The organism is Kluyvera genomosp. 3, assembly GCF_011765685.1.
GTDB lineage: Bacteria > Pseudomonadota > Gammaproteobacteria > Enterobacterales > Enterobacteriaceae > Kluyvera > Kluyvera georgiana_A.
Map to the genome: position 1 here is coordinate 3,194,858 of NZ_CP050321.1, position 115,343 is coordinate 3,310,200.

Genomic DNA, 115,343 nt, shown 5'->3' on the forward strand with positions numbered 1-115,343 from the left:
GTGTCACAGGAGTGGATTACCTACAGCTCGCACTTGGCCAACCTCGCCGACGACACCGGGCTATTCACCATGGAATGGGGGCTGATTACCCCGCAGTGGCTGAACGTGGCATGGAAAAACTACGTAGTTTCCCGCGGCAAAGGCGAAAAGGTCATTACCGGCGTCGAGCCGCTGATCGCCGAGGCCAGCGTCACCACCGATCGGCAAAAAGCGTTGACGTTGTGGCATCAGGTTAACCAGCAGTTCCAGCAGCAGGCGGCGTTTGTCCCGCTGCTTGAGCTGAACCGCGTGTTTACCTCGTCGCCCGCCGTCCAGGGCTTTAACGTCCCGGCGCAGAATTTCTACGACCTGACCCGCGTGTGGTTGAAACCATGATTCGCATCGTACTGCTTCGCCTGGCGCAGGCCGTGCCGCTGCTGTTTCTGATCTCGCTGCTGGTGTTCCTGATTGCCAAGCTGGTGCCCGGCGACCCGATCGCCAACGCGCTGGCCGGGCAGCTCTCCAGCGAGGCCATCGAACAAATCCGTCACGTCTATGGGCTGGATAAGCCTGCGGCGGTGCAGTACCTGCTGTGGCTGAAGAACCTGTTCAGCGGCGACTGGGGCACCTCGCTGACCCTGCGCGCACCGGTGATCGAAGTGCTGAGCAGCGCTTTCGCCAATACCGCGATTCTGACCGGCGCGGCGGTGCTGTTATGCCTGATACCCGGCGTCGCGGTAGGCGTAACGTGCGGCCTGTGGCAGGGCACCCGCCGTGACCGCCTGGTGATGCTGCTGGTCCAGCTCGGCCATAACATTCCCATCTTCTGGCTGGCGGTGTTTTTCATCTGGCTGTTTGCCGTGAAGCTGCGCTGGTTCCCGGTCTCGGGGATGTACGACATGCGCGGCGACCGCGGGCTGGGCGACCTGTTGCACCATCTGTTTTTACCGGCGCTCTCCACGGCGCTGATCTCGATGCTGATTCTCGCCCGTCAGGTGCGTCACAGCGTCATCGACATCATGAATGCTGACTACATCCGTACCTACCGGGCACTGGGCTATCCCACAGCGCTGTTGCTGTGGCGACACCTGGGGCGAAACCTGCTGGCGCCGATTGTCAGCATCACCGGGCTGCAAATTGGCTACCTGCTCAGCGGCGTCATCTTTATTGAGAAGATTTTCGCCTGGCCCGGCATTGGCACTCAGCTGTACAACGCCGCTGCGGGCCAGGACTACCCCACTATCCAGACCGGGGTGATGCTGATCGCCGTCTGCTTCCTCGCCGTCAACCTGCTGAGCGACATCCTGCAGGACTGGCTGGATCCCCGCCACGAAGGAGCCCGTTAACCATGACCCCTACCCTCTTCCTGCGTCGGCTTTCACGACACGGGCTGGCGCTGCTCGGCCTGTTAATTCTGCTCTGCGCGCTGCTGGTGTCGCTGTTCGCGCCGTGGCTATCGCCCTATGACCCGCTCGCGGCCTTCGACGGCCTGCGTCTGGCGCCGCCGGGTACGCCGGGCCATCTACTGGGGCTGGATAATCAGGGGCGCGATGTCTTAAGCCGTATCATCTGGGGCGGGCGCAGCCTGCTCGCCGCCTCGGTGCTGCCGATTATCTTCGCCGCGATGGTGAGCCTGGCGCTCGGCATGCTGGCGGGCTTTCGCGCGTCGGCCTTTTCCGAACTGATTATGCGCAGCATGGACATGCTGTTCGCCTTCCCGATGGTACTGCTCGCCATCGGCCTGTCGGCGGTGCTGGGCAGCGGTTATCCCACGCTCATCATTACCCTGATTTGCAGCGTTATTCCCTACCTCACCCGCGTGGTCTATCGCGATACCCGCGCCGAAGTGGCGAAAGAGTACGTCGAAGCGCTACGCGCTCAGGGGGCGTCGACTGCCGACATTCTGTTCCGTGAAATTATGCCCAACGTCGCCACGCCGCTGCTGGTGTACACCACCTCGCTGCTCGGCGGCATGGTGGTGTTCCTCGCCGGCCTGAGTTTTCTTGGCCTTGGCGTACAGCCACCGCAGGCCGATTGGGGGCGCATGGTCGGCGAAGGCGCACAAATGATGATCCTCGGCGCGCCGCACGTGGCTACCGCGCCTGCCGTGGCGATCGTACTGCTTTCGCTGGCGTTTAATTGGCTGGGGGACGGCTTGCGCGATCTCCTTGACCCTTACCAATAAGGAGCGGCAACCATGAGCCTGCTGCAAATTGCCCACCTTAACGTGCTTTTCCACCGCCAGAACGTCCAGGCGGTAAACGACGTCTCCCTGACCATTGCCCCCGGCGAAGTGCTGGCGCTGGCGGGAGAATCCGGTTCCGGTAAAAGCGTCACCGCCGCCGCCATTCTCGGCCTGCTGCCCGCCGACCAGGTGACACTGGGCGGCAGCATCACCTTCGACGGCCAGCCGCTGCTGCACCAGTCGACGGCACAGCTTAACCGCCTGCGCGGCCACGATATTGCGATGGTGTTTCAGAACTCGCTCTCCACCCTCGATCCCTCGTGGCGAGTGGGCAAACAGCTTCAGCACAATCTGCGTCGTCTGCACCCGGCGCTGGGGCGACGCGCCCTGCGCGAAGAGGCGATCGCCTGGCTGGTGCGCATGAAAATCCGCCAGCCTGAGCAGGTGATGGCGCTCTATCCGCACCAGCTCTCCGGCGGGATGCGCCAGCGTATTCTGATTGCGCTCGCCGCCATGTGCCGCCCGCGCCTGCTGATTGCCGATGAGCCCACCACCGCCCTCGACGCGACCGTACAGCGCGAGGTCCTCCAGTTGCTCAAAGAGCTGTGCCAGCAGCAGCAAATGGCGCTGTTGATCATCACCCACGATTTCGGCGTGGTGGCAGCCTTAAGCGATCGCGTTGCGGTGATGCAGTATGGGCGCATCGTTGAGCAGGCCGCCACAGCAGAACTTATTGCCGCACCGCAGCATCCCTATACCCAATCGCTGCTGGCAGCGGTGCCGTGGCCGAATATCTCACCGGTCGCCGCGCGACTCGTTGACGGTGCACCGCTGCTGCAAACCCGCGCGCTGGGTAAAGATTTCTGGCGACGCGAGCCGCACGGGTGGTGGCCGAAAAAGGTGCCGGTGACGGCGGTAAACAACGTCAATCTGCGCGTTCAGCGCGGTGAGATTGTCGGCATTATCGGCGAGTCCGGCTCCGGAAAATCAACCCTCGCGCGGCTGCTGGCGCAGCTGATCCCCGCCGATCGCGGCGAGATGCAGTTTGCTGGCGAGCCGGTGCGAACGGCAGATCCGCAAAGTGTCGCCGCCCTGCGCCGTCAGCTGCAATGCGTGTTCCAGGACAGCCTGGCGTCGTTCAACCCGCGCCTGACGCTGGAAGAACAGCTGGTGCGCCCGCAGTTTCGTCTCGGCACCGCCACACAGCGCTCGCAGGCGGTGGCCCGCGCCCAGTCGCTGTTTAGCGAAGTGGGGCTGGACGTCGGGCTGCTGCAACGCTACCCGCACCAGCTCTCCGGCGGCCAACGCCAGCGCGCCAATATCGCCCGCGCGCTGGTGGTGAATCCGCGTTTTCTGCTGCTCGACGAACCCACCTCGGCGCTGGATCTCACGGTGCAGGCGCAGGTGATGACCCTGCTCACCCGTATGCATCAACAGCACGCCCTGACCTGCCTGTTTATCAGCCACAACCTGGCGCTGGTGGCCCAGTTTTGCCAGCGCATTGTGGTGATGGCCCACGGCGAAGTCGTCGACGATTTCCCCCGCCACGCGCTGTATGCCACCGAGCGCCATCCGCTCACCCGGCAGCTGCTGGCCGCCAATTATCTGCTGCCACCGGGCGAGACAGAGACGGCCTTAAAACGATTTGCCTGACCAGTTTAATAAGGACACACCATGACAACCGCGAAAAAACAACTGTTATTCAATGGCTTTATGATGAACGTCGTCGGCCACGTCTCCGCCGGGCTGTGGCGACACCCCGACGACCGCGCCAGCGAGTACACCACGCTCGACTACTGGCTGCACATTGCGCGCCTGCTGGATGACGCCGGATTCGATGCGATGTTTATTGCCGACGCGCTGGGGCAGATTGACGTCTACCAGGGCAAACCGGACGCCGCGCTGCGAACCGCCGCGCAGTCGCCGGTCAACGACCCGCTGCTGCTGGTCTCGGCGATGGCCGCCGCCACCCGTCAGCTCGGTTTTGGCATTACCGTCTCCACCACCTACGAACATCCCTACCTGCTGGCGCGCAAGTTCACCACGCTCGATCACCTGACCAAAGGCCGGGTGGCGTGGAACATTGTGACCTCGGTGCTGGAGTCCGCCGCGCGGAACCTCGGGCTGGAAAAACAGATGGACCACGATGAACGCTACGAGCGGGCGCAGGAGTTTCTGGAGGTCACCTACAAACTGTGGGAAGGCTCATGGGAAGACGATGCGGTACGACGCGACCGCGAGGCAGGCGTGTATACCGACCCGGCCAAAGTTCACCCGATTCGCCATCAGGGACGCTGGTTTACCGTGCCGGATGCCCATCTGGCCGAGCCCAGCCCGCAGCGCACGCCGGTGCTGTTCCAGGCTGGCACTTCGGATCGCGGACGGCTGTTCGCCGCGCAGAACGCCGAAGTGGTGTTCCTTGGCGGCACCACGCCGCAGTCCATTGCACAGAATATCGACAAAATTCGTACCCAGGCGCACGAGCAGGGCCGTGCCGCCGACGCCATTCGTTTTATCACCGCCATCAGCGTGGTGGTGGATGAAGACGACGCCAAAGCCCACGCCAAATTCCAGGACTACCTCAGCTACGCCAGCCAGGAGGCGGCGCTGGCGCTGTTCTCCGCGTGGACCGGGGTGGACTGGTCCGGCTGGTCGCTGGACGCGCCGCTCAAATATATCGAAACCAACGCCAGCCGTTCCGCGCTGGCCGGGCTGACGCGCATCGACGCCGAGCGTCAGTGGACGGTGGGGGATATCAGCAACTATATCGGCATCGGCGGCATTCACCCAACGCTGGTGGGCAGCCCGCAGAGCGTCGCCGACCAGCTGGAAGCCTTCGCCGACGCTTCCGGCGTGGACGGATTTAACCTCGCCTACGCCATCAGCCCCGGCAGCTTTGAAGATTTTGTCCGCTGGGTGGTGCCGGAGCTGCAGGCGCGAGGCCGCATGCGCCGTGCCGATGGTTCATCCCTGACCCTGCGCGAACGCCTGCAGGGCAACGGGCAACGGCGGCTGCGTGACGATCACCCCGGCACGCGTTTCCGCCAGCTGAGCGAGAGCTATATCCAGGAGGCGCCATGAGCATTCATCTGCACTGGTATCTGCCGACCAACGGCGACAGCCGGGGGATCGTCGGCGCGGGCGACGACTCCCAGCATATCAGCGGCATCGGCGGGCAGTTCCGCCCCGCAACGCTCGATTATCTGGTGGATATCGCCCGCAGCGCCGAACGTCTGGGCTTTGAGGGCGTGCTGACGCCGACGGGCAGCTGGTGCGAAGACGCGTGGCTCAGCACCATGGCCATCAGCCAGCACACCGAACGGCTGAAATTTATCGTCGCCTTCCGCCCGGGCTTTATTTCACCGACGTTGGCGGCCCATCAGGCCGCCAGCTTCCAGCGGCTGACCGAAGGGCGATTGATGATCAATATCGTCACCGGCGGCGATCCGGTTGAGCAACGTCGCTACGGCGACCGACTGGATCACGATCAACGCTACGCCCGCAGCGGCGAGTTTATTGCTGCGTTTAAAGGCGTCAGCCATGCCAGAAATAGCGGCCAGCCGTTCGATTTTCACGGCGAGCACTATCAGCTGGAGCAAGCCACCCTGCTGCCGTCACCGTGGCCCGTGCCGCCGGTGTTCTTTGGCGGTTCCAGCCCGGCGGCCCAGCAGGTCGCCGCCGCCCAGGCCGACACCTGGATTAGCTGGGGCGAGCCGCCGGAGCAGGTCGCGCCGCAGCTGGAAACCGTGCGCGCGCTGGCCGCAGCCCAGGGGCGCACGCCGAGCTTTGGCATTCGCTTTCACGTTATCAGCCGCGATACCGAGGAGGAGGCCTGGCGCGAAGCCGCACGCCTGCTCAACGGCATTACCCCGGAGCGTATTCACAGCGCCCAGTCGCTGTTGGGGCGCACCGAATCGGTTGGGCAAAAACGCATGAGCGCGCTGCTGGAGGATATTCAGGCCGAGCAGGTCAATCCAGAAAACGTCCGTCTGCTGGAGGTCGCCCCTAATATCTGGAGCGGCTATGCGCTGGTGCGCGGCGGCGTGGGAACCGCCATCGTCGGCAGCCACCAGCAGGTGGCGGAGAAAATCCAGGCCTTCCACGCGCTGGGCATCGAGCACTTTATTTTATCCGGCCAGCCGCATCTTGAAGAGGCTTACTGGTTCGCCGAGGGCGCAGGCGCCCTGCTCCGCCGCAGCGGACTGCTGCATTCATCACATCAACCATAAAAAAACATCGCACCTAAGAGAGGAACTATGAGCCACGCTCAGGACATTTATGCCGGACTTAACCACCAGGAATTCGCCCACTGGAAAGCGGTGGCGCAGCAAGTCGCTGACCGCCTGTACGCCACCTTGCTGGAGCGCGATCGTGCCAACCAGCATCCGTTTGAAGAGATCGACTGGTTACGCCAGAGCGGCCTGCTCAAATTAGCGGTGCCGAAGTCATTGGGCGGCGGCGGCGCGAATCTGGTTCAGGCGCTGGAGATTGGCCGCATTATCTCCGCGGCCGACGGCTCCCTCGGCCAGTTGATTACCTATCACTACTCCAACGGCGTCTGGAGCTACATTCTCGGCAACCGCGAGCAGTGGGAATTTATCGCCCGCGGCGTGGCGGAAAAAGGCTGGTTCCAGTCGAGCATCAGCAACCCGCGTGACCCGCGCCTGCAACTGGAATGGGATGGCAGCGACCTGTACGTCACCGGACGCCGTACCTTCGCCACCGGTGCCGCCGTTTCGCAGGTGATGACCATCGCCGTATGGGTGGGCGATGAACTGGTGCAGTATCAGGTCACCGCCGACCAGCCGGGCATTACCTTTAACGATGACTGGGACAACCTCGGCCAGCGCCTTACCGCCAGCGGCACGCTGGAGTTCAACCGCCTGCGCCTGCAGGAGAAAGATCGCCTCACCGGACTGGAGGAGAAGCCACACAGCGCGCTGCTGCGCAACGCCCTGCGTAACCAGTTCAGCCAGCTGATCTTCGTTCACTTCTACCTCGGCATTGCCGAAGGCGCGCTGAAACAAGCCGCCGCCTACTTCCGCGACACCGTCCGCCCGTGGCCGGAGTCCGGCGTGGAGAGCGCGCAGCAGGATCCCTATCACCGGCTGAAGGCGGGGGAACTCGCTTCCGACCTCGCCGCCGGGATCGCGCTGGCGGAAAAAACCGCCCACGCCTTCCAGGACGCTTTCCACGCGGGCGACGATCTCAGCGAAACCCAGTGGGGCGAGCTGGCGCTGTTAACCGACCAGGCCAAGGTGATTGCCAACAACGTGGCGCTGAAAATCAGCAATGAAATCTACGAACTGACCGGCGGGCGTTCCACCAGCAATCAATACGGACTGGACGTGTTCTGGCGCAACGTGCGTACCCATACGCTGCACGACCCGGTGGCCTACCGGACGCGCGAAGTGGGCGACTACGTGCTGAGCGGCAAGCTGCCGACGCCGCGCGTCTACGCGCCGCCGAAACGCTAAGGACGTCACGATGCCGGAGATTCGGACTCTTCATGACCCCGCCGAGCTGCTTGCCGCCGCGACGCTGTTTCGCCAGGCGATGTTCGGCCTGCCGGGAGGCGTTACGCCGGTCGATGGCTGGGCTGAGCGCTACGTGGTGCCGGGGCGCGTTTACGCCGCGTCGCTCGAGGGGCAACTGGCGGGCACCTGCAATAGCTTTCCCGGCGAACTGACGCTGCCGGGCGGCCAGCGCGTGCCACATGCCGCCGTCACTCACGTTGGCGTACTGCCGCACTTCAGCCGTCGCGGCGTGCTGCGGGCGCTCTTCAGCCAACAGTTGGCGGATCTCTATCGGCAGGGCGTCGCCGTCGCCACGCTGCGCGCTTCACAGGGCACGATTTATGGGCGTTTCGGCTTCGGTATCGCCACCGCGATTCAGGATCTGCGTATCGATAAACGTGAACTGCCGTCGCTGCCTGCGGCGGAGGGCGACATTCGTCTGCTGCCCGCCGCGAATGCCTGGGAGGCGCAACAAGCCATCGTCGCTCGCTTTCCACACCCTCACGCCGGCACGTTAACCCGCTGGCCGCAGTGGTGGGCGCTCCAGCAGCATCGTCTGGCGCACAGCAGCCTGAACCATTATGTCGCGCTGGCCTGCAAGGACGGTGAGGCGCAGGGTTTTGTCCGTTATCACGCGAAGCCCGACGACAACTGGCTCTACAGCACCGAGCGCACGCTGGTGGTTGACGATCTGCACGCCGCCGATCCACAGCTTGCCGCGCAGCTGCTCGGCTACCTGCTTCAGCTGGATATCGCGCGCTATATCGAACTGCCGCACCGTCCGGTGGATGACCCGCTCCCGCTACTGCTGGCCAACCCGCGCGCGATCCAGCAAACGGGGCGCATCGACGAGAGCTGGCTGCGGATCATCAACGTCGAGCAGACGCTTAACGCCCGACGCTACGCGAGCGGCGAAGCGGTAACCCTGGCGATTGACGATCCGCTGCTGGCGGAAAACCACGGCGTCTGGCGGCTCTCGTCGGACGGCATTCAGCGCAGCGCGAGCCGACCGGATATCACGCTGGGAATCGACGCGCTCGCCATGCTGCTGCTTGGCGAATACACCGCGCAGCAGCTCGCCGCCGCTCGTCGCCTTCAACCGCACCATTCACAGGCCGCCGCGCGTTTAACGCGCCTGCTGGCCTGTCATGAACATCCCTGGTCGGGGATCTTCTTCTAACTTTTTCGGGAGATTTTTTGATGCACAGCATTCGTTGGCCCCTGGCGGGCCAGGCACTTTTCGTCGCGCTGGTCACCGGCGCGATGGTTCCGGCATTCGCCGAAGAGGCCGCCCCACAGCCGGGCGGCACCTTAAAAATCGCCTCATTGCAGCCGGACCTCGACGCCTTCGATCCGCTGACCGGCTATTCGGTAGATTCGTGGGAGATTCTGCGCGCGGTCACCCGCCAGCTGGTCACCTACCCCGGCTCGCCACAGAGCCTGAAGGACGACACCACGCTGGTGGGCGATCTGGCAAAATCATGGGACGTCAGCGACGATGGTAAAACCTATACCTTCCACCTGCGCGACGGCATTCGCTACGCGGGGCCAACCACGCGGCCCATTGTGGCGAAGGACTTCGTCTACGCCATTAAGCGTTTCTGCGACCCCAACAAACAGGTGGCGGCGGTCAACTACTTCAACCTCGCGTTCTCCGGATTTGCCGACTATTGCCAGGCGTTCAGCAAGGTGGCAACAGGCGATCTGGCCGCCAGCAAGGCCTTTATCGACAGCCATGAGATTGCAGGCGTCAGCGCGCCGGACGATAAAACCCTGGTCCTGCGGTCTGACAGCAAGAACTATGATTTCCTCAATATTCTGTCGATGAACTTCGTCACTCCGCTGCCGGAAGAAGTGGCCTCGCGCTACTTCCCGGACTCGCAGGAGTTCCGTAAAAACTTCCCGTCCAGCGGGCCGTACGAAGTCGCCAGCTATGTGAGCGGCCAGAAGCTGCTGCTGACGAAGGTCAAAGACTACAACCACGCGGAAGACCCGACGCGTAAAGCGTGGGTTGACGCCATCGAAGTGAGCTTCACCGGCAATAACGAAGACAGCGTGATGCAGCGTATTCAGGCCGGCGATGCCGACCTGTCGCTGTACCTCGACGTCCCGCCGCAGGCCGCGGTACGCCAGTATCTGGTGCAGAAAAGCCCGTATCTGCATGCCGCCAACAGCGGCGCGGCAAACTTTATCGCCATCAACGCCCAGCCGCAGGCCAAAAGCGCGGGTGCCACCGCGCTGCGCGACCTGCGCGTCCGCCAGGCGTTAGCCTACGCGGTGAACAAGGCGCACCTGGTACAGGCGCAGGGCGGGAAAATTGCCGCCCTGCCGCTGGGGCAGATTATCACCAGCACCCTGCTCGGCCATGAACCGTTCGACCCCTACGCCACCCCTGATAGCAAAGGCGACCCGGAAAAAGCCAAAGCGCTGTTAAAAGAGGCCGGGCTGACTGATGGGCTGGCGTTGGATCTGGTCTATCGCGCCAATAACCAGTTCAGCACGCTGGCGGTGATCCTCAAAGAAGATCTGGCGCGCGCGGGCATTCGCCTGAACCTGATCCCGGTGCCGCCGCCGCAGTTTATGGCCTATCTGCAAAGCCCGGAAAACCGTTGGGATCTGGCGCTCGGCCAGACCTCGCCGGATTGGCAGGGCCCGGCGACGCGCATGCTGCTCGGCGGCTGGCTGAACTCAGACGCCTCACCGTGCGGGCGCGGCAACGTGTATGCCATCTGCTATAGCAACCCCAAACTGAACCAGCTGGCGAAACAGGCCTACAGCTCGGATAACCCCGGCCCTATCTGGCAAGAAGCCGACCGTCTGGTCTCCGCCGACCTGCCGTGGATCCCGCTGTTTGAGAAACGGCGCATCGCGGTGACCTCCGAGCGCGTGACCCACTGGACGTGGTCCTCTCTCGCCACGCAGGCCGATATCACCAATATTGCCTTGAAGCCTTAAGGGGGCGTGATGCCATTACTCAATGTACGCGGCTTAACGATTAGCCTTGACCCGCACAGCACGCTGGTCAACGGCGTCAGTTTTCACGTCGAACCGGGTGAAACGCTGGCGGTAGTGGGTGAATCCGGGTCCGGGAAAAGCCTCAGCTTACTGGCGGTGCTGGGCCTGCTGCCGACGCCGATGCGCGTGCAGGGAGAGATTGTCTTTAACGACCAGCCGCTGCACGCCTTTACCCCGGAACAGAAGCGTCAGCTGCGCGGCGCGCAAATTGGCTATGTGTCGCAGGATCCGCTCAGCAACCTGCACCCGCTGAAAAGCGTGGGGCGACAGATCGAAGAGGCGATTCTCGCTCACCGCCGCGTGGGGCGTAAAGCCCTGCGCGAGCAGGTGCTGGCGCTGCTGACGGAGGTGGGCATTGCCGATGCCGCCCGCCGCTATCACGAGCGTCCGGCAAAGTTCTCCGGCGGCCAGCGCCAGCGGGTGATGATCGCCATCGCCATTGCGCTCAATCCCGCGCTGATTATCGCCGATGAGCCCACTACCGCGCTGGACGCCACCGTTCAGGCGTCGATTCTGCGCCTGTTAAAACGGCTTCAGCAGCAGCACGGCTGCGCGCTGGTGTTTATCAGCCATAACCTGCGGGTGGTTGCCGATATTGCCGACCGGATCGTGGTCATGCAGCACGGTCGCGTGGTTGAACAGGGGGCCACGCGCGCGCTGTTCGATATGCCGCAGCACGACTACACCCGCTCGCTGCTGCAGGCGGGATGGCATCCGCGCGCGCCCTCGCCGTTTAGCCACGGCGAGGCGACGCCGCTACTCGAGGTGCGTCAGGTTTCGCGCCGCTTCGTTAAACCCTCGCTGTTCTTGTCGGGGAAAGCCGCCGCGCCGGTGCTGAATGACGTGAACTTCCGTCTGCACGAGGGAGAGATCCTGGGGCTGGTCGGCGAGTCCGGATCGGGGAAAAGCACGCTGGGGCGCATTGTCGTCGGGCTGGACGCTCCGGACAGCGGTACGCTGACGCTGTCAGGCCAGCCGTGGCGGGAGCCGGGAAACCATCATCCGGATCGCCATGCGGTGCAGATGGTATTTCAGGATCCCTACAGCAGCCTGAATCCACGGCGACGCATCGACGACACGCTGGCGCAGCCGCTACAGCTCACCGCCCTGCGCGAACGCGGCCAAACGCTGTCGCCGACGGCGCTACGGGCGGCGATTGACGATCTGCTGGCGCAGGTGGAACTCCCCGCGGCCACCGCCTTCCGTTATCCATCGCAGCTCTCCGGCGGCCAACGTCAACGGGTGGTGATTGCCCGCGCGCTGGCGATGAAACCGAAACTGATCGTCGCCGACGAGGCGGTGTCGGCGCTGGACATCACTACCCAGCACCGCATCATCCAGCTGTTCACCCGTCTGCGCAGCCGCTATGGGCTGTCGCTGCTGTTTATTTCCCACGATCTCGACGCGGTGGCGGCGCTGTGCGACCGCGTACTGGTGCACCAGGCGGGGCAAATCATCGAGCAAGGCAGTACCGAACAGATCTTCCAGCGGCCGCAGCAGGCGTGGACCCGGCAGCTGCTGGCGGCCATTCCCGGCGCCGCCTACCGTTTTAGTGAGGAGGTCGGCTATGAGCCAGCCGTTGCTCTCTGAGCCATTCGCCCTCGTACCGTCGTCGTTCTGGCAGCGGTTATGGCGAGAACCGAGCGCCCGCCGCGGGCTGGTGATTGTCGCGCTGATGGTTTTAGCCGCGCTGGCCGCGCCGCTGGTTGCGGCATGGCTCGGTCACGGTGAAACCGAGCAGTTTCGCGACAGCGCCCTGTCGGATATGGGGATTCCGCTGGGGCCAACGGCGGCGTTCCCGCTGGGCGCGGACGATAATGGCCGCGATGTGCTGGTGCGCACGCTGTACGGCACCCGCATTTCGCTGCTGATCGCCGTGCCCGCCACCACGCTGGCAATGGTGATTGGTCTGTTCGTCGGGCTGATTGGCGGCTATCGCGGCGGACGCATCGACGCGCTGTGCCAGCAGTTGATCAACCTGGTACTCTCCTTCCCCTTCGTGGTAACGGCGCTGAGTCTGCTGGCGCTCAACCAGGGCGGCGAGAGCGGGCCGCGCGTCGATCCGCTGTGGGTAGTGATTTTCGTCATCACCTTCTTCTCCTGGGGCTATTTCGCGCGCCTGAGCCGGGGGCTGGTGCTGGATATTCGCCAGCAGGAGTTCGTCGCCGCCGCCACGCTGATGGGAGAAAGCCAGTGGCGCATTCTGTGGCGCGATATCATTCCCGGCGTGCTGCCGACGATGGGCATTTACTGGGCCATCCAGCTACCGACCAATATTATCGCCGAGGCCACCCTTTCGTTTCTCGGCGTCGGTATTCCGGCCCCCGCCGCCAGCCTGGGCAATATGATTGCCGACGTGCAGCGCTCGGCGATGTATCAGGTGCAGCCGTGGTTTTTAGCCGCTCCCGCGCTGGCGCTGTTTATTACCGTCCTGGGCTTTAACTGCCTGAGCAGCGGCCTGCGTAACGTCCTGGACCCTCATCTGGAGCGCCGATAGTCATGACTTTTTCTACGTTAGTGAACACGCTGTTGCGTAGCGCCCTGACGCTGCTGCTGATGCTCATTGTCGCCTTTGCGCTGACCCGCATCGCCTATCAGGATCCGGCGGTAATGCTGGCGCCGCGCAACGCCACGCCGGAGGCCATCGCCGCTATCGCCCGGGCGCTACACCTTAACGATCCCTGGTACCAGCAGTTGCGCTATTTCCTGCTGCGCGGACCGGAGATTCAGGGAGCGCCGGTAGGCATGCTGCACTGGCCACCCGCGCTGGGTTACTCGTTCCGTTTCCAGACGCCGGTCACCCAGCTCATTTTGCAAAAAGTGCCGGTGACGCTGTCGCTGGCGCTGGGCGCGCTGGTCATCTGGACGGCGATATCGCTGCTCACCGGCGTGCTGGCGGCGCGCTATCGCGATCGTTTTGTTGACCGTCTGCTGGCATTCTTTGCCTATATCGCGCTGTCGCTGCCCACCTTCCTGAGCGGCATGCTGATTATCTTTTTCCTGTTTTATCAGCTATCGCTGCACAACCTTAACTGGTTTCCGGCGGGTGGCTATGTCGCCCTGCGCGAAGACCCGTGGCAGTGGGCGCGTCATCTGGCGCTGCCGTGGTTGACGCTGGCGCTGGCAGAGATGGGGATTTTCCAGCGCGTGCTGCGCAGCAGTATGCTGGACGTGCTGCACCGGGACTATATCCGCACCGCGCGGGCTAAGGGCGTCAGCGAGTGGCGAGTTTACTTCGACCATGCGCTGAAGCCGGCGCTCAGCCCGGTGCTGATGCTCACCGGGCTGGAGCTGGCGGCGATTATGGGCGGGGCGATTGTCACGGAGAAAATGTTTGGTCTCGACGGCGTTGGGCGGCTGGCGATTGACGCGGCGCTGGACGGCGATTTCCCGGTGGTGATCGGCACCACCATTTTCGCCGCCTGTGTGTTCATCGTCTGTAATCTGTTAACCGATGTGCTTCACCGACTGTTTTTGCGCAGCCATTAACGAGGCATCATCATGCAGTTTTCTGCGCCAGCCACACGGTATGACCACCGCATTGCGGATCTTCCGCGCACATCTCAAGCACCGTAAAACCGTGCTCTGCCAGCAGCGCCCGATAGGCCTCGGGCGCAAGGCTGGCGTGGAACAGCGGTTCGCCTTCAAACTCGCCCATCGCAATGCCGTCGCCGGGGCCGCTGGTGAACATCAGCGCGCTGCCGGGATGGCTGTGGCGGGCAAAGACCGCAAACATGGCGCGCTGATCCGCCTGGGTAAGATGGAAAAAACTGTCCCAGGCAATCAGGCCGTCGAAGGTTTCGCCCAGCGCCAGACCGCGCATATCCTGCTGTAGCCAACGCTGCGCAGGAAACTGCGCGCGGGCATAAGCCAGCATCGCCTCACTACCGTCGACGCCGGTCAGGGCATATCCCCCGGCAATAAAATAGGCCGCGATCGGATCGCCGGTACCACAGCCCATATCCAGAATGCGCCCCGGTTTGCCAACGGTGGCGAGGAATTTATCCAGCCAGCTTTTTTCAAACAGCGCGCGCGAACGCAGGCGCACGAAGGCATCGGCGTGACGCTGATAAAGGTTGAGAATTTGCTGCGCGGCAGGATGCTCCATCATGAACCTCATGGCGATGATTGACGAACGTCGAGGTTAGCGAAATCGCATCCAAAAGTCCCGGTCTGCTTTTCGTTCGTGCCTTCTCTTTCCCCGCTCCACGCCAAACAATGTCAGGGCATCTGTACACAATAAAAACGTGGAGAAAACCATGACTGAATTACACGTATCCCCGGACTGGCTGGGCCTGCGCGGCCAGGTGTTTGCCGTCACCGGCGCGGCAAGCGGCATTGGCGAAGCCATCGCCACGGCGCTGGCGCAACAAGGGGCCAACGTCGCCCTGCTCGACGCGCAGCCGCAGCGCGCCGACGCGGTACGCCTGAAGCTTGAACATCTGCCGGGAAAACGGGTGGCGCTGGCCTGCGATGTTAGCCGAGAAGAACAGGTCAAAGAGGCGGCGCAAAGCGTGCGCGCGCTGCTCGGGCCATGCCATGGGCTGGTCAACGCGGCGGGTATTTTACGCCCGGCGGGGCTGGCGGACATCAGCCTTGAGCAGTGGCAAACGCAGCTTAACGTCAACCTGACCGGCTATCTGCTGTGCGCGCGCGAGTTCGCCCACGATATGCGCGCGGCAAAACGCGGCAGCATTGTGCATATTGGTTCAATTTCCGGACGCATTCCCCAGCCGTGGAGCGGCGCCTATAGTCCCGGCAAAGCCGCCGTTGGCCTGCTGTCGCAGCAGATTGCCGTCGAATGGGGGCAGGATGGCATTCGCAGCAATCTGGTGGCGCCGGGGATGATTGAAACCGCGCTGACCGCCGACTACTACGCCCAGCCGGGCGTGCGCGAAAGCCGCGAAGCGTTTACCGCCAGCCAGCGCATTGGCAAGCCGGAAGATATCGCCAACGCGGTGCTGTTCCTGCTGAGTGAAAAATCGAGCTATATCAACGGTGCGGAGATTGGCGTCGACGGCGGCCTGCCGACCATGCTGATGGGCAAACTGCCGCGTCCCGGTTTCACCCGCTAATGACGGGCCTGCCCGGCTACAGCGCGTGGGCAGGCTCAGCGCAGGTTTGCGTCGGTTTATCGCGAAAATCACGCGGTGAAAAGCCGGTGCTGCGACGGAAAAAACGCGAGAAATAGGTGGCGTCGCTGAAACCGAGATAATCGGAAATCTGGCTGACGGTCATGCTGGTGTACAGCAGGCTTCGCTTGGCTTCCAGCAGCAGACGCTGATGCAGTACGCTCAGGGCGCTACAGCCGTGAAACTCGCGACACAGGGTATTGAGATGCACCCCGGACATGCCAATCTGGCTGGCGTAATGCGCCAGCGGGAAGTGTTCGCGATAGTGATTTTCCACCAGCTGATTAAACCGGCGTATCGCGGCGCGCTTGCGCTCCACTTTGTCGCTCACCGCGACCGGCGCGGCGGCCTGGCGATTCAGCCAGACCATCAGCGCGCTGAGCAGCGAATGCAGCATCATATCGCGCGCTTCGTTCTCCGCCTGATACTCCTGTTGTAACGTTTGAAACAGGGTATGAATTTGCTCGCCCGCCTCGCCCACCGGCACGCGGAAAGCCCGGTTCAACACCTGCAACGAGCGGCCAAACTGCTGTTCAAACTGCGCCACCAGCGGCGCGGCCAGCGACAGTGAAAACCCCTGAGTTCCCGGCGAAAAGCGAAAACCGTGAACGCAGAGCGCGGGGATAATCTGCACACAGGCGCCCTCGAACGGCTGGCGAAGGCCTTCGATTTCAATCTCGCCCTGCCCTTGTTGAACGTAGAGGATCTGCACCAGATCGGTGTGCTGATGGGCGCGAATGCTCCAGTCGTAGAGGCTGCTGCGGCTTTGGATCGATTCACAATGCAGGAGATCCGGCGTCGGCCAGTGCCAGCTTTCGCCGTACAGTTTGAAGACCGGGATGCTGTTTGCCAGGTTCATGATGCCTCCTTGAGTGTGGTGAGCGGTTTTCCCCTCACCCTAACCCTCTCCCCGAAGGGGCGAGGGGACCGATCGGCGCGGTTTGTCACCCTGCCACCCAACATCCAGGAAAACAGAGCGGCGCGGGTTTTCTCCCTCTCCCTTCCAGGGAGAGGGCCGGGGTGAGGGTTATCGCCGCACAAAACTACCCCGCCAACGACGGCATCGCCGTGGCGCGAATCAGCCGCGTCTCCTGCGCCACAATATACGGCTCCGACGCTTTAAGGTAGGCGGCAAAATCCGGATGCGCGTCGCGTAAACGGCTACGGCGTTCGTACTCCGCCAGGCTTTCATAGCCCCACAGATGCACGAACTGGTTCTGCGGCCCGACAAAGCTGGTGTAAAACCCCAGCGGATTGCCCAGTGTCTCGCGCAGGACCGGCATCGCCAGGCGGTCAAACACCTCGATAAATTCATTCATTTTACGCAGGCGAATGGTGTAAATACGGTGATCGATAATCGGCAACGTCATCATTTGGCCTCCTGAGCACGGTGCGTTGGCCAGCCCAGCGGCCCAAAGCGGTCGTACGGTTTCGGCCACGGCGCGTTCTCGCCCAGCGCAATCGCCGCATGAATCGGCCAGTTGGGGTCATCAAGCATCCCGCGGCCAATCGCCACCAGATCGGCCCGCCCCTCGCGCACGATAGCCTCGGCCTGCGGCGCTTCGTAAATCAGCCCCACGGTAATGACTACCGCCTCGGGCAGCGCCTTTTTCACCGCTTCGGCAAACGGCACCATATAGCCCGGTTGGTCGGCGTTGGGCGTCTGATGATAGATGTTATAGCCGCCGGAAACGTGGAGATAGTCGTAGCCCAGCGCGTGCAGCTCGCGGGCAAACTGCACCGCTTCATCCAGCGACAGCCCACCGTCAGCGAATTCACCGCCGTTAAAGCGCACGCCCAGAGGGCGGCTTTTCGGCCATACTTCGCGCAGCGCGCGGGCCACCTGCAACGGGAAACGCATGCGATTTTCCGGGCTACCGCCGTATTCATCCTCACGCTGATTGCTGAGCGGCGACAAAAACTGGTTCAGCAGATAGCCGTTGGCCGCGTGCAGTTCGATAAAATCGACCCCGGCGTTTAATGCGCGCTGCGCGGCGTCGACGAAGCCCTGGGTAATACGCGCCATTCCCGCTTCATCCAGCACCTGTGGTACGCGCCAGCCGGGTTTGTAAGGCATAGCCGAAGGAGCGACCGTCGGCCAGCCGCCTTCCTCATCGCCGAGCGATGCGCCCTGATTGCGCCACGGCGCATTGGTGCCCGCTTTACGGCCGGCGTGGTTAAGCTGAACGCCGATGGGCGTGTTGCTGTAGGTACGAATATCGGCCAGCAGTTTTTGCAGCGCCAGCGCCTGTTCGCGGTTCCACAGCCCCAGGCAGTGCGGCGTAATCCGCCCGTCCGCGGTCACGCCGTGGGCCTCGCAAATCACCATCCCCGCGCCAGAAATCGCCAGGCCGCCAATGTGCTGCGCGTGCCAGGGCGTGGCGATACCGTCCGCCTGCGCCGAGTATTGCGACATCGGCGGGACGACGATGCGGTTCGCCAGCGTCAGCGGGCCAACCTGTAGAGGGCTAAAAAGTGTCGACATAGTGTTCTCCTGATTTATGAAGCTTCGCGGTCGAGCTGCATCGCGGTTTCACCGCGCGCCGCCATGCTGCGGGCGGCGATATAGCCAAAGGTGGCCGCCGGGCCGAGGGTAATCCCCGCGCCGGGGTAGCTGCCGCCCATCATGCTGGCCATTTCGTTACCGGCGGCGTACAGGCCCGGAATCGGCAGCCCCTGGTTATCCAGCACCCGCGCTTCGCCGTCGGTTTTCAGACCGTGGAAGGTGCCAAGGTCGCCCATGTACAGCTTCACGGCGTAAAACGGCCCCTGCTCAATGGGGGCGACGCAAGGGTTAGGCTGATGGGTGGCGTCGCCGAGATAGCGGTTATACGCCGACTCGCCGCGGCCAAACTGCGGGTCTTTGCCAAGACGGGCATCGGCGTTGTAGCGACTCACCGTCTCTTCAAACGCCGCCGTCGGGACGCCCATTTTTTGCGCCAGCTCAGCCAGCGTTTTTCCTTCGACCAGATAGCCGTTTTTCAGGTAGAGCGAGACGGGAATCGGCGCGGGCTTGGCAAACCCCATGCCGTATTTGCGCAGCGCGCGGCGGTCGCAAATTTGCCAGGCGAAGGTTTCAGTGTCGTCACGGCAGGTTTCAATCATCGCGATACCGACGTCATGGTAAGAGTCCGCTTCGTTGCAAAAGCGCACGCCGTGGCGGTTAATCATGATAAAGCCCGGCTTGTAGCGGTCGACAAGATGCGGGAAGACGTACGACTGACGGCCAATCTGCACTTTTGATGCCGGGATCCACGCCGCGCCGTTGGCGTAGCTGTCGTCAAAGCGCGCGCCAATGCGCTCGGCCATGGCGATGCCGTCGCCGGTATCCACGCCGGGCGGCGTTGGCGACAGCTGAATACCGCCGCGTCGAACGTGCGGGTAGAGCTTTTTCAGCCGCGATTCATCGCGGGCAAAACCGCCGGACGCCAGCACCACGCCGCGTCGGGCAAACAGTCTGACCCGCTCGCCGTTGAGTTCAACCTCCACGCCGCGCACGACGCCGCGTTCAACGATCAGATCTTTCGCCGCGACGCTGGTATGGATCGGAATGCCGAGATCCCGCGCCGAGCAGGCAAGCCGTGCCACCACCGCGTTGCCGCCGTTGGCGGTGATGCCGCGCCCGTAGCGCGCCACCTCCAGCAGATGCCGACTCAGGCGCTTCACCACGTAGGCGAATGATGTCAGCGAACGGGTGGCGTTGAAAAAGTGCTTCAGATCGTTGTTTGATGAGCTGAACATCATGCCCATAAAGGTGATGGTACGCAGCGGTTTACGCAGGCGCGGCATCGCGTCGCCCAGTTCGCGGATATCAAACGCTTCAGGCACTACCGAACGGCCGCGCATCACCCCGCCGGGGGCGTCCGGATGGTAGTCAGGGTACTGGTACAAATTGCAGCGAAAGCGGGTTTTTTCTTCGAAAAAGCGCAGCATTTCCGGCCCGTTTTTCAGGAAGGCATCCACCACTTCCGGGCGGAAATTTTCCCCGGCTTCGCTTTGCAGATAGGTGCGCGCGGCGGCCTGGCTGTCGTCGATGCCCTGCTGGCGCGCCAGATGGTTATCGGGGATCCACAGCACGCCGCCGGAAAACGCGGTGGTGCCGCCAAAGACCCGATCTTTTTCGATAACCTGGACATCTAACCCATTCAGGCCCGCGGTCACCGCGGCGGATAGCCCGCCGACGCCGCTGCCAATCACCAGCACGTCGCATTCGCGAGCGGGAAGTTCTACAGCCATAGGGTACCTCGCAGATGAATAATTTTTATTGTTTTGCTTATGTTATAAAAACGTTACATATGCATTTTTCACAGCCCGCAGGGGAAACAGAAGGCCACTTTCACACCAAAACCTGCACTTTTCGACAATTGCGAAGAACTGTGTGCCAGCGCAAATTTTTGCCTGCGCCGCTATAGAGAAGCGCCCGCGTTGCCACCCGTTCCACATCACAAGATGAAGATTCCGCACTTGCGCGATCGCGCATTTTATCGCCGAATTTAATCTCATCCCCTTATCGGAGCATTGCCACATGCGGCACATAAAAACAGGACAAAACCGGCATCATGCCCGCTAACGCCGCGCGTAAAACGCTGCCCAACTACGCGCTGTATGGCGCGCAGGCCGCCGTCGATAGCGTCCATCACGAGCGCATTCCCGCACGCGCCAGCCGCTTTGGTTTTGAGATCGAGCCGCACTTTCACGAGGCGCTGATTCAGGTGCTTTACCTGACTGACGGCGGCGGCGAAACCTCGATAGACGGCCAGCTCTGGCAGCTGGAAGCGCCGTGTCTGGTGGTGATTCCCGCCCGCTCGGTGCACGGCTTTCGTTTTCACGAAGCGGTGGACGGCCACGTCATCACCACCGCGCAGTCGGCGATCGAGTCGATCGCCATGACCGCCGCGCCCGAACTGCTGGCGTTTGTCCGCACGCCAGCGGTACTGACGGTCGACCCACAGAGTCGCCGCGGCGCGCCGCTGGAGGCGCTGTTCGATGCCATCGGTCGCGAAGCGGAGCATCCGGAACGCTGGCAGTACACCGCCGGGCTGGCGCTCACTATCGCCCTGTTTGTGCAGATTGCGCGCCAGTGCGAGCAGGCGCGGCTGGCGGGCAACCCTGCCCGCGCCGCTCTGGTGGCGCGGATTGAGCGTTTCCGGCTGCTACTTGATGAACGCTGCCGTACCCGCCAGCCGGTGGCCAGCTATGCCGATGCGATGGGCATTTCCGCCGGTCAACTCACCCGCATTTGCCGCGAGGCGTTTGGCATTTCGACCATCGAAGCCATTGACCGGCGCGCCGTACACGAAGCCCGTCGGCTGCTGGTTTACTCGACGCTCAGCGTCAAGCAGATCGCCCGCGAGCTGGGGTTTCGCGACGAGGCCTACTTTGGCCGTTTTTTCCGCAAGCAAACCGGGCTGCGGCCCACGGAATACCGGCATCAGGAGCAGGGCCGCCTGTCGCACTCCGCTTAATCCGCCCGCGCGGTCATCTGCACATACAGGTGTTCAGGGCCGGAGTTGGTGAGGTTATTGCCGCGTACGTACTGGATAGGCCGCGCCGGGTCGAGGCGAATATCACCCACTTTGCGGGCGATAAGCCGGGTGGCGATCAGCGTTTCGAGCTTGGCCAGCGGCTGCCCAAGGCACTTGTGGATGCCGTTGCCAAAGCCGAGATGCCCGCTGGTATCGCGATCGATATCAAACGTTTCGCCGTTGACGAATTTGCGGCTATCGCGGTTCGCCGCCGACAGCAGCAGACGTACCACCGCCCCTTTCGGGATCTCAACGCCCGCCACCGTCGTGGCCTCCGTGGTGATGCGGCTCACCCGCTGGACGGTGCCGCGATAGCGCGCCACTTCTTCCACGAAGCGATCGGCATCGTCCAGGTTGTCGTGAATACGCGCCACCAGCTGCGGCTGCTCGGCAAACATACGGAAGGCGTTGGCCACCAGAATGGTGGTGGTGTCATGCCCGGCGATAAAGACAAAGGCACACAGCTCTTTGGCCTCTTTCTCCGACAGCAGCCCCTCTTTCCACATTCGGGCAATGTGGCCGCCAATCGACTGGCTGTTGCTGAGATACAGCCGTTCCATCGCCTCTTTCAGGTAGGCGAAGAAGGCCATCGCGCTCTGTTCATCGGTGCCGGTACCGGGGGCGTTACGCGCCAGACGGCCAAAGTAGCTGAAGGTTTCATCCGACCAGAACTTCATCTTCTCTTCGTCTTCATTCGGCACGTCGATCATCGTCGAAATGGTGGCGATACTGAGTGGAATGGCAAAATCTTCCACCACATCGCCACCGCCGTTCGCCAGCATCTGGTCAATCAGCTCTTCGGCGCGGCGTTCAATTTCGGGAATAAACGGCTCCAGGGCGAGCGGCATAAACGACGGCTGCGCCACTTTGCGCAGACGAGTATGCCCCGGCGCGTCGAACAGGGTCAGGAAGGTTAGCGGCGGCGGGCTGACCACTTCGGACGAAAACAATTTCGGGTTACGAATGGCCTGATACACGTCGTCATAACGTGACAGGAACCAGACGTCGGTGGTCGCCGACTGGCAGCGCAGCACCGGCGCGTGTTCGCGCATCCAGCGGTAGTGCTCGTAGGGGTCGCCCTGCGAGCCGTCGTCCACCACCTTAAACGGCGCCAGCCCTTCCGGCCACGCCAGCTCGTGTGAGTAAGGCGGCAGCGATGGCTGCAGGTCGTGGAACGGACAGCGCGGCGCTTCGGGTTCCGGAACGGGCGGCACGACGGCAACAGGCGCCGTCTTCAGTGCCAGCGCCCGGCTCATGGTGGTGCGGGAATGGTGCGCGTGCTGCGCCAGCACGTCGCGAGCGGCGTTGAGGTCGCCATATTCAAAGGCCGAGACTAAATCCCGGTGCTGCTGCACAATATCGCCGACGATTTCGACGCTGGCGGTCAGCGCGCGGTCAATGTAGTCACGCACCGTCAGCTGGGCGTAGAGCGCAATCAACTGCGCGTTGCGGGTCGCCTCAATCAGGAACTGATGGAAAGCCTGGTTGGCCGCCACATAGCCCGCCACGTCGAGGAAACGCCGCCCGGAAACAAACGCCGCGGTAGCGTCAGCCAGATGCCGGAAAGTGGTCAGCTGTTCGCCGGAGAGACGCCCCATGGTTAGCTGCACCGCGCCAAGCTCCAGCGCAAGACGCAGGTCGAACGCGTCATCCACGTCCGCCGCCGCCAGGTGCAGCTCGCCGCTCTGCACGGCCTGCGTCGCCCCGGCAAATTTTTCATAGTAGAAGTTACGCGGCATCACCCCGGCGTTGTCCAGATAGCTGCGCACCGCGTCCACCATCGGCGGCGGGCCGCAGAGATAGACATCCACCTCACCGGCGTTAAGCAGGCGGGCATCAATGTGCTCAGTGACATAACCTTTATGCGGGTGGCGGCTTTCAGGATCGGCAACGGTGCAGCGGTAGCTGAAGTTCGGTAAACGCGCGGCATAAGCGTCGAGAGTCTCCAGTGCCACCAAATCTTCGTCACGGGTCACGCCAAAAATCAGATGTACCGGCTGGGTGGTCTCGCCGTCGTCCGCCAGCTTAGCCAGCATCGACAGGAACGGAGCCAGCCCGGTCCCTCCCGCCAGAAACAGCGCCGGGCGCTCGAGAGGGCGCAGGTAGAAGCTGCCCATCGGCCCGCGAAAAGTCATCGCCTCGCCGACGCGGGCATGCTCGCTCAACCAGGTCGACATCAGCCCCTGCGGCACGTTGCGGACCACGAACGACACCTCGTTTTCTGAGGGGCCGGAACTGAAGGAGTAGGAGCGCGTCAGGTCGCTGCCGGGTACCTGCACATTGACATACTGCCCCGGCAGGAAGCTCAGCGCCTGACGGTCATCGAGGGCAATCGAGAAAGTCAGGGTCGACGGCGACAGCGCGCGACTGGCGGTGAGGCGCCCGTGGAAGGTTCCCACGCCAGCGGCGTCCGACGCGGCGGCAATCTCAATCACGCAGTCGCTGGACGGACGCATCTGGCAGGTCAGCACCCTCCCCGCCTGCGCTTCTTGCGCTGAAAGCGCTTCATCAACGTAGTCGCCGTGCTGATAGTCACCGGCAGCGCAGGTGGCCTTGCAGGTACCACAGACGCCGTCACGACAGTCCAGCGGGATGCTGACGCGGGCGCGCAGCGCCGCATCGGCGACGGACTCACCGGCGCGACAGTCAATCATCTGCGTCGCGCCATCCTCAAAACGAAGGGTAATCTGATGGGTCATCTCTTCTCATCCTCCAGGCAGTTGCGGTCGGAAAATCCGATGCCTCATCAAATGCTGGATGCCGTTTTGAATCAACGGACAGAGATGACATTAAACAGGACAAAACCGGCATCCTGGCCGGTTAGCGCGCGCGGTCACATTTGTGAGCGGCCGGGATGTCATAAGAAATCGCGTTAAGACGGCGTGGTATGGTATTTTGACGTTCACCCAAAGGCTGGTTGACTCATAAATTGGGCGCGAATGCATGAAATTATCACTCAACATCATTGACTGGCAGGCCGCTGCCCCAGGGCTCGCCAGCGATGAGCAGTGGCGAGACTGGTCGCTGCACGCACAGGCTATCGACCCATCGGCGCCGCTGGCCAAACCCACGGCGCTACCGATGATGACCGCGCGCCGCCTCAGTTCGGGCAGCAAGCTGGCCGTTGAGTGCGGTCTGACGCTTTTGCGTCGCCAGCCGGTCGATGCCGTGTTGTTCACCAGCCGCCACGGCGAACTGGAACGCAACTTCCGTCTCCTGCAGGCGCTGGCGACGGAACAACCGCTTTCGCCGACCGATTTCGCCCTTTCGGTGCACAACTCGTCGGTCGGCAATCTGACCATCGCCGCCCAACAGCCGCTGGTCTCTTCCTCGCTTTCGGCGGGAAGAGATACGTTTCAGCAAGGGTTATGTGAAGCCATCGCCCTGATTCACGCGGGATACCGCCGCGTTTTGCTGGTCGATTTTGATGGTGAGTTGCCCGCGTTTTATCATCCGCATTTGCCGCCGACGATGCCGACCTGGCCCTATGCCGTCGGGCTGGTGCTGGAAGCCGGGGACACATGGCGCTGCCAGACGCAGCCGGGTACCACGCAGGATGAGCCCGCGCTGCCGCAAAGCCTGCAGTTCCTCAGGCACTACCTTCAGGACGCCCGAGCCTTTACCGTCGACGGCGAGCGTATGCAGTGGTGCTGGAGCCGGGCATGAGCGGGAAAAGTGGTCGTCTGAACCGCCTCTGGCGCGCCGCGATGACCGGCGTCTGTTTCGCCCTGTTTGGCGCGGGCGGTCTGCTGCTCTCGTTGATTTGGTTTAATTTATTACTGCTGGTCGTGCGCGACAAAACGCGCCGCAAACGGCTGGCGCGGCGCAGTATCTCGGCCAGCTTTCGCCTGTTCTTAGCGGTGGTGAAAGCCGTTGGCGTGCTGGACTACCGCATTGAAAACGCCGACGCATTGCGTGAGGATCGCGGCTGTCTGGTGGTGGCGAACCATCCTAGTCTGATTGACTACGTCATGCTGGCCTCTATCATGCCGGAAACCGATTGTCTGGTAAAAAGCGCGCTGCTGCGAAATCCCTTCGTTAGCGGCGTGATTCGCGCAGCGGATTACCTGATTAACGATCGGGCCGATATCCTGCTGCCGGCCAGCTGCCAACGCGTGCAGCAGGGCGACACAATTTTGATTTTTCCCGAAGGAACGCGTACCGTGCCGGGCGAAAAAATGACGCTCCAGCGCGGCGCGGCGAATATTGCCGTCCGCTGCGGCTGCGACATTCGCATCGTGGTGATTCGCTGTACCGAATCTATGCTAAGTAAACAGCGTAAATGGTACGATGCGCCCCCCACCCGACCCCGGTTTACCGTTACGGTGGGTGAACGGGTCAGCGTCGAGGCGTTTTATCCAACAGAAGAACAAGAACTGGCGCTGGCTGCAAGACGATTAAATCGGCACCTTTTGCTGAAATTACAAACAAATACTGAGACTGGCATAGGAATTAATGATGCAAGCGCTTCATCTCGAAATTAAGCATCTCATCATCAACACATTAAATCTGGATGAGCTTACCGTTGAGGATATCGATAGCGAGGCGGCGCTGTTTGGCGACGGACTCGGTCTGGACTCGATTGACGCCCTTGAGCTGGGTCTGGCGGTAAAAAATCAGTACGGCGTGGTGCTCTCCGCGGAAAGCGACGAGATGCGCCAGCACTTTTTCTCGGTCGCCACCCTGGCGTCTTTCATTCAATCACAGCGCGCATAAGGAGCCAGGCTATGAACGAACAACACGCAATTTACGCCGAAGTCTCCGCGCTGCTGGAGACGCTGTTTGAGATAGATCCGCAGGATATTAAGCCGGAAGCCCGTCTGTACGAAGACCTTGAGCTGGACAGCATTGACGCTATCGATATGGTCGTGCAACTGCAAAAGAAGGTCGGTAAAAAAATTAAGCCGGAAGAGTTCAAAGCCGTTCGTACCGTGCAGGATGTGGTCGATGCGGTCGCTGGCCTGCTGAAAGAAGCGTAACCGCCGTGTCGAGCGCGCGCTCGCTGCCGTTTGTTGCCCTGATAACGGGCGCACTCCTGCTCGCCTGGCCTCTGCTGATTGGCTACGCGCTGGCGCATCATCGCCTGCAATGGCTGTTGCCGCTCATGGCGCTGCTGTTTCTCCTGCGTTTTTGCCAGACCGGTCGGCAGGCCGGGCCGCTGCGCGTGGTTACGCAGATCGTCGCCGCGGCTGGCGTTACGCTGTGCGTGGCCAGCTACCTGCTGAAAACCCATCAGCTATTGCTGCTTTACCCGGTGGTGGTCAACGCCGTGATGCTGGCGGTATTTGGCGGTTCGCTGTGGTCGACCATGCCGATTATTGAACGACTGGCGCGACTGCAAGAGCCCAATCTGCCCCCGCAGGCAGTGCGCTATACCCGGCGGGTGACGCAAATCTGGAGCGGTTTCTTTATCGTTAACGGCAGCGTGGCCCTCTTTACCGTGGTGTACGGCGACATGACGCTATGGACGCTGTGGAACGGCATGATCGCCTATCTGTTGATGGGCGGGCTCATGGCGGGAGAATGGCTGATTCGCCGTCGCCTGAGAAAGCGGGGGTCTCAGTGAAGCCGCCGCTGACGCTTGCCGAATGGCTTACCGCACCCCGCCCTTCGACGACGCCCATCGTCTGGCAGCACGATCGCCTGTGGACGCTGGCGCATTTACGCAGCGACGTTGCGCGCTTGATGGCGCGTTTGCAGCACCAGCAGGGTGACCGCTGGGCGCTGTGCTGTGAAGACGGTTATCGGTTTATCGTCGCCCTGCTGGCGACCCTGCACGCGGGCAAAATCCCGGTGCTCCCCGGCCATAGCCGCCCCGCGCTGCTCGATGAACAGCGCGCGCTGTTCGACGGCGTACTGAGCGATGCCCCGCTGGAGTGGCCGGGAACGCAGCTGGTAGTGGACACCACGCCAACGCTCAACGACGTCGTTCACTTTCCGCCCTTGCGCGACGATGCCATGATCGAGTTGTTCACCTCCGGCTCCACCGGGCAGCCCAAGCGTATCGTCAAGCCGATTGTCTGCCTCGACCGTGAGGCAGGATTGCTGTCCGCGCAGTTTGCCGAACGTCTTTCCGGCTGCCGTATCGTCGCGTCCGTCACACCGCAGCATCTTTATGGCCTGACGTTTCGCATTTTCCTGCCGATGGCGCTCGGTCTGCCGTTGCATGCCACGATGCTCGCGTTCCCCGAGCAGCTGGCTGCGCTGAGCCACGCGCATCGCTACGCGTTTATCAGCAGCCCGGCCTTTCTCAAACGCCTCGATCCGCAGCTGGTGCCGCCGCCGTTGGCGCTGGCCCTCTCCGCTGGCGGCGTGCTGGACTGGCAGGATGCGCAGCGCAGCGCCGCCTGGCTGAAGGTCTGGCCGGATGAAATTTACGGCAGCACCGAAACCGGCGTGATCGCCTGGCGCTACCGTGAACGGGAAAATCCCCGCTGGCAGCCTTTCCCGGGTATCCATTTCGCCCGGCAAGGCGCGGCGTTTCGCGTGTATTCGCCGCTGATCGCCGACGTTAACGGGTTTATGCTCGAGGATGTTTTACAGCTTTCCGCGAGCGGTCATTTCCATCTGCTTGGCCGCCATGGCCGGGTGGTTAAAATTGAAGAGAAACGCGTTTCGCTCAGCGAAATAGAGCAACGCCTGCTGGCACTGGATGGCATTCGCGAGGCCGTGGCGCTGGCCGTCACTCGCCACGGTCGCCAGTGCGTGGGCGTGCTGCTGGTGCTGGAGGATGACGCCCGTCAGCGCTGGCAAAACGGCGGGGGGAAAGCCCTGGAGCGGGCGTGGCGACGCGCGCTGCGTCCCTGGCTGGAGCCGGTCGCCGTGCCGCGCTACTGGCGCGTTATCGATGAAATTCCGGTTAACAGTATGAATAAGCGTGTCTATGCGCAATTGCAGGAGTTATTGCATGAAACCCCGTGAAATTGAGCGCCATCAGGCACCGCCGCAGCAGCTTGAGATTGTGCTTACTCTCGATCCCGATCTTTGCTGGTTCCAGGGGCACTTTGCCATTCAGCCCCTGCTGCCCGGCGTGGCCCAGCTGGACTGGGTGATGCATTACGCCGCCACAGAGCTGGCCCCCGGCTGGCGTTTTCACAGCCTGCAGAACGTGAAATTTCAGGCTCCGCTCCTGCCATCGATGGTGGTCACGTTGACCCTGAACTGGCAGGAAGCGCGCGGGCTGCTGACGTTCAGCTACCTGCGCCACGATGGCGACGCGCGCCACACGGCCAGCAGCGGGAAGATTCGGTTATGTCGTTGACCTTTTCCCCCTGCGTGGTCATTCCCTGCTACAACCACGGCCCGATGATGGCGAACGTGCTCGCACGCCTGCAGCCGTTTGGCCTGCCCTGCATCGTGGTCGACGACGGCAGCGATGCCGCCACCCGCGAAGCGCTGCAACAGCTGGCCGCGCAAACCGAGAACCTGACGCTGATTCGCCAGGCGGAAAACGCCGGTAAAGGCGCGGCGGTGATCCGTGGGCTACAGGCGGCGGCAGAAGCGGGCTATAGCCATGCCGTCCAGCTGGATGCCGACGGCCAGCATGCGATTGAAGATATTCCCAAACTGCTGACGCTGGCGAAAGCACACCCAACGGCGCTGATTTCCGGGCAGCCGATTTACGACGACTCGATTCCCCGTTCGCGCCTGTATGGCCGCTGGGTGACCCACGTCTGGGTATGGATTGAAACGCTGTCGCTGCAGCTGAAAGACAGCATGTGCGGTTTTCGTGTCTACCCGCTTGCCCCCACGCTCCAGCTCGCTCAACGGGTGAGGCTTGGTCAGCGGATGGATTTTGATACCGAAGTGATGGTGCGACTCTACTGGCAGGGCAACACCAGCTATTTTGTCCCGACCCGCGTGACCTATCCGTCGGACGGGCTTTCCCATTTCGATGCCTTCAAAGACAACCTGCGCATTTCATGGATGCACACACGGCTGTTCCTTGGCATGCTGCCGCGCCTCCCAACGCTGCTATTTCGCCGCGCCTCGCCGCACTGGGCGCGCCAGCAGGAGGTCAAAGGCTTATGGGGGATGCGCCTGATGCTGCAAGTGTGGCGCTTACTGGGACGAAAAGCCTTCACGCTGCTGCTCTACCCGGTGGTGGGCGTCTACTGGCTGACGGCCCGCCGCGCTCGCCACGCTTCACAGCGCTGGATAACGCGCGTGCGTGAACAGCTCACCGAGCGCGGCATGCCGGTGCCGAAAAACCTCACCAGCTATCAGCACTTCCTGCGTTTTGGCAACGCGATGCTCGATAAAATCGCCAGCTGGCGCGGCGAGCTGCAACCCGGCCGCGACGTGGTCTTCGCGCCCGGCGCACAAGCGACCTTAAACGGCGGCGGGGGCCGCGGCAAGCTGCTGCTGGTCTCGCATCTGGGCGATGTTGAAGTGTGTCGCGCGCTGGCGCAGCGGGAGGGCAGCACGGTTATCAACGCGCTGGTGTTCAGCGATAACGCCCTGCGCTTTAAACAGATTATGCAGGAGATGGCCCCGCAGGCCGGGATTAACCTGCTGCCGGTGACCGACATTGGCCCGGATACCGCCATGCTGCTGCAGGAAAAACTGGACCGTGGCGAGTGGATTGCTATCGTCGGTGACCGTATTGCGGTCAGTCCGCAGCGCGGTGGCCAATGGCGCGTGTGCTGGAGCCGTTTTATGGGCCAGCTCGCGCCGTTCCCGCAGGGGCCGTTTATTCTCGCCGCCCTGCTGCGCTGCCCGGTCGAACTGCTGTTCGCGCTGCGCCAGCAGGGGCTGTTGCACATTCACTGTGAACCGTTTGCCGACCCGCTGCCGCTACCGCGCGCCAACCGCCAGCAGGCGCTACAGCACGCCATCGACCGCTATGCCGAACGCCTCGAGCACTATGCGCTGCAGTCACCGCTCGACTGGTTTAACTTTTTTGATTTCTGGCAGTTGCCGGATCCGCAACACAAGGAGTAAAGGGTGCTAAACGATCCCCGTTTTACGGCTGAAGTTGAGCTGACCATTCCTTTTCACGACGTCGACATGATGGGCGTCGTCTGGCACGGCAACTACTTCCGCTATTTCGAAATCGCCCGCGAAGCGCTGCTGAACCAGTTCAACTACGGCTATCGGCAGATGAAAGCCTCCGGCTACCTGTGGCCGGTGGTCGATACCCGCGTGAAGTACCGTCACCCGCTGACTTTCGAGCAGCGCATTCGCGTCCGCGCGCGCATCAACGAGTTTGAGAACCGCCTGCGCATCAACTACGACATTTTCGATGCCGAAAGCGGCCAGCGCGCCACCAGCGGCTACACCATCCAGGTGGCGGTGGACGACGCCAGCGGCGAGATGTGCTTCGTCAGCCCGGATATTCTGTTTGAACGTATGGGGGTCACGCCATGAGATGGCTGCCGCTGCTGGCGCTATTGATAAGCCCGTTTGTCAGCGCACTGACGCTCGACGCGCTGCAACAACGCTTTACCGAACAGCCAGTGATTCGCGCACACTTCGACCAGACCCGGACCATCAAGGATCTGCCGCAGCCGCTGCGTTCTCAGGGGACGATGCTGATTGCCCGCGATCGGGGGCTGCTGTGGGATCAAACCAGCCCGTTCCCGATGCAGCTCCTGCTCGATGACAAACGTATGGTGCAGGCCGTTAACGGCCAGCCGCCGCAGACCATCACCGCGGAAAACAACCCGCAGATGTTCCAGTTTAACCACCTGCTGCGCGCGCTGTTCCAGGCCGATCGCGCCGTGCTTGAGCAAAACTTCCGCGTCGATTTTAAAGACCAGGGCGCAGGCCGCTGGACGCTGAGCCTGACGCCAACCACGACGCCGCTGGATAAAATCTTCGCCACCATTGATTTGGCCGGTAAAGACTATCTGGAGCGCATTGTGCTCAACGATAAACAGGGCGATCGCACCGATATTGTCCTCTCTCAACACCAGCTGACGCCCGCCCAACTGACCGATGACGAACGCCAACGCTTTGCCGCCCAGTAAACGCCCGGCGCTGCTGTGGGCTTTCTGCTGTCTGCTGATGCTGGCGGCGCTGCTGACGCTGCTGCCGAAAGCGCGGCTGAACAGCAGCGTGCTGGCCATGCTGCCGAAACAGGCAATGGGCGCGATTCCGCCGAGCCTTAACGACGGGTTTATGCAGCGCCTCGACCGTCAGCTGGTCTGGCTGGTCAGCCCCGGCAAACAGGCCGACCCGCAGGTCGCCCGCGACTGGCTGGCGCTATTGGAAAAATCGCAGGCGCTGGCGGAAGTCAAAGGCCCGATGGATGCCGACAGCCAGCAAGCCTGGGGCGACTTTTTCTGGCAGCACCGTAACGGCCTGGTTGACCCGGAGACCCGCGCGCGGCTGCAAAACGGCGGCGCAGCGCAGGCGCAGTGGATCCTCTCCCAGCTCTATTCGGCCTTCTCCGGCGTGAGCGGCAAAGAGCTGCAAAACGACCCGCTGATGCTGATGCGCGGCGCGCAGCTGGCGATGGCGAAAAATGGCCAGCGGCTAAGGCTGATGGACGGCTGGCTGGTGACGCAGGATGGCGACGGACGCTACTGGTATCTGCTGCACGGCGAGCTGTCCGGCTCGTCGTTCGACATGCAGCAAACGCACCGGCTGGTAACCACGCTGAGCACACTGGAAAGCGAGCTGAAGGCCCGCCATCCGCAGGCACAGCTGCTGTCGCGCGGGACGGTGTTTTACAGCGACTACGCCAGCCAGCAGGCGAAGCAGGATATCTCAACGCTCGGCACAGCAACGATACTCGGCGTAGTGCTGTTGATCCTTCTCACTTTCCGTTCGCTGCGCCCGCTGCTGCTGTGTCTGACCTCCATCGCCATCGGCGCGCTGGCGGGCACCGTCGTCACGCTGTTGGCGTTCGGCGAGCTGCACCTGATGACGCTGGTGATGAGCATGAGCATTATCGGTATTTCCGCCGACTACACGCTCTACTATCTGACCGAGCGCATGGTGCATGGCGCCGAAGCCTCGCCGTGGCAAAGCCTCGCCAAAGTGCGTAACGCGCTGCTGTTGGCGCTGCTGACCACCGTGGCGGCGTATCTAATCATGATGCTCGCCCCCTTCCCCGCTATTCGGCAGATGTCGGTATTTGCCGCCGTCGGCCTCTCCGCCTCCTGTCTGACGGTGATTTTCTGGCATCCGTGGCTGTGTCGTGGTCTGCCGGTGCGCCCGGTTCCGGCGCGAGGGCTGATGCTGCGCTGGTTGGCCGCATGGCGACGCAATCGAAAACTGTCCGTCGGCCTGCCGGTGGCGCTGGCGATTTTCTCGCTGGCGGGCCTCGCCGCGTTGCGCGTCGATGACGATATCTCGCAGCTTCAGGCGCTGCCGCAGCACATTCTGGCGCAGGAAAAAGCGATTACCGCGCTAACCGGGCAGCGCGTCGATCAAAAATGGTTTGTGGTTTATGGCAGTTCTGCACAGCAAACGCTGGAGCGGCTGGAAGGGTTTATTCCCGCGCTGGAGCAGGCGAAACAACGCGGCTGGATCAGCGGCTATCGCACTCTTCCACTGAATTCCCTCGCCCGGCAGCAGCAGGACCTCAAGGCGTTGCAAACCGCCGCGCCCGCCATCGCTCAGGCGCTAGGCCGTGCCGGGATCTCCATGGTGAATCCGGACCTTAAGCCCATGCCGGTGACGGTCGATAGCTGGCTGAGCAGCCCGGCCAGTGAAGGCTGGCGTCTGCTGTGGCTGACGCTGCCCAACGGTGAAAGCGGCGTGCTGGTACCCGCTGAAGGGGTCAAAGAAAGCGCGGCGCTGGATGCGCTGAGTAAAAAACAGCCTGGCGTGGCGTGGGTGGATCGTAAACACACTTTCGATGCGCTGTTCGCGCTCTATCGCCATATTCTGACCGGCCTGCTGGGCGTGGCGCTGGCGGTGATTGCCTGCGGCGCAATCGCCCGCCTCGGCTGGCGGAAAGGGGTCATCAGTCTTGTCCCCTCATTGCTGTCATTAGGCTGTGGGCTGGCGGTGCTGGCGTTCAGTGGACATCCGCTGAACCTGTTCTCGCTGCTGGCGCTGGTGCTGGTGTTGGGGATCGGTATTAACTACACCCTATTTTTCAGCAACCCGCGCGGCACGCCGCTGACGTCGCTGCTGGCAATTACGCTGGCGATGCTGACGACACTGCTGACGCTTGGCATGCTGGTCTTTAGCGCCACGCAGGCCATCAGCAGTTTCGGTATCGTACTGGTGAGCGGCATTTTCACCGCCTTTCTGCTATCGCCGCTGGCGATGCCGACGAAAAGAGAGAAGAAATAACGATGATGACAGCGACCTTTTTTGCCGGATGGCGGCGTCGCCTTATCCGGCCTACAGCGTACCGCGACGCGTGTCGCCATCCGGCAATCCGCGCCCTTTTTCTGATCGGCACTCTGCTGCTGACCGCTTGCAGCCACACGCCACCGGCGCCATCCGCTCGCCCGCAGGCGTGGCTGGAGCCGGGAACCCGCGTGACCCTACCGGTGCCGGGCATCTCTCCGGCACTCAGTTCTCAGCAGCTGCTGACCGGCAACTTCAACGGTCAGACCCAGTCGCTGCTGGTCATGCTGAACGCCGATGATAAAAAACTCACCCTCGCGGGCCTGTCGTCGGTCGGTATTCGTCTGTTTCTCGCCACCTACGACGAACACGGGCTGCACACCGAACAGTCGATCGTTGCGCCACAGCTGCCGCCCGCCAGCCAGGTACTGGCCGACGTGATGCTCAGCCACTGGCCCATCAGCGCCTGGCAGCCGCAGTTGCCCGCCGGCTGGACGTTGACCGACAGCGGCGATAAGCGCGAGCTGCGCAACGCCCGTGGTAAGCTGGTGACCGAAATCACCTACCTCAACCGCCACGGCAAACGTGAGCCAATCAGCATTGCGCAGCACGTTTTTAAATACCACATCACCATTCAATATCTGGGTGACTGAGATGATCTATATTTCGGCAGTCGGCATGATCAATGCGCTGGGCAACACGCTCGATGAGATCGCCACGAACCTGACGCGCGGCGTGGCCCCCGGCATGCGCCCAAGAACCGGCTGGCTTCAGGGACATCCCGAGGCAGTGCTGGGCGGCGTCGACGGCGAGCTGCCCGTCATTGCTGATACCTTTCGCGACCACCGCTCGCGCAACAACCAGCTGCTGCTGGCCGCGCTGGCGCAGATTCAGCCGCAGGTGGATGCCGCCATCACGCGGTATGGCCATGAGCGGGTTGCCGTGGTGCTCGGAACCAGCACCTCCGGCCTGGATGAGGGCGACGCGCACGTCAACCTGACCCTGAACGGCGAAGCCAGCACCGCGTGGCGCTATCCGCAGCAGGAGCTGGGCGACCCGTCGCGCTTTCTCAGCCACTGGTTAGCGCTCGACGGCCCGGCGTTTACCCTTTCAACCGCCTGTTCCTCCAGCGCCCGCGCGATCATCAGCGGTCGTCGCCTGATTGAGGCCGGACTGGCGGACGTGGCGATCGTCGGCGGCGCGGACACCCTGAGCCGGATGCCGATTAATGGTTTCCACAGCCTGGAGTCGCTCTCCACCACGCGGTGCCAGCCGTTTGCTCAGGATCGTTGCGGCATCACCATCGGTGAAGGCGCGGCGTTGATGCTGCTGACGCGTGAGCCGCAGCCTATCGCGCTGCTGGGCGTCGGCGAGTCGAGCGATGCTTACCATATTTCCGCGCCGCATCCGCAGGGAGAGGGCGCGATTCGCGCCATTCAGCAAGCGCTCAACGACGCGGAGATGGCCGCTGCCGATATCGGCTACATTAATCTGCACGGCACCGCAACGCCGCTGAACGATCGGATCGAATCTCGCGTGGTGAACGCGCTTTTTGGCGAAGCGGTGCCCTGTAGTTCCACCAAGCACCTGACCGGCCACACGTTGGGCGCGGCAGGCATCACCGAGGCGGCGCTCAGCATGTTAATATTACAACGAAATCTACCGCTTCCTGCCCAGGACTTTAGCCTGTCGCCGCGCGACCCGGCACTGGCACCCTGCGGGATTATTACGCAGCCGCAGACGCTGAAGCGCCCGGTTATCCTGTCAAATTCGTTCGCGTTTGGCGGCAACAACGCCAGCATCCTGCTCGGGAGGGTTTCATGAGCCGCTATTTATCACCCGGCAGCTATCTGCCGCACGACGCCCCCATGCTGCTGCTGGAAGAGGTGGTGAGCTTGACCGAGGAAACCGCCATTTGCCGCGTCGCCGTGACTTCCGACGGCGTGCTGGGGCCGTATCTCGATCCGCAAGGAAACCTCCCCGGCTGGTTCGCGCTGGAGCTGATGGCGCAGACCGTCGGCGTGTGGTCCGGCTGGCATCGTCAGCAGAAAGGGCTGGAGGCGATGGCGCTGGGGATGGTGCTCGGCGCCCGTGAGCTGGTTTGCGCCGCGGGCGCGTTGCCGGGCGGAAAAACGCTTTCTGTCGCCATCAGCCGCCTGATGCAGGACGAACGTTTCGGCAGCTTTGAATGCACAATTCATGTCGGCGCGGAGCCGCTGGCATCGGGTCGTGTGAATACATTCCAGCCGACGGCGGAAGAACTTCATTCTCTCTTTCAACAAGGAGCGTGCGCATGAGTCGTTCAGTTTTAGTGACCGGTGCCAGCAAGGGGATCGGGCGCGCCATCGCCCAAAAGCTGGCGACGGAAGGTTTTGTGGTCGGCGTTCATTATCATCAGGACGAGGCTGGTGCGCAGGAGACGCTGGAAGCGATTCATACCCTTGGCGGCGCGGCTCGTCTGCTGCAATTTGACGTCGCAAACCGCGCGCAGTGCCGCACGGTGCTGGAGCAGGATATTGCGGCGCATGGCGCATGGTACGGCGTGGTGAGCAATGCTGGCATAACGCGCGACGCCGCCTTCCCGGCGCTCGGCGATGACGACTGGGATGCGGTGATCCACACCAATCTCGACAGTTTCTACAACGTCATTCAGCCCTGTATTATGCCGATGATTAGCGCGCGCCAGGGAGGACGCATTATCACGCTCTCTTCCGTCTCTGGCGTGATGGGTAACCGGGGCCAGGTGAACTACAGCGCCGCCAAAGCGGGCATTATTGGCGCCACCAAAGCGCTGGCGATAGAGCTGGCAAAACGCAAAATCACCGTCAACTGCATTGCGCCGGGGCTTATCGATACCGGCATGCTGCAGATGGAAGAGACGGCACTGAAAGAGGCCATGGCCGCTATCCCGATGAAACGCATGGGCCAGGCGGACGAAGTGGCCGGGCTGGCCGCTTATCTGATGTCAGATATTGCCGGTTACGTGACTCGCCAGGTTATTTCCATTAATGGAGGGATGCTATGACGCGCCGCGTGGTGATTACCGGGATGGGCGGCGTCACCGCCTTTGGCGATAACTGGCAGGACGTTTCCACCCGGCTGCTGGCCTACGAAAACGCCGTACGGTATATGCCGGAATGGCAGGAATTCGACGGGCTGCAAACGCTGCTGGGCGCGCCGATAGAAGACTTCAGGCTGCCGGACCATTACACCCGTAAACGCATCCGCGCGATGGGCCGCGTGTCACTGCTGTCGACGCGGGCCACCGAGCTGGCGTTGGAGCAGGCGGGTTTGCTCGACGATAAGGTGCTGACTAATGGTGAAACCGGGATTGCCTATGGTTCTTCAACCGGCAGCACCGGCCCGATGAGCGAATTCGCCACCATGCTCACCGAGAAGCACACCAATAACATTACCGCCACCACCTACGTGCAGATGATGCCGCACACCACCGCCGTGAATACCGGCCTGTTCTTTGGCCTGCGCGGGCGGGTTATCCCCACCTCCAGCGCCTGTACCTCGGGCAGCCAGGCGATTGGCTACGCGTGGGAAGCCATCCGCCACGGTTACCAGACCGTGATGGTCGCGGGCGGCGCAGAGGAACTGTGCCCCTCAGAAGCGGCGGTCTTTGATACGTTGTTCGCCACCAGCCAGCGCAATGACCAACCGAAAACAACGCCCTCCCCGTTCGACGAGAAACGCGACGGTCTAGTGGTGGGTGAAGGCGCCGGAACGCTCATTCTTGAAGAACTGGAGCACGCAAAAGCGCGCGGCGCGACCATCTTCGGCGAGATCGTCGGCTTTGCCACCAACTGCGATGCCGCCCATATCACCCAGCCACAGCGCGAAACCATGCAAATCTGTATGGCGCAGTCGCTGAAAGTGGCAGGCTTAAGTCCGCAGGATATCGGCTATATTTCGGCCCACGGCACCGCAACGGACCGCGGCGATCTTGCCGAAAGCCAGGCAACCGCCGCGCTGTTCGGCGACCGCGTCCCCTTTTCCTCGTTGAAAGGTTATTTTGGTCACACCCTCGGCGCCTGTGGCGCGCTGGAGGCCTGGATGAGTCTGCAGATGATGCGCGAAGGCTGGTTTGCGCCCACGCTCAACCTGCGGCATCCGGATGAAAACTGCGGTGCGCTGGACTACATCATGGCGAAGGCCCGCCGGGTGGATTGTGAGTTCCTGCAGAGTAATAACTTTGCCTTCGGCGGCATCAACACCTCGATGATTATTCAACGCTGGCCCTGAAATGTACCGGCTTTATCTGGGGAACATTCCGGCCTTAAGCGCCATTCCGCTCGCCGCAGAAATTATGGCGGCGGCACCGCCGGGCGCAAGACGCTCCGCCTGGCTGGCGGGTCGGGCGTTACTTTGCCACGTCTGCTCGCCGCTGCCGGAGATTATCTATGGCGAACAGGGGAAACCGGCGTTTGGGGGGGAGCAGGCGCTGTGGTTCAACCTGAGCCACAGCGGCGACAACATCGCCCTGCTACTCAGCGATGAAGGGGAAGTGGGCTGCGATATTGAGGTTATCCGCCCGCGCCCGCGCTGGCCATCGCTGGTGAGTGCGTTTTACAGCGACGGCGAACAGGCGGAAATTGCCGCCGAACGCCCGGAACACCAGCTTGCCGCCTTCTGGCGCATCTGGACGCAAAAAGAGGCTATCGTGAAACAACGCGGCGGCGGCGTGTGGCAGATGGCCGACATCGACAGCACGCAGCCTGCGACGCATTTTATTGCTCATTGCCAGCAAAATGCGCTCAGTCTGGCCGTCTGTACGCCAACACCGCTCAACATTCAGGACATAATTGTCGACATCAGCCCACAACGTTGATTTTGGTCAACTACACGCCTACGCATAAGCTGCATTTTATGCGCACTTTATATTTACAGGGTGAATAGTTCATTGGTATTACGACTCGAACAAATGTTTGTCCGGCCCGCCAGCCTGTGGGGTTGGCTGATGTGCAACGCGCTTAACGGCATTGCTATCGTGCTCTGTTTTAGCGCCGTCAGCGCCTGTGTTGGCATCCGGGAATCGGTATGGCATATCGTCGTCACGCTGGCGATTATTGTCTCCACCTTTTACAGCGCCAACTATTTCTCCGCGCTGGAATCTCGCAACGACAAGCGGCGCTATTTTTTGTTAGCCTGGGTCATCGTGACCGTGTTACTGAATTTTATCCACGTCTGGGGCTAAACGGGCGCCGGAGGGGTCACCCCCGCCCCAGCGCGCACGTTGCTATGACTTAGGGGCGTGGGCCGAACATGTCAATCAGCTGCTTTTCATCCGGCATGCCGACCACCTGCTGCAGCTCATTTTTATCATTCATATAATAAATGGCCGGTGTCGCGCTCGCCCCCAGATCGTCCATCAGCTTCTGGTGCTGCTGGAGCAAATTGAAGGTTTCACGCGGCGTGGTGCCCGTAAACGGCGGCAGTTTTTTGCCGCCAGAGAGCTCATACTCCCGCCAGGCCGCCACCGGGTCATCGGCGTTCAGAATGGCCGTGGCGTTACGCCCGCTTTGTGGGTTGAGGAACGCCACCAACAGCGTATTAAGCTGCACTTTACCCGCCGCCACCCAGGGCTGGGCCGCCGACCAGAACGTTTTGCAATACGGACAGAACGGATCGGCGAAGACCACCACCTTGCGTTCCGCCGTATCGGCCCCCTCTTTCAGCGCGTGGGCGCTGTTGAGCTTTTGCCACATCTCCCGGCCCATCGGGATATAAATTTCGCTTTTGAAATAGTCTTCACTCAGGTTTTTACCTTTATCGTCATAAAGATAACCGGACACCACGTGCTTGCCATCCGGCGTCAGAAACAGCGTCACGCCCATATCCTGATACTGACCGACCCAGCTTTTCATGCCGCCGGGAGCGTCTATCTCTTTGACTATCGTGATGTTCTGCTGCTCGCTAAAGCGTTTTACAATGTCGGGCAGCGGCGCGCTGGCAAAGGCCAGCGTCGGGATTAAGGATAACGCCATCAGCGCGATCGGTTTCATACTCGTCTCTCCTTAACGCGGGGGAGTCCCCCCGCGAGTCAATTTACTGTTTTTTCAGCGCTTCGCTGACCATTGCGTCAAATTGTTCATACGGGATCCAGCCCGACAGCAGTTCGCCGCCAATCAGCGTGGCGGGCGTGCCCTGAATCCCAAGCTGCTGCGCGACCGCCAGGCTTTTCTTCAGCGTTTCCAGGCTTTGTTCATCGGGCTTATCCACCACCACTGCGGCTTTCTTTTTCGCTTCAGCAATACTGGCATCATCGTGATAGCCCTTTCTCGCCATCAGGATATCGTTGAAGCGAAGGAACTGCTCAGGATGCGTACGCCACACGGTCAGCGCATCGCGTGCCGAGGTGACCGAACTTTCTGCGCGGTAAGGCAGAAACTTAAACACCACCGCCACGTCGGGGTATTTCGCCACGATCTTTGCCAGATACGGGTCAAATTTCTTGCAGTAAGGGCAGTTGTAATCGGTAAACACGACCAGCGTCAACCGGGGATGCGCCGTCCCGAAGCGCGGAGAGTTCGGGTCATTGAAGAGAAAGTCCTGGTGTTGCTTAAGGGCCGTCTGCAACTGCTCGCGATCGGCCTGTGCACTCTGCTGGTCGAGCTTTTCCGCCGCCGCGGCGAGGATTTCCGGATGGTTAAGCAAGGTCTCCTGCACCAGTTCCTGGACGCGCGCTTCCTGCGCGGGCGTCAGCGGCGGCGCGGCGAAGGCGCGCAACGAAGCAAGGAGCAGTAAGCCAAAAATCAGCGTGTTTTTCATGGGTTATTCACCTTTAACAGGGTTCAGGGCGCTCAGCAGGATCTTTTTGTCCAGCAGCGGCGGGAGGATCTCGCCGGTGGTTTGCCCCGGCCTGTAGACTTCATTGAAGGGGATGGCGAAGCGGTTACGTTTTTGCAGGAAAGCAGCGATGGCATCTGAGGGTTGGCTCCAGTCACCGCGTAGGGCTACCACATCAGGCGCATTCAGCGCGGCGATAATCTCCGGCTGATTCAATACCCGTATTTCATTCACTTTGCAGGTCACGCACCAGTCTGCCGAGATATCGACAAAGACCCGCTTCCCGTCCGCGACGGCCTGTGCAATTGCCGCTTCACTCAAGGGTTGCCAGCGGATCGCCGTTTCAGCCCTGGGCGCAGGCGAAGCCAGGAGGATCCCATGCAGTTGGTAACCGCTTAAGGCCGCCAGCAAAACCAGAACCACAAAGAAACTCGCTCCCCGACGTTTGGTTACGAAGATAAAAGCGAACAGCGCCAGCAGCGTGAGCGTCAGCACCATAACCCCGCTGATTCTGTCGCCGATATGCTGGGCAAGCAGCGTCGCCAGCCAAAGACTGGAGGCCAGCATCATCAATGCGAGCAGCGTTTTCACCCCGTTCATCCAGCGTCCTGGGCGCGGCAGCAGCAAGGCGATTTTCGGCACCATTGCCACCAGCAGCCACGGGAGGGCCATGCCGATACCGAGCGCGATAAAAATAAGCCACAGCGTCGTCAGCGGTGCGCCCAGCGCAAAGGCGACAGCGGTACCGAGAAACGGTGCCGAACAAGGCGTCGCCAGCAGCGTGGCAAAGACCCCTTCAAAGAAGCTGCCCAGCGTACCGTTGCCCCCTGCCGTCGCCATTCTGCCCGTCATCGTCGATGGCAGCAGCACGTTGAAAACGCCGAACAGATTGAGCGCAAACACAAAGGTGACGGCCACCATCAGGCCGATAAACCACGGGTTCTGGAACTGAATGCCCCAGCCGAGTGCCGCCCCCGTCAGCTTCAGCGCGGAGACCATCGCCGCCAGCAGCGCAAAGGAGAACAGGATCCCCGCGCTGGTCGCCAGAAAGCGCAGCCGGATCTTGCGCCTGTCCGTACCGGCATGCAGCACCGCGCTGAGCTTCATCCCCAGCACCGGCAGCACGCAGGGCATCAGATTGAGGAGCAGACCACCGAGCAGCGCAAACAGCAGCATCTGGCTCAGGCCGGTCGCCGTGTCATCGTGCAATGCAGCGCTATCAGGGCCGACCGTGAGGGTTGTTTGCTGCGCCCGGTCATGATTGGTGAGCACAAAGGAGAGCGTTTTCCCCGCCAGCGTCGCGGGGACTTCACCCCATTCGTCGGTGACCGGTACGGTCACGGTCAACGCCTTGCCGCGCGTTTGCACCTGAGGCTCTCCGGGCAGAATGCCCCCGTCCAGCGGATCGAAATAGATTTCCGGCGAGCGCCATTCGTCTGGCGTTGTTCCGCTAATCACCAGTTGCTTCCCTGCCAGATGTGCGCTGAGATCGGCGGAAACGCCGCTGCTGGCCGGAACCGTCCGCATCGCCTGTTCGAAGTCGTCCTGGAAGGTTTCGTCGGTGGGATGATTAAGATTAAGTTGCAGCGGGTAGTCTGTTAACAAGCAGACGTTGCTACAGGTGGACAGCGTGAGCGTTCCAGCCAGCGTATCCCCGAGGTTCCCGGTGATGATCATCGGAATCGCCACCCGCCGGTGGTAGCCTTGCGTGGTGAGCCCGGAAATGTCAAAGCGCGACGGTACCGGCCAGTACCACTGCGCCTTCTCGCCGTTCTGCCAGACTATCTCGGGCGCAACGCCCCCTTCCCCCGGCGAGCGCCAGTAGGTTTTCCAGCCGGACTGAAGTTCAACGGTCAGCAGACCGTACACTCGGCCCTCACCTCTTTCGGCCTGGAAACGAATGCGGGCGTGATCGTTTTGCGGGGAAGTTAACCACCCGCTATCCGCTGCGTGGGCAATGCCCGCGCAGTTGAGCAACAGGAGGAGGAATCCCCTGAAGATATTCAACATGTGTTTTCTCCGTAAATGAAAAATTTAATCGCTAAGACGGCGATGTTTTATTCACGGAAAACGCAGTTTTTGAGGTGTATTCGTAAGGTTGGCGGTCGCCGTGGCACGTCGCGAAAGACAAACGCGCGCACTTCGACAAACAGCGGCATCAGGGCCAGGAAGAGGATAACGGCGGGGAGCGCGCCGTCAAAGAACATCGGCTGGGCGCACAGTAGCGAGCTGGCGCTCAGCTGACACGGCGACGGGCCAAGTTCCGCTTCCGGCGTCGCCGGGCTGGAGAAGACCTGAACCGGGTTGCTGGCCTGCGCAAGAAAATGGTGCAGATAGACAGCCCGTTGGACCAGGCAGATAGCCATCGCCAGACAGGTCATCATCAACAGCCATTTTGCTACCAGCGGACGATTATGCATTATTCACCCAATCAATCAGGACCGACGAATCATAAACAATACTCAATGATCCGCAAGGGGGTGAGTGTAAGGTTTTGTCTGCTCCACCGCTGCGCTGAGCAAGAAATCCTGCTCTATAGTTAATCTATCTTCTCTGGTTGAGGCTGCTCGCGCCATGATTGCAGCATATCCCGGCATCACCCTACTCCTGCTCGCGTCGCTGGCATTCAGCCCGGATGCCGTAGCGGCGGAGGGCCAGCGGATCAAGCAGCGCGCCGACGCGGTGCTGACCTTAATGAGCTTTATGATCGTGCCGGATATCACCGCCAGCGATCTCAATATTGGCTCCGGTTCCGATGATAAAACCGAGCTCTCCATTACCCAGTTCGGCGGCGGCGCCACCATGGGGGAGTCCTTTCCGTTGTATCTGGAAGGCGCATTGGGCTACAGCCGTTATGATCCGCAGTTTGTGATCAGCGACGGCGACCAGAGCCGACGTATTCCTACCAAATGGAACAGCCTGACCACCACCGGCGGTATCGGCTGGGATTTCAACCTGCACCGCGACCGCTGGGGCGGCAATCTGGTGCTGCGTCCCATCGCCAACGTCATGCTCGGCACCATGGCCAGCGATCTGCGCGTGGGTGCCTGGGCGCTGGAGCGGCATAAAAACGCCGATTACGATTTCCTCGACGGCGGCCGACTCAATGCCTACGGGCTGGGCGGTTCGTTGATGCTCGACTATGAGCTTCTCTCCCCTGCGCAGGATATCGATGTGGAGTTGCGCTACACGGGAATGAATCTGCAAACCTTCGGCAGCACCTCTCGTGCCGTGGAAGGAAGCGCCACGGCGCAAAATCTGGGGCTGTATCTGCGCCGCCGTGCGCCATTGTTCGACTGGACGCTGCTGAAAAGCCCGGTGCGCTATGTGCTGGAGGGCGCGCACACCGAATACCTCGGCGAGCAGCGCGGCAAGCTCGGCTTCGATAGCCTGAGCTCGGTGGGACTGGGCATTGAAATGGACAGCAGCAAGTACCCGGTCTTTATTACCCGAACGCGGCTGGTGGCGCGCTATATGTTCGGCAACGGCACCAGCGGCTATGGCGTAGGGCTGGCAATGAGCTTTTAATGACCATCGCCACCCGCCACGTTTCAGGGATTCAGCAATGCCTTATATTGGGCTTCATACTGCGGCGCATTCCATGAACCATCGAAAATGGTGTAGGTGATATAGCCTTTATTCAGCCAACCAGAATCACTGTCGTCGAGTACCGGTTTTAGCGACTGCGGATTCATCGTCTGTTTCGCCGTACCGTCGGGCAGAATATCGTAGCCAATTTGGGCGACCGGGAAACGCTGATTATCGACATAGCGCACGCCTTTAATATCCGCCGACGCCAGCGCCGGATAGTTAATACTTAACCCGGTACCCGCAGGTAATAACGGCTGCCCTTTCACACGCTGACTATTCAGTTTATCCACAACGCCAACGACATAATCGACGGAGTCGGGCCAGTATTTATGCGTACTTGGCCATTTATTTTTCATCTCTTCGTCGGTAAACCGATAGCCAATACTGGCGGCAATGGCCGGGACGCCGTAGCGAACTGCGCGAGCGGCGGCGCTGACGGTTCCGGAATTCACCTGTGCCATCCCGGTATTCGGGCCGTCGTTGACGCCGGAAATCACTAAATCAGGCGCGGCCTCTTTCAGCAGGCCATGGAGTCCAAAATCGACCGAGTCCGCTGGCGTGCCCGGGAAGCAATAGCGCTGCTCGGCGACCTTTTTCACATCAAAGATTTTTCCCGTTTTGAAGGTAATGGCCGAGCCAATACCGCTTTGATTCGTGGCCGGAGCGACCATCCAGACATCATAGCCTTTTGCCTTAAGTTTATCCTGAAGCGATGTACTGCCCGGCGATTCACAGCCATCATCGTTGACGACCAATATTTTCAGCGGTGCCGCTCCGGCCTGAGCAGAAAAAGCGCATATAGCGAACAACGGGGCAATAACTTTCAGTAGATTCATCGTAACTCCTCGGATAAGGGGAACAGGTGCTTATGACAAGCAAAAAAAAACCTAAGACACCCGCCGCCCATGCAGAGCAACAAGTGTCTTAGGTTTTGCCTTATTTCAGTAACAATCCTGAGATGGCTGAGAAAGTACCGTCTAAGCCGCTCAAGATCCAGAGGGGCTATTCCTTTTCTGTGACCAGCATCATAATATCATGCCAGATTAAGCTGACATCCTCCCTGTTTTAATTTCACGCATAAGCCATTCTTTGGTTAAGCAGAGAAAAAATCACCTGACTAAATCATCCAAAAAAAAGACTTGAAGGCGATCACAAATATAAGCCCGAGATAAAATAATTACTGCCATTTAAAATTGATGGTGCTATTGTCCGGCAAAACTGGATTGTTACTGTTTGCAACAGGCAAAACCTGCGTCATTTCTCAAGCATGCTATTTTGATGATTGAGAAGGGGCGCGGGTTTTTTGTTTTTAATTAAAAATATAAAAAGGATACCCAATGAAAAAATGGCTGATTGCTTTAATGGCGCTTGCCAGCGCGGCGACCTGTTCTGCGGCAGATATTGCCCCCTCTGCCCACGATGATACCGTCACCCTCTATTTTGCCCGTCATGGTAAAACGCTGTTTAATACCTTCGATCGCGTTCAGGGCTGGGCCGATACGCCGCTGACCGAAGATGGCGTCCGGGTCGCCCGTTATCTTGGCGAAGGGTTAAAAGGGATCGCATTTGACCGCTATTACTCCAGCGACGCGGGACGCCAGCGCGAAACCATGGCGGTCATTCTCAAGCAAATGGGGGTCGCAAACTACCAGCTCAATGAGCTTCCCGGCCTGCGTGAAGCCTTCTTTGGCGGTTTTGAGGGCGGCTTCAATAAAGATATGGCGGAAGCCGGCGCACACGCGCTCGGATTAGCCGATAGCGCCGCGTTGTTCCAGGCGATGAAGGCGGGAACCCTGCCCGTGAAGGATTCACAGGACGCGCTGGCGAAAGCCGACCCGAAAGGGCTGGCAGAAAACTATGCGCAGGTAAAAGCCCGCACCCAGGCCGCGCTGGCGACTATCGTCAAGCAGGCGCAGGCGAACGGCGATAAAACCGTGCTGGCTATCTCGTCGGGCACATCGATGCAAATTATGATCTCCGATCTCACCGATTCGCCAGACAAAAATAAGCCGCTGGCTAACGCCGCCGTGGTCAAAATTATCTATAAAAACGGTCACTACAGCGTGCCGGAAATTGGCTCATTGCACTACGTCGAAACCGGTAAACAGCGTCTGAATAATCAAAAATAATATCTACATTGATAATACCGCGGGGATTCTTGCCCCCGCGAATCTATTCTGGGATCACACATGAAAATAACACCATTAGCAACAGCATTGCTTATGCTGATGCAAGGCTGCGCCATGTCAGCATGGGCCGCCGACAATCAAAATGAATACGCGTATCTGGATAACGCTTTTTTTCGTGATTCGTCGATGACCCTGTCATTAAAGAATTACTGGAAATATCTGAAGGAGGAGAATGCAAACCCCACACACGTGCACAATGCCTGGGGCCAGGGCGTGGCGGTGGATTACCAATCGGGCTATTTTGCCGATTTCATTGGCGTTGACGCCGTTTATTATGGCGCAGTGAAATTAGGCGCCAGTGATTATTTTAACTCCCGAGGCGTACTGTATAATAACGGCGAGGGTAATAAAAAAAGCAACGCCGAGGGATATTCAAAATTCGGCCAACGTAATATTAAGCTGAAATATAACGTTGCGGATACCCAGTTGAACGCCCGCTGGGGCTGGCAGGTACTGAAAAATTACGGCGTTATCTCCACCTCCAATCGCCTCTCGCCTACCACCTATTCGGGAATTAGCGGCGGCATCAGCAATGAGCATTTGACGCTACGCGGCGCCTATATCGAGAATTCAATGGACCGTAACTCGCCGGATAAAAAACAGTTGCAGACCAATACCGGAGAGAAAATTAACCATCTGGCGAGCGGCGAACTGTTGTGGAACAGCCAGTTGTTCAGCGCGCAATATGGCTACGGTGAGAGCGAAAATTATCTGCGCCGGCATCTGTTGTTTACCCAACTGCGGCCCGTCGAGCGTTTGAATATCGGCACGCAAATCTATGCAACCGAAGCGCTGGATAACTATCTGGCGATGCCCGCCAGCAAACGCGACTTCGATCATAACGCCTGGCATTTCGCCATCGACGCCAGCTGGCAGGCCGACCGCTGGAGTACGAAATGGGGTGTGGGCTATACCAGTGCCAAAAAAGAGAATGAAGTCGGCTTCTATCCCCGCCATATGAGTAAAAACTCACGCGGCACATTTATCTCAATGGCCTATGCCGGCGATGACTATATGCGCGATGGCGAACTGGTGCTGGCAAATATTTCCGACTATAAACTGACGCCGGATTTAGCTGTCGGGCTGGCGGGAAATATCGCGCAGTTTAACTACAAGAATAACCACGTACGTACCGGCGAAATTAGCGCCTTTACCCGCTGGACGCCTTCCGCGCCGCCGCTGAAGAATTTAACGGTTTGGCTGATGTTTGGCCCCGGCTGGTCGTATAAAACCAGCGGTAAAACGCCGGTGCTCACTAACGGCCACTATACGCGCACGCAGACGCTGTCCTCTGAAGCCATTATTGAATACCGTTTTCGGATGTTCTGAGAAAAGCAGGCCTGATAGGTTCACTATCAGGCCTGCAGGAGAGATTACGGCGCGGTGCGGTGAATTTCCGCCACGCGCTTGCGAACGCCAAACCAACCGGCGACCAGCAGAATAGCAATCAGCGGCAGCGCAGCGATGGTGTAGGTACCGTTCGGGTAGTCAAACGCCATCAGCACCAGCACGCTCAGCAGGAACAGCAGCGTCAGCCAGGAGGTAAACGGCGCCCCCGGCAGCTTAAAGCTGACGTCAGCGGCTTTGCCCTCTTTAATGGCTTTACGCAGACGCAGCTGGCAGACCATGATAAAGCCCCATGAAGCAATAATCCCCAGCGACGCGAAGTTCAGGACGATTTCAAACACCTGAGACGGCACCAGATAGTTGAGGAATACGCCCACCACGTAAACCACCAGCGTGGCCATAATCCCGGCATACGGCACCTGCTGACGGCTCATTTTGCTCATAAACTTCGGCGCGGATCCGCCCATCGCCATCGAGCGCAGAATACGCCCGGTGCAGTACAGGCCCGAGTTCAGGCTGGAGAGCGCGGCGGTCAGGACCACGATGTTCATAATGCTGCCGATGTACGGCACGCCCAGCTTCGAGAAGAAGGTGACGAACGGGCTTTGCCCCGCCTGGTAGGCGGTCCACGGCAACAGCAGGACCAGCAGCACCACGGAGCCGACGTAGAACAGACCAATACGCCAGATCACGCTGTTGATGGCGCGCGGCACCATGGTCTGCGGATCTTTACACTCGCCGGCCGCGGTACCGACCAGTTCAATCGAGGCAAAGGCGAAAACCACGCCCTGTACCAACACCAACGCGGGCAGCAGGCCATGCGGGAAGAAACCGCCGTTGTCGGTAATCAGATGGAAACCGGTCGCATTGCCGTCCAGCGGCTTGCCGCTGCCCAGATAGACGGTACCCACCACGAGGAAGACAACAATGGCCAGCACTTTGATGAGCGCAAACCAGAACTCCATTTCGGCGAACCACTTAACGCCAATCATGTTCATGGTGCCCACCACCGCCAGCGCGCCAAGCGCGAAGACCCACTGCGGAACGTCGCCAAATGCGCCCCAGTAGTGCATATAGAGCGCCACGGCGGTGATATCAACGATGCCGGTCATCGCCCAGTTGACGAAATACATCCAGCCCGCCACGTAGGCGGCTTTTTCGCCGAGAAATTCACGGGCATAGGAGACGAAGCTGCCGCTGGAAGGACGATGCAGCACCAGTTCACCAAGGGCGCGAAGAATAAAGAATGAAAAAATACCGCATACCAGATACACCAGCGCCAACGCCGGGCCAGCCATTTGCAGGCGCGCGCCAGCCCCGAGAAACAGGCCGGTACCAATGGCCCCGCCGATCGCAATCATCTGCACCTGACGGTTTCCCATGGCTTTGTGGTACCCCTCTTCGTGGGCATTCAGCCAGCGTCTTTTCGCCGCGTGTTGCTCCGCGGCTTGAGTGTTTTGTGTTTCCATTTTCCCTGTTACCTGTCTGATTTAAGGAGATTTCAGGTCGTCGCGAACGGAACGCGAGCCACGACGATCAATGCGATTTTTCCCGTCATTCTGTGTAGAGATAAAATCGCCGCGAAGCATCCTACCTGCAATTAATAAGCGGTGCAAAACATACGCGGTCGTCAGAGCGCTCCGGAACGAACAAAGCGTCGTCATCAGCGGTCATGACAGCGGTTTTAACTGTGCGATAGAGAAAAACAGGAAAATATCGGGAAGGTAAACACTTCGTGCTTAACAATGAAGGGAAATATTGATTCCGCCTGCTTTCGCCTGTCGGTAAGGCGAAACGGCCTCGTCATCGAGACCGTTGCATAAAAGAGATGAATCACATCATTGAGTTAATTTCGTGACAGGTAATTTTTACGGAAAGAAATATTCCGCATCAGGATTTGCGACGTTCAGGAAGAATATTTACCGATGCCATCAGACAGATAATATAACCAAACAGCTCGCTCCCCTCTTCCACCATATTTTTGACAATACGGACGTAGCCATCCTGCAAAATAGACTGCCAGAGTATCGACATACCGAACAAACGGGAAAAGACGAGAATCGCCAGTAGACCGGCAATCATTAATCCATATGACGGCGTCGTGGTATATTCAGCCAGCTGTGCCAGCACCCGTTGCGGCTGACGAAATGCGTAGTAGAGGGTCGCCAGGCTTACCGCCAGCGCGAACCACAGCCAGCTCCCATGCCGGATGAGGTCAAACACCGCGTCAAGCTCACGGATCAGCATGGCAAGGAAAAAACCGGCGATCAGAATATTGCACTGGCGCATTGCGCTGTGTTTCCACCCGCGTACAAGGTGCACCATGATAATGATAAAGAGAATACTTTCCTGAACAATTTCAGTGAATGAGTCTTCGGTCAGACCATTTTTGATTATATTCACATCAACATGCAGGCACAGTACGACAACGACTACCGCCAGGGCTAAAAATACAACACGAAAAAGTAAGCTAACTAAAATCATAAAAGTCACTGCATCTTACCAAAACTTTATTTTACAGTGAGGTTTATCTGACAACTTGTCCATCTGTGCCACATAGCCGTGATATTTAACAATTATTGCGCTATTGCCGGCAAACGTTTATTTCCCGACCTTGTTAAATAATAGTCGATGCGCGGCCCGGCATTATATTGCGCTATTTTCGTACTCGTAGCGGCAGATGGTGTTAATCCCACGTTCGGGGCTTTTGACCCCCGTGTGCAGGTACAGCGCTTTTGCTTCGTGTACCCAGAAGCTGCCGCCGGCTCGCGCCTGCGCGTTAAACAGCGTTGCCTGCGGATACATCGTACGCAAATTGCCTTTACTGAAACCAAACCATTTACGGGACACGTCCCTCAGTTCGCGAGTGGTAAGCAGCCGCCCGCCCTGGCGCGCGCAGCGCTCACGAGCCTGCACAAAGTTATCATCCACCGCGCCGTCGCCCATAAGCCAGGTGGAGACCGTAAAGTCGTAGCGCTGGGAATTGCCGCTCTTACGGTTATGCAGCGTCAACGTCCCCGCCCTTTCATGCGCCAGCGGCTGTCGTACCATCCGCAGCGTAACCCGCCCTTCATGATGGGCATCGATTTTCAGCCAACTGTGATTAAAGCTGAAGACCACGTCATTAAGATTCAACGCCTCGTGGTTGCTGCTCATGGTCACGATCGCACCGGTAAATCCGGCGCTCAGTATGCTGGCCGTGCGAAAACCTGGCGTGCTGGGGGCATGAAAGCTGATACGCTGAAAATAATCCGTCTGCGCTTCAGGCGCGGCATAAACGACGAGCGGCGATAACAACGAGATAAGGGCCGAAGCCCGAAACAGGGTTTTCATCTGCATTCTTACCTTTGTCACGGATGGCAGTGGCAACGTTGCAGAAAGAATAATGTGAGCAATTGATAAATAAAGAAAATTTACACATTCTGACGGTAATGCGCGGTGTTTATCGCCGGATTACTTCTGAATGCGCTCAAGTTGCACTTTATCCGCCGCCTGCGCCTTATCGGCCAGCCCCTGGAACTGAGACGGATCGTAGTAGGAGGCGGGGGCCGGAAGTTGCTGCATATCATCACCGGGGTAGATTTGCAGCGCCCCCAGACGCGACAGCTGATACCCCTCAACCACTTTCGGCATCGTTAGCTGGTACGGCGCGGTTTTCTCAGCTGGCACAGGCATGGGTAATCGGTTGTTCTCCAGGTTGTAGTTGCGCTTCAGCACCAGGAATTTATCCGGTACCCGCCGTTTACTGTTCCACCAGTAACCATCGAGTTCACGGAATTTCTGCTCCGTTTCGCTTTGCGTCGCCACATCTAACGCCAACAGGACGCGATGCAGCTCATCGGTCATGGCGGCGTTGAACGCCTCCACGGAATGGCCCTTGCCCTGTAATATCACCGTGATCGCCATTCGCGCGCCCAGGAGATTCGAGTAGAGATCCTCCGGCGAGAATGCCGAAATTTCTTCCGGAAACCCGGGGACAGACTCAAAACCGTACCACTGGGCGATCTCATGCCACTGTGCCAGCTCGAAGGCCAGATGAGCGGATAGCCACGCCGCCAGGGTATACCGCGAGATCATTGAGGCCGGAGGGGTGAACGCGTTCAACTGCAACCGGCGAACTCCCAGTTCGTTGCTATAAAAATAGCGCCAGCGCTGGCCTAGCTTGGGGTAGAGCTGGCTGAAGATGAAGAAAGTGTTATCCGCCGTATCGCGCACGTGGGCAATATCAATAAACCCACCGCGATGAGTATAGATAAGCCCATTCTGCTCATCGCTCAGCCCGACCAGATTTTTCACCGCCCCCAGCGCGCTGTCGTTGTAACGGTGCTCGCCCAGCGTGTCTAACGTCAGCACGTTGCCAATCTGATAAAACGGCACCGGTACACCAACGGCTCTGACGTGCAGGTCATGACCAAAAGCGCAGCACGGGCGCAGTGACTCCGGCGGCGAAAGGCTTGCGGCAACCGGGGCGATTTTCCTCGCCTGCTGGACAGGAAAAAGCATGTCATTCGCCTGCGCGCCCGTGACCGCAAGCGTAAGAAGAAGTAGCCATTTCATCATCAGAATGCCTCCGCCACCTGGAAATAAAATCCGGCGCTCTCTTTGCCAAAACCGAGATCCAGCCGAATGTTCATGGCGGGTTTCACCTCAAAACGATAGCCCACGCCCGCGGTCGGCAGCAGCGGATGATGGCTTAAATCACCAATATCGCTGCCCAGCGCGCCAGCGCCCAGCCACACCACGTACCCGTGACGCCAGTTCAGCTTTCGTCGGTATTCTACCTGCCCGCTCACGACATCATTGTCGCGATAACGCCCCTGATAATAGCCGCGCAGTCGGCGGTCATCGCCGGCCATCGACAGCATGTCCCAGGGAACATCACCGCGAGTAAAGCGCCCCCAAACGTCAAATGCCAGCACCGCTTTTTCATTCAACAGGTGATAGACGTTATATTGCAGCTCGGTGGCGGTAAAGTGGCTGTCTGAGCCAACGGAAGGATCGAACCAGGTATACTCGGCTTTAAAAAACTGCCCGTGCTCCGGGCGCGTCACCACATCCCGCGAGTCGTAGTTAACGCTGACGGTAGCCCCCGAAGAGAGCGGCGAGGTTGATGCATCGTAATGAGAAAATCGGTCGCCTTCGTGCGGCGAGTCAACGCTGGCCTGCATCGAAGAAAAATCCCACCCGGCGCCAATATAGAAATTGTCGATCACTTCGCGCATCAGTACCGGACGCAAACGTACCGAATTATTGGTGTAAACCTGAGCGCTCCCCTGCGCCGCGTCGTAGCCAATGCCCCAGAACCCCGTCGGAACTTTGGTTATCGCCCCATCGACAAACAGCCGCCAGCGATCATCGGTAAAAAAGGTATAATTGTTGACACCCATACCCAGTGCGCCGCTGGCGCTGATAAAACCGGTGAAGGAAAGCGAGGAGTTCTGCGTGCGGCTATCGTGGGGATCCACGCGGTAAAGCCCCGCGACGGCCATTCCCACGCCCAGTTTCAGTTCAGGCGTATAAAAGGGGCCGGGTAGCACGCTCCAGTTAATGCCTTTGGCAGGATCGTATTGGTTATCCGCGCCAAGCGATGAAAGCAATTCATCCACTGATTTTTGGTCGAGCCATACCGCGCCTGCTGGCAGGGCCATCAGCATCAGCGTGCTGGTCAGCAACAAGCGGCAGCTGTTCATCAGAAGCGATATTCACCGGCAATGAAAAAACTATTGCGCTCGTTAAAGCCAATCTCGGTCAGGAGATTGAAGTGCGGCGTCATTTCATACTGCGTGCCGACCAGCATATTCCATGGCGAAGTGAGGCGCTGCTTGACGCGAAATCGTCCCTCCCCGTTCTGGTTCACCGCGTTAATCAGCGGCTGAAGCGTGGCGGGCATCTTCAGGTCTTCCAGGCTGCCTTTAAACTCCTGCTGGACATCCTGATACATGCTGCCCAACCAGAGACTCAGATGTGATGGCCCCACCGGACCTTCGAAACTAAAGCGATAACCTACGCGCGGAGAAACCGTCAGGGCAGAGATCTTACCGTCCAGAATATCGAAATCGGTGCGCGTATAGTTGGTATCCACCAGCGCGAACCAGTTCTGGTAGCCACCGGCCAGGGTAATTCCGGTTCCCCAGGTGGTGCCTTTGAAATCGAGGGTGAAATCAATATTTTGCAACTGACCGCTCTCGTAAAGCTGATGCACAGACCCGGCGATAAGGCGATCCAGTCCGCGGTAACGCGAGGGATCCGCATTGACGGAAACGTTCGAGACCGACGAGCCGCGTGAGTGCCCCACCAGCCCATAAACGTTGAGGAATGGGAATACCCACATATCCAGACGCAGCGTTTCCGTTTTACTTTGCTCACGCGTGTGCCCGGCATCAATATCGAACATGTCGACGGGAATGGGGTGATCGCCTAACGCCAGTCCCGAAAAACTGATGCTCTGGACATCAATATTCTGCCGCATATTCATATAGTTGAGGTTGACGCCAAACGGCAACGGAATCGCATAGCCTCGCGCCCGCGCCTCGTCGCCCCAGATAGGAAAAGTTCGCTCCTCGCTTTCGGCTGCGGCGGCCAGGCCGGAGAACAAGATTAGCGGCACTACGGTGTTTATCCATCTCATCGGTCTTCTTCCCATTTGTTCAAAGGCCCCTCATTTACAGACCCGAGCCCACGTTGAAATAGACGGCCTGCTCGCTATCGCTAAAGGCCACATCAATACCGGTGTGCAAACCATATTCACGCGCAATCAGATAGCGGAACCCGGTGCCCCACGCCACCTCGGCGCTGCGGTACAGGTCAGCGCTGCTACTGGCGGCGCTGCCCGCGCCGATAAAACCCTGCACTATCCAGCGCGGCGTAACCCGCCAGGCAAGCTGCGTCTGTACAGTGCTGACGTCATTGCCCTGATAGCGATAGCGGGAAATGCCGCGCAGCGCGATGTAGGGTCGCGCCATCGGCGGCAGGTGGTTATCCTGAGGTGAGAGTGTTTGATAGTTTCCCGCCAGAGAGAGCATCCATTCCGGGTTAAGCGGAATAAAAAACTTGCCATCCAGAGTCAATAAGTCGTAACGATAATCGCCGCCGAGCGCGCTACCGTAAAATTGATACTCGCCGTTCAGCGAGACGCCCTCTGACGGCCAGAAGAAGTTGTCGGTGGTATCATATTCCGCGACCACGCCAAGGCTCGATGAGATACTGCTGTCACCCAACACGCGCTGCCAGGCACGATCAATCAGGGGATTATTTTTGGCGGAAATGTCCATTCTGGCCCAAAATTGCGATGCGCCGAGAAACATCGGCGTATCGCCGAGTCGAAACAGCAGTTTCTGCATACCACCGTAGCCTTGAGTGGCGGTGTTGATCGCGCGATGCGAGTCAAAACCCGCAACGTCGCCAGTATAAATATCAAGATTGATATCAGCGTACCCACCGGCAACAAGGTAGCGAATATGGTCATCCTGCCAGGTGCGTCGGTGCCCACCGCCGACAAACCAGCTGCCGTTTTGCGTTCCGCCGCCGCCAAAGGCGCTTATCGCCGGTGGCGTATAGCGGCCATTATTCACCTTGCCTTTCCCGTGTAAAAACAGGCCGAATAGTCCGCCGCCGTAACCGACGGCCGGTTCAGTAATCACCACGGGGACCGGAAGAAAACCATAGGGGTTATCCTGCAAATAGCGGCTCATATCGAGCATGCCATCTTCGGGATCGAAAAGAGTGCTGGCTTCAGCCGGGCAAAGCGCCAAAGACAATAGCAATATTATCCATCGCCGCAATTGCGCCATAGCCATCACCCAGAAGAAATAATTATTGTTATTTTTCAGCGCAGAAGACTGCCTGAGCCCTCTGCTCTTCTGAGCTTAGACCAGACTTTGTTTAATTCAAGCAGGCCAACAGAAGAGATGAACCCAGGGGGAATATAGCGTTCATCTTATATGTAGAAGGTTCATCGCCCGAACTGTTGACACGCTATTTTATGTTTATTATTGGATTCATAATAAAATCAAAAGGTAGCGATTACGCAGTAAGATGTTTATATTTCTATAATTCAATAAGTCCCCTTATCCAGGTAGAGAACGGAACATGACGAAAACCCTTTCAGGGGATAAGCAAAACCTCGACATCGTTAACTCGTGGGGCTATATCTGGTTTCTTACGCTGAACGTCGTGTTCTGTCTGTGGCTGCTCGCCAGCAATTTGCTCAACAATATTCATTTTATCGCCAGCGATACGCTCAACTCTCTGTGTATGGCGACGATTTTTTTCTCCGTCATCGGGCTAGTACTCAGGCAGGTCATTCACCGCGAGCAACTGGCGACGATACTGCCGCTCCATGTGTTGATTTTAGGCCTGTTGTGGGCCGGTATGTTTTACCTGATGGTGAAGCAGAACAACACGCCGGCGCTGTCGCTCTCACTGCTGATCATCATACTGCTCCCGGCGACCATATCATTTTACATTTCTGGTAAGATACTGTTGTTATTCAGTATTCCTATCGCCACTTCCATGTTGTTGAGCGAGCTTGCGACATTTGAGAAATTCAATATGCTGCAAATTGCAGGCTCCATTATTATTTTTATCGTCGTGATCACCGCACGCTACATTCTGCTGGAATGGTATCTGCGTACCCAAAGAAGCGAGTACGCAAAAAATCTGTTAATCAAGAAGCTCACCCGCCTGGCACATCGTGACGCATTAACAGGGTTGTTTAATAAAGGCAGCCTGGCTGTTCATTTCGCCGACCACGCGAAACGGCTCTCTTTATCCGATGAGAAGCTGTTCATGATCATTATGGATATTGATTTTTTCAAACAGTACAACGATCTGTACGGCCATATTGCGGGTGATGCCTGCTTAATCAAGACGGCGAAATGCATTAGCCAGTCCTTACGTCAATCTTCAGATACCGCATTTCGTTTTGGCGGCGAGGAGTTTGTTATCCTGGCCCGTTGCCATCATGCAGACGATGCCGTCAATATTGCAGAACGTATCCGCAACGCTATTTCCGCAGCAAAAATCCCGCATAAGGGATCACAAATTTCGGCGTATCTGACCGCCAGCTTTGGTGTCGCGCAATGGTCTGCGCAAGATTCTCTGGAGACATTAACGGAACATGCCGATAAGGAACTCTACAAAGCCAAAAAGGCCGGGAGAAACCGCGTGTCGTTCGCTCGTTAAATCAGTTGATACACCAGACGCACCAGGCAAGATAATCATGGGAAATGCTTCCCACATTTCTTCTTATTTCAGAAGAAATTCATGCCTATTCCAAAAAGTATAAAATTGCGACGTTATTTTTTTATAAACAATAAAAGACTCGAAGCCATTACGCATCAATGATAATAAATAGCGCATTGTAGCAATAAAGGTAATACGATGCGAAAACTCCACAAACTCATACTCTCCGGCGCGCTTATCCCACGAAAGAAGTCAGGCCATAGCCTGTTGCGAACGATTGATTTACTCCAGGTGCCCATCGTTCAAAATCAACCGCAAGAACTTCCGGCAAACAAAATCAGCTTTGGCTATTTACATTATGACAACAGATGTACTCTCGACGACCTTTCTTTCTATTTGAAACAAACGTTTTTACAGGATGTTAATATTCAAGATATGTTTGACAGCAGTAGCCAGACATATCGGGTTTATACTTCCCTGAGCAAACTGGATAAAATTAAACTGATTAATAACTACTACCTGGAAGAGCGCAATATTTCAGGTTTAAGACAGTTGAGAGACTCGTTAAATACCATCATCTATGAATAAAAAAAGCCTCCTCATAGCGATATGAGGAGGCTTTTTGGCTGTTGTTATTAGTGCTTATCGGTTATCTCAATCACAACATGACGGTCCGGCGCCAGGCAGCTAATCAACTGCGCTCCCGACTGGCTGTCACACTGAGAACCGGTCACCGAGTCACTGGCGCCACGACCCTCCGCGCGAATGTTGGCCGCGGGCATACCTAACGCCACCAGTTCATCCGCCACCGCCTGCGCGCGCTGCGCTGACAGCTGCTGGTTATAGTCCGCTGCACCAAGGCGATCGCTATAGCCAATTACCACGGTAGCCTTCGCAGAGGCTGGCTGTAGGCCCGGATTTTGATACAGCTGCGCGATGGCCGCTTTCCCCTCGGGGGTTAACGCGGCGGAGTCATAGCCAAACATCACGTCAGATTTCAGATTAAAACGCTGCGGCGCTGGCTGTGGCGCCGGGGCGGCAATCGGCGCCACGGCTGGCGTATCGTCGTGCTGGCCGAAACGATAAGAGATGCCTGCGGTAACGGAACTGATGTCGCTGCTGACGCCAATCTGATTTTCGTTACCCACGTTGCTAACCCACTGATACTCCAGGCGGCCTGCCCAGTTTTTATTAAAGGCATACTCGGTGCCCACGGCGACCAACGGACGAACGCCGGTTTCAAAGCGGTTATGACCCTGAATATCCGACTCCGCACGATAGCCCATTGCCCCAGCGCGGCCATACAGATCCCAGCTGTCGGTTAAACCGTAGCTGGCTTTCAGCGACAGCTGCAAACCCTGGCTCTTCATCTGTGAACCTGAGGCACCGTTTTTACCGTTGATCTGCATATTACCTAAATAATCGTAGCCGCCTTCAACCGCCAGCCATGGATTAATCTGGTAGCCGGTGAATACACCGCCGCCAACGTTATCGCTGTCATAACCGACATTAGCGCGTGGCGTGGTGCTGGTGTCAAAATAATGCGACCAACCCAGTTTCCCGCCGGTATACCAGGTGCCAGCATCTGCCGCCGCAAAAGCGGTGGTGGCGGTCAGCGCATTCGCAATAATTAAAGTGATCAGCGTCTTCTTCATAATTTTCCTATTATTAGCGTCCCATCAATCGACGGGTTGGATGCAAAGTGGCGCTACAATAGGTTTTTTACTCGACGCTGATAATCGTTTTTTTGTTTATTTTTGGATAGCCATCGGCCATCGCTGTAATAGCTTACCGCTCTCGGAGTGCCTCTTTCACCTTGTTAAACGGCTTCACCAGATAATCCATAACCGTCTTCTCGCCAGTTTTAATATCAACGTTAGCAATCATCCCTGGGACAATATTGAAGCGTTTCCCGGCTTTATTTTGCAGATAATCATTCTCAGTACGGATAAACACGCGATAATAATAGACTTCAGGCTTAGCCTCATCCTGAATGGTATCGGGCGAAATACTGTCTACCACCCCTTTCAGACTGCCGTAAATGGCATAATCATAGGCCGTTATCTTCACCAGCGCCGACTGGTCCGGATGGATAAAGGCAATATCGCGGGGCGACAGGCGCGTTTCAATCAGCAGATGGTCATCGCGCGGCACAATTTCCATCAATTCGCCGTTGGGTGGGATCACGCCACCCAAAGTATTGACCTTGATTTTTTTGACAATACCTTTCACCGGCGATCGCACCGTCATACGCGTGACGCTGTCGGTACGGCCACGAATAATCTCGGCCAGCGAAGCCGCCTCGGCGGTGGCTTTAGCCAGTTCTTCGCGAGCCTGAACCAGGTACTGCGAACGCAGGTCGAGAATTTTGAGCTGAAGATCGGAACGCTGGCGCTCAAGACGGAGCACTTCCACGTTGCTGGCCGCACCGGTTTTCGCCAGGCGACGGGTTATCGCCAGTTCACGGTCCACCGCCGACAGTGAATCAGCCACCCTTGCCTTTGAGTCGGAGAATTGGCTCCGGCGCAGGTTGTACAACCGGGTTTCGGAGGCCACTAGTTGCGGCGCATCGTTGAGCGCAGGCGGGAAAGTCAGCGGTAACTCGTTCACTTCGGCAGACAGACGCGCGCTGGCCGCGAGCGCTGCCTGATAGCGCGCCACGCTCTCACCGACGTTAGACTGTGAACGCGTTGGATCAAGACGAGCAACCACTTCCCCCGCTTCAACTCGCTGCCCTTCGCGAACATTCAGCGCCACCAGAATGCCGCCGTCCAGCGATTGCAGCACCTGCTCGCGCGAGCTGGGGATCACTTTGCCGGTCCCGGTTGAAACCTCATCCAACGTGCTAAATGACGCCCATCCCCAGGCCACCAGTAATAGCGCGCCGCATAAGGTCACGATTCGCCCGGAACGCGCCAGGCTCTCGTTATCCAGATCGTTTTCACCATGATCGCCGTTCCAGTTCAGCGGCTGGGCATTCGCCGGTGTCGGTATCGGAGCCTGTTCTGCAAGCGCAATGTCGGTCTCAGGCTGGTCGTCTTTCATCGTTCACCTCCGCTGCCTCGGCGTTTCTGCGCGCCATCGCCTTCTCTTTCGGCATATCCATCACCAGCGCGCCGTCCTTGAGTACCAGCACGCGGTCGACCACGGAGAGCACCGCGCTGCGATGAGTGGCAATAATCAAGGTCCGGCCCGCCAGCCAGTGGCTGAGACGGTCAAGAAAGTCACGCTCGGTGTGTTCATCCAGCGAGGCGGTCGGTTCGTCCAGCAGTACGATATTGGGATCGCGTAACATCAGGCGCGCCAGCAGGATCGATTGCCGCTGGCCGCCGGACAGACCGAGCCCGCCCTCCATGACCACATGATCCAGCCCGTGGGGCAATTTGCTGACTAACACATCCGCGCCGCACATCTCCAGCGCGGCATAGATTTCATCATCGCGTGCCTGCGGCGCGCCCAGCGTCAGGTTGTCGCGCAGCGAACCGTGAAATAGCCTGGCATTTTGCGTCATCAGCCCGGTATTACGCCGTAGATCGGCCACATCGATATGCGGTAGGCTCAGGGAGTCGAGCCGCAGCTCGCCCTGTTCCAACGGCACGCCGCCGATGAGCGCCTGTAGAAAGGTCGATTTCCCGGCACCGTTGCGTCCCAGCACGGCGATGCGTTCCCCGGCGCTAATATCTAATTTTGCGACCCGCAGCGGGACGATGGGCGAGTCCTGGCGATAGCGAAACGCAGTATCGGCAAAGTGGTAATTGCCGTGCAGCACTTCACGATGCAGCCGCTGCGAATCCCCCCCGTTTTCCACCGGCAACTGCATAATGCTGTCGATGCCGCCCTTTGCCGCTTTGGCCTGCTGCCAACGGGCCAGCACCCCGCACAATGCCGCCATTGGGGCAATCATGCGTGACGACAGCTGTGAGGCAGCAACAATCGCCCCGGTGGTAATGTCGCCATCGATGACCAGCGGCGCGCCCACGACGATTACCACCGCGTACACCAGCCCCTGGATTGTGTTACCCCAGGCCAGGAGCCCTTGCGTGAGCCGTCGGCTTTTCATCCCGGTTTGGGCGGTAATGCGGATATAGCTGTTCCACTGTTGCAGGAAGCGATTTTCAGCCTGCATCAGCTTGATATCCTCCAGCCCCTGCACGCTTTCAACCAGCACGGCATTACGCAGGGTCGACTCTTTCACGTTCTCCTGCGCCAGGTCGGCCAGTTTCTTCTGTAGCAGAATACCTGGCGCGATCATGATCAGCGCCGCCACCGGCGGGATCCATGCCAGCTGCGGCGCGATGATCGCCATGACCAGTAAAAACAGAAAAAAGAACGGCAGATCGGCGATCACCGAAACCGTGGTCGAGGTGACCATTTCACGAATCAATTCCAGCTCTCGCAGTTGGGAGATAAAGCTGCCGGTGGATCGCGGTACCACGTGCGTGCGCAGCCGCAGCGCATGGCCAAACACCCGGTCTGAGATGCGCATGTCGGCCTGTTTACCGAGAATGTCGCTCACGTGGCTGCGCATCAGCCGCATCGCCAGACCAAAAAACGCGGCAATCAGCACGCCAATAAACAGCACGTATAGCGTTGGGTAAGACTGGGCGGGAATAACCCGGTCGTAGACCTGCATCGAAAAAAGGATCCCGGCCATCGAAAGGACGTTGATAACCAGCGAAGCCAGCATCACGTGCCAGTAGGGTTTCATTTTGGTCATTGCCAGCTGGCGTAACCAGCCGGGGTTAAAATTAGCCAGATACTCCTCAGTCCGGCTATCGCGTGCCATCGCCGCCGGACGAAACGCCACCACGACCTGTATCATCTCAAGCAGTTCGGGCAGCGGCTGGCTGGCTATCAGGCTGGCGTCACGGGGAAAGCTAATGCCGACGCTGGCGTTACCGTCAAAGCTGTGAATGATGCCTATTTGCCCCGTTTTAAGCTGTACCACCAGCGGTAAACGCCAGCCGGAAACATCGTCCTTTTTTTCGTGCAGCCGCCGTGCCGTCAACCCAACGTGGCGCGCCATATTATTGAGCGCCACGCTCAACGGTTTAGCCAACTGCCAACGAGCCATCGCCTGCAGCCCACCGGGTGAAAACGGCAAGCGATAGTGCGTCGCCACCTGACTGATAACGGTAATCCAGTCGTTGAGCGCGTGGGCTTCCAGCGTTTCCTGTTCGGCAATCCGGGCTTTTCCCGTCATGGTTGAATCTCCACGCCCTGAATGGACTGATTATTGAGCGTAAACTGCTGGCGGGTTCGCCCGGTGTTGTACAGACAATCAAGCTGGAGGGTACGCAGCTGGCTTTCGGTTTCCTGCTGTGTAAAGCGCGCCTGATAAACTTCCTGCTCAGCGTTCAGCACATCCAGAAACGGGCGCGATCCGAGGTCGAGGTACTGCTGCTGATACAGTTCACGGGTCTTTTGCGTCAGAATCTGTTGGCGAGCCTGGATTTGCAGCGCCTGCTGGAGGCTGACCGACGCGTTCTGCGCGGCGCTAAGCTGCTGTCGAACCTGCAACTGGGCGCTACGTACCGCCGTGGTCGCGGCATCAAGACTGTACTGCGCGGCATCGCGATTGGCGGTCAGCCCGCCGCCCTGATAAATCGGCATTTTCACCCGCACATAGGCCGAATATTGGGTACGATCCAGCTGTTCGCTGTTGGCGTAGCGATCGTTAAGATAGCGGGTCACGTCTGACTCCAGCGAGATGGTCGGCTTCATCTGCGCTTCCGCCCCCGCCAGTTGGGCCGCCGCCTGGTTTACCCGCGCGCGCGCTTCCAGCACCGACGGTACGAGCTGGTCGTCCACTGTCGCCACGCCGCAGGATTTACCCAGCGTTTGCGGAAATTCGTTACTCACCACATCAATCTTATTCCAGCCCAGATAGGTCGACAGCGTGGCGCGCCAGCGTTCGAGATTGGCCTGATACTGCGCAAGCGTCGCCCGTGCGCCTTCAATACGCGCATCGGTTTGCACCACGTCAGAAAGCGAGCTGGCCCCTTCGCTGTTGCGTTCGTTGGCGAGCTTGCCTAGCTGTTGTAACGAGCGCAGCTGTTCTTCGGCGATCGCCACCAGCTCCTGATAGCCCTGCACCTGAACCAACGCCGCGGCGGTATCGTGGGCGACTTTATCAATGCTCAGCAGTACGACAGCCTGCTGAGCGGCCACCGCCGCGTTGGCTTCCCGCACCGCGCTGTCGGTCAGACCAAAGTCGTAGAGCATCTGGGACAGCGACAGCACGACCGAGGGAACGTTGCCGTGGTTGGAATAGCTGTTGGTCACGCCATTATTCAGGCCACCGCTGATTTGCGGGTAGTATTTGGCGCGGGCGACATCAATCTTTTGCGCGGTGCTGAACAGTTTGCCGGCCTCAGTACCAATATCGGGATACCACTGTACGGCGCGCTGTACCGCCTGGTTGATGGTTAAATTGGCGGGCGGCTTTGCGCTGGCGGCAAGGCCCGGGTCGCGCCCCCTGAGATTGGGCAATTCATCGTCAGCGGCAATGTTTTGCGGATTGATCTGCCTGGCGATGTCACTATCTGAACGCCCCCACGCCGCCCCGGCATCGGGCAGCAGCAGCGGCTGGATGCACACCGTTAACCAAAAAAATATCTTACCTTTACCGCTGCGTTTCCCCATACAACATCCCCAATATAATCAATATGTTGACCTAAGTGGCCGTTTATATTTTTTGATGACTATTGATGAATATCCGCCCCGCAGCGATGTCCCTTCCATAGGGAAATAAGCGGGTCGGAGGGTACAGCTCCTGAGGTGATGCCGTCCTGATGCGAAGACCGTTAACCCGCCTGGCGACGGGCTAACGGCTCGCGAGGTACTCTTTCGTGCCTGTCGCCTTGCAGAAGGCTATCCGTGGCTTGCCGATGAATCCTGATGTAACAGCTCTTCGAGCGTCGGCTGCACGCCCTCCAGAGTGATAAGTTGTGTCGATTGATACTGTGTCCCGGCACCGTCACGGTCAATGGACACCACCGTGTCTCCCGATGCCGTGTGCTCTATAGATAAATATTGGCCGAGATCTTCAGATTTACCACTCCAGTCCGTCAGTAGCTTGCTGATATCTATATGATCGCCGTCACTAACTGAGAAATCTGTCCAGTGATTGTTATGACCGTTACCGCCGGTGGCATCGTGGCTATCGAGCAGATTAAAGATCACCGTATCCCCCCCGCCGCCAAGCGTATAGGTATCGTCATATGCGCTACTTGTGGCGGCATCGTTCTTGTCGCTGCCTTCGACATGCGGATGCAGATCAATCGTCAGGCTGCCGTGACTGAGTGTGCCGTCCGGGGCCTTGAGGGTGTAGTCGAACTGCTCGCGTTGGCTCAGGTCGGCCACGCTAACCCCTTCACGCAGGGTATAGCTGTAGCTGCCGTCCGCGTGCAGCGTCAGCGTACCGTACACTCCTTCCAGGGTTTGCGACTGCGTACTGCCTGCGACTTCGCTAATCTGCTGGCCGCTCTCGTTGCTGAGGGTAATGCTGGCCCACAGCGCGCCGGACGCAATCTCGGCGATCTGCCCTTCGGCGGTAACGCCCGCGGCGGCGGCTTCCGGCGTTACGGCGACGCTGGTCAGAATCGTGCTGAATTCGCTGTTCAGGGTGTTGCCTGCCGTATCCAGCAGCACCACGCTGTAATGTCCGTCATGCAGCGTGGTGTTATTAAGGTTGATGTTCGCCGTCAAGGTCGAAGCATCCGCGTTCAACGTGCCGGTGGTCAGCAAATTGCCCTGCGCGTCGAGAATCTGATACACCGCCTGGCCGTTGGGTGTCGGTAAGGTTGAGAACGCCAGGGACAGCGTGGCGTGCGTCAAGGCATCCGCGTTATCGACCTGCAATGTAGCGCCCTGAGCCGTGTCGGCCTCCGTCGTGGCCAATAGCGTTGCCGCTCGCGCGCTGGTTTGTAGCGCCGTCGACTCTTGCACCACGCTTTCGTCCGCCACCAGCGCCATCGTAGTCATCAGCGACTGCGCGGCCACCGTCGTCCCCACGGCGGGCAGGGAAATGGTCAACGTTGAGGTGCTGACCGACGCGCCATTGCGGATGACATACGTGAAGCTCTCCTGGCCCAGCCCGCTGGCCGGTTGACCGGTACGCAGGGTATAGGTGTACCCGCCCTGCGCGTTGATGACTAAATTACCGTAGTTACCCACAATGGTGGTGTTGCCTGTGGCGGCTATCGCCTGGCCGTTCACATAGCTCACCACGGTACCCGCAGGGGCGACGTCCGCGCCGCCGCTGCCGCCATTTGCCCCGCTGATGACATTACCGGAAACGGATTCGACGGCGGCCTGATAGGTATGGGTAACGTCATTGCTGGTGGCTAATGTCGCGATGCTGCCTACCGCCACGCCCGTATCGGCTTTCAGCAGGAACACATAGTGCCCCGCAGCCAGCGTAATCGACTCAGATGTCGCGCCCCCCAGTAATGTAACCTTGATCCAGTCATCATAGACTTTGCTCTGTTCATACCTGCCGGTCGTTGGATTAAGCTTGTAAATATAGAGGTCAAAAGTCGACAACAGGGCCACTCCAATGACGCTGCCGTTTAGCGTAAAGGTGCGGGTGGCGTTCGTGGGAACGTCAATTTGCAGCTGCCCGCTTAAGCTCACCCCCACATCCAGCACCGCCCCGAGCCCGACGTTCGCCACAATCACCGAAGAGTTGCTCACTTCTTTGGTGGTGACATCTGCTGGCGTTGGATCGACCTCCATCGTCACCCGATCAGGGTTTGCATGAAGGTTAGGCAAATTCAGGTCGATAGTCAGCGTCGCGTTGCTGGTTGAGCCATTTGGCGCTTTCAACTGGTAGGTAAAGACATCCGGTCCGGTTACGCTGGACGGCGAAACACCCGCTTTCAACGTATAGGTATAGCCGCCCTGGGCGTTGATGGTCAGCGTGCCGTAGGTACCCACAATGGAAGTCGACCCACTCGCCGCAACGGCGGATAACCCGCTGGACGACGCGGCGCTGGCTCCACTCACCACCGTACCGTTCGGGGCGCTATCAACCCCGCCGCCGCCCACGCCGGTGATCACGTTACCGGTCGTGGTCGCCCCTGCCGTATCAACAAAGACGCCAGTCGTGACGTCCGATGTCACTTTCAGTTGGCTGCTGGTCAATAACGACAAACCATCATCGGCCTGTAGCAGCAACGCATAGTCGCCAGCTGGCAGATTCAGCTTCGCGGTGCCAGAAGTACCGCTCAACAGCAGTACCTGAAGGAAGTTATCGACTCTCTGGTACATGCTATAGGTACCGTCGCCGTTGGACTTGTAGATGTACAAATCGAACGTCGACAGCAGCGTAACGCCCACCGCGCTGCCCTGAAGTGTTAATGCGCGCGAGGCACCTTCATCAACGTGGAACGTCGGCAGTTGGCTGCTTTGAATGACGTTCAACGACAGCAGATCGCCCGCCCCAAGCTTCAACACGTTCAGGCTTTGCGAGGCGGAACTCGGCGTCGCGGTCACTTGTTGGATAGAGGTGGTCAGGGTCAGACCTGCCTCATCGTTCACTGCGTTGAGGATTTGCGTGCCAATGGTGGGATCGATGTTGAGGACAAACGGCGGTGTTTTCACGCCGATATTGCCTGCAGCATCGACGGCGTTGAAGGTAAAGTTATGCGAGCCGGTGGTCAGCGCGGTCGTTGGCGTCCATGTCCACTGACCATTGGGCCCTGCGGTTACCGTGGTGACCAGAGTGGCGCCATCATAGATATTCACCTTACTGTTGGCTTCCGCGATACCGCTAAAACTGGGCTTCGTATCGTTGGTAATGCTGCCCGAAGTGAGGTTACCGATATCGGGCGCAATGTCATCATATACCGTCAGGCCGGTAATCACGCCAGGCGCAACGGTATCAACCTTCAGATTAAACGTCGGCGACGTACCACCAATATTACCCGCCGCGTCGGTTGCCGTGGCCGTAAAGGCATGATCGCCATCGGCCAGCACCGCTGATGGCTGGAATGACCATACCCCGTTGCCATCCGCAGTCGTTGAACCCAGCACCTTGCCGCCGTCATACACGGTAATGGTGGTGTTTTTCTCCGCCGTACCGCTGATGATTGGCCGACTGTCGTTGGTGTTCAGCGTTCCGGATACGGGATCAACCGTATGCGTCACCGTCAACGTGCCAATCGCCGCGGGCGCTTTGGTGTCGATAGTGAGCTTGAAGTCCGGCGAACGTCCGCTCACGTTACCCGCCGCATCGCTGACAGTCGTTGAGAACGTATAGGTGTCATCGGCAAGTGCTGATGGGGTGAAATTCCACAGGCCATTACCGTCGGCCTGTACGATGCCCAGCGCGTTTGCGCCGTTGTAGATAGTGACAAACGCGTTAGCTTCCGCGGTACCATTCAGGGTTGGCGTGTTGTCGTTGGTGAAACCTTCTTTGGACAGCAATCCCGTCACCGGGGAAACGTCGTCAGTAATGGTGATGTTGGTTGCTATTGAGGGTGCCGTTGCGTCGATATTGAGGATAAATACCGGTGACGATACGCTGACGTTACCCGCGGCGTCGCTTACCGTGGTGCTGAAGCGGTGTTCCCCATCACTCAGTGCCGCCGGGGTATAGGACCAGGCACCGGTGTTATCGGCTGGCACGGTCGCCAGCAGCTTACTGCCGTCATACACGTTAACCCAGGTCCCTGGCTCCACAGTACCACGCAGCGTCGGCATATTATCGTCAGACAGCGCGCCGCTCACCAGATCGCCCCGCACGCTGCCGACGTCATCATTGACCAGCGGTAGCGCACCCGGCTGCGGTGTGCCGGTATCGACATTCAGGATAAAGGGGGCGGTTGCCGGGCTGGTGTTACCCGCTGCGTCAGCTACCTTAAGCGTCAGACTGTGCGAGCCGTCATCCAGCGCCTTCCCGGGCGTCAAAGACCAGATACCCAATCCGTTGACCGTGGTACGGCCAATCTCAATACCGCCATCAAACACAATGACGGTGGTATTTGGCGTGGCGCCAATCCCCGAAATCGTGGGCAGCTTATCATTGGTCGATGCCCCGCTGCTCAATGTCCCCACACCCGGAGCAACATCGTCGGTGACGGTATAATTGGCGATAGCCGCTGGGACGGCGGTGATAACATTCATGGCAAAGATTGGCGACGATAGACTGACATTACCAGCCGCATCGGTCGCCGTGACAGTGAAACTGTGCGGCCCCGGCAACAATGGGTTCACTATCTGGTAGCTCCATGCGCCTCCAGGACCGGAGGCTATGACGCTATCCACCAGTATGCCGTTATCGTATATCTTAACCGTACTGCCCAACTCCGCTGTGCCGCTCAACGCAGGCTTAGTATCGTCGGTCACACCGCCGTTAGTCACATTCCCCACGATCGTACCGTAGTCGTCATAGACCGTAATGCTGCCAGGCGCAGCAGGCGCAACGGTGTCGATAGTCAGGTTAAAGACCGGCGACTTGACGCTCTCATTCCCCGCCGCATCGGTGGCGGTCACCGACAGCGCGTACGCGGCATTGCTCCATCCGGTGAGTGAGGCATAGCTCCATGAACCATCGGCCAGCGCGCGGGTGGTCGCTATTACTGTGTTGCCGTTGTAAATCGTCACCAGCGCATTGGCTTCTACGCTGCCGACGGCACCGGTCAGTACCGGGCGGGGGTCGTTAATGGTATTGCCATTGGTCACATCGCCGATCACGGGCGCAATGTTGTCGGTCACGGTAAAGGCCAACGGCGCTTTCGGCGCCAGAGTATCAATCGTCAGGACGAACGGCGGCGAAGCCGGACTAACGTTGCCCGCCGCATCGGTGGCAGTTGCGGTGAAGGTATAGGTGGCATCAGGTAACGAAGAGGGTGAGACGCGCCATGTGCCGTCACTGCCTGCAGTCGCAGTACCGATAAACGTCGAACCGCTGTAGACATTAATAGTCGTGCCGGCTTCGGCGCGACCGCTGATAACTGGCGTGCTGTCTTTAGTGGTCGAGCCGGTCAACAGCGCCGTCGTCCCCACGTCGTTCGAGACGCTTAACGTCAGAATAGGCAGCGGTGCAATGGTATCCACGTTGAAGAGGATTGGCGTGGTCGCCGTACTCACGTTCCCCGCCGCATCAGTGGCGGTCACCGTCAGACTATGGCTGCCGTTCAGCAGCGTCGGCGTGGTGAAGCTCCAGGAGCCATCAGCGTTCGCCACAACCGAGCCGAGAAACACGCTGCCATCATAGACGGAAACCCGGGCTCCCGCTTCCGCACTGCCCACCCCGCCGGTCAGCGTCGGCGTGGCGTCGTTAGTATAACCATTCGGGGCGATGGTTCCCTGCACCGGATCCTTATCATCGGAGAGCGTGATGTTCTTCACCACTGCCGGCGGCGCGGTGTCCACCGTCAGGCTGAAGTCCACTCCACTGCTGGGGTTACCCGCCTGATCGACAACCTTAATCGTGAAATTGTGCGATCCTTCCGCCAGATCTTTCGTTGGCGTAATCGACCATAGACCGGAAAGGTCCAGTGTCGCCCGACCTATTTCGGTCGTGCCTTCCAGCAGGATGACCGTACTGCCAATTTCCTGAGACGCCAGGACAACGCTTCCGCTAAAGGTCGGTTTCGTATCATTGGTTGAACCACCGTCATCAATGCTGCCGGTTCCCGGCAGGACATCGTCAGTCACCACCAGCGAAGTCACATCACCCGGCGCAACGGTGTCCACGGTAAACTGGAACAGCGAGTTAGGCGGTGTGGTGTTGATGCCGTTTGTCACCGTAGTGATGATCAGGTGCGAGTCATCGCTTAATCCAGTCGGTGTGAACGACCATGTGCCGTCGCCATTCACCGTGGTCGAACCAATAAAGTTAAGGATGTTATTGTCGTAGAAGTTAATGACAGTCCCGGCCTGCGCTTTCCCGCTAAAAGTGGGCGTCGGGTCGTTGGTATAACCGCCGTTGGCGATTGTCCCCTGCACCGGGTCGTGATCATCGGTCACAACCAGTTCAGAGATACCGCCGCTTAACGTCGCTGTATTGATTTTTAAATCAACGGCCACCGAAATGCCGCCCTCGTTACCCGCAGCATCCACAACTTTGGCGGTAAATTTATGGTCGCCATCGGCAAGCGGCGCAACTGGCGTAAAGCTCCAGGCTCCCAGTCCATTAACAGACGCACTACCAATAAGTACGCCATTGTCGTAAATATTGACCGTCGCATTTGGCTCGCCGCTCACAGCCAGGCTGGTGAACGTTGGGCGATTATTATCCGCCAGAGCCCCGAGAGGAATACCAAGACCATCAGTTACCAGTAGCGCAATGACAGCGGTTGGCGCAATCGTATCCACTTCAAACACCAGATCCGCAGAATGGCTGCTGGTGTTACCGGCAGCATCGGTTGCCGTGATGTTGAAGGTGTATGTGTTATCGGCAAGCGTGGGCGTATAGCTCCACCGCCCTTCAGCATCAGCGTTAACCGTCGCCACTGCCGTCGGCGTCGCCCCTCCAGTGCCCTGATAGATAGTTACCTTAGAGAAGGCTTCCACCACCCCGCTCAGGGTCGGTGTCGCATCGTTAGTCAAACTGCCAATGGTCCCCTGATACCACGCCACGTTATCGGTTGCAGTAATGGGGACTGGCTTATCAGGCGCCGTAGCATCAATATGCAGGACAACGGCTGGCGACGGCTCGCTCACGTTACCGGCTTTATCGGTCACCGTCGTCGTCAGACTGACGATGCCATCATTGAGTTTGCCCGTCGTGAAGGACCAGTTGCCATTGGGGTCAGTAACGGTAACTTCGCCCAGATAGGTCGTGTCGTTGTAGAAGGTGACTGTACTCCCCACTTCCGCCTTGCCGCTTAGCGTTGGCATATTGTCATTAGTGAGATCGCCAGATTTTAAATCGCCGACGATGCCGCCGGTCACGCTGTCGCTAATCGTCAGGTTTGTCACCGGATCCGGGGCAACGGAATCAACCGTAAAGACAAATTCCGGTGAGTCTGCGCTTTGGTTGCCCGCCGCATCGGTAGCCGTGGTGATGATAGAGTGAGGGCCCTGCCCAATCGAGGACGAGGGCGTAAAACTCCAGCTCCCGTCGATCGTCGACGCCGTCGTCGTGCCTATCTGTTGTTTGTTATCATAAATGATCACCGTGCTGCCTTTTTCCGCCGTCCCGCTAAAGGTGGGCGTCGTGTCTTTGGTATAACCTTCTGCCAAAATCGTTCCGGATCCAACCACGAGATCCTCGGTCACGGTGACCGTTCCCATTACCGGTGGCGCTTTCGTATCGATATTCAGCACGAGTTCCGGTGAAAAGCCGCTCACGTTGCCTGCGGCATCGGTCGCCGTAACCTTGAAAATATACTGTGCGTCCGCCAGGTCTCCGGAGGTGTAGCTCCATTTACCGTCCGTCCCCGCTCTCACGCTATCAATCGGTGCGCCATCCCGGTAAATGGTTACCAGTGCATTACCCTCCACCACGCCGCTCAGGGTTGGCGTCTTGTCATTAGTGAGTCCGCTGGCGGGAATAGCGCTTTCAGGAAGCGGGTTATTATCGGTCGCGATGATCGCGCCCGGCGCAGCAGGCGCGATGGTATCCACAATAAAGACAAACGGATCGGAAACATCGCTCTGGTTACCTGCGGCATCCTCAACAATGGTGGTATAGCTATGGGTACCTTCGGTCAGCGGCGTCGTGAGCGGGTAGCTCCAGTTACCATTAACGTGATCCGCCGTCACGGTGGCCACCCACTTCCCATTATCAAACAGCAGTACTTTGCTATCAGCTTCGGCGGTGCCGCTGATGACGGGCGTCGAGTCACTCGTTGAGCTACCGTAGGAGACGTTAACGGCCACCGATTGCGTATTATCGGATACCGCCAGGTCAGTGACCTTCGCGGGCTTCGAGGTATCGACCGTCAGCTCAAAAGGAGATGAAGCCGTGCTGGCATTACCGGCTTTGTCCACGACGACGGTCGTGATGCGGTAGTCGCCATCCACAAACGTCGGAGTGAAAGCCCAGACGCCGTGAATGTCTGCTGTCACCCGTCCCAGTTCGGTGGTTCCATTGTTGTAAATAATCACCGTGCTTTGCGCTTCCGCATTGCCGCTAAAGGTTGGGTTTTTGTCGTTGGTACTGTCGCCGCTGGTCAGTGGGCCTTTCACCGGTAGGATATCATCGATGACGGTCATATTCGTGACGACATCTGGCGCATGGGTATCAATCGTCAGATCGAAAATGGGAGACGCCGGGCCGATGTTTCCGGCGGCGTCAGTCGCCGTCGCGGTCAGATGATAATCGCCGTCGTTAAGCGCGCTGGTTGGTGTGAAGGTCCAGCTGCCGTCAGTTTTTGACGCTTGCGCAACCCCCAGCACCGCCTTCCCGTTATAAATGGTGACGGTGCTTCCCGGCTCTGCAAAACCATTAAGCGTCGGGGTAGCATCATTGATACTTTGCCCATTTAGAACGACCGCTGTCAGCAGATCGTTAATCACCGTAAAGGTCGGCGCGTTGGTCGGCGCAGTCGTATCCACTTCAATGACAAAATCGACGGCGGTTGTGCTCGAGTTGCCTGCCGCATCGGTCACCGTCACGGTAATATGATAGTCCCCCTGCTCAAGGGGAGCAGGTGTGTAGCTCCAGCTGCCATCATCGCCCGCGGTGGTCGTTATCAACAGCGCCAGATTAGGAGCGGTACCGCTATACAGCTCCACCTTCGCCCCCGGTTCTACCTTGCCGCTGAAGGTTGGCGTGGTGTCATTGGTGCTGCCGCCGTTGGGGACATTACCAATCACCGGCGCGACATTATCGGTGACAACCAGTGCGGTAGTCAGATCTGGCGCGATGGTATCAACGGTAAATACAAAAGAGGGGGATGGCTGGCTGACATTGCCCGCGTCATCAGTAGCCGTAGCCGTGAGACTGTAATTGCCGTCCTTCAATGATGTCGTCGGCGGCACGTTAGGCGGGAAATGCCAGTCACCGTTACCGTCGGCCTGCCCAGTGGCAATCAGCGTGGTGCCGTTGTAGATCTTGATAATGGTGTTCGGATCCGCTTTGCCGCTGAAAATCGGTATCGTATCGTTAATATCCATACCGCTGGTCACCACACCGTGGGTATCGGTAACGATAATGCCGCTAATTTTTGCCGGCGGGACAGTATCGATAGAGACCGTCACCGGAGTCGAACTCAGGCTGCTATTACCTGCCACGTCGATCGCTTTCGCTGTAATACTGTGTGGGCCTTCGGCAAGGATTGGCAGGTGAATCGACCACGCGCCGCCCGCTCCCGCAACCGTCGTGCCCAGTACCGTGGTGCCATCGGTGTCGTATACCACGATGGTGGCACCCTCTTCACCGACACCACTGAGGGTGGGTGAAGCGTTATTAATCTTCGCGCCATCCGCCAGCGTCACCCCGTCATTTTGCAGAATAAGTCCGCTCATCGCCGACGGCGCGGTGGTATCCACGGTAAAAGAGGTTGGCGGAGAGACGAGACTGACGTTACCGGCCTCATCCGTCGCGGTTGCGGTCAGGCTATAGTACTTATCGCTTAACGCGGTCGTCGGCGTCACTTCCCAGTGACCGTCAGCCCCGGTCTTAACGGTCGCAATCAGCATGGTGCCATTGGCATCCGTGTTATAAATGTTGACGATACTGTTCGGCTCTGCGCGACCGCTGAAGGTGGGTAACGTATCGTTGGTGATGCCGTTGGCGCCGACCGTCCCCAACGTCGGTAAACGATTATCGGTGACAGTAATTGCGGTAATGGTCGCGGGTGGCGTCAGATCGATAACCACGACAGCGGGCTGAGAAGCGGCGCTAACGTTGCCCATCGCGTCGCTCGCTTTCGCGGTAAGATTGTGCGGGCCTTCCGCAAGGGGTGAAATCGCCAACGACCAGTCGCCGTTCTGGTCGGCCTGAACGGTACCCAACGCTATCGTGCCGTTAGTATCATAAACGGTCACGAAACTGAGTGGTTCGCTCTTGCCACGCACCGTCAGAGTGGTGTCATTGGTGCTGCCACCTAGCGCGACGACGCCGCTGTCTGCCACAATCTCGATCCCAGTCACCGGTACTGGCGGCGTCGTATCGATAGTCAGATTAAACGCCGGGGATTTGATACTGTTGTTGCCCGCGGCATCGGTGACAATTGCGCTCAGGCTGTGCGAGCCATCGTCCAGCGGCAGCGTCGGGGTAAAACTCCAGTCGCCTGTGCTGTTAGCCTGTACACTCCCCAGCACGGTATTGCCATCATAAATGGTTACCGTGGCGTTGTTCTCCGCCTTGCCCGTCAGCGTTGGCGTATTGTCGTTGGTCCGGTCTCCGTCTTTGAGCGCGCCGATTCCGGGCTCCCTGTCGTCATACACCACCAGATTCATAATCTCGGCGGGGATACCGGTATCCACTTCCAGGTTAAAAGGTGGAGACTCTACGCTTACGTTCCCCGCCGCATCGCTGACTATCGTCGTAATCGCGTGCGCCCCTTCGCCTAACGCGATAGCGGGGATAAAGCCCCATTGCCCATCAGCGCCGACCGTGACGATGCCAATAATATTACCGTTATCTTTGATCGTGACCGTCGTGCCAGGCTCGGCTGTCCCGCTAATAATCGGTGTTGGGTCGTTGGTCGCTCCACCGCTCTGCAGTTGGCCAATTCCCGGTGAGGCATCATCAACGATGCTCAGATCGCCGACCGGATCGGGTGCTACGGTATCAACATAAATCACATACGGCTGCGAGGGGGCAGACTCCACGTTGTTCACCACCAACACGAAAGTCATGCTATGCATGCCATCATCGAGGGCCGATGTGGGTGACCAGGACCAGGCCGTTTGGCCGTGCAACGTGACCGTCCCCACCAGTTGGCCCTGATCATAAACCCGGATCGTCCCGGTCGCCGCCGCCGATAGTGTTCCGCTAAAAATCGCCTGGCTATCGTTAGTCGAGCCGCCGTTGGCTATCAGCCCGGTGTGCGGTAGCACATTATCAGAGGCGATGACGCCATCGATCGCCACCACCGTTGGCACGACCGTGATAGCAAAAGGCGGCGTAACAGTGCTGAAGTTACCAGCCGCATCAGTCACCTGAGTCGTGATGTTGTGGAGACCGCCGCTCAGCGGCGCATCGGGGGTAAAGGTCCAGATGTTGTTACTGTCTACCGGCGCGGTACCCAGTAATATCCCGTTGTTGTAGATGCTCACCGTGGTACCCGCCTCAGCGGTGCCGCTGAACGTCGGCTGGGTATCGTCAGTCTGACCCCCACTGACTAACGGCCCCTGCTGCACGCCCACGTTATCCATCACCGTCATCCCGGCAACTGGATTCGGTGCCAGAGTATCAACAATGATCTCCACCGCTGCCGTAGGCTGGCCGGTATTTCCCGCCGCATCCACAGCCACCGCGCTCAGGCTGTGCGGGCCATCGGTCAACGGCGTCGCCAGTTCCACGCCCCAGTTACCGTTAAGATCGGCGGTCACGCGCGCAATCTCGCGGCCCCCATCATAAACAATCACCTGTACGCCCGGGTCGGCCTTACCGCTCAGAATCGGCGTATTATCGTTGGTGGCTTCGCCGGAGACGATGGTTCCCACGTTCGGCATTTGATTATCGGTGGCAATAAACAGCGTCACCGGCCCTGGGGCGACGGTATCAACGCCCAGGACAAATTCCGGAGACGGAGCGCTGACATTACCCGCCGCATCGGTGACGGTAGCCGTTATTGTGTGTACGCCTTCACTTAACGGTGTAGAAGGAATAAAGCCCCACTGTCCATCGCTGCCTACTGACACGCTACCCAGTACCCTGGTGCCATCGTACAGCGTTACGGTAGCGCCAGGTTCCGCCTGACCGCTGATAATCGGCGTACTGTCGTTGGTAACACTGCCGCTTGTCAGTTGGCCAATGACCGGTGCTTTGTCATCAACAATGACCAGATTCGTCACCGGTTCGGGCACCGTTGTGTCGACCGTCAGCACAAACGGCAGTGAGGGCGCGGACGGGCCGCTGCCGCTGTCGACCGTAAAGGTCACGTTGTGCTCACCTTCGCCCAGCGCAGGTGACGGGGTAAAGCTCCACTTGCCGTCTCCGTCCGCGTTGACGCTGGCCAACAGTACGCCATTGTCATAAACCGCTATCGTGCTGTTGGTCGCCGCGTTCCCGCTGAAGGTCGGCGTCATATCATTGGTCAACGCGCCGTTCGCCAGCGTCCCCTGAACGGGATCTACGTTATCCGTTACCACCAGTCCACTAATCGGATCCGCCACAGGCTTAATCATCAAATCAAAAGCCGACGATGGCGGGCTTGCGTTACCTGCGGCATCGGTGACAACAGTGGTGAACTGATGCAAGCCGCTGCTCAACGGGGTATCAGGGGTAAAACTCCAGCTTCCGCTGCTATCGACGGATACCAGGCCTAGCAGGTTCGCGCCATCATAAACGCTGACGGTGCTATCCGGCTCAGCGCGCCCCGAGAAAGTGGGCGACGTATCGTCAGTTGTACTGCCGCTGGTCAGCTTGCCCTGTACCGGCCCCATGTCATCCGTCACCGTGATGTTCATGGCCGCCAGCGGCGCTGAGGTATCGACGCTAAACACCAGTTCAGCCGTCGGTTGACTCGCGTTCCCGGCGGCATCGACGGCGATAACGATCAGTCCGTGAAGGCCATCGCTCAGCGGTGTCGTCAGCTCCAGTCCCCACTGGCCGCTGGCATCTGCGACGGTATGCGCAATCTCAATACCCTTGTCATAAATAATGATGTCGCTACCTGGATCGGCCTTACCACTGATGACAGGCGTCGCGTCATTCGTCACCTCACCAGCCGTTACAGTTCCCACGACTGGCGCTTGATTATCAGTCACCAGCAGATCTGTGACCGAAGCTGGCGCTGTAGTATCAACTACCAGCACAAAATCAGGCGATGCGGCGCTGGCATTGCCGGCCGCATCAGTCACGACAGTGGAAATCGCGTGCGTGCCTTCGCTGAGCGCGGGGGCCGGTGTAAAGCCCCATTGCCCGTCTGCGCCGACTAACGCGGTACCAATCAGCTTGCCACCGTCATAAATGCTGACTGTCGATCCCGGTTCAGCGCTCCCGCTGATAACAGGCGTACCGTCGTTGGTTGAATCCCCGCTATGCAGTTGGCCAATACCAGGGTTGAGATCGTCAACGATCGTCAAGTCGCTAACCCCATCAGGGGCCTGCGTATCTACAGTCAGCACAAACGGTTCTGACAGCGTCGCGCCGCCATCGGAAGAGAACGTAAAGCGATAATGATCGTCCGCCAGCGCAGGCGGGGTAAAATGCCAAATACCCTGAGCATCAGCGGTCACCGTGCCGCTGTCGATGCCATTGATATAAACCGTTATCGTGCCAGACGCGGGGCCAGTGCCGGTGAAGGCTGGCGTTGTATCGTTGGTTGACGCGCCGTTAGCCAGCGCGCCGGTTCCAGGATTAACGTCATCATCGACCGACGTCACGGTAACGCTACTTGCCGGCGGGGCGATAGTCAGGTTGAAGGAAGGGGAATCTCCGCTGTTATTCCCTGCGGCGTCGGTGACAACGGTGTGGAAACTGTAATTACCCGCAGGCAACGGCGCATCAGGAGTAAAATGCCAGCTGCCGTCAGGTGCGACGGTGGCCGTTCCCAGAAGCGTTGTTCCCTGATAGACGCTCACCGTTGTCCCGTCTTCTACACTCCCCGCCGCGCCGCTAAAGGTGGGCGTAGTGTCTGTCGTCGTCCCTTTTTCTGGCAACGTAACGACGGTCCCCCCCGTATCATCACTCACCGTAAAAGCGCCCATCGTGACCGGTTTTTCGGTATCCACATCGAACACCAGCGGCGCGGTGGAGGGCCCGATGTTTCCGGCAAGATCGGTGGCATTTGCGCTCAGGCTGTGCTTGCCTTCGCCCAATACCGTGCTTAACTCAAGCCCCCAGTTGCCATGCACGTCAGCCTGCGCACTGCCAACCAGTTTGCCAAAATCATAAATATTAACGGTGCTGCCCGGCTCGGCTTTGCCGCTGATGACCGGCGTATTATCGTTCGTCGTTTCGTTAGCCGAGATGGTGCCCAGCACCGGGGTCTGATTATCGGTGGCAATGAATAGCGTGACCTCTCCCGGCGCGTGAGTATCAATCGTCACCACGTAGGCTCCACTCTTCCCGCTGCTGATATCTCCCTTGCTCACCGTAGTCGTGAAACTGTGCACCCCATCGTCTAGCGCGGCAGGGGTAAAACTCCACAGTCCTTTGGCATCTGCTGTCACGGAACCTAACCGGGTTTCGCCGTCATAAATCGTGACCGTTGAATTTGCCAGCGCCTTACCGCTTAGGGTTGGCGTATTGTCGTTCGTGAACCCGCCTTTCGCGATCGTTCCCGTATATTGTTCGACATTATCAGTGATTGTCAGCTCTGTGACGTTGTCAACCTGAGTCTGGTTATTCTCGGTGGGGAGAGTGGGAATGCCAGGAAGGGTATTGTCATCCGGGTCATTATCCTTACTGCCCTCCGGGCCGCCGTTCTGATTGTCTGCCGGGTCATCATCTGCGTTGTGGTGATGGTTACCTGAGCTACCAATACTGGCAGCCGCAGCAGCCATCCCAGCGCCAATACCCAGCGCGCCCAGGATCCACGGCATGGCGCCTTCGGTGCTACTTTGGGTAATCAGCAGAGCATCAATATCGGCCAGTGGCGCAAAATGCAGACCGTCAGTCGGTTCTTCGACCCACCACAGCGCGCCATTCTGATCCTCAAGCACCAGTTCACTGCGGTGCCCTTCAGTATCGAGCACGAAATAGTTCTCGATGGTGATTTTTTCGCCATTTCTCAGCGAGATAACGAGGTCGTTGCCACTGCGCTCCAGCCCGGCAACGTCACGAGGGCTAATGTTGATTTTGACAATGCTGGGTGAAATGAGGCTTACGGTTTCACCTGATACGGTAGAGGTGGTTGCGCCACTCCGGGCAATAATAGAGATATTAGCCATATGATTAGAACCTCGTCACAAACAATTATGAACTGGTTATTGTTAGCAATCACATAAATATATCCCGGCACACAAACACCTAAAAAAACAAAGCACGATGAAAATCTTTCGCTGAGTTTAAAAAACAGTAAAACCACCATGGTTAATATCAGCTTAAGTATTTAATGATTTACCATGGAAATTATTAACAGGATATACTTAAAAATATATTCCCTTGATGAATAGTTAATGCAATCTCAACAACCGCGCACCACAAGGGTCTCAGGCTGGTAGCACAGTAATCATTGAATGTTGCGTGAATTGTTTTTTATTTATAATTAAATAGCCTTATCAAGAAGAATATATCCTGTATTTCCTTACACCTCTTTTTTATCATTAACTACTTCCGTGATTAACATCATGTTTTACTCTCGATGATATTCACCAACCCGTCATTCATCGCTGCAATTAAATACAGAGGACGCAACGCATCGGTTAATACGAGTGTAGACACTAATACTTCCGTTGTAGTAATGGCATCAATTAATACGCCACATAAATGGCATGAAATCGACAGGTAAAAAATTAATACTTTGATTTTAATGCTAAAAAAAATAGCAAAATACAGACTATTCCTACTCCTCAACCGAAAGACTTAACTGAAATTTACTCCTTGCCCCTGTGAATGACGCTCCACTTCGAGCGCATTGCGCTTCCCGACGATAAAAGACACCGCATTTATTGGTGGTAGGTCGACGCCTTATTGCTCAAGGCCGATGGCGGGAACAGGAAAAACTGAAGAGAAAATCGCAGGAACGAAAAAGCCCCGAGCAACAAAGTTGCTCGGGGCTAGTATTTGGCGGAAGCGTAGAGATTCGAACTCTAGAACCCTTTCGGGTCGCCGGTTTTCAAGACCGGTGCCTTCAACCGCTCGGCCACGCTTCCAATGAGGCGCACTATAAACATCCCGAACGGACCTGTAAAGCACCAAAACGTTCGTTTGCCTGAAAAACAGCCAAAAAGTTGTTATTCGTCTGAAAAAACAACAAAATGGCTAGTTTTAAAACGCTTTTCCCGCCCTCATCCTGCTTAATGTTTTTTGATAAACATATCTTTGGTGTAGTAATACCCCAGGCGGTCAGGGGTAAAACCGCCTACCCACGGTTTCACCAGATGCGTGCGCACATAGTGATAGACCGGAATGGCCGGCACATCCCGCGCCAGTAGATCTTCTGCTTTCTGGTAGTCACGGGCGCGCTGGGCAGCGTCCTGTGTTTTCGCTGCATCGAGCAGCGCGGCGTCATAATCCGGGTTGCTGTACTTTGCGGTATTCTCACTGTCGCTGGTACGGAAGGTGTTCAGGAAAGTGGAAGCGTCATCGTAGTCGGCGATCCACGCGTAGCGCACAACGTCAAAGTTACCCGTATGCATCGCATCCAGCATGGTTTTCCACTCCTGGTTTTGCAGCTTAGCTTCGACGCCGAGATTTTTCTTCCACATTGAAGAAGCCGCAATCGCCACCCGCTGGTGTGATTCAGAGGTGTTGTAGAGCAAATTGAATGATAATGGATGCGCGTCGTTAAACCCGGCCTCCGCCAACAGTTTTTTCGCTTCAGCAATTCGCTTATCGCGCGGCCATGATGCGTAATCCGGGCCGTTCAGCTTCACGCCGCCAATCTCCGGCTGGCTGATTACCCACGCCGGCCGCTGCCCCTGCCCCATAACCTTATCGGCGATGATGTCTTTATCCAGCGCCATGTTCAACGCACGGCGTACGCGGGCATCGTTAAACGGCGCTTTGGTGGTATTGAACTCGTAGTAATAGGTTGCCAGCTGCGGCGACACGTCCACCTCGCTGCCTAAGGTTTTTTTCAACTGGCTAAACTGGTTGATCGGCAGCGTATACACAATATCGACCTCTCCCGCCTTGTAGCGGTTAACGTCGGCCGCTTCGGAGCGGATAGGCAGATAGGTCACCTTATTAATCACCGTCTGCTTATCATTCCAGTAGCGCGGATTACGCTCGGCTACGATCCGCTCGTTCACCACCCACTGAGATAAATGATACGCGCCGCTGCCAACAAAGTGTTCCGGCTTCACCCATTTATCGCCGTAGCGAGCAATCAGCACTTTATCAAGCGGCACCATGGATGGGTGCGCCAGCATGGCAAGAAACGCGGAAGTGGGCTGCGTCAGCGTCACTTCCAACGTGGTGTCGTTAATCGCCTTCACGCCAAGCGTATCCGGCGTTTTCTTACCCAACGCAATATCGGCAGCGTTCATAATATGCATGTTGCCCGGATAGCTGGCGTACGGCGACGCGGTGGCTGGCGTCACCAGACGCTGCCAGCTCCAGACGACATCCTGCGCGGTGATGGGCGAACCGTCAGACCACGTAATGCCCGGGCGTAAATGGAAAGTCCAGACGGTGTTGTCCTTATTCTCCCAGGATTCCGCCAGCCGCGGCTCAATGCTGCCGTCCGGTTTCACCGCCACCAGCCCGTCGAACAGGTCGCTGATGATATTAAACTCAACGTCGCTTTCAACCTTATGTGGGTCGAGCGAAGCAGGCTCATTGCCGTTGCTGCGCACCAGCTCCTGTTTATCGGCAAGCTGCGTTCCTTCCGGCACGGTCGCGGCCTGCGCCGCCCCTGCCAGACCCATTGCCAGTAGAACCATCGTGATGTTGTTATGTTTGTATAATTTCATTTCCATTGCCTTGTTGTTAGAACCCTGTTCACTCTTGGCACAGACGGTTGATAACGCAAGTGCTTTCAATAACCTATAAGAGATTGATCTCGCTCTTTCGTGCTTTATATTGTGTTTCTGTGACGAGCCAGAAGTCTGAGTAAAGATGGGTAAAAAGATTTGGGAATAAAAGAGAGATTTCTTATGCTGTGCCACTAATAACATCTGTCATAAGAGAGTGACTCATGGATCGCATAATTACTTCATCGCGTGACCGCTCATCGCTGCTGAGCACACATAAAGTCCTGCGTAACACCTATTTCCTGCTGAGCCTGACGCTGGCGTTTTCCGCCATCACCGCGACCGCCAGCACCGTGCTGGGGCTGCCGTCTCCGGGCTTAATTCTGACGCTGGTCGGCATGTACGGCCTGATGTTCCTGACCTATAAAACGGCGGATAAACCGGTTGGTATTCTGTCTGCCTTCGCCTTTACCGGCTTCCTGGGCTATATCCTCGGGCCGATTCTTAACGCCTACCTGTCCGCGGGTATGGGCGATGTGATTGGTATGGCGCTGGGCGGCACCGCGCTGGTGTTCTTCAGCTGTTCTGCCTATGTGCTGACCACTCGCAAAGATATGTCGTTCCTCGGCGGAATGCTGATGGCCGGTATCGTCGTGGTGCTGATTGGCATGGTGGCTAATATCTTCCTGCAACTGCCGGCGCTGCACCTGGCCATTAGCGCGGTGTTTATCCTGATCTCTTCCGGCGCCATCCTGTTTGAGACCAGCAACATCATTCGCGGCGGGGAAACCAACTATATCCGCGCGACCGTTAGCCTGTACGTCTCGCTGTACAACATCTTTGTCAGCCTGCTGAGCATCCTCGGTTTCGCCAGCCGCGATTAACCTACCTGCTCATCAACATCAGGGCCTCGCTTATGCGGGGCCTTTTTATTTGCTACACTTCCCGCCATCTGTTTGTTGTGTGAAATATTATGCTTATCTACCAGAACACCGAAATTGAGACCGATAGCGAAGGCTATCTGAAAGACACCACCCTGTGGAGCGAAGGATTGGCCGAGGCCATTGCCGCGAACGAAGGCATTGAACTCAGCCCTGAACATTGGGAAGTGGTGCGCTTTGTGCGCGAATTTTACCTGGAATTCAACACCTCGCCGGCAATCCGCATGCTGGTGAAAGCCATGGCCAATACCTTTGGCGAAGAGAAAGGCAATAGCCGCTATTTATATCGCCTGTTCCCGAAAGGCCCGGCTAAACAGGCGACGAAAATCGCCGGCCTGCCAAAACCGGTGAAGTGCATTTAATAGCGAATACTGAAGTTGCTCCACGCTTTTTCGGGTTGATGTGGTTCCGCCAGAACTTTATCAACCCGCGCGCTACGCGGCCCGCCTGCCTTGAGCCATGCCAGCAGCTTTTCGACCTGTTCATCGTTACCGCAGGCAACCACTTCGACGCTGCCATCATCAAGATTGAGCGCATAGCCGCGTAGGCCAAGGCGCTGCGCTTCCTGTTGAGTAAAGAAGCGGAAGCCGACCCCCTGCACCTTACCGTAAACCCAACAAATCACACACTTATCCATCTTTATTCCTCCTCAGTCTGTCTCAACTGTAGCGCCATTTCTCCCGACATTCTGCCCTCACGCGTTGCAATTGTGCAGGGAAGTCGGGAAAATGCAGCCTGATTCCATCAAACAGCCAGAAAATTAACTATGAGTGTACGTTTAGTGTTAGCCAAAGGGCGCGAAAAATCATTGCTGCGCCGTCATCCCTGGGTCTTTTCCGGCGCGGTTGCCCGCATGGAAGGCAAAGCCAGCCTCGGAGAGACCATTGATATTGTCGACCATCAGGGTAAATGGTTAGCCCGCGGCGCGTATTCCCCCGCCTCACAGATCCGCGCTCGCGTCTGGACGTTTGACGCTAATGAAAGCATCGATATCGATTTCTTCGTCCGCCGCCTTCAGCAGGCGCAAAGCTGGCGCGACTGGCTGGCGAAAAAAGATGGGCTGGATAGCTACCGTCTGATCGCCGGTGAATCTGACGGTCTGCCGGGCGTCACCATTGACCGTTTCGGCAACTTCCTGGTGCTGCAACTGCTGAGTGCCGGTGCCGAATACCAGCGCGCCGCGCTGATTAGCGCCCTGCAAACCCTCTACCCGGAATGCGCCATCTACGATCGTAGCGATGTTGCGGTGCGTAAAAAAGAAGGCATGGAGCTGACCCAAGGGCCGGTGACCGGTGAATTGCCGCCAGCGCTGCTGCCGATTGAAGAACACGGCATGAAGCTGCTGGTCGATATTCAGGGTGGCCATAAAACTGGTTATTACCTCGATCAGCGCGATAGCCGCCTGGCGACCCGCCGCTATGTTGAAGACAAACGCGTCCTGAACTGCTTCTCTTACACCGGCGGTTTTGCCGTTTCGGCGCTGATGGGCGGCTGCCGCCAGGTCACCAGCGTCGATACGTCTCAGGAAGCGCTGGACGTTGCGCGCCAGAACGTTGAGCTGAACAAACTCGACCTGAGCAAAGCGGAGTTCGTGCGCGACGACGTGTTTAAACTGCTGCGTAAATATCGCGATCAGGGCGAGAAATTCGATGTTATCGTGATGGACCCGCCGAAATTCGTCGAAAACAAAAGCCAGCTGATGGGCGCCTGCCGCGGCTATAAAGACATCAACATGCTGGCTATTCAGTTACTGAATCCGGGCGGCGTGTTGCTGACTTTCTCCTGTTCTGGCCTGATGACCGCAGATTTATTCCAGAAAATCATTGCCGACGCCGCTGTAGATGCCGGTCGTGATGTACAATTTATAGAGCAGTTCCGTCAGGCAGCCGATCACCCGGTGATTGCGACGTACCCGGAAGGACTGTACTTGAAAGGATTTGCCTGCCGCGTCATGTAACTTGAAAAGCGAAATGGTGTCTATATATATAGTAGAAGTAGAGAGAGGCCATTTCCCGGGAGGTGAGTATGATGATTACCAGCAAATTCGGTATCGGCCAGCAGGTGCGTCACTCCCTGCTGGGCTATCTGGGCGTGGTGGTAGATATCGACCCGGTTTACTCGCTTGACGATCCTGATCCCGACGATCTGGCGGCTAACGACGAACTACGCGCGTTGCCGTGGTATCACGTGGTGATGGAAGATGACGAAGGTCAGCCGGTGCATACCTATCTGGCCGAAGCCCAGTTGAGCAGTGAGCCGAGCGAGGATCATCCCGAACAACCGACGATGGATGAACTGGCGCGTACCATCCGCCGACAGCTACAGGCACCGCGGCTGCGTAACTGATTGCCGCGTTAATAAAAAACCCGCTATGCGGGTTTTTTTGTATTCTCAGCACGCGCGTTTATTTCGCGAGGCCCAGACGAGGGATCTCAATCGCCGGGCACCGATCCATCACCACCTGCATCCCCGCATTGCGCGCCAGCACAGCCGCCTGTTCGTTAATCACGCCAAGCTGCAGCCACAGCGTCTTCGCCCCGATGGCTATCGCCTCTTGCGCCACGCCCCACGCGGCTTCCGAATTGCGGAATACGTCAACCATATCGACCTTCTCTGGCACTTCGGCAAGGGTGGCATAGCCTTGCTGCCCGAGCAGCGTTTTGCCGCCAACCTTCGGCGAAACAGGAATCACGTGATAGCCCTGATCCAACAGGTATTTCATCACCCGGTAGCTTGGACGGTCCGGCTTGTCGCTGGCGCCCACCAGCGCGATGGTTCGCGTGGTCGTCAAAATGCTGGCAATCTCGTTTTCAGTCATCATTATCCTCCTGGCCAATCACTTAAGTGTACGCTAGTCCGCTAATGTCGGGCGTCAAATTTTTGCCAATCAGGGCTTGCAGCCTGATTCGCATGCAGTAATCTGTCTGGATTCAACACTCAGGGAAAGACACATGGAACTGACAACACGCACCTTACCGGCGCGTAAACACATCGCGCTGGTCGCGCATGATCACTGCAAAGATATGCTGATGAAATGGGTACAGCGCCATCAGGCCTGCCTGGCAAACCACACGCTGTCAGCGACCGGCACCACTGGTAACCTGGTACAACGCGCAACAGGCCTGGAAGTCCAGGCGATGCTCAGCGGCCCGATGGGCGGCGACCAGCAGGTTGGCGCGCTGATCTCCGAAGGGAAAATCGACGTGCTGATCTTCTTCTGGGATCCGCTCAACGCCGTACCCCATGACCCGGATGTGAAGGCTCTGTTGCGTCTGGCAACCGTCTGGAATATTCCGGTCGCCACCAACGCCGCCACCGCCGACTTTATTATTCAGTCGCCTAACTTCAGCGAACCCGTGGATATTCTGATCCCAGACTATCAGCGCTATCTGGCAGAACGCCTGAAATAATTCCTCACGTTCCCGGAGCCGACGCGGTGTCGGCTCCGTTCTTCGATTACGGTTTTCTCGCCACCGGCACCGACAGTTGTTTTAACACCTCCACGAACGGCGACGGCTGCGCCTTATTGAACAGCAGCCAGACGCGCAGTCGTGCGCGAGTCATCGCCACGTACAACAAGCGCCGCTCTTCAGCATCGGGGAAATCTTCCGGCTCAGGCAGCAACGCCTGCTCCATAATCGACTCACGCGCAGGGGCCGGAAAACCGTCAAAACCTTCCTGTAGCCCGAGTACAATCACATAATCCGCCTGCTGGCCCTTACTGGCGTGCACGGTCATGAAATCAATATTCAGCTTCGGCCAGCGCGTGACCGCTTTCTCGAGGGCGGCAGGCTTGAGGTGGTGATAGCGAGCCAGCACCAGTATACGCTGGTCCGGCGTCACGTAGCCGCTGAGCTTATCAAACAGTGCATCAAGCTTATCGTCCTCCAGCAGAGTGACGGCATTTTTGTCGCCCGTGGTCAGACTGTTCAGCGGTTTATTCAGCTGGTGCGGGTTTTGCTGAATAAAGCGGTTAGCAATTTCACCGATGCGGTTGTTGAAGCGATAGGTGGTATCCAGCGCGCAGTTATCCCCTTCACCAAAATAGTGATTGAAGGCGGTGGTCAACGACAGCTGCGCGCCGCTAAAGCGGTAAATCGCCTGCCAGTCATCGCCAACGGCATACAGTGAAGTCTGCGAGTTTTGTTTACGTAGCGCCGCCAGCAGCGCCGCACGCTGCGGGGAGATATCCTGAAATTCGTCGACCAGAATATGCTTCCACGGGCTGACGAAGCGCCCCTTGTCGAGGATGATAATCGCCTGGTGAATCAGACCGGAGAAATCGACGGCATTTTCGGCTTTCAGCGCGGCTTTCCACGCCTTCAACATCGGCGCCATCAGCTTAATCCGCTTGCCGAACAGATCCTGAATCTCCTCCGGCGCACCGGCAATCATCTCAGCCTGGGAACCGCCATGCATACGCATCAGGCTGACCCAGCGATCAAGACGGCTGCCCATTCGCTTGATGATTTTTTCATCTTCCCAGAAGCTGTCTTCCTCTACATCCCAGCCCAGCTCTTCCTGTAACCACAGGCGCCAACCTTTGGCCTGCGCTTTTTTCTCCCGGCACTGCTGCTGCCAACACGCGATAAACAATTTAGCGCGAGCAGCAGCATCGTTCTCCAACTTACTGACGACCGGCACCTTCTTACTGCCTTGCTGAATGATTGACAGCGCCAGCGCATGGAAAGTACGCGCGGTGATGGCATCGGTATGCAGGCGCGTTTGCAGGCGCTCGTCCATCTCTTCAGCCGCCTTACGGCCAAAGGCCAGCAGCAAAATCTGTTCCGCCGAGGCTTCGCCGCGCTCAAGCAACCAGCCTGCACGCGCCACCAGCACCGACGTTTTACCACTACCGGCTCCCGCCAGCACCAGTAACGAACGCTCGCCGTTGACCACTGCACGCGCCTGGGACGGGTTCAGCGGTGACGATTCTATACGCGCAAAGAAGTCGCTGTACTGTTCCAGCATTGCTTCGGTGTAACGCTGATTATGTAGCGCGCGCCCGCTTTCTTTATCTGCCAGCCACGCCTGACACTGCCGCCAGGCCTCGCGGCAGTTATCAAATTCTGCCAGTCGGTTTGTCGGCAGCGGCAGACCCTCCAGCGCCTTAACGATCCGCTGACGAATGTCCTGCGCCTGCTGGCGAGTCAACCAGCGATTCTCTTCGCGGCTCCCGGCAATAACCGCCAGCTGTTCATCCAACAGCCCGGCGGCGATGTCACTCATCTCCGCGCTCCACTGCTGCCACAGCCCCAACAGATGACGGTGAAAGCGCTGCGTCTCGCCCCATTCTGTCCCGTGCAGGCGCACAACTTTATTCTCGGGCAGCACGAACTCCAGCTCTCCCCACACCAGGCCACGCTTGCAGTTAATCGCCAGTAACTGATTAAAAGGAATGAGATATTCATGCTGAGGGCCGGACACCCGTACGCCCGCGTTGAGGATCTCCACCCGGTCATAAGGATGCTGCGCCATGCGCTTACCCAGCGTCGTTGCTTTTAATTCCATGTCGTGCCGAATCCTGACTTTTTCGATATCTCACAGTGTAACCGCCAGAGAATAGGTGCTCCAGCCTAAAAAAACGTTACAATCAGCAGGTCTTATTATTCACAGCGCTGCAGTGAGGATTTATGCGTACTGTTCTGAATATTTTGAATTTTGTATTAGGTGGTTTTCTGACAACTCTCGGCTGGCTGCTGGCAACGCTCGTCAGCATCGTTCTGATTATTACGCTGCCGCTGACTCGCTCATGCTGGGAGATCACTAAGCTGTCGCTGGTGCCGTACGGCAACGAAGCGGTGCACGTCGATGAACTTGAACCAGGGGCCAAAAGTAGCGTAATGAATGCGGGCGGCACCCTGCTCAATATTCTGTGGCTTGTGCTATTTGGCTGGTGGCTGTGCCTGACGCACATTATGGCCGGCATCGCCCAATGCATCAGCATTATCGGTATCCCGGTCGGGATTGCGAACTTTAAAATAGCCGCTATTGCCCTGTGGCCAGTTGGGCGTCGGGTGGTGTCCGTCGAAGTGGCGCGCGCTGCGCGCGAAGCAAATGCCCGTCGCCGTTTTCAGTAATCAGGACTCTTAACCGCTATGCTAAGCCCGCTGCTTCGCCGCTATACATGGAACAGTACCTGGCTGTACAACGCCAGAATATTTATTGCGCTCATTGGCACAACCGCCCTGCCCTGGTGGCTGGGCGATGCAAAGCTGACCATCCCGCTCACCCTTGGGGTGGTCGCCGCTGCGCTAACGGATCTCGACGACCGTCTGACCGGGCGGCTACGTAACCTGGTTATTACCCTGATTTGCTTTTTTATCGCTTCAGCATCGGTTGAAGTGCTGTTTCCCTGGCCTTGGTTGTTTGCGCTGGGGCTCACCGTGTCGACCATCGGGTTTATTCTGCTGGGCGGGCTGGGGCAGCGCTATGCCACCATCGCCTTTGGCGCGCTGCTAATTGCCATTTACACGATGCTCGGCGTATCGCTCTACGCCCACTGGTATCAGCAGCCGCTGCTGCTGATTGCAGGGGCCGTATGGTATAACGTCCTGACGCTGACCGGGCACCTGATATTTCCTATTCGCCCATTGCAGGATAACCTCGCCCGCAGCTACGAGCAGCTTGCCCGCTATCTGGAGCTGAAGTCGCGCCTGTTCGATCCCGATCTTGATGACGATAATCAGGCGCCGCTGTATGAGCTGGCGCTGGCAAACGGGCAACTGGTGTCGACGCTCAATCAGACGAAAGCGTCTTTATTAACGCGTCTGCGCGGCGACCGCGGCCAACGTAGCACCCGTCGTACCCTGCACTATTATTTTGTCGCCCAGGATATCCACGAACGGGCCAGCTCATCGCATATACAATATCAGGCGCTACGCGACCAGTTCCGCTATAGCGATGTGATGTTCCGCTTCCAGCGCCTACTTTCAATGCAGTCTATCGCCTGTCAGGATCTGGCTAAGGCCATTTTGCTGCGCACGCCTTATCAGCATGACGCCCGTTTTGAGCGCGCCTTCACCCATCTGGACGCCGCGCTGGATCGCGTGCGCGCCAGCGGTACCGCGCCGGAGCAGATGAAAGCGCTGGGTTTTCTGCTCAACAACCTGCGAGCCATCGACGCCCAACTCGCCACCATTGAGTCTGAACAGTCGCCGTCGCAGACGAACAGCGAAACGGAGAATGTGCTTGCCGATGATAGCCTGCACGGTTTCGACGATATTCTTTCACGCCTGAGTCGTAATATGTCGCCGGAGTCCGCGCTGTTCCGCCACGCGGTGCGCATGTCGGTGGTACTGTGCGTTGGCTATGCCTTTATCCAGTTGACCGGATTACAGCACGGCTACTGGATTTTGCTCACCAGCCTGTTCGTCTGCCAGCCGAACTACAACGCCACTCGCCATCGCCTGGCGCTACGTATTATCGGCACGCTAGTCGGCGTAGCGTTGGGCCTGCCGATTCTCTGGCTGGTGCCCTCGCTGGAAGGGCAACTGATACTGATTGTGGTCACAGGCGTGCTGTTCTTCGCTTTTCGCAACGTACAATACGCTCACGCGACGATGTTTATTACCCTGCTCGTGCTCCTGTGCTTTAACCTGCTGGGCGAAGGGTTCGAAGTGGCGTTGCCGCGCGTGGTGGATACGTTGATTGGCTGCGGTATTGCCTGGCTGGCGGTGAGTTTTATCTGGCCAGACTGGAAATTCCGTAACCTGCCGCGCGTTCTGGAGCGAGCCGTGGACGCTAACTGTCGCTATCTGGATGCAATTCTCGAGCAGTATCATCAGGGCCGCGATAACCGTCTGGCCTACCGTATTGCGCGCCGCGATGCGCATAATCGGGATGCTGAGCTGGCCTCGGTGGTATCCAACATGTCTACCGAACCGAAGGTCACAGCCGAAATGCGGGAAACCGCGTTCCGCTTACTGTGCCTGAACCACACGCTCACCAGCTACATCTCGGCGCTGGGTGCCCATCGCGAAAAACTGACCACCGCAGAGATTCTGGCGCTTCTGGACGACGCCGTCTGCTACGTCGACGATGCGCTGCATCATCAGCCCGCAGATGAACAGCGGGTTCAGCAGGCGTTAAGTGGGCTCGCGGCGAGGATCCATCATCTCGATCCTCGTCCGGACAGCAAAGAGCCACTGGTTCTGCAACAAATCGGCCTGATGATTTCTCTGCTGCCTGAAATCTGCCGTCTGCAGAAGCAGGTGATGCGCTAATCACCTTTTCTGGGTGTAATTTTGCACCCACGTTTCCAGCTCCTGGCGCGTTTTCGCCGGGAGCGCCGCGGCATGAACGCCGATGATAGCCCCCTCCAGCGAATACAACACATTCACACTCAGCTGTTTACGTAACTGCCGAAGCCGCATCCACGCCGTTTTAGAACCCATTTGCCGGAGCGTACGGACGTCCTTAATACCTGCTTCATGCAACAGCAGTTCCATATGAAAAGAGAGATTGGGAAGATCTTTGAGCCGTAAATGCCGCCGTCGACGCTTCTCACTTTGCGCATCTTCAAGTGCGAACTGTCCAAGCAAAAGCAGCTCTGCTCTATTCGACCACAGCCATTCATCGACGCGAAAATAGTTAAGCTGCTGCGCATGCCCTCGTTTACGTACCGTTAACAGTGGCGGTGAGTGCTGGGCCTGATAGTTGGCGTTTTTTTCGCACGCCCTCAGATACAGCTCACCTTCTGCGACCATAGCAAAGACGGTATTGTCAACGGCCAGACTATAGCCGCCAAACAGTGCCCGAGACTTTACTTTCCCCAACACCGAGAAATATTCCTGGGATTGGTAAATCCGTTTATAAGAGATAATCTTCATGATTAATCCTTAATAATCATGCACATGAATACATTAAATTTATTAATCGTTCATATAACAAGCAACATAGGGAAGTTCTACCGGTACGGCAAGATGAATTTGTCATCATGGGTATTTCTTGTGCAATTTTGCGAGATGCTTTCAGAAAATGAGGTTGATCTTTAGACTTTGGGGTAGTACTGTATATTCATACAGTAACCCACAAGGTTGGATTAGCTATGTATACTTCTGGTGTCGTAAATCGTTCTTCTGTCACAGCCGCCACAACGGCTTCCCATGCTTTTACTCCGGTAAACAGCACCCCTGCCGCTTTAATTAGTGAAGTGCTCTATCGCGAAGATCAACCGATGATGGCACAGCTGTTACTGCTGCCATTGTTACAGCAGTTAGGTCAGCAGTCTCGCTGGCAGCTGTGGCTCACGCCGCAGCAGAAGTTAAGCCGTCAGTGGGTACAGGCCTCTGGTCTGCCGCTCACAAAAGTCATGCAGCTTCGCCAGATGTCACCCTGCGATATGCTCGACTCGATGGTTCGCGCATCACGTACCGGTAATTATAGTGTCGTTATTGGTTGGCTGAGCGAAGAATTGTCCGTAGAAGAACATGCGCGTTTACAAAACGCGGCGGAAGAAGGTAACGCAATGGTGTTCATTATGCGACCAGTTCAGACCGCATTACATCCAACAGGACAATTTAATGGGCTAAAAATTCACTCGAATTTGTACCATTAAGCGAAATTAAGAATTTTCCTGGGATTTTTTTTGCATTTTTTTTATCTGTCCGTTTTTATGGATGATTACAGGCAGAATGCTGGTCTGATGCGGTTTCCCGAATTTTATGTCGATTATTTTTTCGACACATTTGTTAAATATTGCGTATACAAGTCTTTTTTTTTCATAAGCCTGACGGAGTTCACACTTGTAAGTTTCCAACGACGTTGTAGACTTTACATCGCCAGGGGTGCTCAGCTTAACACCGCAGAGTTCTGCTAAGTATTTAACTAAGCCCCGCCCCCGGTGGAAGGATTTAACCGTGAGTCTATTTAGAACTTCATGGCAAATTTTGGATGATAACGAGGCGCAAAAAATGAAAAAGACAGCTATCGCGATTGCAGTGGCACTGGCAGGCTTCGCTTCCGTAGCGCAGGCCGCTCCGCAAGACAACACCTGGTATGCTGGTGGTAAACTGGGTTGGTCCCAGTTCCATGACACCGGTTGGTACCAGAGTGACCTGAACAACAACGGTTCTACCCACAACAGCCAGCTGGGCGCAGGCGCGTTCGGTGGTTACCAGGTTAACCCGTACGTTGGTTTCGAAATGGGTTACGACTGGCTGGGCCGTATGGAATACACCGGCAGCCAGACCAATGGCGCTCTGAAAGCTCAAGGCGTTCAGCTGACTGCTAAACTGGGCTACCCAGTTACTGACGATCTGGACATCTACACTCGTCTGGGTGGTATGGTTTGGCGTGCAGACTCCAACAACAACCAGATTGGTAAAAACCACGACACCGGCGTTTCCCCAGTATTCGCTGGCGGCGTTGAGTGGGCTGTCACTCGTGACATCGCTACCCGTCTGGAATACCAGTGGGTTAACAACATCGGCGACGCAAACACTGTAGGTGTACGTCCTGATAACGGCATGCTGAGCGTAGGCGTTTCCTACCGCTTCGGCCAGCAGGATGCTGCTGCTCCGGTAGTTGCACCGGCTCCGGCTCCGGCTCCAGAAGTACAGACCAAACACTTCACTCTGAAGTCTGACGTTCTGTTCAACTTCAACAAAGCAACCCTGAAACCGGAAGGTAAACAGGCTCTGGATCAGATGTACTCCCAGCTGAGCAACCTGGATCCGAAAGACGGTTCCGTAGTTGTTCTGGGCTTCACTGACCGCATCGGTTCTGACGCTTACAACCAGGGTCTGTCCGAGAAACGTGCTCAGTCCGTTGTTGATTACCTGATCTCCAAAGGTATCCCGTCTGACAAAATCTCTGCACGTGGCATGGGCGAATCCAACCCGGTTACCGGCAACACCTGTGACAACGTGAAAGCTCGCGCTGCACTGATCGACTGCCTGGCACCGGATCGTCGCGTAGAGATCGAAGTTAAAGGCGTTAAAGACGTTGTAACTCAGCCAGCGGCTTAAGTTCTCGTCTCATAAAAAAACCCCGCGCTGCGGGGTTTTTTTTCGGCCATTTACTGCTGTCAGCAAAGAGGAGCCCGACCGCAGCCAGGGCTATTTGTCTTTCCCTAGCATGGCCTCGAGATCCTGCTTCAGGCTGGACATCTTACTCGCGTATTTCTCTTTATTTTCCGCATCTTCAATCAGCTGAACGATCGTCTCCGACAGCGTCTTACCGCGACGCTGCGCCAGCCCTGCCAGCCTCTGCCAGACGGCAAATTCCAGGTCGATAGATTTCTTACGGGTATGCTGATGCTCGGCGTTAAAATGACGCTTACGGCGCGCACGTATCGTCTGCTTCATACGGTTCACCAGTTGCGGATTAATATGCTGAGCAATCCAGCTATTAACCTGAACCGGTTCATGTTCCAGTGTCAGCAAAACATCGACGGCCTCTTGCGCGGCGCTGGCTTCAATGTAGCGGGTGACAGGCTCACCTTCCCGGTGTTTTTTCACCAGGTATTTCCACTTCCAGCCGCTTTCAAGATTTTCCAGTTGTTGATATTTCATGGCGATCTCAGTGTGACCGTGTAACTCTTTTCAGGATAACAGTTTTTTCTCAATGTGCTGAGAAGAAATCTGCAACTGTGATAGGGATAAAAGCCATCGCAGAAGATACTTCTGTATTCTCCGTGAGCTTCCCCGCGGCATCAGGTATAATCACGCACTTTACATCTGACTAAAAATAGCGACATTGACTATAAATACTCTTTCCCGGCGCTTTCTCGCCCCCGCGACTGAAGCATTCCAGGCGCTATTTGCCCAGCCTGATTTAGCCTCAGAAAACGACTCTTTATTCAGCGAGCTGCAGGCTCGTTTACATTACGCACTTGAGCAGTTTCTGCACCCTCAGGGCGTCTCCCCTTTCTTGCTGGTCAAAGCGCCAGAAGAAAAAGAGTATCTGCACCTGCTGACGCAAACAACACGCTCTCTGCGCGATAGCGATGAATCGCCCCTGACGGGCGTCGATTATCAGGTCACCGGCGGCAAGGTCACGATGACGCCTGCGCGCAGCGCCGATGATACGTTTGCCAGCCAGGGGCCTGTTATTTTCGCCGACTGGGTTGAAGCTGAACAGCTCTTTGGCTGCGTACGCCAGTTTAACGGCGAAATCAGTTTACAGCCTGGCCTGGTGCATCAAGCCAACGGCGGCATCCTCGTGCTGCCGTTGCGCACGCTGATGTCGCAGCCGCTGCTGTGGATGCGTTTAAAGAATCAGGTCCTTCAGCAGCGCTTTGACTGGCTGACCTTCGATGACGCCCGTCCGCTGCCGGTCAGCATTCCTTCCATGCCAATCAACCTGAAAGTCATCCTGGTGGGCGAACGAGAATCACTGGCCGAATTCCAGGAGATGGAGCCCGAATTGACTGAGTCCTCGCTGTACAGTGAGTTCGAAGACAGTCTGCAGCTCGCCGACGAAGAGACCCTGCGCCAGTGGTGCCAGTGGGTGTGGCAAGTGGCACGTGAGAAATCCCTGCCAGGCCTGGCCGCCGATGCCTGGCCGCTGCTGATGCAGGAAGGCGCACGCTATACCGGCGATCAGGAGATTATGCCGCTCTGTCCGCTGTGGATTAGCCGCCAGCTACGTGAAGCCGCGCCGTTTACCTCTGACGCCGTTATCAACGCCGAGCAGCTGAAAACCATGCTTACCCAGCGTCAGTGGCGCGAAGGTTTCCTCGCCGAGCGTATGCAGGATGAAATCCTACTTGAACAAATTCTGATTGAAACCGAAGGCGAATGCATTGGGCAGATAAATGCCCTGTCGGTGATCGATTTCCCGGGTCACCCACGCCCGTTTGGCGAGCCTTCACGCATTAGCTGCGTCGTGCATATTGGTGATGGCGAATTTACCGACGTTGAACGTAAGGCCGAGCTTGGCGGTAACATCCATGCCAAAGGCATGATGCTGATGCAGGCATTCCTGATGGCCGAGCTCGATCTGGATCAGCAGATCCCCTTCTCCGCTTCACTCACCTTTGAGCAGTCATACAGCGAGGTCGATGGCGATAGCGCCTCAATGGCCGAGCTGTGCGCGCTGATTAGCGCATTGGCTAACGTGCCAATCAATCAGAGCATTGCCATGACCGGTTCCGTTGACCAGTTTGGCCGCGCTCAGCCGGTCGGCGGGCTGAACGAAAAAATTGAAGGTTTCTTCGCTATCTGCGCCCAACGTGGCCTGACCGGCAAACAGGGAGTGATTATCCCTTCTGCCAACGTGCGCCATCTGAGCCTTGCCACCGAGGTGCAGGAAGCCGTCGAAGCCGGCGAGTTCTCTATCTGGGCCATTGATGACGTCACCGATGCGCTGCCGCTTCTGACGCAGCTCAACTGGGACTGCGAAGGTCAGACGCTGTTGCAAACTATTCAGGAACGCATCGCACAAGCCACGCAGCAGGAGCCTCGCTACCGCTATCCGTGGCCGTTACGCTGGTTAAACCGGTCGAATTCCAACTGATCGGACTTGTTCAGCGTACACGTGTTAGCTATCCTGCGTCCCGAACTTAAAATAAGGCTTACTGAAAACATGGTAGATAAACGCGAATCTTATACAAAAGAAGACCTTCTTGCCTCTGGTCGCGGTGAACTGTTCGGCGCGAAAGGCCCGCAGTTACCGGCGCCTAGCATGCTGATGATGGATCGTGTCGTGAAAATGACCGAAACCGGCGGCAACTTTGACAAAGGTTACGTTGAAGCCGAGCTGGATATCAACCCGGACCTGTGGTTCTTCGGTTGCCACTTTATCGGCGATCCGGTAATGCCTGGCTGCCTGGGCCTGGATGCAATGTGGCAGTTAGTCGGCTTCTACCTCGGTTGGCTGGGCGGTGAAGGCAAAGGCCGCGCCCTCGGCGTAGGCGAAGTGAAATTCACTGGTCAGGTTCTGCCGACCGCGAAAAAAGTCACCTACCGTATTCACTTCAAGCGCGTCGTTAACCGTCGTCTGATTATGGGTCTGGCGGATGGCGAAGTGCTGGTTGATGGTCGCCTGATCTACTCCGCGACCGACCTGAAAGTCGGTCTGTTCCAGGACACTTCTGCATTCTGATGCCATTTAACGCCGCGATACGCTGGCGATAAATCGGTGTTATGAATCTAAAGGCGAAACCTCCGCAGTGCGGAGGTTTCTTTTTAAAGAGACAGTGTCAGGCAATAACTGCCCTGTCCTCCATGGCTTCTCGCCAGCCTCCCAGCCAGTAAGACCTTTGGTTTATAGTCTGGTAAGGACACATTTCTTTCGGACGCCCGGTAATGCCGGCCTGATATCCACGCTGATGTGCCCGCTCCAGGCGATCTCGTTTTTGTCTCTTCATGCCTCGTTTCCCTCATATCTTGGTCTGGTGGAAAAGAAAACAGTGGCTACAAAATATGCAGGCCACGTAATACGAATACCGCTAAAAAATGGCCCCGTCAATGCGTAGAATTCACACCAATGTCATATTTGTGAGCTAATCAGAAGAACATTTGTACAAAAAATGTGAGGCGGCACAGGTAAGGCGCTGACCTCAGACATAAAAAAACCGCCGTCGGTTTTGCACCGACAGCGGCCCTTAGAACAATTAATTCTACTTATGATTAACGATTGATGGTACGCGCAATAGACGCGGCTTCCTGACTCCAGGCCTGGGCCAGAGTTTTCACCATCGCATCATAACCATCCTGCTGCTGCGCCAGTTCGATGTGGAATGGACGCTTGGTTAACTGCCCCTGATGATTGAGCAGCCATTCACCGCTCACCACCACTTTGCCATCATAGCGGCCGTGGAATCCACTTACCGACACGTTCAACGTATCCTGGTCGCTGCCCAACGGCTGCGATGAAACCACCCAGCCCGGCAGCTGATTGCTCAGGTTAGAGACCAGAGCAGTACGCAGCTGCTGATCCAGCGGGCTGGCCCACAGATTATTGCTGGCAATCACGTACTGAACGTCGCTGGTCTGGTAGACCACCCCGCTGCCCGCAAGGAAGTCAGGAATACTGACCTGCTCTATCCACAGCATGCGTTGGCTGGTGCTGGCACCGTTTTGTACCGTTCCGGTCGCTATCGGCAGCTGATAATACGTTTTATTTTCCGTGGTGCTGCAGGCCGCCAACAGGCAGGCCGCAACCAGGACTAACCACTTTTTCATTATTTTGCCCTCTTAGGCTCTGGATCTTTTTTATCCTTCGCTTCGAACACCAGCGCGTTGCTCTTCTCATTGAGCGTCTTCAGCACCGGCTGCAGTTCACGCAATACCTGATCCAGACGCTGCATATCGGCCACCATCTTGTTATAGGCCGCGGAACCCGGCTGGAAGCCCTGCATGCTGCGATTCAATTCACGCAACGTTTTCTGCATGTCACCCGGCAGCTGCTGCGCGGACTGGCTGGCGGTAATCTTGTTCAGATTATCCAGCGTCGTTTGCAGGCGGCGCATCGTATTCTGGCTCTCAGACAGCGTATTGGTGGCCTGTTGCACCATTGGCGTTAACGGCAGATTGTTGATCTTATCCAGCGTCTCCATCAGACGCTGCTGGATCTGCGCCAGACCGCCGCTGACGGTTGGGATGATCCCCATACCGCTAAACTCTTTCATTTTCGCAATCGCCGGCTCTTTTGGATAGAAATCCAGATCGACGTACAGCGCGCCGGTCACGAGGTTACCGGTTTTCAGCGCCGCACGCAGCCCACGTTCAATCAGCATCGGCAGATGACCGCGCACGTCCGGGCTATCACCAAACTGGGCCGCGAGACGTTCCGGCTCAATTTGGATCAACACCGGGATACGGTAATCATCGGTAATCGACTGGCGCAGGCCCGGCACAAAGTAAGGCACTTTAGCGACGGTACCGAGGCGAATCCCACGGAACTCAACCGGCGCGCCGGGTTGCAGACCACGAATAGAATCCTTAAAGAACATCAGGTAGTCGATATGCTGGGTATAGAGCGAATCCTGAATGCTTTTTTGATCGTCGTAGAGCTTAAACGCCGTCTTTTCCGCAATCGGCTGGCCCAGATCGACGCCTTCCGGCACGTCAAAGCTCACCCCGCCGCTGAACAGCGTCGCCAGCGACCCCATCTCAACGCGCATCCCGGCGGAAGTCAGATCCACCGCCACGCCGCTGTCTTTCCAGAAACGAACGTTACTGGTCACCAGGCGATCGTTCGGCGCGCTGATAAACAGCTGATAGCTGATGCTACGGGTCTGCGGATCGAAAGTACTGGTTTCCACCGACCCCACGCGATAGCCACGGAACAGGACCGGATCGCCGGGGCTAAGCTGCCCGGCCTTTTTGCTGTCGAGCAGCACGCGAATGCCCTTCGCATCCGGCGGCGCCAGCGGCGGCGAGTCCAGCAGTTGATACTGATTTAGCACCGAGCCTTTTTTGCCCGGCTGCAGCTCCACATAGGCGCCCGAGAGCAAGGTGCCTAGGCCGCTAATGCCTTCACGCCCCACCTGCGGCTTCACGACCCAGAAAACGGAGTCTTTATGCAGTAGCTTCTCCATTCCGGAATTCAGACGCGCCTTAATTTCTACGTGGGTCAGATCGTCGGTCAGCGTGGTGCTTTCTACCACGCCAACGTCCACGCTTCGGCTTTTAATGCGGGTTTTACCGCCCTCGATCCCTTCCGCGTTGGTGGTGATCAACGTCACCTCTGGCCCCTGATGACTATAGTGATAGAACAGGATCCAGGCGCCAATCAGCGCGGTCACAATCGGGAAGATCCAAACGGGAGACCAGTTTTTCACTTTCTGCACTTTTGCCTCCCCACTCTTGGTTTCCATGCTTTTACGACTCCTCATGGCTTGATTCAGGTTCCCGATCCCACGACAGCCGAGGATCAAACGTCATTGCCGAGAACATGGTCATGATGACAACCAGCGCAAACATCAGCGCGCCAATCGCCGGATAAATATTCATTAGCCCCCCAATACGCACCAGCGCGGAGAGCACTGCAATGACGAACACATCAATCATTGACCAGCGGCCAACAAACTCAACCACTTCATAGATTAAGTGCATGCGTTCGCTGTCACGGTGACGGCGTTTCAGGCCGTTCGCGTCCAGACACAGCCAGGCAATGGCAATCATCTTCAGCGTCGGGACCATAATACTGGCGATAAAAATCACCATTGCGACCGGATATGAACCTTCGCTCCACAACAAAATCACCCCGGCAATAATCGTCGACGGCATTTTGTCACCCAGCAGATCGGTAATCATGATCGGCAGGATATTGGCGGGAAGATACAGGATAATCGACGTCACCAGCAGCGCCATGGTCCACTGTAAGCTATTTTTACGACGAGCATGGCCTTTGCTGTGGCAACGCGGACATTCCAGTTGGTCGACCGGTAAAATGGCCGTACAGCAGGCGCAGGAACGCAACCCCTGCCGCATACCGGTGATGCCCGGCTTCAGCGGCTGCGCCAGCGCAGGCATCGGGGCAATATCGTCCCACAGCCAGCGGCGGTCGACGCACTGGAAGGTACGAAGCTGGAGCAAACAGAACAGACACCAGGGCAGGAAGCTGCTGCCTACGCCAATATCGCCGTAAGCCATCAATTTCACAAAACTCACCAATACCCCGGCGAGAAAGATTTCCGCCATCCCCCACGTTTTCAGCGTGAACAGAACGCGCGCCAGAAACGCTTTCAGGCGATGAGGCATTGGTACCCGGTTTACCAGTATCAGGATGGTAATCAGACAGAATGCCGGCACCAGTTGCACAAACAGCAAGAAGAACGTCCCGAGGCTGGCATAGTCTTCCGAAAACATGACGCTGGGAATTTCCAGCAGTTCAATCTGGCTGGTCACTCCCGCGACGTTCATGCTGATAAAAGGGAAAAGGTTGGCCAGCAGCAGCATGAATAGCGCCACCAGCACGTAGGCGGTGGGACGGCGTCTCGGCTCGTCCCACACGGTTGTCAGCGTCGTGCCGCAACGCGGACAGGTCGCTTTATGTCGGTGCTCGAGGTGCGGCAACGCCACCAGCATGTCGCACTGTGAGCACAGAATATGCTGCGCAGCATGATGTTGTTCGCACATGAAAAGTCCTCAATCAGGCGCCGTTTTTCAACGCTTCCAGATATTCCCATCGTTCAAACGCTTCTTCCAGCGCCTGTTCCGCCTGCGACAGATCGGCCAGCACCTTTTGGGTGTGGTCATGCGGTTGGCTGAAGAAGTTTGCGTCAGCAACCTGCGCCTGTAACGCCTCTAATTCCGCTTCCAGCGTTTCCAGTTTCTGCGGCAGTTGCTCCAGCTCGCGCTGCAGGTTATAGCTTAGTTTGTTACTGGTGCGTTTGACAGTTTCTGCTTTAGCTTGAACCACTTCCGGCGTTTTCTTAATATTCGCCTGTTTTTGCGCCTGTGACTGCGACTGCTGCCCACGCGCATCGTGATAGCCGCCGACATACTGACCAATGCGCCCTTCACCTTCGAAGATCCAGCACTCGGTAACGGTATTGTCGACAAACTGACGATCGTGGCTCACCAGCAGCACGGTGCCCTGGTAGCCGTCGATCAGCTCTTCCAGCAGCTCGAGGGTTTCGACGTCCAGGTCGTTGGTCGGTTCATCGAGAATCAACAGGTTACTTGGCTTGAGGAACAGACGTGCCAGCAACAGACGGTTACGCTCGCCGCCGGACAGCGCGCGCACCGGCGTCATCGCCCGCTTCGGATGGAACAGGAAGTCCTGCAGGTAGCCCAGCACGTGGCGCGGCTTACCGTTCACCATCACTTCCTGTTTACCTTCCGCCAGGTTGTCCATCACCGTCCGGTCCGGATCCAGCTCAGCGCGGTGCTGATCGAAGTAGGCGACTTCCAGCTTGGTACCAACGTGAATACGCCCGCTATCGGCCTGCAGTTGACCCAGCATCAGCTTCAGCAGCGTGGTTTTACCGCAACCGTTCGCGCCAATTAGCGCAATTTTATCGCCGCGCTGGACCTGGGCGGAGAAATCTTTCACCAGCACTTTGCCGTCAACCTGATAGTTGACGTCTTCCATTTCAAAGACGATTTTGCCGGAGCGGGAAGCCTCTTCCACCTGCATCTTCGCGCTGCCCATTACTTCGCGGCGGGCGCTGCGTTCATTACGCATCGCTTTCAGGGCGCGAACGCGCCCCTCGTTACGGGTACGACGCGCCTTAATGCCCTGACGGATCCACACTTCTTCCTGCGCCAGCTTGCGATCGAACTCGGCATTTTGCAGCTCTTCAACGCGCAGCGCTTCTTCTTTTTCGATCAGATACTGATCGTAGTTACCCGGATAGGTCACCAGCTTGCCGCGATCGAGATCGACAATACGGGTCGCCATATTCCGGATAAACGAACGGTCGTGCGAAATGAAGATAATTGTGCCTTTAAAGGTTTTCAGGAAACCTTCCAGCCAGTCGATGGTTTCGATATCCAGGTGGTTCGTCGGTTCATCAAGCAGCAGCACGCGCGGCGCGCTCACCAGCGCGCGGCCCAGCGCCGCTTTACGCAGCCAGCCGCCCGACAGTGACGCCAGCTCCATATCGGGCTCCAGCCCAAGCTGCGCCAGCACTTCGTTGATGCGGTTTTCAAGCTGCCACAGGCCGTGGTGATCCAGCTGCTCCTGAACCTTCGCCAGCTCCTGCAAATTTTTATCGCTCGGATCGGTGATCACCAGGTGCGAGATATCGTGATAGCGCTTGAGGTATTCCGCTTGTTCTTCGATACCTTCGGCAACGAAATCATACACGCTACCCTGCACGTTACGCGGCGGATCCTGCTGCAGACGCGCCACGACCAGGTCCTGTTCGTAGACAATACGCCCATCGTCAAGACCCTGCTCACGGTTAAGGATCTTCATCAGCGTCGATTTGCCCGCGCCGTTACGGCCAACCAGACAGACGCGCTCGTTATCCTCAATGTGCAGCTCGGCGTTGTCGAGAAGCGGCGCGTCGCTGAACGACAGCCAGGCGCCATGCATACTAATTAATGACATTCTTTATTCCTTTCAGGCTGCGGTAATCAGCCAGCAGTTGTGGATCTGACGGTTACGGGCAAAATCCTGCGACTGTGTTTTCTGGGTAATGTCTTGTGCTTTCAGTCCCAGTTCTGCCAGGCCGTCGTGGTCCATACGGAAGCCGCGTTTGTTGTTGGAGAACATGATAGTGCCGCCTTTACGCAGCAGACGTTTCAGATCCTTCATCAAACGCAGGTGATCGCGCTGGACGTCAAACGCATCTTCCATGCGCTTGGAGTTAGAGAAAGTCGGCGGATCGATAAAGATCACATCAAACTGTTCGTCGGTATCGCGCAGCCATGCCAGCACGTCCGCCTGCATCAGGCGATGCGCGCGACCGGTCAGGCCGTTCAGACGCAGGTTGCGTTCCGCCCACTCGAGGTAGGTACGCGACATATCCACGGTGGTGGTCGAGCGCGCGCCGCCAAGACCGGCGTGCACGCTGGCGCTACCGGTGTAGGAGAACAGGTTGAGGAAGTCTTTGCCTTTACTCATCTCGCCGAGCATGCGGCGAGCAATACGGTGATCAAGGAACAGGCCGGTATCCAGATAATCAGTCAGGTTGACCCACAGACGCGCGTTATATTCGCTCACCTGCATGAAGTCGCCCTTCTCGTTCATCTTCTGATACTGGTTTTTGCCTTTCTGGCGCTCACGGGTTTTCAGTACCAGCTTGTTCGGCGCGATCCCCAGCACCGCGATGGTGGCGGCGATGATATCGAACAGACGCTGACGCGCTTTGTTAGCATCTACGGTTTTCGGCGGCGCATATTCCTGCACCACTACCCAGTCGGCGTAGCGGTCAACGGCCACGTTATATTCCGGCAGGTCGGCATCGTACAGGCGATAGCATTCGATGCCCTCCTGTTTGGCCCACTTTTCAAATTTCTTCAGGTTTTTACGCAGACGGTTGGCATAGTCTTCCGCCAGCGATGCCGGTTTCTCACCCGTCGATTCGGTCAGATGATAGTTTTTCTGCACGCAGTCCAGCGGGCCGTTTTTCGCCTTAAACTGGCGTTCGGCACGCAATTGCAGGCAGCTCAGCAATTCCGGAGAGGCGCTGAACAGCGACAGGTTCCAGCCGCCAAACTGGTTTTTCATATTGCGACCCAGCAGGCTGTGCATGGCAATCAACGCCGGTTCGCTTTCCAGACGTTCGCCGTATGGCGGGTTGCTGATAACGGTGCCGTACGGGCCTTTCGGCAGCGGGTTGCTCAGCTGCGCCACGTCTTTCACTTCAAAGGTGATCAGCTCGCCAATTCCGGCGCGACGGGCGTTACTGCGCGCCAGTTCAACCACACGGCTATCCACGTCAGAACCAAAGAAACGGGATTCGTAGGCGGCGAGCCCGGCACGTGCGCGGGTCTGCGCGTCAGCCTTCACTTCTTTCCAGACGGCGTCGTCGTGCTGTGCCCAGCCGCTAAAGCCCCAGTGGCCGCGATGCAGCCCCGGCGCGCGATCGGTGGCCCACATCGCCGCTTCGATCAGCAGCGTACCGGAACCACACATTGGATCGAGCAGCGGCGTGCCCGGCACCCAGCCAGAGCGCATCACGATAGCCGCCGCGAGGTTTTCTTTGATTGGCGCCATACCGGTGCGATCGCGGTAGCCGCGAAGGTGCAGACCTTCGCCGCTCAGGTCGAGAGAAATATAGGCGGTCTCTTTGTTGAGGCGCACGTTAATACGCAGATCCGGATTGTCGCGATCGACGTTCGGACGCGGTAAATTTTTGCGCGTAAAGGCATCGACGATTGCATCTTTTACCTTCAACGCACCGTACTGACTGTTACGAATGCTATCGTTCAGGCCGCCGAAGCTGACCGCGAAGGTGGCATCCGGGGTGAAGATAGAGGTCCAGTCAATAGCCTGTACGCCAAGATACAGATCGAGATCGCTCCAGACGCTACATTCTCCCAGTGGCATCATGATGCGCGACGCCAGACGGCTCCACATCAGGCTTTTGTACAGAAGCTGCGTGTCGCCCTGGAAATGGACGCCGCCCTGGGCAATCTGGCACTCTTGGGCGCCCAGGCCTTCCAGTTCAGTTTTTAACAGCTCTTCCAGCCCACGGGCCGTACTGGCAAACAGAGAATTCATATCGTCACTTTTACTCGCAGAAAATTGTTGCGCATTATAGCCAATCTGCGCCCCATGTCATAAAGTTAAAGGCTTATTTTCGACTCAGGGACAGCGTTGTGGCTACATTATCGCGGCTTTTTATACATCCGGTGAAATCCATGCGGGGAATCGGGCTCACGCATGCCTTTGCCGATATTAGCGGGCTGGCATTTGACCGCATTTTTATGATCACCGAACCCGATGGCACCTTTATTACCGCCCGACAATTCCCGGCAATGGTGCGCTTTACCCCGGCGGTGCTGCACGATGGGTTACATCTTACCGCGCCCGATGGCAGCAGCGCGCTGGTGCGCTTCGCTGATTTCAGCGGCCAGCCTTCGCCGACCGAAGTATGGGGCAACCATTTTACCTCGCGTATCGCGCCGGATGCCATTAATCAGTGGCTGTCGCCGTTCTTTAAACGCGACGTTCAACTGCGCTGGCTCGGTGCTGACCTCACGCGTCGCGTTAAACGTCACGATGCGGTGCCGCTCTCCTTCGCCGATGGTTTTCCGTTCCTGTTGGTTAACGAAGCTTCGCTACGCGACCTGCAACAACGCTGCAAAGCCAGCGTGCAAATGGAACAGTTCCGCCCGAACCTGGTGGTGACCGGCGTTGAAGCCTGGGCTGAAGATAGCTGGAAAACCATCCGCATTGGCGACGTCATTTTTGACGTGGTGAAACCGTGCAGCCGCTGTATTTTTACCACCATCAGTCCGGAAAAAGGGCAGAAGCACCCCGCCGGAGAACCGCTAAATACCTTACAGTCGTTCCGTACCGATCCAGCCACCGGCGACGTCGACTTCGGGCAGAATTTAATTGCCCGCAACAGCGGCGTGGTGCGCGTGGGGGATGAAGTGGAAATCCTCACCACCGGGCCCGCAAAAGTCTATACCGCCGGGCAAACCGACGATGCCGTCGCGCCGCAGGCTCAGCAAAATGCGTTGGTGGATATTGAGTGGGAGGGAAAAACCTTCAGCGGGAATAATCAGCAAATTTTACTGGAGCAGCTTGAACAGCAGGGTATTCGCGTGCCCTACTCCTGCCGCGCGGGCCTGTGCGGCAGCTGCCGCGTGACGCTGGTCGAAGGGGAAGTGAATCCATTGAAGAAAAGCGCGTTAGGCACCGACGGCACCATTTTGAGCTGTAGCTGTGTCCCCAAAACGGCGCTAAAACTGAGCCGTTAAACCGCCTGCTCCAGGCTGTAGCCGTCCAGCCCCGGCTGCGGTTGCAGCCTGTCGTTCATAATTTTGATCGGGTCGCCGAGTTGCATCGTGCGCCCGGCCAGTACCAGTCCAGGCTGCGCCAGCAAACAGAGCGCAGCGTTTTCACCCGGTTCAACGACCAGCAGATTAACCTGACTGTCGTCATCGCTCAGCCAGACGCTGGCCGCATCGCCGGTCACCGGCGTCCAGCCATTATCATGGGCGCGGAAGTGCCAGCTTTTCGGCATTTGGGGTTTCAGGAAACGAATCGCTACCAGGGCGTTAAGAATCAACTCGGCGCGATGTTCTTTAGACAACAGCAGATCGCGACATTTTTCTTCAAAAGAGAAATAGAGTGCGGCGTCATCGACGCAAAATCCGGTGGGTTCAAAAGCATCGGGAGTTAACATGCGGCGAGCAAAACGCGAGCGAAACAACATGCCGTTGGCTAAATCGAGCATCATGCGATCGTGCTCTTCATCATAATACCAGCGCCAGTTATCATCAGGTTTAATTCGCATTTTTCTCCCCCATCATTTTTGCATCCCGTGCAGCGTTTGTTCTTCCATTGCGTTAATTGTCGCCCTAAATAATAAAAGACCAATATGTCTAAATAAGCAACAATAAGGAAATATAAAGCAACCAGGGCTGGAAATAAAGCCCTGGATCACATTACTGGGAAAAAGACTAGATGTGGGTGACGATTTCTTTAATCAGCGGTGGGCCTTTAAAAATAAAGCCGGAATAAATCTGCACCAGTGCCGCGCCAGCCGCCATCTTCTCGCGGGCCGCTATCACCGAGTCGATACCGCCAACACCAATAATAGGCAACTGACCTTTTAATTCGGCGGACAGCATACGAATAATTTCGGTGCTTTTTAATTGTAATGGACGACCGCTTAAACCACCGGTTTCATCACAATGTTTCATCCCCTGAACCAGAGAACGATCCAATGTGGTATTGGTGGCAATTACCCCATCAATATTATGGCGAACTAAACTGTCGGCCACCTGGATCAACTCTTCATGAGAAAGATCCGGCGCGATCTTCACCGCCACAGGAACATATTTATGATGTTTTTCCTGCAACTCAGATTGTTTATTTTTAATACCGGAAAGCAGATCGTCGAGCGCGTCGCCATATTGCAGCGTGCGCAGGCCTGGGGTATTTGGCGATGAAATATTAATCGCAATATAACCCGCGTAGGCATAGATTTTTTCCATACAAATCAGATAGTCATCTTTGCCGTGCTCAACAGGGGTATCTTTATTCTTACCGATATTAATACCCAGAATACCGTCGAAATGCGCTTTTTTAACGTTTTCTACCAGGTTATCTACGCCGTGGTTATTGAAGCCCATACGGTTAATCAGACCTTCGGCGTCAACGAGGCGGAACAGACGCGGCTTATCGTTACCCGGCTGCGGACGCGGCGTCACGGTGCCGATCTCGATCGAACCAAATCCCATAGCGCCTAAGGCATCAATACATTCACCATCTTTATCCAGACCTGCCGCCAAACCCAGAGGGTTTTTGAACGTCAGCCCCATGCAGGTAACCGGCTTTTCCGGCACTTTCTGACGCACAAGCGCTTCCAGCGGCGTACCGGTGACTCGGCGTAATTGTTGAAACGTTAATTCATGAGCGCGCTCTGGATCGAGCTGAAAAAGTGCTTTACGAACGAAGGGATAGTACATGAACTCTCCTGGATTCCCGGTGTGCAAACCGGGGGCGTATTATGTGCGATCTCGCACAGAAAGGGAATTGACCTGCGGCAAAAAAAGCGCAATCGTTTTCCTTCTCTCCTTTATATACCTTCCCCGCCATATGCATTTTCCGGTAATCCTACGTCGGAAAAAGTATTTCGCGCACCTGACGACCTTTGAGACACTGAGGCAAATGTTATCAATTTTAAATTAATGTGTATTTTTAGTTATAAGGAGTGAACATGCGCGTCATTACTTTAGCCGGCAGCCCGCGTTTCCCCTCTCGTTCCAGCGCTCTGCTGGAGTATGCTCGTGAGAAACTTTCCACGGCGGATGTGGAAGTGTTCCATTGGCATTTGCAGAATTTTGCGCCGGAGGATCTTTTCCACGCGCGTTTCGACAGTCCAGCACTGCAAACGCTGACCGAGCAACTGGTTCATGCCGATGGTTTAATCATCGCCACGCCGGTGTATAAGGCCTCTTTCGCCGGTGCATTAAAAGCGCTGCTCGATTTACTGCCGGAGCGTGCGCTGGAAGGAAAAGTGGTTTTACCTCTGGCGACCGGCGGCACCGTCGCCCATATGTTGGCGGTCGATTATGCCCTTAAGCCGGTTCTCAATGCGCTGAAAGCACAAGAGATTTTGCAGGGTGTGTTTGCCGATGACAGCCAGGTCACTGATTATCAACATAAGCCGCAGTTCAGCCCAAATCTGCACACGCGTCTGGACAGCGCGCTGGAGACCTTCTGGCAGGCATTACACCGGCGAGACATCCAGGTTCCCACGTTAAGCGCAGCACGACAGACCGCGCATGTTTGATAAAAAAAACGCCGCAGGGAAAATCCCGCGGCGTTTTTGTTTACATAAAGCCCGCCCACAACGGCGGGGAAACCACGTAAGCCCCGGAGTCGGCATAAACGCCTCGTCCGGGCGACGATCAGGCTAATGCTTTAGCAATCTTCTCGTACAGATCTCCGGAGAGATTCTCCAGCCCCTTCAACTGCTCCAGCGCAGAACGCATCAGCGCCTGACGTTTTGCATCATAGCGTTTCAGGCGGATCAGCGGCTCAATCAGACGCGAAGCCACCTGCGGGTTTTTGCTGTTCAGTTCGGTCAACATTTCAACCAGGAACTGGTAACCGCTGCCGTCTTCCGCATGGAACGCCGCCGGGTTGCTGCCGGCAAAGGCGCCAATGAGAGAGCGAATGCGGTTCGGGTTATTCATGCTGAATGAGCGATGGTTCAACAGCTTACGCACTGTCGCCAGCACGTCATCTGCCGGGCTGGTCGCTTGCAGAATCAGCCATTTATCCATCACCAGACCATCATGATGCCACTTGTCGTCGTACTCCTGCATCAGCGCGTCACGGCACGGTAGCTCCGCCGCGACGGCTGCAGACAGTGCGGCTAGCGCATCGGTCATATTGTCGGCGTTATGGTATTGCTCGCTCACCAGCTTGTTACCCAGCTCGCGATCGCCAAATGCCAGATAGCGCAGGCAGGTATTGCGCAGCGCGCGCTTGCCGATATCCGCATGCTCAACGCGATAGCTGTCGAGTTTATTGGCGTTGTACACCGCCAGACACTCGTCCGCCAGCTCGGTAGCCAGCGTGCGGGTCAGCGCTTCGCGCACTGCGGCAATGGCGATCGGATCAATGATCTCAAACAGTTCAGCAATTTCGCTGGCGGATGGCAGAGTCAGAATTTCCGCGGCCAGCGCCGGATCAATCTTCTCATCCAGCAGAATAGCGCGGAACGCGTCGGCCACGTGAATCGGCAGCGACAGCGGTTGCCCCTGCTGATGACGAGCCACGTTCAGCTTAATGTAGGTTGCCAGCAGGCTTTGCGCGGCGTCCCAACGAGAGAAATCATTACGCGCATGGCGCATCAGGAAGGTGAGTTGCTGATCGCTCCATTTATATTCCAGCTTCACCGGCGCGGAGAATTCACGCAGCAGCGACGGCACCGGCTGGAAGTAAACGTTATCGAACACAAACGTCTGCTCGGCCTGGGTCACGTTTAGCACGTGGTGTACCGGATGGCCATCTTTCTGCAGTGGGATCACTTTACCTTCGTTATCGTACAGTTCGATATCGAACGGAATGTGCAGCGGGTATTTCTCCTCCTGCTCGGCCGTGGATGGCGTACGCTGGCGGATGGTTAAGGTGTACTGCTCGGTTTCCGGATTGTAGTCGTCGTGCACGCTGACAATCGGCGTCCCGGCCTGGCTGTACCAGCGGCGGAAATGAGAGAGGTCGATGTTGGAGGCATCTTCCATCGCCTGAACGAAGTCGTCACAGGTGGCGGCGCTGCCATCGTGGCGCTCAAAGTACAGCTGCATCCCTTTCTGGAAGTTCTCTTCGCCCAGCAGCGTGTGCAGCATACGAATGACTTCCGCCCCTTTTTCATACACCGTCAGGGTATAGAAGTTATTCATTTCAATAACTTTGTCCGGACGGATTGGGTGCGCCATCGGACTCGCGTCTTCAGCAAACTGCAAGCCGCGCATGGTGCGCACATTGCTGATGCGGTTAACGGCGCGGGAGCCCAGGTCGGAGCTGAATTCCTGATCGCGGAACACGGTCAGGCCTTCTTTCAGGCTCAGCTGGAACCAGTCGCGGCAGGTCACGCGGTTACCGGTCCAGTTATGGAAATACTCGTGACCAATGACGCGTTCAATATCGAGATAATCTTTATCCGTCGCGGTATCGGTACGCGCCAGCACATATTTGGAGTTAAAGACGTTCAGCCCTTTATTCTCCATCGCCCCCATATTAAAGAAGTCGACGGCAACGATCATATAGATGTCGAGGTCGTATTCGAGGCCAAAGCGCTCTTCATCCCACTTCATGGAATTTTTCAGCGAGGTCATTGCCCACGGCGCGCGGTCGAGGTTGCCACGGTCAACGAACAGTTCCAGCGCCACTTCGCGCCCGGAACGGGTTTTGAAGGTATCGCGCAGCACGTCGAAATCGCCCGCCACCAGCGCAAACAGGTAGCACGGCTTCGGGAACGGATCCTGCCACTGTACCCAGTGACGCCCGTTATCCAGCTCACCTTCGGCAATACGGTTGCCGTTGGACAGCAGGAACGGATATTTGCTCTTATCGGCGGTAATTTTAGTGGTAAAACGCGCCAGCACGTCCGGGCGGTCGAGATACCAGGTAATATGGCGGAAGCCTTCGGCCTCACATTGAGTACACAGCGCTTCACCAGATTGATACAACCCTTCCAGCGCAGTATTCGCCGCCGGGCTGATTTCATTGACAATCTTCAGCGTAAAACGCTCGGGCAGGCCAGAGATGACCAGCTGGTTATCTTCTTCTTTATAGTCGGCCCACGGCGCACCGTTCACATGAATGGAGACCAGCGTGAGGTCCTCACCGTTCAGGCGTAACGGCACATCAGACGCTGCGTGACGGGAAACCTGGCTTTCCGCGGTCACAACGGTTTTTGCGGCATCCAGGTCAAAGGCCAGGTCGATATCACTAATCAGGTAGTCCGGCGCACGGTAATCGTGGCGGTACTTGGCTTGGGGCTGTTGTGTCATAAAAAACCTTTAGCATCTTTTGTAAATGTCACCTCCAGTCTATTCCTGTTGTGTTAAACGCGCTATGCAGAATCTTCATCTTTTCCAGTCAAATAGGGAAAATAGATACATTTACGCAACATGCCGCACAAAACGCCGGAGTGGCGCTTCGTGCCATAACGTGTGATCGGGGTTCAATAAATCGTTAAACAAGGTATACTCCAGCCATTCTCCCCTGTTGTTTATTGTACTAAACGCTCCTGTGAGAGGATGCTACTGCGCACCATGACACAATTCGCTTCTCCTGTTCTGCACTCGTTGCTGGATACAGATGCCTACAAACTGCATATGCAGCAGGCCGTTTTCCACCACTACTACGACGTTAACGTCGCGGCGGAATTCCGCTGCCGTGGTGACGATCTGCTGGGCATTTATGCTGACGCCATTCGCGAACAAGTCGAAGCCATGCGTTCACTCACCCTGCGTGATGATGAATACCACTGGCTGTCCGGTCTGCCTTTCTTTAAGCAGGACTACCTGAACTGGCTGCGTGATTTCCGCTACGATCCACAACAGGTCACCGTAACAAACGATAACGGTAAGCTGAATATCCGCCTTGAAGGTCCGTGGCGTGAAGTCATCATGTGGGAAGTGCCGCTGCTGGCGGTGATCAGCGAACTGGTTCACCGCTACCGTTCGCCGGAAAACGGGGTGCCGCAGGCGCTGGAAATGCTGGAACAGAAGCTATCCGACTTTAATCAGTTGACGGCTGACCTGGATATGTCCGCTTTCAAACTGATGGACTTCGGCACCCGTCGCCGCTTTTCTCGCGAGGTTCAGGAAGCCATTGTCAGTCGTCTCCGTCAGGAGCCGTGGTTTGTTGGCACCAGCAACTACGATCTGGCGCGTCGCCTGACCCTAACGCCTATGGGCACCCAGGCACACGAGTGGTTCCAGGCGCATCAGCAAATCAGCCCGGATCTGGCGACCAGTCAGCGCGCGGCGCTGGCGGCCTGGCTGGAAGAATACCCGGACCGACTCGGCATCGCACTGACCGACTGCATCACCATGGATGCGTTCCTGCGCGACTTCGGCCCGGAATTCGCCACCCGTTATCAGGGTCTGCGCCACGACTCCGGCGACCCGTTTGAGTGGGGCGAGAAAGCGATCAAACATTATCAAAAGCTCGGTATCGACCCGCGCGAGAAAGTGCTGGTGTTTTCCGACAATCTCGATCTGCCGAAAGCCGTTGAGCTGTACCGCCACTTTTCACCGCGCATCAATCTCAGCTTTGGTATTGGCACGCGTTTAACCTGCGATATCCCACAGGTTAAACCGCTCAATATCGTGATCAAGCTGGTTGAGTGCAACGGCAAACCGGTAGCGAAACTCTCCGACAGCCCGGGGAAAACCATTTGCCACGATAAAGCATTTGTTCGCGCATTACGTAAAGCATTTGATCTCCCGCAGATCAAAAAGGCCAGTTAATCACCAGAGGGAGCCCAGGCGGCTCCCTTCTTCTTTATTTATTTCTTAAAACACCCCTTCCTTATGCGAATTCTACTTGTCTGATGGAAGATGACAGGTAACATAGATATCCCCCCGCCGTTCCGGGGAAAACGATTTTTTTATTGGACTACGAATAGAGAGACTATTATGAGCGTTGTGCCTGTAGCCGACGTACTCCAGGGCCGCGTAGCCGTTGACAGCGAAGTCACCGTGCGCGGCTGGGTACGTACCCGCCGAGATTCAAAAGCTGGCTTTTCCTTCCTGGCCGTCTATGACGGTTCCTGCTTTGATCCTGTACAGGCCGTTATTAATAATTCTCTGCCCAATTACAATGACGAAGTCCTGCGTCTGACCACCGGCTGCTCGGTGATCGTCACCGGTAAAGTCGTGGCGTCTCAGGGTCAGGGCCAGAGCTTTGAAATCCAGGCCTCTCACGTGGAAGTCACCGGCTGGGTTGAAGATCCAGATACCTACCCGATGGCGGCAAAACGCCACAGCATCGAGTATCTGCGTGAAGTGGCGCATATGCGTCCGCGTACCAACCTGATTGGCGCGGTTGCCCGCGTTCGCCACACGCTGGCCCAGGCGCTGCACCGTTTCTTCGACGAGCAGGGCTTCTTCTGGGTTTCCACCCCGCTGATTACCGCTTCCGATACTGAAGGTGCTGGCGAAATGTTCCGCGTGTCTACGCTGGATATGGAAAACCTGCCGCGTAACGATCAAGGCAAAGTGGATTACGACAAAGATTTCTTTGGCAAAGAAGCCTTCCTGACCGTTTCCGGTCAGTTGAACGGTGAAACCTATGCCTGCGCGCTGTCGAAGATCTACACCTTTGGCCCAACCTTCCGCGCGGAAAACTCCAACACCAGCCGTCACCTGGCGGAATTCTGGATGCTGGAGCCGGAAGTGGCGTTTGCCGATCTGGAAGATAACGCCCGTCTGGCAGAAGCGATGCTGAAGTACGTCTTTAAAGCCGTTCTTGAAGAACGTGCGGACGACATGAAGTTCTTCGCCGAGCGTGTAGATAAAGATGCTATCGATCGTCTGGAACGTTTCGTTTCCGCCGACTTCGCGCAGGTTGATTACACCGACGCGGTCACCATTCTGGAAAACTGTGGCAAACAGTTTGAAAACCCGGTGTACTGGGGCGTAGACCTCTCTTCTGAACACGAACGCTATCTGGCTGAAGAGCACTTCAAAGCGCCGGTGGTGGTGAAAAACTATCCAAAAGAGATCAAAGCCTTCTATATGCGTCTGAACGACGATGGCAAAACCGTTGCCGCCATGGACGTACTGGCGCCGGGCATTGGCGAGATTATCGGTGGTTCTCAGCGTGAAGAGCGTCTGGACGTGCTTGATGCGCGTATGGCCGAAATGGGTCTGAATAAAGAAGACTACTGGTGGTATCGCGACCTGCGTCGCTACGGTACCGTGCCACACTCAGGCTTCGGTCTGGGCTTTGAACGTCTAATCGCCTACGTCACTGGTGTGCAGAACGTTCGCGACGTGATTCCGTTCCCAAGAACGCCACGTAACGCCAGCTTCTAAAACTGTTTTATCCTCAAGGCCAGCCGCTCGCGCTGGCCTTTTTTTATCTGCGCATGTAAAGAAATCTTTATTAATTTTAACAAACCTAAACTTCAAGCCTCCACCCTGCGCAGTTTGTTACATCACATTTCCCAGTAATAACCTCGAACAAAAATCATCCACATTTTTATTGCAGTCAGGAAATCACTTAAGCCATAGCACATTTTTTATCCAAAACAACAGCTATCTGGACGGCTAAAAAATATCATAACGAAATTATCACACATCCGCTCTGTGCGATAAGAAAAAGCGTTATACAAATAAAAGATAAGAAATTCATATTGATAGATAAGGCACTGGTCAAATAACCCGCGTACATCTCAGAATTTTGAGTTAGTTCACAAAGTTCCTCAAAATTCACATTTAGTTACACATAATTTCTTTTGCTTACTTATTCTCGATGTTTGTAGCATTTTCAGGGTGGCGAAAGAATGTTTTGAATGGAAAGATGCCTCTCAGACACATAAAGACACCAAACTATCATCAATAGTTCCGTAAATTTTTATTGACGGAAGTAATTGGCGGCAGTGGCGAGTGTCTATAAAAAAAACCTAATGAGGGTAATAAATAATGATGAAGCGTAATATCCTGGCAGTGGTAATCCCTGCCCTGCTGGTAGCTGGCGCAGCAAATGCTGCAGAAATCTACAACAAAAATGCCAACAAACTGGACTTCTACGGTAAAGCAGTTGGTGAACACATTTGGACCACCAACGGCGACACCAGCAACGAAGACACCACCTATGCCCGTATCGGCTTCAAGGGTGAAACCCAGATCAACGATCAGCTGGTAGGCTACGGCCAGTGGGAATACAACATGGATGCCTCCAACTCTGAAGGCTCCCAGGGCACTAAAACCCGTCTGGCGTTCGCAGGTCTGAAATTTGGCGACGCGGGTTCTCTGGACTACGGTCGTAACTACGGCGCTATCTACGACGTCGCAGCTTACACCGATATGCTGGTTGAGTGGGGCGGCGATTCCTGGGCTGCTACCGACAACTTCATGAACGGTCGTTCTTCTGGCCTGCTGACCTACCGTAACAGCGATTTCTTCGGTCTGGTTGAAGGCCTGAGCTTCGCGCTGCAGTACCAGGGTAAAAACGATCGTAGCAACCCGGTTGCAGCGACCTACAACGACAAAACTGGCGCGCTGGAAAGCCTTGGCTACGGCGGCAACGGCGCGAAAGCGAACGGCGACGGCTTCAGCACCTCTGTACAGTATGATTTCGGCAACGGCATCGCGCTGGCAGCAGGTTATGAAGTTGCAGACCGTACCAACGACCAGGTTAACCCGGGCAGCTCTACCTTCAATGGCACCACTCACACTTGGGCGAGCGCTGGCGGCAGCAAAGCAGAAGCTTGGTCTACTGCTGCGAAATACGACGCGAACAACATCTACGCTGCGGTAATGT

Annotated in this window: 91 protein-coding genes, 1 tRNA gene and 1 pseudogene (2 of these 93 running past the window's edge); 53 read left to right on the forward strand and 40 right to left on the reverse strand. The window is 57.5% G+C overall.

Going from position 1 to position 115,343, the window contains the following annotated elements; all coding sequences use genetic code 11:
• The 12 genes in view from GY169_RS15150 to GY169_RS15205 are tightly spaced (at most 27 nt apart) and all read left to right on the forward strand, a layout consistent with a single transcriptional unit that may run on beyond the window.
• Window positions 1-375, forward strand: the final stretch of a protein-coding gene (locus GY169_RS15150; protein WP_167576232.1) for an ABC transporter substrate-binding protein. Its footprint begins 1,248 nt before the window's first position; 375 of the gene's 1,623 nt are visible here — the last part of the coding sequence; the start codon falls outside the window, past its left edge; its stop codon occupies window positions 373-375.
• Window positions 372-1,325 carry an ABC transporter permease gene (locus tag GY169_RS15155; RefSeq protein ID WP_163447921.1) on the forward strand — a complete coding sequence of 318 codons (954 nt, stop codon included), beginning with the start codon at window positions 372-374 and terminating at the stop codon, window positions 1,323-1,325. Before GY169_RS15150 ends, GY169_RS15155 begins: the two co-directional genes overlap by 4 nt.
• A gap of 2 nt (window positions 1,326-1,327) precedes the next feature.
• A complete protein-coding gene (locus tag GY169_RS15160; RefSeq protein ID WP_167576233.1) occupies window positions 1,328-2,164 on the forward strand; it encodes an ABC transporter permease in 837 nt (278 codons plus the stop codon).
• A 12-nt stretch (window positions 2,165-2,176) separates the two neighbouring features.
• Entirely contained in the window at window positions 2,177-3,817 is a 1,641-nt protein-coding gene (locus GY169_RS15165) for a dipeptide ABC transporter ATP-binding protein (protein ID WP_167576234.1), read from the forward strand.
• A gap of 21 nt (window positions 3,818-3,838) precedes the next feature.
• Window positions 3,839-5,245, forward strand: a complete 1,407-nt coding sequence (locus GY169_RS15170) for an LLM class flavin-dependent oxidoreductase (RefSeq protein ID WP_167576235.1) — start codon at window positions 3,839-3,841, stop codon at window positions 5,243-5,245.
• Window positions 5,242-6,393: an LLM class flavin-dependent oxidoreductase gene (locus tag GY169_RS15175; protein ID WP_167576236.1), complete on the forward strand. Its 1,152-nt coding sequence runs from the start codon at window positions 5,242-5,244 to the stop codon at window positions 6,391-6,393. The genes GY169_RS15170 and GY169_RS15175 overlap by 4 nt, the downstream gene beginning before the upstream one ends.
• A gap of 27 nt (window positions 6,394-6,420) precedes the next feature.
• Window positions 6,421-7,641, forward strand: a complete 1,221-nt coding sequence (locus GY169_RS15180; RefSeq protein ID WP_167576237.1) for an acyl-CoA dehydrogenase family protein — start codon at window positions 6,421-6,423, stop codon at window positions 7,639-7,641.
• A 10-nt stretch (window positions 7,642-7,651) separates the two neighbouring features.
• Window positions 7,652-8,860 carry an enhanced intracellular survival protein Eis gene (eis, locus tag GY169_RS15185; RefSeq protein WP_167576238.1) on the forward strand — a complete coding sequence of 403 codons (1,209 nt, stop codon included), beginning with the start codon at window positions 7,652-7,654 and terminating at the stop codon, window positions 8,858-8,860.
• 20 nt (window positions 8,861-8,880) lie between these two features.
• On the forward strand, window positions 8,881-10,635 hold the full coding sequence (locus tag GY169_RS15190) for an ABC transporter substrate-binding protein (protein WP_167576239.1): 1,755 nt from the start codon (window positions 8,881-8,883) through the stop codon (window positions 10,633-10,635).
• A 9-nt stretch (window positions 10,636-10,644) separates the two neighbouring features.
• Entirely contained in the window at window positions 10,645-12,285 is a 1,641-nt protein-coding gene (locus tag GY169_RS15195) for a dipeptide ABC transporter ATP-binding protein (RefSeq protein WP_167576240.1), read from the forward strand.
• Window positions 12,263-13,192 (forward strand): ABC transporter permease, encoded by a 930-nt coding sequence (locus GY169_RS15200; protein WP_167576241.1) that lies wholly within the window; start codon window positions 12,263-12,265, stop codon window positions 13,190-13,192. Before GY169_RS15195 ends, GY169_RS15200 begins: the two co-directional genes overlap by 23 nt.
• 2 nt (window positions 13,193-13,194) lie before the next feature.
• Entirely contained in the window at window positions 13,195-14,184 is a 990-nt protein-coding gene (locus tag GY169_RS15205) for an ABC transporter permease (RefSeq protein WP_167576242.1), read from the forward strand.
• A gap of 10 nt (window positions 14,185-14,194) precedes the next feature.
• Here GY169_RS15205 and GY169_RS15210 read toward each other — a convergent pair whose 3' ends face one another.
• Window positions 14,195-14,803, reverse strand: a complete 609-nt coding sequence (locus GY169_RS15210; protein WP_167577318.1) for a class I SAM-dependent DNA methyltransferase — start codon at window positions 14,801-14,803, stop codon at window positions 14,195-14,197.
• 151 nt (window positions 14,804-14,954) lie between these two features.
• Between GY169_RS15210 and GY169_RS15215 the strand changes: the two genes are divergently transcribed.
• Entirely contained in the window at window positions 14,955-15,770 is an 816-nt protein-coding gene (locus GY169_RS15215) for an SDR family NAD(P)-dependent oxidoreductase (RefSeq protein ID WP_167576243.1), read from the forward strand.
• 16 nt (window positions 15,771-15,786) lie between these two features.
• On the opposite strand, the gene GY169_RS15220 is transcribed toward GY169_RS15215, so the two are convergent.
• From GY169_RS15220 to GY169_RS15235, 4 genes are all read right to left on the reverse strand, one after another.
• Window positions 15,787-16,686, reverse strand: coding sequence for a helix-turn-helix domain-containing protein (locus tag GY169_RS15220; RefSeq protein WP_167576244.1), 900 nt, complete (start codon window positions 16,684-16,686; stop codon window positions 15,787-15,789).
• 184 nt (window positions 16,687-16,870) lie between these two features.
• Window positions 16,871-17,200, reverse strand: a complete 330-nt coding sequence (locus GY169_RS15225) for an NIPSNAP family protein (protein ID WP_163447908.1) — start codon at window positions 17,198-17,200, stop codon at window positions 16,871-16,873.
• On the reverse strand, window positions 17,197-18,312 hold the full coding sequence (locus tag GY169_RS15230) for an NADH:flavin oxidoreductase/NADH oxidase (protein ID WP_167576245.1): 1,116 nt from the start codon (window positions 18,310-18,312) through the stop codon (window positions 17,197-17,199). The genes GY169_RS15225 and GY169_RS15230 overlap by 4 nt, the downstream gene beginning before the upstream one ends.
• A 14-nt stretch (window positions 18,313-18,326) precedes the next feature.
• Window positions 18,327-20,063, reverse strand: a complete 1,737-nt coding sequence (locus GY169_RS15235) for an FAD-dependent oxidoreductase (protein WP_167576246.1) — start codon at window positions 20,061-20,063, stop codon at window positions 18,327-18,329.
• Between the two features lie 323 nt (window positions 20,064-20,386).
• On the opposite strand from GY169_RS15235, the gene GY169_RS15240 reads away from it, so the two are divergent.
• On the forward strand, window positions 20,387-21,292 hold the full coding sequence (locus GY169_RS15240; RefSeq protein WP_167576247.1) for a helix-turn-helix domain-containing protein: 906 nt from the start codon (window positions 20,387-20,389) through the stop codon (window positions 21,290-21,292).
• Here GY169_RS15240 and GY169_RS23455 read toward each other — a convergent pair.
• Both GY169_RS23455 and benC read right to left on the reverse strand, forming a co-directional pair.
• The gene (locus GY169_RS23455) at window positions 21,289-23,043 is read right to left on the reverse strand and encodes a cytochrome P450 (RefSeq protein WP_223882178.1); all 1,755 of its coding nucleotides are present in this window, start codon (window positions 23,041-23,043) and stop codon (window positions 21,289-21,291) included. The genes GY169_RS15240 and GY169_RS23455 overlap by 4 nt on opposite strands.
• Window positions 23,044-24,051, reverse strand: a pseudogene (gene benC, locus GY169_RS23460) (benzoate 1,2-dioxygenase electron transfer component BenC); the annotation flags it as partial.
• A 244-nt stretch (window positions 24,052-24,295) separates the two neighbouring features.
• On the opposite strand from benC, the gene GY169_RS15250 reads away from it, so the two are divergent.
• The 18 genes from GY169_RS15250 (at window position 24,296) to GY169_RS15335 (ending at window position 38,807) form a co-directional block, all read left to right on the forward strand.
• Window positions 24,296-25,018, forward strand: coding sequence for a beta-ketoacyl synthase chain length factor (locus GY169_RS15250; RefSeq protein ID WP_167576249.1), 723 nt, complete (start codon window positions 24,296-24,298; stop codon window positions 25,016-25,018).
• Entirely contained in the window at window positions 25,015-25,836 is an 822-nt protein-coding gene (locus GY169_RS15255) for a lysophospholipid acyltransferase family protein (protein WP_167576250.1), read from the forward strand. The genes GY169_RS15250 and GY169_RS15255 overlap by 4 nt, the downstream gene beginning before the upstream one ends.
• On the forward strand, window positions 25,811-26,068 hold the full coding sequence (locus tag GY169_RS15260) for a phosphopantetheine-binding protein (protein WP_064548955.1): 258 nt from the start codon (window positions 25,811-25,813) through the stop codon (window positions 26,066-26,068). Before GY169_RS15255 ends, GY169_RS15260 begins: the two co-directional genes overlap by 26 nt.
• Window positions 26,069-26,079: 11 nt before the next feature.
• Complete coding sequence (locus GY169_RS15265) at window positions 26,080-26,331, forward strand: acyl carrier protein (RefSeq protein WP_064548954.1); 252 nt, start codon at window positions 26,080-26,082, stop codon at window positions 26,329-26,331.
• Window positions 26,332-26,336: 5 nt separating this feature from the next.
• On the forward strand, window positions 26,337-26,918 hold the full coding sequence (locus tag GY169_RS15270) for a hypothetical protein (RefSeq protein WP_167576251.1): 582 nt from the start codon (window positions 26,337-26,339) through the stop codon (window positions 26,916-26,918).
• The gene (locus GY169_RS15275; protein ID WP_167577319.1) at window positions 26,915-28,273 is read left to right on the forward strand and encodes an AMP-binding protein; all 1,359 of its coding nucleotides are present in this window, start codon (window positions 26,915-26,917) and stop codon (window positions 28,271-28,273) included. Before GY169_RS15270 ends, GY169_RS15275 begins: the two co-directional genes overlap by 4 nt.
• The gene (locus GY169_RS15280) at window positions 28,260-28,613 is read left to right on the forward strand and encodes a hydroxymyristoyl-ACP dehydratase (RefSeq protein WP_163447900.1); all 354 of its coding nucleotides are present in this window, start codon (window positions 28,260-28,262) and stop codon (window positions 28,611-28,613) included. Before GY169_RS15275 ends, GY169_RS15280 begins: the two co-directional genes overlap by 14 nt.
• Complete coding sequence (locus GY169_RS15285) at window positions 28,604-30,295, forward strand: glycosyltransferase family 2 protein (RefSeq protein WP_167576252.1); 1,692 nt, start codon at window positions 28,604-28,606, stop codon at window positions 30,293-30,295. The genes GY169_RS15280 and GY169_RS15285 overlap by 10 nt, the downstream gene beginning before the upstream one ends.
• Before the next feature lie 3 nt (window positions 30,296-30,298).
• Window positions 30,299-30,721, forward strand: a complete 423-nt coding sequence (locus GY169_RS15290) for an acyl-CoA thioesterase (RefSeq protein WP_167576253.1) — start codon at window positions 30,299-30,301, stop codon at window positions 30,719-30,721.
• Window positions 30,718-31,323, forward strand: a complete 606-nt coding sequence (locus GY169_RS15295) for a LolA family protein (RefSeq protein WP_167576254.1) — start codon at window positions 30,718-30,720, stop codon at window positions 31,321-31,323. The genes GY169_RS15290 and GY169_RS15295 overlap by 4 nt, the downstream gene beginning before the upstream one ends.
• Window positions 31,292-33,604 (forward strand): MMPL family transporter, encoded by a 2,313-nt coding sequence (locus GY169_RS15300; RefSeq protein WP_167576255.1) that lies wholly within the window; start codon window positions 31,292-31,294, stop codon window positions 33,602-33,604. Before GY169_RS15295 ends, GY169_RS15300 begins: the two co-directional genes overlap by 32 nt.
• A 2-nt stretch (window positions 33,605-33,606) precedes the next feature.
• Window positions 33,607-34,257: a DUF3261 domain-containing protein gene (locus GY169_RS15305; RefSeq protein WP_223882108.1), complete on the forward strand. Its 651-nt coding sequence runs from the start codon at window positions 33,607-33,609 to the stop codon at window positions 34,255-34,257.
• Window position 34,258: 1 nt separating this feature from the next.
• Window positions 34,259-35,428: a beta-ketoacyl-[acyl-carrier-protein] synthase family protein gene (locus GY169_RS15310; RefSeq protein WP_167576256.1), complete on the forward strand. Its 1,170-nt coding sequence runs from the start codon at window positions 34,259-34,261 to the stop codon at window positions 35,426-35,428.
• Window positions 35,425-35,901, forward strand: coding sequence for a 3-hydroxy-fatty acyl-ACP dehydratase (locus GY169_RS15315; protein WP_167576257.1), 477 nt, complete (start codon window positions 35,425-35,427; stop codon window positions 35,899-35,901). Before GY169_RS15310 ends, GY169_RS15315 begins: the two co-directional genes overlap by 4 nt.
• Window positions 35,898-36,629 (forward strand): 3-ketoacyl-ACP reductase FabG2, encoded by a 732-nt coding sequence (locus tag GY169_RS15320; protein ID WP_167576258.1) that lies wholly within the window; start codon window positions 35,898-35,900, stop codon window positions 36,627-36,629. The genes GY169_RS15315 and GY169_RS15320 overlap by 4 nt, the downstream gene beginning before the upstream one ends.
• Complete coding sequence (locus GY169_RS15325) at window positions 36,626-37,855, forward strand: beta-ketoacyl-ACP synthase (RefSeq protein ID WP_163447892.1); 1,230 nt, start codon at window positions 36,626-36,628, stop codon at window positions 37,853-37,855. Before GY169_RS15320 ends, GY169_RS15325 begins: the two co-directional genes overlap by 4 nt.
• A gap of 1 nt (window position 37,856) precedes the next feature.
• The gene (acpT, locus tag GY169_RS15330; protein WP_167576259.1) at window positions 37,857-38,441 is read left to right on the forward strand and encodes a 4'-phosphopantetheinyl transferase AcpT; all 585 of its coding nucleotides are present in this window, start codon (window positions 37,857-37,859) and stop codon (window positions 38,439-38,441) included.
• A 129-nt stretch (window positions 38,442-38,570) separates the two neighbouring features.
• Window positions 38,571-38,807 (forward strand): hypothetical protein, encoded by a 237-nt coding sequence (locus tag GY169_RS15335; protein WP_064548925.1) that lies wholly within the window; start codon window positions 38,571-38,573, stop codon window positions 38,805-38,807.
• A 49-nt stretch (window positions 38,808-38,856) separates the two neighbouring features.
• Here the strand turns inward: GY169_RS15335 and dsbG are convergent, their stop codons facing one another.
• Genes dsbG through GY169_RS15355 form a run of 4 tightly spaced genes read right to left on the reverse strand, consistent with a single transcriptional unit; the run spans window position 38,857 to window position 42,819 of the window.
• Window positions 38,857-39,615 carry a thiol:disulfide interchange protein DsbG gene (dsbG, locus tag GY169_RS15340; protein WP_163447890.1) on the reverse strand — a complete coding sequence of 253 codons (759 nt, stop codon included), beginning with the start codon at window positions 39,613-39,615 and terminating at the stop codon, window positions 38,857-38,859.
• Window positions 39,616-39,658: 43 nt separating this feature from the next.
• Window positions 39,659-40,381: a DsbA family protein gene (locus tag GY169_RS15345; RefSeq protein WP_167576260.1), complete on the reverse strand. Its 723-nt coding sequence runs from the start codon at window positions 40,379-40,381 to the stop codon at window positions 39,659-39,661.
• A 3-nt stretch (window positions 40,382-40,384) separates the two neighbouring features.
• A complete protein-coding gene (locus tag GY169_RS15350; RefSeq protein WP_167576261.1) occupies window positions 40,385-42,409 on the reverse strand; it encodes a protein-disulfide reductase DsbD family protein in 2,025 nt (674 codons plus the stop codon).
• 47 nt (window positions 42,410-42,456) lie between these two features.
• Complete coding sequence (locus tag GY169_RS15355; RefSeq protein WP_163447887.1) at window positions 42,457-42,819, reverse strand: hypothetical protein; 363 nt, start codon at window positions 42,817-42,819, stop codon at window positions 42,457-42,459.
• A gap of 154 nt (window positions 42,820-42,973) precedes the next feature.
• On the opposite strand from GY169_RS15355, the gene GY169_RS15360 reads away from it, so the two are divergent.
• Window positions 42,974-43,927, forward strand: a complete 954-nt coding sequence (locus GY169_RS15360; protein WP_167576262.1) for a hypothetical protein — start codon at window positions 42,974-42,976, stop codon at window positions 43,925-43,927.
• 23 nt (window positions 43,928-43,950) lie between these two features.
• On the opposite strand, the gene surE is transcribed toward GY169_RS15360, so the two are convergent.
• Complete coding sequence (surE, locus tag GY169_RS15365; protein ID WP_163448803.1) at window positions 43,951-44,826, reverse strand: 5'/3'-nucleotidase SurE; 876 nt, start codon at window positions 44,824-44,826, stop codon at window positions 43,951-43,953.
• Window positions 44,827-45,327: 501 nt separating this feature from the next.
• Between surE and GY169_RS15370 the strand changes: the two genes are divergently transcribed.
• Window positions 45,328-46,119 carry a histidine phosphatase family protein gene (locus GY169_RS15370; protein WP_163448804.1) on the forward strand — a complete coding sequence of 264 codons (792 nt, stop codon included), beginning with the start codon at window positions 45,328-45,330 and terminating at the stop codon, window positions 46,117-46,119.
• A 60-nt stretch (window positions 46,120-46,179) separates the two neighbouring features.
• The gene (locus GY169_RS15375) at window positions 46,180-47,508 is read left to right on the forward strand and encodes an OprD family outer membrane porin (protein WP_167576263.1); all 1,329 of its coding nucleotides are present in this window, start codon (window positions 46,180-46,182) and stop codon (window positions 47,506-47,508) included.
• 44 nt (window positions 47,509-47,552) lie between these two features.
• Here GY169_RS15375 and ansP read toward each other — a convergent pair whose 3' ends face one another.
• The 7 genes from ansP to GY169_RS15410 all read right to left on the reverse strand — a co-directional run bounded on the left by ansP (window position 47,553) and on the right by GY169_RS15410 (window position 55,316).
• Window positions 47,553-48,995 (reverse strand): L-asparagine permease, encoded by a 1,443-nt coding sequence (ansP, locus tag GY169_RS15380; protein ID WP_163448603.1) that lies wholly within the window; start codon window positions 48,993-48,995, stop codon window positions 47,553-47,555.
• Window positions 48,996-49,416: 421 nt separating this feature from the next.
• Entirely contained in the window at window positions 49,417-50,010 is a 594-nt protein-coding gene (locus tag GY169_RS15385) for a transporter (protein ID WP_163448601.1), read from the reverse strand.
• A gap of 162 nt (window positions 50,011-50,172) precedes the next feature.
• On the reverse strand, window positions 50,173-50,859 hold the full coding sequence (locus tag GY169_RS15390) for a hypothetical protein (protein ID WP_167576264.1): 687 nt from the start codon (window positions 50,857-50,859) through the stop codon (window positions 50,173-50,175).
• 120 nt (window positions 50,860-50,979) lie between these two features.
• The gene (locus GY169_RS15395; RefSeq protein ID WP_167576265.1) at window positions 50,980-52,086 is read right to left on the reverse strand and encodes a DUF4056 domain-containing protein; all 1,107 of its coding nucleotides are present in this window, start codon (window positions 52,084-52,086) and stop codon (window positions 50,980-50,982) included.
• The gene (locus GY169_RS15400; protein ID WP_167576266.1) at window positions 52,086-53,216 is read right to left on the reverse strand and encodes a BamA/TamA family outer membrane protein; all 1,131 of its coding nucleotides are present in this window, start codon (window positions 53,214-53,216) and stop codon (window positions 52,086-52,088) included. The genes GY169_RS15395 and GY169_RS15400 overlap by 1 nt, the downstream gene beginning before the upstream one ends.
• Window positions 53,216-54,154, reverse strand: a complete 939-nt coding sequence (locus GY169_RS15405) for a porin family protein (RefSeq protein WP_163448593.1) — start codon at window positions 54,152-54,154, stop codon at window positions 53,216-53,218. The genes GY169_RS15400 and GY169_RS15405 overlap by 1 nt, the downstream gene beginning before the upstream one ends.
• Before the next feature lie 34 nt (window positions 54,155-54,188).
• A complete protein-coding gene (locus tag GY169_RS15410; RefSeq protein WP_167576267.1) occupies window positions 54,189-55,316 on the reverse strand; it encodes a BamA/TamA family outer membrane protein in 1,128 nt (375 codons plus the stop codon).
• 298 nt (window positions 55,317-55,614) lie between these two features.
• On the opposite strand from GY169_RS15410, the gene GY169_RS15415 reads away from it, so the two are divergent.
• Window positions 55,615-56,709, forward strand: a complete 1,095-nt coding sequence (locus GY169_RS15415) for a membrane-associated sensor domain-containing protein (RefSeq protein ID WP_163448590.1) — start codon at window positions 55,615-55,617, stop codon at window positions 56,707-56,709.
• 198 nt (window positions 56,710-56,907) lie between these two features.
• A complete protein-coding gene (locus GY169_RS15420) occupies window positions 56,908-57,297 on the forward strand; it encodes a hypothetical protein (protein ID WP_163448588.1) in 390 nt (129 codons plus the stop codon).
• Between the two features lie 47 nt (window positions 57,298-57,344).
• Here the strand turns inward: GY169_RS15420 and ompA (GY169_RS15425) are convergent, their stop codons facing one another.
• The 7 genes from ompA (GY169_RS15425) to GY169_RS15455 all read right to left on the reverse strand — a co-directional run bounded on the left by ompA (GY169_RS15425) (window position 57,345) and on the right by GY169_RS15455 (window position 81,363).
• Window positions 57,345-58,364: a porin OmpA gene (gene ompA / locus GY169_RS15425; RefSeq protein WP_167576268.1), complete on the reverse strand. Its 1,020-nt coding sequence runs from the start codon at window positions 58,362-58,364 to the stop codon at window positions 57,345-57,347.
• Window positions 58,365-58,497: 133 nt separating this feature from the next.
• Window positions 58,498-59,754, reverse strand: a complete 1,257-nt coding sequence (locus GY169_RS15430) for an HlyD family efflux transporter periplasmic adaptor subunit (protein ID WP_163448584.1) — start codon at window positions 59,752-59,754, stop codon at window positions 58,498-58,500.
• Complete coding sequence (locus GY169_RS15435) at window positions 59,735-61,912, reverse strand: type I secretion system permease/ATPase (RefSeq protein ID WP_167576269.1); 2,178 nt, start codon at window positions 61,910-61,912, stop codon at window positions 59,735-59,737. The genes GY169_RS15430 and GY169_RS15435 overlap by 20 nt, the downstream gene beginning before the upstream one ends.
• Window positions 61,909-63,354 (reverse strand): TolC family outer membrane protein, encoded by a 1,446-nt coding sequence (locus tag GY169_RS15440; RefSeq protein WP_163448580.1) that lies wholly within the window; start codon window positions 63,352-63,354, stop codon window positions 61,909-61,911. The genes GY169_RS15435 and GY169_RS15440 overlap by 4 nt, the downstream gene beginning before the upstream one ends.
• A gap of 228 nt (window positions 63,355-63,582) precedes the next feature.
• On the reverse strand, window positions 63,583-78,675 hold the full coding sequence (locus tag GY169_RS15445) for a BapA/Bap/LapF family large adhesin (protein WP_167576270.1): 15,093 nt from the start codon (window positions 78,673-78,675) through the stop codon (window positions 63,583-63,585).
• 836 nt (window positions 78,676-79,511) lie between these two features.
• Window positions 79,512-79,599, reverse strand: a tRNA-Ser gene (locus GY169_RS15450).
• Window positions 79,600-79,743: 144 nt separating this feature from the next.
• Window positions 79,744-81,363, reverse strand: a complete 1,620-nt coding sequence (locus tag GY169_RS15455) for an ABC transporter substrate-binding protein (protein WP_167576271.1) — start codon at window positions 81,361-81,363, stop codon at window positions 79,744-79,746.
• A 224-nt stretch (window positions 81,364-81,587) separates the two neighbouring features.
• On the opposite strand from GY169_RS15455, the gene yccA reads away from it, so the two are divergent.
• Window positions 81,588-82,247 carry an FtsH protease modulator YccA gene (yccA, locus tag GY169_RS15460; RefSeq protein WP_064548883.1) on the forward strand — a complete coding sequence of 220 codons (660 nt, stop codon included), beginning with the start codon at window positions 81,588-81,590 and terminating at the stop codon, window positions 82,245-82,247.
• 89 nt (window positions 82,248-82,336) lie between these two features.
• Window positions 82,337-82,666 carry a sulfurtransferase TusE gene (gene tusE, locus GY169_RS15465; RefSeq protein ID WP_064548881.1) on the forward strand — a complete coding sequence of 110 codons (330 nt, stop codon included), beginning with the start codon at window positions 82,337-82,339 and terminating at the stop codon, window positions 82,664-82,666.
• On the opposite strand, the gene yccX is transcribed toward tusE, so the two are convergent.
• Window positions 82,663-82,941 (reverse strand): acylphosphatase, encoded by a 279-nt coding sequence (yccX, locus tag GY169_RS15470; protein ID WP_163448574.1) that lies wholly within the window; start codon window positions 82,939-82,941, stop codon window positions 82,663-82,665. The genes tusE and yccX overlap by 4 nt on opposite strands.
• 129 nt (window positions 82,942-83,070) lie before the next feature.
• Between yccX and rlmI the strand changes: the two genes are divergently transcribed.
• Window positions 83,071-84,261: a 23S rRNA (cytosine(1962)-C(5))-methyltransferase RlmI gene (rlmI, locus tag GY169_RS15475; RefSeq protein ID WP_163448573.1), complete on the forward strand. Its 1,191-nt coding sequence runs from the start codon at window positions 83,071-83,073 to the stop codon at window positions 84,259-84,261.
• Window positions 84,262-84,332: 71 nt separating this feature from the next.
• Window positions 84,333-84,650 (forward strand): heat shock protein HspQ, encoded by a 318-nt coding sequence (hspQ, locus tag GY169_RS15480; protein WP_064548889.1) that lies wholly within the window; start codon window positions 84,333-84,335, stop codon window positions 84,648-84,650.
• A gap of 58 nt (window positions 84,651-84,708) precedes the next feature.
• Here hspQ and GY169_RS15485 read toward each other — a convergent pair whose 3' ends face one another.
• Entirely contained in the window at window positions 84,709-85,122 is a 414-nt protein-coding gene (locus tag GY169_RS15485; protein WP_064548875.1) for a CoA-binding protein, read from the reverse strand.
• Window positions 85,123-85,255: 133 nt separating this feature from the next.
• On the opposite strand from GY169_RS15485, the gene mgsA reads away from it, so the two are divergent.
• Window positions 85,256-85,714 (forward strand): methylglyoxal synthase, encoded by a 459-nt coding sequence (gene mgsA, locus GY169_RS15490; protein WP_064548873.1) that lies wholly within the window; start codon window positions 85,256-85,258, stop codon window positions 85,712-85,714.
• Between the two features lie 46 nt (window positions 85,715-85,760).
• Here the strand turns inward: mgsA and helD are convergent, their stop codons facing one another.
• Window positions 85,761-87,815, reverse strand: coding sequence for a DNA helicase IV (gene helD / locus GY169_RS15495; RefSeq protein WP_167576272.1), 2,055 nt, complete (start codon window positions 87,813-87,815; stop codon window positions 85,761-85,763).
• Window positions 87,816-87,937: 122 nt separating this feature from the next.
• Here helD and GY169_RS15500 point away from each other — a divergent pair, with 122 nt between their 5' ends.
• Both GY169_RS15500 and yccS read left to right on the forward strand, forming a co-directional pair.
• On the forward strand, window positions 87,938-88,384 hold the full coding sequence (locus tag GY169_RS15500) for a YccF domain-containing protein (protein WP_167576273.1): 447 nt from the start codon (window positions 87,938-87,940) through the stop codon (window positions 88,382-88,384).
• An 18-nt stretch (window positions 88,385-88,402) separates the two neighbouring features.
• Complete coding sequence (gene yccS / locus GY169_RS15505) at window positions 88,403-90,529, forward strand: YccS family putative transporter (RefSeq protein ID WP_167576274.1); 2,127 nt, start codon at window positions 88,403-88,405, stop codon at window positions 90,527-90,529.
• Here the strand turns inward: yccS and GY169_RS15510 are convergent, their stop codons facing one another.
• Entirely contained in the window at window positions 90,530-91,135 is a 606-nt protein-coding gene (locus tag GY169_RS15510) for a TfoX/Sxy family DNA transformation protein (RefSeq protein ID WP_167576275.1), read from the reverse strand. It abuts the gene before it with no gap.
• 218 nt (window positions 91,136-91,353) lie between these two features.
• Between GY169_RS15510 and sulA the strand changes: the two genes are divergently transcribed.
• Both sulA and ompA (GY169_RS15520) read left to right on the forward strand, forming a co-directional pair.
• Window positions 91,354-91,863 (forward strand): SOS-induced cell division inhibitor SulA, encoded by a 510-nt coding sequence (gene sulA / locus GY169_RS15515; protein ID WP_163448561.1) that lies wholly within the window; start codon window positions 91,354-91,356, stop codon window positions 91,861-91,863.
• Between the two features lie 355 nt (window positions 91,864-92,218).
• Window positions 92,219-93,274, forward strand: a complete 1,056-nt coding sequence (gene ompA / locus GY169_RS15520) for a porin OmpA (RefSeq protein ID WP_167576276.1) — start codon at window positions 92,219-92,221, stop codon at window positions 93,272-93,274.
• Between the two features lie 90 nt (window positions 93,275-93,364).
• Here the strand turns inward: ompA (GY169_RS15520) and matP are convergent, their stop codons facing one another.
• Window positions 93,365-93,820, reverse strand: a complete 456-nt coding sequence (gene matP / locus GY169_RS15525) for a macrodomain Ter protein MatP (RefSeq protein ID WP_167576277.1) — start codon at window positions 93,818-93,820, stop codon at window positions 93,365-93,367.
• Between the two features lie 184 nt (window positions 93,821-94,004).
• Between matP and GY169_RS15530 the strand changes: the two genes are divergently transcribed.
• Together GY169_RS15530 and fabA are read left to right on the forward strand one after the other, a co-directional pair.
• Window positions 94,005-95,765: a Lon protease family protein gene (locus GY169_RS15530; RefSeq protein ID WP_167576278.1), complete on the forward strand. Its 1,761-nt coding sequence runs from the start codon at window positions 94,005-94,007 to the stop codon at window positions 95,763-95,765.
• A 69-nt stretch (window positions 95,766-95,834) separates the two neighbouring features.
• Window positions 95,835-96,353: a 3-hydroxyacyl-[acyl-carrier-protein] dehydratase FabA gene (gene fabA, locus GY169_RS15535; RefSeq protein ID WP_064548854.1), complete on the forward strand. Its 519-nt coding sequence runs from the start codon at window positions 95,835-95,837 to the stop codon at window positions 96,351-96,353.
• A 97-nt stretch (window positions 96,354-96,450) separates the two neighbouring features.
• Here fabA and rmf read toward each other — a convergent pair whose 3' ends face one another.
• The 6 genes from rmf to rlmKL all read right to left on the reverse strand — a co-directional run bounded on the left by rmf (window position 96,451) and on the right by rlmKL (window position 104,375).
• The gene (gene rmf, locus GY169_RS15540; protein WP_163448557.1) at window positions 96,451-96,618 is read right to left on the reverse strand and encodes a ribosome modulation factor; all 168 of its coding nucleotides are present in this window, start codon (window positions 96,616-96,618) and stop codon (window positions 96,451-96,453) included.
• Window positions 96,619-96,880: 262 nt separating this feature from the next.
• Complete coding sequence (gene pqiC, locus GY169_RS15545) at window positions 96,881-97,435, reverse strand: membrane integrity-associated transporter subunit PqiC (protein ID WP_167576279.1); 555 nt, start codon at window positions 97,433-97,435, stop codon at window positions 96,881-96,883.
• Window positions 97,435-99,072, reverse strand: a complete 1,638-nt coding sequence (gene pqiB, locus GY169_RS15550) for an intermembrane transport protein PqiB (protein ID WP_163448553.1) — start codon at window positions 99,070-99,072, stop codon at window positions 97,435-97,437. The genes pqiC and pqiB overlap by 1 nt, the downstream gene beginning before the upstream one ends.
• 4 nt (window positions 99,073-99,076) lie before the next feature.
• Window positions 99,077-100,336 (reverse strand): membrane integrity-associated transporter subunit PqiA, encoded by a 1,260-nt coding sequence (gene pqiA / locus GY169_RS15555; RefSeq protein ID WP_167576280.1) that lies wholly within the window; start codon window positions 100,334-100,336, stop codon window positions 99,077-99,079.
• A 13-nt stretch (window positions 100,337-100,349) separates the two neighbouring features.
• On the reverse strand, window positions 100,350-102,257 hold the full coding sequence (locus GY169_RS15560) for an ABC transporter ATP-binding protein (RefSeq protein WP_167576281.1): 1,908 nt from the start codon (window positions 102,255-102,257) through the stop codon (window positions 100,350-100,352).
• A 12-nt stretch (window positions 102,258-102,269) separates the two neighbouring features.
• Window positions 102,270-104,375 (reverse strand): bifunctional 23S rRNA (guanine(2069)-N(7))-methyltransferase RlmK/23S rRNA (guanine(2445)-N(2))-methyltransferase RlmL, encoded by a 2,106-nt coding sequence (rlmKL, locus tag GY169_RS15565; protein ID WP_163448547.1) that lies wholly within the window; start codon window positions 104,373-104,375, stop codon window positions 102,270-102,272.
• 98 nt (window positions 104,376-104,473) lie between these two features.
• Between rlmKL and GY169_RS15570 the strand changes: the two genes are divergently transcribed.
• Window positions 104,474-105,583, forward strand: coding sequence for a YcbX family protein (locus tag GY169_RS15570; RefSeq protein ID WP_167576282.1), 1,110 nt, complete (start codon window positions 104,474-104,476; stop codon window positions 105,581-105,583).
• On the opposite strand, the gene zapC is transcribed toward GY169_RS15570, so the two are convergent.
• Together zapC and pyrD are read right to left on the reverse strand one after the other, a co-directional pair.
• Window positions 105,580-106,122, reverse strand: coding sequence for a cell division protein ZapC (gene zapC, locus GY169_RS15575; protein WP_163448543.1), 543 nt, complete (start codon window positions 106,120-106,122; stop codon window positions 105,580-105,582). The two genes, GY169_RS15570 and zapC, sit on opposite strands and share 4 nt — an antisense overlap.
• Before the next feature lie 166 nt (window positions 106,123-106,288).
• Window positions 106,289-107,299: a quinone-dependent dihydroorotate dehydrogenase gene (gene pyrD / locus GY169_RS15580; protein ID WP_167576283.1), complete on the reverse strand. Its 1,011-nt coding sequence runs from the start codon at window positions 107,297-107,299 to the stop codon at window positions 106,289-106,291.
• Between the two features lie 251 nt (window positions 107,300-107,550).
• On the opposite strand from pyrD, the gene ssuE reads away from it, so the two are divergent.
• A complete protein-coding gene (gene ssuE / locus GY169_RS15585; RefSeq protein ID WP_167576284.1) occupies window positions 107,551-108,126 on the forward strand; it encodes an NADPH-dependent FMN reductase in 576 nt (191 codons plus the stop codon).
• A gap of 118 nt (window positions 108,127-108,244) precedes the next feature.
• Here the strand turns inward: ssuE and pepN are convergent, their stop codons facing one another.
• Entirely contained in the window at window positions 108,245-110,857 is a 2,613-nt protein-coding gene (gene pepN, locus GY169_RS15590) for an aminopeptidase N (RefSeq protein ID WP_167576285.1), read from the reverse strand.
• Window positions 110,858-111,121: 264 nt separating this feature from the next.
• On the opposite strand from pepN, the gene pncB reads away from it, so the two are divergent.
• From pncB to GY169_RS15605, 3 genes are all read left to right on the forward strand, one after another.
• On the forward strand, window positions 111,122-112,324 hold the full coding sequence (gene pncB, locus GY169_RS15595; protein WP_167576286.1) for a nicotinate phosphoribosyltransferase: 1,203 nt from the start codon (window positions 111,122-111,124) through the stop codon (window positions 112,322-112,324).
• 168 nt (window positions 112,325-112,492) lie between these two features.
• On the forward strand, window positions 112,493-113,893 hold the full coding sequence (gene asnS / locus GY169_RS15600; protein ID WP_163448533.1) for an asparagine--tRNA ligase: 1,401 nt from the start codon (window positions 112,493-112,495) through the stop codon (window positions 113,891-113,893).
• A gap of 609 nt (window positions 113,894-114,502) precedes the next feature.
• Window positions 114,503-115,343 carry the 5' portion of a porin gene (locus tag GY169_RS15605; protein ID WP_275957276.1) on the forward strand. It continues 341 nt past the right edge of the window, so 841 of the gene's 1,182 nt are visible here — the first part of the coding sequence; it begins with the start codon at window positions 114,503-114,505; its stop codon lies off the right edge, out of view.

What these genes read in the sequence shown, in the direction of transcription:
- GY169_RS15180 (WP_167576237.1), top strand. Translation starts at nt 6,421, where the DNA reads ATGAGCCACGCTCAGGACATTTATGCCGGACTTAACCACCAGGAATTC.
- yccX (WP_163448574.1), bottom strand. Translation starts at nt 82,941, where the DNA reads ATGGATAAGTGTGTGATTTGTTGGGTTTACGGTAAGGTGCAGGGGGTC.
- GY169_RS15190 (WP_167576239.1), top strand. Translation starts at nt 8,881, where the DNA reads ATGCACAGCATTCGTTGGCCCCTGGCGGGCCAGGCACTTTTCGTCGCG.
- GY169_RS15560 (WP_167576281.1), bottom strand. Translation starts at nt 102,257, where the DNA reads ATGTCATTAATTAGTATGCATGGCGCCTGGCTGTCGTTCAGCGACGCG.
- GY169_RS15350 (WP_167576261.1), bottom strand. Translation starts at nt 42,409, where the DNA reads ATGTTGAATATCTTCAGGGGATTCCTCCTCCTGTTGCTCAACTGCGCG.
- GY169_RS15455 (WP_167576271.1), bottom strand. Translation starts at nt 81,363, where the DNA reads ATGAAATTATACAAACATAACAACATCACGATGGTTCTACTGGCAATG.
- GY169_RS15440 (WP_163448580.1), bottom strand. Translation starts at nt 63,354, where the DNA reads ATGGGGAAACGCAGCGGTAAAGGTAAGATATTTTTTTGGTTAACGGTG.
- GY169_RS15315 (WP_167576257.1), top strand. Translation starts at nt 35,425, where the DNA reads ATGAGCCGCTATTTATCACCCGGCAGCTATCTGCCGCACGACGCCCCC.
- GY169_RS15225 (WP_163447908.1), bottom strand. Translation starts at nt 17,200, where the DNA reads ATGATGACGTTGCCGATTATCGATCACCGTATTTACACCATTCGCCTG.
- pncB (WP_167576286.1), top strand. Translation starts at nt 111,122, where the DNA reads ATGACACAATTCGCTTCTCCTGTTCTGCACTCGTTGCTGGATACAGAT.
- GY169_RS15175 (WP_167576236.1), top strand. Translation starts at nt 5,242, where the DNA reads ATGAGCATTCATCTGCACTGGTATCTGCCGACCAACGGCGACAGCCGG.
- eis (WP_167576238.1), top strand. Translation starts at nt 7,652, where the DNA reads ATGCCGGAGATTCGGACTCTTCATGACCCCGCCGAGCTGCTTGCCGCC.
- GY169_RS15420 (WP_163448588.1), top strand. Translation starts at nt 56,908, where the DNA reads ATGCGAAAACTCCACAAACTCATACTCTCCGGCGCGCTTATCCCACGA.
- yccA (WP_064548883.1), top strand. Translation starts at nt 81,588, where the DNA reads ATGGATCGCATAATTACTTCATCGCGTGACCGCTCATCGCTGCTGAGC.
- ompA (WP_167576276.1), top strand. Translation starts at nt 92,219, where the DNA reads ATGAAAAAGACAGCTATCGCGATTGCAGTGGCACTGGCAGGCTTCGCT.
- zapC (WP_163448543.1), bottom strand. Translation starts at nt 106,122, where the DNA reads ATGCGAATTAAACCTGATGATAACTGGCGCTGGTATTATGATGAAGAG.
- GY169_RS15195 (WP_167576240.1), top strand. Translation starts at nt 10,645, where the DNA reads ATGCCATTACTCAATGTACGCGGCTTAACGATTAGCCTTGACCCGCAC.
- GY169_RS15360 (WP_167576262.1), top strand. Translation starts at nt 42,974, where the DNA reads ATGATTGCAGCATATCCCGGCATCACCCTACTCCTGCTCGCGTCGCTG.
- GY169_RS15345 (WP_167576260.1), bottom strand. Translation starts at nt 40,381, where the DNA reads ATGAAAAACACGCTGATTTTTGGCTTACTGCTCCTTGCTTCGTTGCGC.
- GY169_RS15510 (WP_167576275.1), bottom strand. Translation starts at nt 91,135, where the DNA reads ATGAAGATTATCTCTTATAAACGGATTTACCAATCCCAGGAATATTTC.
- GY169_RS15410 (WP_167576267.1), bottom strand. Translation starts at nt 55,316, where the DNA reads ATGGCGCAATTGCGGCGATGGATAATATTGCTATTGTCTTTGGCGCTT.
- GY169_RS15200 (WP_167576241.1), top strand. Translation starts at nt 12,263, where the DNA reads ATGAGCCAGCCGTTGCTCTCTGAGCCATTCGCCCTCGTACCGTCGTCG.
- hspQ (WP_064548889.1), top strand. Translation starts at nt 84,333, where the DNA reads ATGATTACCAGCAAATTCGGTATCGGCCAGCAGGTGCGTCACTCCCTG.
- pyrD (WP_167576283.1), bottom strand. Translation starts at nt 107,299, where the DNA reads ATGTACTATCCCTTCGTTCGTAAAGCACTTTTTCAGCTCGATCCAGAG.
- GY169_RS15390 (WP_167576264.1), bottom strand. Translation starts at nt 50,859, where the DNA reads ATGAAAACCCTGTTTCGGGCTTCGGCCCTTATCTCGTTGTTATCGCCG.
- GY169_RS15210 (WP_167577318.1), bottom strand. Translation starts at nt 14,803, where the DNA reads ATGGAGCATCCTGCCGCGCAGCAAATTCTCAACCTTTATCAGCGTCAC.
- matP (WP_167576277.1), bottom strand. Translation starts at nt 93,820, where the DNA reads ATGAAATATCAACAACTGGAAAATCTTGAAAGCGGCTGGAAGTGGAAA.
- asnS (WP_163448533.1), top strand. Translation starts at nt 112,493, where the DNA reads ATGAGCGTTGTGCCTGTAGCCGACGTACTCCAGGGCCGCGTAGCCGTT.
- GY169_RS15385 (WP_163448601.1), bottom strand. Translation starts at nt 50,010, where the DNA reads ATGATTTTAGTTAGCTTACTTTTTCGTGTTGTATTTTTAGCCCTGGCG.
- GY169_RS15500 (WP_167576273.1), top strand. Translation starts at nt 87,938, where the DNA reads ATGCGTACTGTTCTGAATATTTTGAATTTTGTATTAGGTGGTTTTCTG.
- GY169_RS15220 (WP_167576244.1), bottom strand. Translation starts at nt 16,686, where the DNA reads ATGAACCTGGCAAACAGCATCCCGGTCTTCAAACTGTACGGCGAAAGC.
- rlmI (WP_163448573.1), top strand. Translation starts at nt 83,071, where the DNA reads ATGAGTGTACGTTTAGTGTTAGCCAAAGGGCGCGAAAAATCATTGCTG.
- GY169_RS15300 (WP_167576255.1), top strand. Translation starts at nt 31,292, where the DNA reads ATGACGAACGCCAACGCTTTGCCGCCCAGTAAACGCCCGGCGCTGCTG.
- fabA (WP_064548854.1), top strand. Translation starts at nt 95,835, where the DNA reads ATGGTAGATAAACGCGAATCTTATACAAAAGAAGACCTTCTTGCCTCT.
- GY169_RS15260 (WP_064548955.1), top strand. Translation starts at nt 25,811, where the DNA reads ATGCAAGCGCTTCATCTCGAAATTAAGCATCTCATCATCAACACATTA.
- GY169_RS15355 (WP_163447887.1), bottom strand. Translation starts at nt 42,819, where the DNA reads ATGCATAATCGTCCGCTGGTAGCAAAATGGCTGTTGATGATGACCTGT.
- rlmKL (WP_163448547.1), bottom strand. Translation starts at nt 104,375, where the DNA reads ATGAATTCTCTGTTTGCCAGTACGGCCCGTGGGCTGGAAGAGCTGTTA.
- sulA (WP_163448561.1), top strand. Translation starts at nt 91,354, where the DNA reads ATGTATACTTCTGGTGTCGTAAATCGTTCTTCTGTCACAGCCGCCACA.
- GY169_RS15370 (WP_163448804.1), top strand. Translation starts at nt 45,328, where the DNA reads ATGAAAAAATGGCTGATTGCTTTAATGGCGCTTGCCAGCGCGGCGACC.
- GY169_RS15170 (WP_167576235.1), top strand. Translation starts at nt 3,839, where the DNA reads ATGACAACCGCGAAAAAACAACTGTTATTCAATGGCTTTATGATGAAC.
- GY169_RS15215 (WP_167576243.1), top strand. Translation starts at nt 14,955, where the DNA reads ATGACTGAATTACACGTATCCCCGGACTGGCTGGGCCTGCGCGGCCAG.
- GY169_RS15485 (WP_064548875.1), bottom strand. Translation starts at nt 85,122, where the DNA reads ATGACTGAAAACGAGATTGCCAGCATTTTGACGACCACGCGAACCATC.
- GY169_RS15230 (WP_167576245.1), bottom strand. Translation starts at nt 18,312, where the DNA reads ATGTCGACACTTTTTAGCCCTCTACAGGTTGGCCCGCTGACGCTGGCG.
- pqiC (WP_167576279.1), bottom strand. Translation starts at nt 97,435, where the DNA reads ATGAAAAAGTGGTTAGTCCTGGTTGCGGCCTGCCTGTTGGCGGCCTGC.
- helD (WP_167576272.1), bottom strand. Translation starts at nt 87,815, where the DNA reads ATGGAATTAAAAGCAACGACGCTGGGTAAGCGCATGGCGCAGCATCCT.
- GY169_RS15295 (WP_167576254.1), top strand. Translation starts at nt 30,718, where the DNA reads ATGAGATGGCTGCCGCTGCTGGCGCTATTGATAAGCCCGTTTGTCAGC.
- GY169_RS15325 (WP_163447892.1), top strand. Translation starts at nt 36,626, where the DNA reads ATGACGCGCCGCGTGGTGATTACCGGGATGGGCGGCGTCACCGCCTTT.
- GY169_RS15155 (WP_163447921.1), top strand. Translation starts at nt 372, where the DNA reads ATGATTCGCATCGTACTGCTTCGCCTGGCGCAGGCCGTGCCGCTGCTG.
- acpT (WP_167576259.1), top strand. Translation starts at nt 37,857, where the DNA reads ATGTACCGGCTTTATCTGGGGAACATTCCGGCCTTAAGCGCCATTCCG.
- GY169_RS15255 (WP_167576250.1), top strand. Translation starts at nt 25,015, where the DNA reads ATGAGCGGGAAAAGTGGTCGTCTGAACCGCCTCTGGCGCGCCGCGATG.
- GY169_RS15285 (WP_167576252.1), top strand. Translation starts at nt 28,604, where the DNA reads ATGTCGTTGACCTTTTCCCCCTGCGTGGTCATTCCCTGCTACAACCAC.
- GY169_RS15400 (WP_167576266.1), bottom strand. Translation starts at nt 53,216, where the DNA reads ATGAACAGCTGCCGCTTGTTGCTGACCAGCACGCTGATGCTGATGGCC.
- tusE (WP_064548881.1), top strand. Translation starts at nt 82,337, where the DNA reads ATGCTTATCTACCAGAACACCGAAATTGAGACCGATAGCGAAGGCTAT.
- GY169_RS15205 (WP_167576242.1), top strand. Translation starts at nt 13,195, where the DNA reads ATGACTTTTTCTACGTTAGTGAACACGCTGTTGCGTAGCGCCCTGACG.
- GY169_RS15320 (WP_167576258.1), top strand. Translation starts at nt 35,898, where the DNA reads ATGAGTCGTTCAGTTTTAGTGACCGGTGCCAGCAAGGGGATCGGGCGC.
- yccS (WP_167576274.1), top strand. Translation starts at nt 88,403, where the DNA reads ATGCTAAGCCCGCTGCTTCGCCGCTATACATGGAACAGTACCTGGCTG.
- GY169_RS15430 (WP_163448584.1), bottom strand. Translation starts at nt 59,754, where the DNA reads ATGAAAGACGACCAGCCTGAGACCGACATTGCGCTTGCAGAACAGGCT.
- GY169_RS15305 (WP_223882108.1), top strand. Translation starts at nt 33,607, where the DNA reads ATGATGACAGCGACCTTTTTTGCCGGATGGCGGCGTCGCCTTATCCGG.
- GY169_RS15405 (WP_163448593.1), bottom strand. Translation starts at nt 54,154, where the DNA reads ATGAGATGGATAAACACCGTAGTGCCGCTAATCTTGTTCTCCGGCCTG.
- ompA (WP_167576268.1), bottom strand. Translation starts at nt 58,364, where the DNA reads ATGAAGAAGACGCTGATCACTTTAATTATTGCGAATGCGCTGACCGCC.
- rmf (WP_163448557.1), bottom strand. Translation starts at nt 96,618, where the DNA reads ATGAAGAGACAAAAACGAGATCGCCTGGAGCGGGCACATCAGCGTGGA.
- GY169_RS15435 (WP_167576269.1), bottom strand. Translation starts at nt 61,912, where the DNA reads ATGACGGGAAAAGCCCGGATTGCCGAACAGGAAACGCTGGAAGCCCAC.
- GY169_RS15335 (WP_064548925.1), top strand. Translation starts at nt 38,571, where the DNA reads ATGTGCAACGCGCTTAACGGCATTGCTATCGTGCTCTGTTTTAGCGCC.
- GY169_RS15280 (WP_163447900.1), top strand. Translation starts at nt 28,260, where the DNA reads ATGAAACCCCGTGAAATTGAGCGCCATCAGGCACCGCCGCAGCAGCTT.
- dsbG (WP_163447890.1), bottom strand. Translation starts at nt 39,615, where the DNA reads ATGAAACCGATCGCGCTGATGGCGTTATCCTTAATCCCGACGCTGGCC.
- GY169_RS15240 (WP_167576247.1), top strand. Translation starts at nt 20,387, where the DNA reads ATGCCCGCTAACGCCGCGCGTAAAACGCTGCCCAACTACGCGCTGTAT.
- pqiA (WP_167576280.1), bottom strand. Translation starts at nt 100,336, where the DNA reads ATGTGCGAACAACATCATGCTGCGCAGCATATTCTGTGCTCACAGTGC.
- pepN (WP_167576285.1), bottom strand. Translation starts at nt 110,857, where the DNA reads ATGACACAACAGCCCCAAGCCAAGTACCGCCACGATTACCGTGCGCCG.
- pqiB (WP_163448553.1), bottom strand. Translation starts at nt 99,072, where the DNA reads ATGGAAACCAAGAGTGGGGAGGCAAAAGTGCAGAAAGTGAAAAACTGG.
- GY169_RS15165 (WP_167576234.1), top strand. Translation starts at nt 2,177, where the DNA reads ATGAGCCTGCTGCAAATTGCCCACCTTAACGTGCTTTTCCACCGCCAG.
- mgsA (WP_064548873.1), top strand. Translation starts at nt 85,256, where the DNA reads ATGGAACTGACAACACGCACCTTACCGGCGCGTAAACACATCGCGCTG.
- ssuE (WP_167576284.1), top strand. Translation starts at nt 107,551, where the DNA reads ATGCGCGTCATTACTTTAGCCGGCAGCCCGCGTTTCCCCTCTCGTTCC.
- GY169_RS15250 (WP_167576249.1), top strand. Translation starts at nt 24,296, where the DNA reads ATGAAATTATCACTCAACATCATTGACTGGCAGGCCGCTGCCCCAGGG.
- GY169_RS15265 (WP_064548954.1), top strand. Translation starts at nt 26,080, where the DNA reads ATGAACGAACAACACGCAATTTACGCCGAAGTCTCCGCGCTGCTGGAG.
- GY169_RS15395 (WP_167576265.1), bottom strand. Translation starts at nt 52,086, where the DNA reads ATGATGAAATGGCTACTTCTTCTTACGCTTGCGGTCACGGGCGCGCAG.
- ansP (WP_163448603.1), bottom strand. Translation starts at nt 48,995, where the DNA reads ATGGAAACACAAAACACTCAAGCCGCGGAGCAACACGCGGCGAAAAGA.
- GY169_RS15310 (WP_167576256.1), top strand. Translation starts at nt 34,259, where the DNA reads ATGATCTATATTTCGGCAGTCGGCATGATCAATGCGCTGGGCAACACG.
- surE (WP_163448803.1), bottom strand. Translation starts at nt 44,826, where the DNA reads ATGAATCTACTGAAAGTTATTGCCCCGTTGTTCGCTATATGCGCTTTT.
- GY169_RS15235 (WP_167576246.1), bottom strand. Translation starts at nt 20,063, where the DNA reads ATGGCTGTAGAACTTCCCGCTCGCGAATGCGACGTGCTGGTGATTGGC.
- GY169_RS15160 (WP_167576233.1), top strand. Translation starts at nt 1,328, where the DNA reads ATGACCCCTACCCTCTTCCTGCGTCGGCTTTCACGACACGGGCTGGCG.
- GY169_RS15445 (WP_167576270.1), bottom strand. Translation starts at nt 78,675, where the DNA reads ATGGCTAATATCTCTATTATTGCCCGGAGTGGCGCAACCACCTCTACC.
- GY169_RS15375 (WP_167576263.1), top strand. Translation starts at nt 46,180, where the DNA reads ATGAAAATAACACCATTAGCAACAGCATTGCTTATGCTGATGCAAGGC.
- GY169_RS15415 (WP_163448590.1), top strand. Translation starts at nt 55,615, where the DNA reads ATGACGAAAACCCTTTCAGGGGATAAGCAAAACCTCGACATCGTTAAC.